A 111293-nucleotide genomic window follows, 5' to 3' on the forward strand; every position below is an offset into this window, starting at 1 on the left:
CCGGCGAGCCGGACGCGGCGGCCGGGCGGGCGCTGGCCGCCGGGCTGGCCTTGATCGAGCAGGGCGCGCCGGCCTACGGCCCCTGGGTGCGCCGCCTGGTGCGCCAGGTCCGGCCGCTGAGGCAAAGCGGCGGCCTGGTGTCCAGCTGGAGCAGCCTGCACTATCCGGGGCTGGTGTCGATGACGCTGTTCGCCTCGCCGCTGGACATGGCGGAAACCCTGGTTCACGAAGCCAGCCATCAGCACTTCCACTTGCTGGACCGGTTGTTCCCCTTGAGCGAGCGCGGGGCGGAAGAATGGCTGTACTCCCCGGTCAAGCGCTGTCGGCGTCCGGCCCTCATGCTGCTGCTGGCCTACCACGCCTTCGGCAATGTGGCGCTGTTTTTCGACGCCTTGCGCCGCAACGGCCGCTTGGCGGACGCCGACTGGCGTCATCACATGGCGGACTTGCGCGACTGGCTGCCGCGCATGGCCGCGGAACTGGAGCGGGCGCGCAGTCTGAGCCCGGCAGGGCGGCGCTTCCTGGACGCCTTGCAGTTGCCATTGCGGCCGCTGCTGAAGCCGGCGGCGAGCCCGATCGAGGAGATCGCGCGATGACCCCTGAAATCGCCCGCGCTTATTCCAGCCCCTTCGAAGCCTTCGATGAGGACTGGCACGCCGGCTGGACGCGGCAGCTGCGCGGCCGGCAGTTGAACGCCTTTCTCGAACATTGGCGGCCCTTGCTGCAGCGCCACGCGCCCGGCATCGCCCCGGCCTTGTCGGAGATGGCCGCCGCCATGCTGTCCGCGGGCGGCGCCGACGCGGCCGAGACCGCGCGGCTGACCGAGCTGGCCGCGCATCCGTTTTGCAATCTGCAAGCGCTGCGAGACGAAGAGGCCCGCCAGCCGGACCTGTTGCTGTCGCGCGCGCTGCAATGCGCGCTGCACTGGACCGCGCACCGGCCCGGCCGCGAATTCCACCTGCGGCTGTCCCGGCCGCTGGCGCTGGGCTTCGCCGGCTACGCGCTGCCGGCCGCCGTCGCCTACCGCGTCAGCGGCGACGCGCAAAGGCTGGAAATCCGGCTGGACACCGCCGCGCACACGCAGCGCGGTTGCGCTTTCGAGCGCGAGGGCGAGAGCTGGCGCAGCGTGACGGGACCGGCGCGCAAACTGCCGGCCGTCGCCCTGGGCGAGGCGGGGCCGGACATCGTGCTGCGGCCCTTGCCGCGCAGCCTGCTGAACCCGGACCCGGAGGTCGTCCCGGCCGGCCCGGGCTGCGCCGCCACCTTGAACCGGGCGATGACGCTGATCGCCTGTTATTCCCCGGCCTACCACCGCTGGATCGCCCGTCTGCTGCGCGTGGTGTCCCCGCTGCGGCTGGAACCGGGCAAGTTCAACAGTGAAAGCTATTCCATGCTCAACGGCGCGCTGTACATGACCATCCATCCGGACCCCTTGCGCTGCGCCGAAACCCTGGTGCATGAGGTCAGCCACGATTATCTGCACCAGCTCGCCGCCATGGGCGCGCTGAGCGATCCCTCGCTGGGCGAAACCTTCCATTCCCCGGCGCGCGGCGCGCAGCGGCCGACGCTGGGCATCCTCAAGGCCCACCACGCCTTCGTCAACGTGCTGATTTTCTACTACCGGCTGATCATGGCCGGCGTCGCGGTGCACAGCGAGCTGGCGCGCAATGTGTCGGAGCTGGAAGACTGGCGCGCCCAGATGGAAGAATCTCTGGCCCGGGCGCGGGCGCTGACCGCGCTGGGACAGGCCTTGTGGCGGCCGCTGGCGCTGAGGGCGGACCAGTTCCGCGCCTTGGCCGGCCGCGACGCCGCGGCACATTGCGCATAGGGGGCGATCATGTTGGAAAACGTGCTGTTCTTCGAGCAACCGTACCGCCACTTCCTCTGCTTCGACACCTTCGACGAGACGGTGGCCCAACAGGCGGACGCGGTGCTCAGAGGCCCGCTGCCCTGGGAGGAGCGGGTGGGGGATTTCTTCGTCACCTACCGGCTGGATCTGCGCCGGCTCTATCAGCTGCGGCCGGACGCGCCGGCCTTTGTGCGCGAGGAGTTTCTGGACGCCTTGCGCGAGCAGATGCAAATCCTGTTCGAGGTGCCGCTGTCCGCGGACGACATTCAGGTGCTGGGGCACCGCATGGTGCCGGGCCAGCGCATCGGCGTGCATAACGACAATCCCGGCCTGGGCTACGAAGGCTACCGCGTGGTGGTGCAATTCACCCGCGACCACCGGCCGGAAGACGGCGGCTTGCTCAATATCCACGCCGGCGACGAGCCGGAGGCCGTCTACCAGAGCATCCGGCCCTATCCCAATATGGCCTTCGGCTTTGAGATGAGCGCGCATTCCTATCACTCGGTGTCGGCGCTGACGCGACAGCCGCGCGACGCGCTGATCTTCAATTTCTGGCACCAGGGGAACACCCCGGCGGTGGAGCGCCGGGTGCGGCAAACCCTGGCGCAGCTGTTTCCGGACGCGGCGCTGGCCGCATCCGATCCCGGCGAGCGCGGCCTGCACCGCGACGGCGACGTTTCGGATGCGCCCGATTGGCCGGCGCCGAGCGCGGCGCAAGCGCTGTTGGCGGAGTGGGGGCTGGGCGGCGCGGCGCAGGCGGCCGGCCTGCTGCTGGCCGCCGCCCGTTCCGGCGCGCCGGAACCCGTCCGCGCGCCGGAAGTGAGCGCGGCCCTGGCGCGGCTGGGATTCGCGCCCGGCGCGCCGCTGCCGGCCAGCGAGGCCATACACGCCGCCGCCCAGGTCAACGTGGGCTTGAGCACCGATCCGGACACCCTGCGCGCCGCGCTGGTGCTGGCGGTGTGGGTGGCCAGCGCGCCCAGCCGCATGTTCACCCACGAGCATTGGCGCCGCTGCGCCGCCCAGGTTCGCCCCTGGGCGCACCGCTTGCCGATACGCGTGATGCACCTGGCCGAGACGCTGTTCCCGGAATGGCCTCAGACCGGCGCGGGGTAGGAGGGTCCGGCCGACGCGCCGAGCGCCGGCTCAGGCCTTGACGGCCGCCGTCCAAAGCGGGGCCATGGCGACGCGCACCGAGGCCAAGAGCCGCTCGCGCGGCACGCCGTCGCGCGCCTGCACCGAGATGCCGTGCAATTGCGCGGCGTAGAAATCGCCCAGGGCGTCCGCATCGGCGTCCGGCCGCAGCTGGCCGTCGGCCACGCCGCGCCGCAGCCGCTCCGTCACCGATTGGGTGCGCTCTTGGCGCTGCGCGCGCAGCCATTCCTGCACGCCGTCGTTCTGTTCCGAGCAATTGGTGGCCGCCGACACCACCATGCAGCCCTGCGGCGCGTCATGCCGGGTGTAGAGCATGACCGCGTCGCGCAGCATCCGCTCGATGGCGGCGGCCACATCGCTCTCCTGGCGCAGCGCCAGATCGGCGAAGCCGCCGTCCCCGGCGGCGTAGCGCGCCACCGCCTCGCGGAACAAGCCCTCCTTGCTGCCGAAGGCCGCGTAGATCCGCGCCGAGGCGATGCCCAGCGCCGCCACCAGATCCGACATCGACGTGCCCTCGTAGCCGCGCCGCCAAAAGGCCAGCATCGCCTGTTGCAACGCCTGTTCCCGGTCAAACTCCCTAGGCCTGCCCGCCATCTTTCCGCCTCGCTCGATTGTTCTTGGGCGGAATTTTATCGCGCTCCGCCGTTGACGTGTAGCCTTGGCGTCGCCTATTATTTGTCGATCGACAAACAATTAAGGGCGACACATGAAAACACTCAAGGGACCCAGCCTGCACCTGGCTCAATTCGGCGCGGATCAAGCCCCGTTCAACAGCCTGGACGGCATCGCCGGCTGGGCGGCGCGCACCGGCTTCAAGGCCTTGCAGATTCCGGCCTGGGACAGCCGCTTCATCGATGTGGAGCGCGCCGCCGTCAGCCAGGACTATTGCGATGAAATCACCGGCACGCTGGCCGCGCACGGTTTGGAGATCAGCGAGCTGAGCACGCATATCTTCGGGCAACTGGTCGCCGTGCACCCGGCCTACGACGCGATGTGCGACAACTTCGCGCCGCCGGGCCTGCGCGGCAAGCCGGCGGAGCGCGCCGCCTGGGCGTTGGAGCGTCTGCGGATGGCGGCCCAGGCCTCGCGGCGGCTGGGCCTGAGCGAGATGGGCACGTTTTCCGGCTCCTTCGTCTGGCCGTATCTGTTCCCGTTTCCGCAACGGCCGGAAGGGCTGATTGAAACCGCCTTCGAAGAACTGGCGCGGCGCTGGCGGCCGATTCTCGACGTCTGCGACGAACACGGCGTCAATCTGTGCTACGAAATCCACCCCAGCGAAGACCTGCACGACGGCGCCAGCTTCGAACGCTTCTACGAGCTGGTGGACCGGCACGCGCGCTGCAAGATGCTGTTCGACCCCAGCCACCTGGTGTTGCAGCAACTGGACTACCTCGCCTTCCTGGACATCTATCACGAGCACATCCGCATGTTCCATGTGAAGGACGCCGAATTCCGGCCCAACGGCCGGCAAGGCATTTACGGCGGCTACAGCGGCTGGATGGAGCGCGCCGGACGCTTCCGTTCCCTGGGCGACGGCCAGGTGGACTTCAAGGCGATCTTCTCCAAGCTGGCGCAATACGACTACGCAGGCTGGGCCACGCTGGAGTGGGAGTGCTGCCTCAAGAACCAGGAGGACGGCGCGCGCGAAGGCGTCGACTTCATCAACCGCCACATCATCCATGTGACCGAGCGCGTATTCGACGACTTCGCCGGCGCCGCGGTCGATCAGCAGCAGATCCGCGCGATGCTGGGCATCGCCTGACTTCCCATTCCCTTTTTCAGCGAGACTACAGATGTCGGCACTTCCCCTTATCGACACCGAACCCGATTTCATTCACGACTACGTGCGGCTGGACGGCCAGCGCGTCCATGTGGTCACCGCCGGAGGCGGCCGGCCGGTGCTGCTGATCCCCGGCTGGCCGCAAACCTGGTTCGCCTGGCGTCATGTGATGCGCGCCTTGGCCGCGCGCGGCTTCCAGGCCATCGCCGTGGATCCGCCCGGCACCGGCTTGTCCAGCCGGCCGGACAGCGGCTACGACACCGGCGCCGTCGCCGCGACATTGCACCGGGTGATGAGCCGGCTGGGCCATGAGCGTTACCAGGTGGTGGGCCACGATGTGGGCATGTGGCTGGCTTACGCGCTGGCCAGCGACCACCCCGGCGTGGTCAGCCGGCTGGCGCTGACCGAGGCGGTGATACCCGGGCTGGCGCCGGCGCCGTCGATTTTCGCGCCGCCGGAGGAGAACATCTTCCTGTGGCATTTCATGTTCAACCAGCTGGCCGACTTGCCGGAAACGCTGATCGCCGGGCGCGAGCGCGCCTATCTGGACTTTATGTTCCAGCGCTGGTCATGGCGGCGTAACCGGGTGGCGGCGGAGGTGTATATCGACGCCTACTCCTCGCCGGGCGGCCTGCGCGGCGGCTTCGCCTATTACCGGGCCATTCCCGAAACCATTCGCCAGAACCAGCGGCGCGCGCAAAGCAAGCTGGCCATGCCGGTGCTCGCCATCGGCGCCGAACACGCCACCGGCAAGGCCCCGCTGGACACCATGCGCGGCCGGGCCGACGATTTGCGCGGCGTGGTGATTCCGGATTGCGGCCACTTCATCATGGAGGAGGCCGCCGAGGCGTTCATCGCCGAACTGCTGCCCTTCCTGGAAAGCGAGGACTGAGATGCCCTTGGACAGCAAGATCCAGCAGTGGCTGGAACAGGCGGCGGCGGGCGAGGCCGGCGCGCCCGTGGACATGGCGCGGCTGCGCGCCGACACCGACGCCGGGCTGCGCCAACAGCAGGGCCCGCTGGAAGACGTGGCGCGGGTGGAGGTGTTCCAAGTGAAGGCGCGGGACGGCTACCCGCTGCGGGTGATCGGCTATTGGCCCGAGGCCCGCGCGGCGGCGCAGCCGGCGCTGGTCTTCGCCCACGGCGGCGGCTGGTGCCTGGGCTCGGCCGATGTCTACGACAACCCCTGCCGCGCGCTGGCCCAGGCCACCGGCTGCGTGGTCTTGTCCGTCGATTACCGGCTGGCGCCCGAGCACCGCTATCCGGTGCCGCTGCACGATGTGTACGACGCCTTGTGCTGGGCGTTTGAACACGCGCAAGCGCTTGGCCTGGATCCCGCCCGGCTGGGCGTGGCCGGAGACAGCGCCGGCGGCAACCTCGCCGCCGCGGCCTGCCTGCTGGCGCGCGATCAGGCAGGCCCATCCATCGCCCATCAACTGCTGATCTACCCGGCCTTGAGTCACCAGATGGACAGCGCCTCCTATCAGGCTTACGGCGATGGCTATTACCTGACGCGGGAGTTGATGCGCTTCTGCTATGCCACCTATCTCTCCGCGGAGGCGGAGGGGGCGTCGCCCTATGTCTCGCCGCTGCTGGCGACCCGCCTGGACGGCTTGCCGAGCGCGACCATCCTGACCGCCGAGTTCGATCCCTTGCGCAGCGAGGCGGAGGACTACGCCGCGCGGCTGAACGCGGCAGGCGTCAAGGCGACGGCGCGGCAGCTGGACGGCATGGTCCATGGCTGCATCCACATGCTGGGGCTGACGCCGGCCGCCGGCGCGCTGTTCGACATCGCGGGCGGCGAGGTGAGGACGGCCTTGGGTGTGGACGGCCAACTGCGTCAGCGCCAGACCGGCTTGCAATGCCTGAAGGGTCTGAGGGCCCAGGTGTTGGAGTCGGTCAAGAACCAGTACGTCATCGAGCGGCTGGGCTTGTCAAATGAGCCGCAGCGTAAGACCTTGATGCAGGTGCAAAGCGCGCTCAAGCGCGGAGATGAAGCCACTGGATAGCGGCTATTGCGATGTGGGGGCGAACAAGGGCAAGGCGACGCTGACCAAAGCCGCCAAACATATCTGGACATCATAGGAAACGAGGGCGCGCATATCCGGCGCGATGGCATGGGCATGGGCGTGGCCTTGGTGGGATGCTGCAGGAGGGAGAGGGCTTCTTTGATGTACTGAAAATAGGAAGTTGGGTATGGGGGAGGGCGGGCAGATCAAGTCTGAACTCCTACAGGTTTGGGCTGGAGCGCTGCCTTTAGAACCTCTTGCTCCTTGTACAAATTGTCGAGGGTGCCCTCAATGAGATGAATGATGTCTTCCAAATTTTCAAGCTCTTCAAGGCCATGAATCATATTTTGAAGGACTGTAACATATATAGTTTGGTCAACTCTCTCAACGTGAAGCGATGCCTCTAGAACCGTAAGATCTGAGTGTGCATGAACTTTGCTTCTGGCCTTCAATATTCGTTCGTGCAATTCGATAAACTCGCATGGGATCCACTTCGTTTCAAGTGCTCTGTATTTTTTTATTGGGCCGTCAGATCTAGTGTATGACGTAGAGTATTCAACCAGTGCGTAACGAAATGCTGGCCCTATTAATGGATTATCCTTTGCATCTTTCACTGAATTCAGGGTTGCCCAGGCATTGTTCAGCCGGTCGATGCAAACCAAGAAATGAAGATAGTCTTCCTGTTGTTCAGTCATAGAAGCCCTAACACTCGAAGTGACGGGCTGTGCGACTAGTGGGTGAGCCACTGGCTGACCAGTCCCTGTTGATTGAAATTTTAGCCCATCTGACGTAGGAAAATAAAATCATCATCTGAAATGCATTTTTCTTCATAATCAAATTGATCGTTAATCATCAATTTAGGAACAATGCTTTCAACTCGATGTTTTGGGCCAACTAATGAAGCGTTTGGAATCAAGACGCACTTAACGAACGGTCTCTCTTCCCATTCTTTCTTTATATAATTTTCTCCAGGCACACAGAAATACCAAGGCTGGTTACCAAAGGCGCTAAATTGAGTGCTTACAATTTCTTGAAGAAGATGAATGGCTTCTATCGCTAGGGACTTGTCGTCTCGATCCGTTTCCGGATTAAAATGAATGGCTCGATTACGCTTTTCATTTAAATCTCTAAATTTCAATGCGGCCTCAGGCAATAGTTCCCTCCAGGATTCCAGTGCATCAATGGCCTGTAACCAGTTATCGAAAGAGTCTTTTTTATAGACTTTTTTATATTCAGAAGAACTCTTGTGATACTCTCTAAGTAGAATCATTAAGTGATTCAAGATTCTTTCGCCCAAAGCACATGCGCCTGTCAATGCGGGGTAGTAACTGCCAATCACATAAGAGTTTCTAATTTGTTCTAGAAATTTATTATGAAACGCAGCCACAGAGAACGGCTTATTGCCTAGTTCAATAAAATTTTCAACTTTACTTTGAATATTGTGCTCCCCGAACTGAAGCTTCAGCCCGGAAATAACTCTGTTCTGAATTTCACTGTACTGAGCTTTAGCTGCTTCATCCCAGTCCTCTTGAACTAGTTCCAAAATATGTGCTCTTGTGTCAAAGTCAAATGAAAGTATTCGATATCTTTTCATGTCATCCAGTGATTGCTAATAGTGTTTATATGGATAGTGGTGTCCGTATAAAAATTGATATTGATGACAAGATTTATAGACTCCAACCGCTTGATATGCAAAGGCATTGTCATAATAAAGTGCTCGTATCTACGGTTTGTCCATCAAACTCATAAGCAGCCTGATGCCCCACTTTATCTAAGACCAATGGCAGCTATAAGTTGCTAAGCTGAGGCCACTTGACAAAATGGGTTGTTGGCTGCTCTGGGGCGAATGCGGACGTTGTGGTCTGTTCCTATGGCTGCCCGCTTTGGCCGATTTACAGCCAGTGGCAAACCGAATTTCTGATCAACTGCTTTGCGGTAGCCCACATAAAAATGCCCCGGCCGAAGCCGGGGCATAAATATTACTATTAAAAATTCATGAAGACTTATAGGTAAAAGCTCATACAGCAATATGCCTGCTTTTACTCTATATAGGCGTCATTGTCGGGGCGCTCCTTGGCGATTTGCCGGGCTACACCAAGCGGTTGATGCGGTTTAAACCGCGGTTCAAGCGCTGTTGCACCGGCTCCAGCAGCGCCACCGCTTCATCGCTGCTGAACAGCAGCGGTTCATCGCGCCGTTGCAGCAGGGTCAGGATGGCTTGCAAGCCGATATGGGCGGCGCGCAGTTCCATCAAGCCCTGCAGCAGACAGGCATCCATTTCCGCGCACTGCTGGGCCAGTTGCTGGCCCAGATGGGACAGCGCGGTTTGATCCGGCTGGGCGTCCATCAAGTTTTGATTCAGCTGCTTCAATTGCTCCATCACGGGTATTGGGCCATCCATGTCATTCTCCTTCCGGCTGCGCCAGCGTGGCTTCAATACCGGCCGCCAATTTCAGGATATGGGTGTCGCGGCCGTGCAGCCCGCAGACGCTCAGGCCGATTTGGGGGGATAGGGGCAGGCTGACGGCGCAGCCGTCCAGCAGATTGACGACGGCGCTATTGCGCTGCACCAGGCGATTCAAGCGGGTATAGGCGTCATCGTTCTCCAGCTGAGCCAGCGTGGGCGGCAGGATCGCCACGGTGGGCATGAGCCAGGCGTCGGCCATGGAGAGCCGCTGCGCGGCGACGGCTTGCAGCGTGCGGCGTTGCTCAAGCAGGTCTTGATAATCCACGGCGCTCTGATTTGCCCCTTGCCGGATGAGTTGGGCAATGCGCGGATCAAGGTGGCGGCAGTCTGCCTCTTCCTGCCGCGCATGGTGCCAGCGCCAAGCTTCGGCTGCGATTTGCCCGCCCTGGGCGTTCATTTCAGCAATCTGCCTGAGTTCGGGAAAGTCGAAGCGAATGATGCGGGCGCCGGCTTTGGACAAGCGCGTCAGCGCCTTGTCGAACGCTTGGGCCACCTCGGGGTCCAGTTGCTCCGCGAGATAGTCCTCGGTGACATAGAGCCGGCATCTTTTGATTCCCGGGGGCTGGCTGTTGCGGATATGGGTGGGCATCCAGCCTCCGCTGAGCACGGCGCTCAGGACCGAGCAACAAGAGACCGAACGCGCCAACATTCCTACGGAGTCCAGCGAGGGCGATAAGGACAGGCAGCCTTGCAGCGGCATCTGTTTTGCCGTGGCCTTGAAGCCGACCAGGCCGCAGAAGGCGGCGGGAATGCGCGCGGAGCCGCTGCTGTCTGACACCAGCGCGGCCGCGCTCATGCCCAGGGCCACGCTGACCGCCGCGCCGGAACTGGAGCCGCCGGCAATACGCGTTGGATCGCCGGGGTTCAGCGGGGTGCCGTAATGAGGGTTCAGGCCCAGGCTGGAGTAAGAGAACTCGCTCATATTGGCGCGCGCCAGCAGTACCGCTCCGGCTGTGCGAAGGCTTGCGACCACGGCTGCGTCCTGGCTGGCGGGCGGCTTGGATTTCAGCACCACGGAGCCGGCGCAAGTGACTTGGCCTTGAACGTCGAAACCATCGCTGATGACGAGGGGAAGGCCGGCCAGCGGGGTGGGGTAGAGCCGGGCGGCGTCAAGTTGCCGGGCAACGGCCAGGGCGGTTTTGGCGTTGACTTGGGTAAAAGCCGCGCCGCCGGCTTGCTGATGGCAGGCAATGGCGTGGAGCGCCTGTTTCGTCAGCTCCACGCTGCTGGTGTTGCCCAGCAGCAAATCCCTATGCAAATGCATCAAGCTGGGTTTCATGTCGTCCCCCATGCCAGATACTCGCTTTGGGCCGCGGTGTTGATCTGCTGCAACTGGGCAGCGTAGTGGTCCAGTACGTCGACGGAGAGGCGAGCTAATAGATGTTGATGGGAGGGGGGAGTGGTTTGGGCTTGGATCGCGGCCAGGGTGGCGCGCAATTGGGAGAGGCAGTTCAAGGCCAGCGCGCAAGCGTCCAGGGTTTGGGACAGCAGGCGCAGTTGTTCCTGGTGAATGGTGGGGGGCGGTTTGGCGAGAGTCGAGGGAGAGGTCATTGCGGTCTCCAAGTCAGCGTTGGAAACCTGTCCGGCGAGACTTGGACAGGCGCGTGACAAGGTTGGAAGACCGGTATCCTAGATCAAAGACCGGTAGTTCACGAGGAACTCCCTGCCACGGCCTGTCCGAATGGGCACAGCGTGGCAGCAGACGTAGTTGTGCCAAAGCTGACACAAACGAGTCTGCGATCTAGGATTTTTGGGCTTCCAAACCCTGCGCGGCGTTATTGGGCGCTGCGCGACACAAAGGGTACTGAGGCGGGGGTGGGGCGTCAAGCTGATGGCGGGGCGGATTGTTTTTGTTGGGACTAATGGATTGGGGAACGACAGGGGTTGGCCGTTTAAGGCTGGGGCGCAGGCGTCAAATTTAGTGGGTTCTGTGGGGCAAGTTGTAGAAGTTCAGACTTGATCTGGCAGCCTTCCGTTTTGACGGCGCCCGATTGTCAGTTCAAATCAGAACTTTTACAGATGAGCGCTTTCATCGCCTGTGCCCGGCTAGCGGCCAGTTCCGCGTCGGCTTTGAACAGCTTGATCAGAGCGTTGTCATTTATTGTTGTGCTCAAGTAGGTGCATCTCTTGCTTCGCTGGACCCTGCGCGCCTGGCCCGGGCTGCCGCCCTTCCACCTGCGGTTTGCGGGCGGATTGAAGGTCGGGGCGGAATTAGGGCATCATGTGCGGCCCGCGTCGTCATGCCGGCCGGGCTCGGCGGGCGTGGTGGCCTAGCATGGATATTCCGCAATTGTAACTTTGAGCGATGACAGATCAACGCCCTTGCACTCAAACCCTGCTGACGGGTTTTCGCATCGTATTCCGCCTCCAGCTCATAGTGTTGGCGGTATCCTGCGTGATGAGCTGGCTCCAGTACCATGACCCGCATGGCAGCATGCATCAGGATTTGACCGGGAGCGGCGTGCTGCTGCTGGGCATCAATCTCATGGCTTTTCTTATCGGCTGTAGCGTGTTTCTGCAGCGGGTGCGGCTGGATTGGGTTGGCCGCAAGATCGCTTATGTGGGTGTGGAAACAGAATATCGCTGGCGCGAGGTTGATGTTGCCGCTATTGATGCCATCCGTTTTCTGACGCATGGTCAGGGCAATAGAGGGGCGGTGGATCGTCTGTGGCTGAAAGCCGACGCCCATCCGCGTGGTGGCTTGGTGCTGCTCGATTCTCGCATCCGCCCGCTGTTCTGGCGGCGGCCCTCGCCCTTCTTCTGCGCGGTGGTGGATTTCGTCAGGGAGCAGAATCCCGAGGTCAGCCTGCCGCAAGCGCTGGTGTAGTGTTGTAGCCGCGAAATGGCGGCTTGATTTCATTTGGGAACGACGATGCCGGAATACTCGAATCTGCTGGCCTTTGCGCTGGTCTCCTTGGGCATGGTGGCCACCCCGGGGCCGAATATGATGTATCTGATCTCGCGCTCCATCTGCCAGGGCAAGCGGGCCGGGCTGATCTCCTTGTCCGGCGTGGCGCTGGGCTTTGTGTTCTACATGTTGTGCGCGGCGCTGGGCATCACCACCTTGCTGCTGGCCATCCCCTATGCCTACGACGCTTTGCGCTTGGGCGGCGCGGCGTATCTGCTGTATCTGGCGTGGCAAGCGCTCAAACCCGGCGGCAGCTCGCCCTTCCAGCTGCGCGAGCTGGCGCCGGACAGCGACCGCAAGCTGTTCATGATGGGTTTTCTGACCAATCTGCTGAATCCGAAAATCGCCGTGATGTATCTGGCCCTGTTGCCGCAGTTTCTGTCCAAGGCCGGCGGCGACGTGTTGTCCCAATCGCTATTGCTCGGGTTCACGCAAATCCTGATCAGCGTCAGCGTCAACGCCTTGATCGTGCTGAGCGCCGGCGCCATGGCCGCGCTTCTGGTCCGGAAACCGGCCTGGGGCGTGGCCCAGCGCTGGATCATGGGCACGGTCTTGGGCGGCCTGGCGGTCAGGATGCTGTTTGAAAAGCCGCGCTGACGCGATTGAGCGCTTGCCGGAGAGAAAAACAATGCGGCGGCCCCGTTGAATGGGGCCGCCGCATTGTTTCAGCCTAAGAACCGGTTCATGGCCTGCCGCGCGTCGGCGGGATGGATGGACAAGAGCGTTGAAAATCGCTCTTGCTCGCCAGGCGCTTAGGCGGGGAGAGCCTTACTGCAGCACGCCGTTGATCGTGTAGCGCAAAGCGCCGCTCGCCGCGGGAACCGCCTTGCTGGCCAGCGCTTTTCCGCCGCAAACCACTTTCGCGTTTTGCGGCTGCAAGGCGCTGGGCACGTTGACGTGGAATTTGTTCATCACCTCGCCGTTGACGCGCGTGCTTTGCAGTTTGAACTTCAACTGCCCGCTGGCTGTGTCGACCTGCAACTGGCATTGCGCGGAGGACGCCGACGCGCCGTCATCCGGGTAGCTATAGCCGTAAGCGCCGCGCAGGGCCGGGTATATATAGGAGGTGAGTTTCATCTCCGGGTCGTAATACCCCAGCAAGGTGGTGACCGGCACGCCAAAGCGCTGCGGCTTGCGGTCGGTTTCAATGGACTGCGTCTTGACCCACAGCCGGCCGTCGGACACGAAGTGATTGTCCCCGCTGCGGCCCGTTATCGTAAACGTCTGGCCGGGCGCCAGCAGGCTGGTGGCGTAGGTGGCGCGGTTGTCTATGGTGATGAGCTTGCCCTTGTTGGCGGCGCTGGCCGCCGGCGCCTTGACCTCCCGTGTCCAATAGCCGTCTTCCATCTTGATCAGCGCACGGTCGGCCTTGCCTATCGCCTCGGCGAGATAGGCCTCGCTCAGTTTTTCCAGCGGCACGGTCGCCGTGTCCGGCGCGATCCGGTGAGGGTAGGGCTGCATGCTTTGGCTGGACGCGTTCCACAGGCTGAAGCCGGTGGCCGAGGCGGGGTCGAACACCGGCTTGCTCTCCAGGAACTGCTGAATCCGCTTGGCCACATAGGGCGTATACAGCGTGAAGCGGTTGACGGCGCTCATCGGGCTGCCGCCGGCCATGGCGTCCAGGCCGTAACTGCGGCCGGCGAAGGGCGTTTGGCAGGGTTTGCCTTCCGGCATGCAAGTGTCTTGATTGCTGACGACGCCGCTGAAGTTGGGAAGGAAGCGCTTGAGGTCCGCATCCCAGCCCCAGCTGGAGTTGATGGCCCCGGCGGGACGGTGAACCGAACCGTCGAAACCGCCGACATAATGGCCCAGACCGTAGTTGTGGCCCACTTCGTGGCTGAACTCGTTGCCCAGGGACGCGTCCAGCGTGACCACGCCGCCGCCGCCGGAGCCGCCGTGCACTTGCACGCCGTTGGCGTATCGGCCCTGGCTGTTGTGCGCGGTCAGCAAGGCGGCGGTCAAGGGGAAGTCCGCCCCGCGGCCGGCCGTGCTGTTGACGCCGTAATTGGCGTAATTGATGCCGGTGGAAATCAGTTCCTTGCCGATGTCCTCCCGCATGGTGCCGGTATGCCAGCCGCCCTCGCTGGGGTCTTGTTGAGTCAGCCGGCTGCCGTCCGGCAGCATCACTTCTTTCAGATGGACGGGTTCGTACTGGGCCACCAGCAGTTGATTGAGCGGAACGGTTTGCAGGTACTCGCGATGCGCGCCGGGATCGTTGGCGAAGGCGAAAGCCCGGCGCGGCTCCACCAGCATGCCGATGTCTATGGTGTTGATCAGCAGCTGGGTGGCCGGGCCCACTTCAAGCTTGGCCAGGGTGCCGGATTTCGCCGCGTGGCTGAACTGCAGGGACATGCCCGGCTTTACCCAGGCGGCCGGCAGGACGGCGCTCCAAAGGTTTTGCGCGTAGACGATCCGGTTGTTGTCCAGCTCTCCTTGGCGGAACCATTGGCCGTTGACGTATTTGAACAGCAGGGTGTCGCCGCGGCTGACGTCCACCGCGCGCGAGCTGTAGCGCACCGTGGAGCCGTAACCGGCCTGGGACTGGAAGCGGATCATCTTGCCTTCGAAGGAGGCGTCGGCGGGCAGATAGGCGGTCTTGACCCAGCTGCCGTCCGCGGTCTGGATATTCACCATGGCGTTGGCGCCGAGCTTGCCGCGCAGGAAGGCGCCGTTGGGGTCGTCGAGCTTGGCCAGATCGGCGTTGCTGCTGATGGTGGTTTGAGCGCCTGACGGCGGCGTGAAGTCAATGCCGCCTTCCGGCGCGCCGTCGACGAAATACGCCGTCTTGGGCTGTTTGTCGGGCGGATTCAGCGACAGCGTGCCCAGCGTGGCGCCGCTCTTGTCCTTGACGGCGACTTGCAGCGGCTTGTCGGCGCTGAGGGCGGAAATCGGGCGCAGCATCAGCAAGGCTTGGCGTCCGGCCACCAAATGCGGCTGGCTGTCTCCGGCGACGCCGGAGCCGGCCGGCATGATCTGGCTTTGGGCGACGGACACCTCGCCCTCAAAGGCGCCGCTTAGATCATTGCGCGGCGCGACGGCGTTGAACGGCCAGGCATTGGCGACGGCGGCATAGCCGGCGGCCTGTCCGGCCAGCTGTTTTTGCGCATCGTCTTCATTACAGCCAAATAAAGAAACCCCGATCAGCAGACTTGGAATAATAGCTAGGCGCATGTTCTCTTTCCCTTATATGAATGAGGGTGGTTGACATTTGGATCCATAGCCGCGCAGCTATCAGCAGTGACTGAACCTTATGCGGTAAGTTTCTGGATGGGGGTGGTTTTTGTGAATAATGCCGATTATTTTAACGCGGCATTTTGTTTTAAAGATGACTGTATTTATTGGTTTTTTCGTTGTGGATGCTTAGAGGTTAATTGCGGCGTGGCGGTTTTCCGTCTATTTGATCCCGCCGTGTTTTGGCGGTTTGATCGTCCCAGGTTTTAAAGGACGGCGGCTTGTTTGATGTGAATAGAGAGAGCGGTGTTTTCTTGGCTTTTATGGAAGACGAAATTGTTCTTTCATTGATTTTCCGGTGGTTTGATTGTCAATGAAATAATGGAAACGCCAAGAGGCTTAGCGATGACAGCAGCGCTTCCTTACGGCGTTGAAACCCGCTTAAAAATGCTCATGCGCCAGGTGTGGATTCCGCTTTCTCCTCAGCGGTTTTCGCCTTGTCTCGCTTGTGCTAGCGAGACCTTGAACCGGCTCCAAGGCCCGCCTCCTCTTGGCGTTCGGCTAGCCGAATAAAGGCCGGCCGCCGGTCGGAGACGTCGCAGGCCGGTTCGGCCGCCGCGGGATGTGAAGGGCGGTGCGGTCTTGGACTCAGTCCAGCTCCGGGTCTTGCTCCACCAATTCCAGGCGCGCCACCACCGCGTGCGGCGGCAGCAAGGTGCCGGGAGACAGCACGGCGTTGGCGCCGATGCGGCTGTGGTCGCCCACCAGGGCGCCGAATTTCTGCGTGGGCAGGGTCCAGGCCTGCTGGCGGCAGCGCAGCGTGATGGTCTTGTCGCGGCGCTCGTTCCAGTGGTTGGCGATGACGGCGCCGGCCTCCATATTGATGTCCGCGCCCAGCACGGAATCGCCGACGAAGTTGAAATGGGCCAGCCGCGAGTAGGGGCCGATGACGCAGGTTTTGAGTTCGCAGCCCGGTCCCACCGTCACGTCGTTGGCCAGCGCCACGCCGCCGCGCAGATAGGCGTGGGCGGCGATGCGGCAATTGGGGCCGATCAGCAGCGGGCCTTTGAGGACGGCGCCGGCTTCGATCGAGGCGCTGCGGTGGATGGCGATGTCGCCGTCCACCGCCCAGTGCGCCGGGTCCAGCAAGGCGTTTTGCCGCGCCAGGCTGTCGGGCAGCCGGCCAAGCCAATGCCACGGCGGCTGGGCGCGGTCCAGCCAGGGAAAGTGGGTGAGCAAGTCGGCGAACAGCTCGGCGGCGAGGGCGGAGGACATGGTTGAGCCTGTTGCGTAAGGAGATTTGTATTGTAGGGCCGGCGGCGCGAGGCGGCCAGAAGGCCGGCCGTCGCGGCTTCAGATTTCGTAGACCCAGCTGATGGAGTCGCCGGGGCGCTCCACTTGGGAGGATTCCAGGCTGAACAGTTCCATTTTGCGCAGCGGCGGCGAATACAGATGCAGGGTGACCAGGTCTTCGCCGTAGGGCTGGAGGTTGGAGATCTGGTGGATGTCCAGATGGCTGTTGACGGTCAGGCTGCCGCTTTCCAGGCGGTGGGATTCCACCGCGTACACCAGGCCGTGATCAGTGCGTTCGAACACGGTTTCGGTGGCGGCGCCTTGCAGCACGCGCAAGCCGCACAGGCTGCCGCGGTGGTTGTGGATGCGGCTGCGCTGGGTGCTGCGCCAACAGAGCAGCAAGAGTTCGCACCAGGGGCTGAGGTAGATCTGGTTGCGGCGGTAGCGTTCGTCGCTGAATTGGCGGAAGGGCTGCAAATCGTCCGGGCCGAGTTGCAGCGAATCGTGAAACAGCCGGATCTGCTCGATGTTCAGATTGGCCTGGTAGGCGTCCAATTGCCGCAAGGAGGCGGCCAGGCTGGGGCTGAGGGGGAAGGCGGACTGCGCGGCGGCGCATAAGGTGTCGTTCATCGGTTTCTCCTTTGGCCGGCGCGGCCGCGGACAGTGGGTTCTGTCCGTCGGGCTGGAGCGCGGGCGGCGTTTTTCTGACTGGGCCCGCGCCGGCAAAGTTCGCGGCGGCGGGGCCGCGGCTATGGATTCGGTATAGCCGATGGGGCCGCGGCCCGGCTGCCTGAATGGGCAGGTTTCAGCCGCTCGGCGCGCCGGACGCCTCGCCGTGGCGCCGCAGCGCGGAGCGCGTGCGGCGCAGGCCCAGGGCGATGGCCAGCGCCAGCAGCGGCACCGCGGCGGCGGTGGCCAGCTCCACGTTGAGCGGCAGGCCGGCGGCCTTGGCGCCTTTGAGCAGATAGCCGATCAGGCCGGCGCTGTAATAGGTGATGGCGGCGATGGACAGCCCTTCCACGGTTTGCTGCAGGTGCAGCTGCATGGCGGCGCGGCGCTCCATCGAGGTGAGCAGCGCTTGGTTCTGCCGTTCGCGGCGGATGTCCACGCGGGTGCGCAGCAACGCGGTGGCGCGGTTGACCCGCGCAGCCAGCTCGCGCTGGCGCGCGGCCACGGCGCGGCAGGTGTCCATGGCCGGCGCCAGGCGGCGTTGCATGAATTGCTGGAAGGGCTGCAGGCCGTGAATCCGGCGTTCGCGCAGCTCGGCGACGCGGCTGCGGACAATGTCGTAATAGGCGAGGGAGGCGTTGAAGCGGTGATCGGTGCGGGACAGCGCGTTTTCCGTCGCGCCCGCGAGCTCGGTCAAACGGTGCAGCAGCTGGGGCTCGCTGTCGGCGCCGGCGCCGCTCATGGCGCCGGTGAGCTCGGCCAGTTCCTCGTCCGCCTTGGCCAGCTCCGGGGCGATGCTCTTGGCCACCGGCAGCGCCAACAGGGCCAGCATGCGGTAGGTTTCCAGCTCCAGCAGGCGCTGCAACATGCGGCCGGCCTGGCGGCGGCCCATATAGAGGTCCGCCAGCAGATAGCGGGAGAAGCCGTCCGGGTGGATGCGGAAATCGGTGTAGGCGCGGCCGGCGCCGTCGCCTATCTCCGCGCCCGCCAGATCGTGGCCGTTGAAGCACTGAGCGGCCAGATCCTCGATGCGCAGCGGCAGCGCGCCGGGCGGCAACAGCGCGGCGTGGGCGGCCACCAGCACATTGCCGGGCAGCAGCGGCAGCCAGGCCGCCGGCAGCGCTTGCAGCGCGGGTTGGGCGAAGGGGCTGGTTTCCGCGCCGTGGGCGAGGATGGTGAAGCTGGAAAATTCCCCGTGCCGCTCCCAGCGCACGCGGCCAAACGCGGCGTCCAGCTGAAACTGGCCGGTCCCGACGTCGGGCGCCGGCTGTCCCAGTTGCAGCGCCAGTTCCCGGCATAACCAGTTTTCCTGTTCGCGGCTGATGTGGCGGTGCAGATAGGCCAGATAGCTGACGCGGTTGTCGGAGGCGATCTGCAGCGCGGGCCTGGCGTGGGCTTCGCGGTTGAGTTGCCGGCGTTGCGGATGTTCGTTGAGGCGGAGGCGGGGCGGATCGGAGAGTTCGGCGGTCATGGCGGGCTCCGGTTGCGGGCGGGCAGTCTTCAGCATAAAGCGTTTTATGTTGCAATGCAGCATATTTTGACGCCGGATTGTTTCGCCATGAATAAAGGGCGGCCGCGGCCGCCCTTGAGTTTTGTTCTCGGACTTTAGATCCGCGTTTTGCCCACCTTGCCTTGGGTTGATCACCGTTCAGCTTAGACCCGCTCACAAAACCCCCTGATCCTGCGATGCGCCCCCTTGTCGTACGACGGGCACTGTAGCTTCGCGGAAACGTCGTGTTAGCTGCGCTGCTACAAGGTCGTCTGCGTCGGCGCGCTGGGGCTCGGCTTATCCACGAGGTTTTGTTCGCGGCTCTGAATCGGGCGCTGGCCTGCTAGGGCTGGCTGGCGACGGCGTCCGGCGCAACCAGGGCAAGCGTCTTGCCGTGCCGCCTCATCAGCAGGTAGTAAGTCGATAAGCCCAGCCCGCAGCCGATGAACCAATTGAAGTTGGCAAGCGTTTCCCATGAGCTGAAGGTAATGATCAGGCCAATGAGTACGGAAGGGGCCAAGGCGTAAAGGGCTTTGGGGTTGACGCCGTTTTGATACCAGTAACGGCCTCCGGGCTGATTGCTGTAGAGGTCGTCGACGTGGATGACGCGATGACGGATGAGGTAGAAATCGGCAATCAGGATGCCGAACAAGGGACCGATAAAAGCGGCCAGCACGTCCAGCGTATAGTGGATGACCTGAGGGGAGTTGAACAGATTCCAGGGCGTGATGAAAATCGAGGCGAAAGCCGCGATGAAACCGCCGGTCCGCCAACTGATGTGCTTGGGGGCGACATTGGAAAAGTCGAAAGCCGCGGAAACGAAATTGGCCACGATGTTGATGCCGATCGTGGCGGTGACGAAAGTGAAGCCTCCCAGCACGGCGGCCAGCGTATTGTCGATCTTGCTGACGGTTTCGATGGGGTCGGTAATCATGCGGCCGAATACGGTCAGGGTTCCGGAGGTGATGACCACGGTGACGATGGAAAAGGCCAGGAAGTTGACCGGCAGGCCCCAGAAATTGCCGCGTTTGACCTCTTTGAACGTTTTGCCGTAACGGGAAAAGTCGCCAAAGTTGAGCATGGGGCCGGAAAAATAGGAGACCACCAGGGCGGTGGCGATCGCCATCTGACCCAGGGCGAGGAGGCCCTGATGGCTGGTTGCACTCAGCGTGGGGCTGATATTGGCGGGGCCCGCCCGCCAGACGACCCACGCCGCGAGCAGCAGCATGACGGCGTATACCGCGGGGCCGGCCCAATCGATGAATTTTCGGATGGACTCCATGCCATGCCAGAACACGATGGCCTGCAGCGTCCACATGATCATGAATCCCAGCCAGCCAAGGTAGGACAAGCCCAGCAGACTGCCGTGGGCAAGAACTGCGAGCTGAGGGAAGAAGCGCAGCAGTATGATGTTGAGCGCGCTGGAAGCCAGGAAGGTCTGGATGCCATACCATGCCACGGCGATCAGCCCGCGGATGACGGCGGGCACGTTTGCGCCGTATACGCCGAAAGACATGCGACAGACCACGGGGTAAGGGATGCCGGCTTGCTGGCTGGGTTTGGCCACCAGGTTGCAGAATAGGTTGACCAGGCAGATGCCGATCAGCAGGGAGAGCAGAACCTGCCAGACATTGAGGCCTAGAGCGAACAGGCTGCCGGCAAACACATAGCCTCCAACGCTATGCACGTCCGACATCCAGAAGGCGAAGATGTTGTACCAGTTCCAGTTCTGCTGCTTGAGAGGTCCGAGATCTTCGTTGTATAGCCGGTCGCTATAGCGGGCGGGGTGTTGCTCTGACATAGGGTGACTCCTGGTGGGGGTGAGTCGCTCCTTTTTTGTCTACGATTTTTTTATTTTCGTATACAAAATAAAGGATGATTTACTAGGATTTTGCAAGGCTCCATGGCTGTCCATGGCCTAACAAAACATCTCTGCAGCAAACCACATGCCAATCCGCTGATTTTAATGATTTTTTCTTATTGAACACTGATGGCGCATTGTATTTTGCGTTTTTTGTTGTGTACAATATTATTGTGGATTGTGAACAATTTTTGTTGTTTTGATGGTCGGCGTCGTTTTGCGCCGCGGATGGGACAGGGAAAGGGAGGGGAGGGTGTCGGAGCGCAGCAAGGAGGAGGACGCGGCTTTGGACGAGGTCGGCGCCAAGGATGCGTTGGTCTACGAGCATTTGCTGACGGCCATTTACGAGGCGCAGTTGCCGCCGGGCACTAAATTGCCGGAGGATGCGCTGGCGGAGGCGTTTGGCGTCAGTCGCGCAGGGGTGCGCAAGGCCTTGCAGCGTCTGTCGATTGCGAGGCTGGTTGATTTGCGTCCGAATAGAGGGGCTTCGGTGGCGGAGCCGACGGTGCAGGAGTCGCGTGATGTTTTCGCCGCCAGAAGGTTGATCGAGTGCGGCGCTTTGCCGCTGGCCATGGCCAATTTGCGCAAGGAAGATCTGTCCGCGCTGGCGGACGCGCTGCGGCAAGAGTGCAAGGCCCAGCACGAGCAGAACCGGTCGGCGGCCATTACGTGGTCCGGCGCCTTTCATCTGCGGCTATTGTCCATCGCCGGGAATCAATTATTGACCGATATCCTGCATGAATTGATTGTGCGCAGCTCTTTGATCATTGCCCGCTACGGCGCGCCGATTGCCGGTTCATGCCGCCATGCCGATCATCAGCAGATTCTAGAACTGATGGAGAACGGACAGGCGGATGAGGCGGTGGAATGGATGCGGCGTCACCTCGACGCCGTGGAGGGCAACTGTCGGTTTGAGGAAGAGAGCGCCGGCGGGCCGGATTTGAAGGCGGTGTTGCACGGTATCGCCAAGCGGCGCAGCGGCCGATAAATGGCGTTTGCGCATGGAGCGTGCTCATGAAGATTTGCGTGATTAATCCTAATACGACCGCGGATATGACCGAGCGTATCCGTTTGGCGGCGGTGCGGGCGGCCAGGCCTGACACTTTGATCGTGGCCAGGAATCCAGAGGATGGACCGGTGTCGATCGAGTCGCATTTCGACGAGGCGGTCAGTGTGATCGGGGTGTGCGAGGAGATCAGGGAGGGCACGCGGCAAGGCTACGACGCTTACGTGCTGGCTTGTTTTGGCGACCCCGGCTTGAACGCGGCGCGGGAACTGGCGCGCGCTCCGGTGGTGGGGATCGCGCAGGCCGCTTTTCAGATGGCGTCCTTGATCGCCACGCGTTTTTCGGTGGTCACCACATTGGGCCGAACGTGCGTGATCGCCGAGCATTTATTGCATAGCTACGGCTATGCCCATCTTTGCCGGCGGGTGCGCGCCGCCGAGGTGCCGGTGCTGGATCTGGAGCGAGAGCCCGATATCGCTTACCGGCTCATCGTCGAGGAGGCGCGCAGGGCCCGAGACGAGGATGGCGTCGGCGCCATTGTGCTGGGGTGCGCCGGGATGGCGGATCTGGCTCCCCGTATCGGAGATGCGATCGGCCTGCCGGTTGTGGAAGGGGTGGGCGCGGCGGTGGCGTTGGCGGAGTCGCTCGTCGCCCTGGGTCTGCGGACCAGCAAGACGGGCGACCTGGCTTTCCCTCCGCCAAAGCATTTTTCCGGGCGCTTCGCCGCTTTTTCGCCATAGCGCGCGGGCTCCAATGAAAACAGGGCGGCTTTGGCCGCCCTGTTGGTTTGGCGCGCCGGTTTCAGTCCGGCAGGTTCAGCGCCGCCGCGCCCTTGGCGTCGAACCAGGCCACGCCGCTGCCCAGCATCGCCTGGCCGTTGCGCACGAACAGATTGTGCGCCATCGCCTGCTTCAGCTGTTCCAGATAGGCGGGAGTGAAAATGGCGCTCCACTCGCTTTGCAGCTGGTGGGCATTGGCGATCTGGCGGCTGCCGCCCTTGTGGTTGATCCAGAGCGGAAAGTGCACGTAGCGGCTGGCCTGCTGGGCTTCGCCGGCCAAAGCGGCGCGCTGGAAGCCTTGGACTTTGGCTTCGAAGGCGGCGTCGCTTTCTTCGGTGACGTCCTGATACCAGCGGCCTTCGGAGGCCGGCGCCATGTCGCCCATGGTCAGCGCCACCGGCAGGGTCTTGGTCTTCAGCGTCCAGTCGCCGTCCAGGCCCACGCTGTTGTCGAAGCTCAGCGGCTGGCCGTCGGCGCTGCCGTTGCCTTTGAAGCGCAGCTTGAACACGCCGCCGCCCGGTTCGCTGAGTTGCAGGATCTCGCCTTGCAGCTTGCCGCGCAGCGGGATGTCCTTCAGATAGCGGCCGTAGAAGTAGTGGCCGCCGCTGAAGGTTTTGCCGTCCTTCACCAGCAGGCTCATGCCTATGCGTTCCTGTCCCAGCGTGCCTTCCAGATTGACGCGGTCGATGTCGTCGGCGGCGTGGGCGGCGCCGGCCAGGCCGGCGAGCAGGGCGGCGGCCATCAGGCCGCGGGATGCGAGTTTGAGCGCGGTCATGGGATGTTTCTCCGTTAACGGGCGATGAGGCGTTTGCGGTAGCTGGCGCGGTCTATTTCCTGGATTTCCACGCACAATTGCACTTCCATGCCCGGCGGCAGCGCCGCGCTGTCGGCCAGCGCCTGCAGGCTCAGTTCGGACAGACGCTGTTTTTCCTCGGGGCTGCGCCCGCTGAGTATGGCCAGTTTGGCGTGGACGAAGCCGCGCGGCAGATCGTGGACGCCGATGCGGCAGGCGTCCAGCGCCACGGCGCGGCTCTTGATGTCGGCTTCTTCGAAGTGGCCGCTGGCCAGCAGCGCGCGGTTGATGTCCAGCAGCGCGTCCGCGGCGGCGAAGCCGGCCAGATTGCCGCTGTACTCCAGTGTCAGATGGGGCATGTGTGAGCCTGTGGTGTTGCGCCGCCTTCCGTGTGCGCCGGGAGGGCGATGGAATGGTTGCGCGGCGGTCGATACGCCATTGTATTGCAACGGCTCAGTGTACCCAAGCCCGGGACGGGAGAACAGGGGCGCAGCCGGCGGCGCGCCCGGCGCGATCAGGGCTTTTTCGCGGTCCGGATCAGGCTTTGGATGTCTTCGGGCTGGATGATCTCGTGTTCCAGGCTGCGGCTGATCAGCTCCAGCAAATAGGTTTTCTTGAATACCGGGGAGCCTTCCCATTCGCTGCCCGGCTGTCCAAGCACGCTGGACTGGGTAATGATGGCGGGTTCGCCGTCAATCACGTCCAGCGCGAATTCATCTTCTGAAATTCTCATTTAAGCGCTTTCCTCTGCATTGCGTCGTGGCGGGCTTTTGCGTCGCGTTGATTGTTCTTATTAATATTTTTCTTCTTTTAAATTTATGGTTCGCGAGTATCTTGCGCCTGCCCCGAATGATATAGTGTTGCAAAATTATTATATTGTCTTTTTGTTTAAAAGAGTAGTGACGGAATTACAAAAGATAGTCTGATAAAAACAATATCGTTTGATGCTTGCGCCGGGTTTGGCGCTTGCGTTTAAAATGGGCGTGCATGTTTGGACGTGAAATTAAAAATGGAATCGAAACGGATTCGACTTGCATGGAGGGCTGAATGAGCAGGGCGGTGTGGAAAGAAGAGGCCGAGAATGGCGCTTTGTTGAGCAAGGCGTCGAAAAACCTGACGTGTCTGATGGGGCGCGCCGGCGTCGACGCCGCGCAATTAAGCGAGGCGATAGGCCTGGGCGTGGCGACGATCAACAATATCAAGCGCGGCGTGGGCAATCCCACCTTGCTGACCTTGATGGAGCTGGCCCGGTTTTTCGATGTCAGGCTCAGCGATTTCGTGGAGAGCGATCTGGGACGCGAGGCCGGCGACAGCCCCGCGGCCATGGCGGTGCCCTTGATCAAATTCACCGAACTGACCCTGTTTTTTGACGGAATGATTATCGAGCCGGAACGGTATTTTGTGGATGCCGCCGGTTTCGACGCCGCGGACGCGTTTGCGGTGTTGTTGAACAATGATTCGCTGTTTCCCGGTTTTTCCCAGGGCAGCGTTTTCATCGTGGCCCGGCAGGAGCGCCCGGCGGACGGCGATGTGGTCTTGGTCAGCATGGCCGGCCAGCAGCCTTGTTTCCGGCGGGTGTTCATCGACGGCGAGCATTGTCTGTTTTCAAGCATTTCCTTGATGCACGATTTGCAGCCTTTGGTGTGCCGGGATTTCAAGGTGCTTGGCGTGGCGGTCAAGGCGATTAAGACTTTTAGCGCAGGATGAAGGTGTGGAACAGTTCAGAGTTTACGGATTGATTGTGGGTTTGTCGGTGACCATCATGGTGGTCTGCGATTCGCTGGTGTACAAGACGCTGGATATTTACGGCTTGAAGATCACCGCCAGCGGCATCGTGTTTTCGCTTTGCTATCTATTGTCCACGGTGTCCACCGAGGTGTACGGCTATAAGCTGGGCGGACGCACGGTGTGGATTCTGGTGGCGTGCCAGACCTTTTTCGTTCTGATCATCAATGGCTTCGCCTTGCTGCAGCCGGATAATAACGAGATTTCCAAGCAGTACTACCTCTTGTTCAACGAATTTTGGCGGGTGATGGTGGGCACCTGGATCTCGGTGCCGGCCTCTTATTTTTGCAATGGCTTCGTCGTGTCGCGGATGAAGGTCTTTTTCGCCGGCCGCTTCTTTTTCATCCGCTATGTGATCGCGTCCATGCTGGCCCAGGCGGTGCTGTTGACCACGGCCTATCCCATCAGCCTGTCGTCGCGCTATAGCGGGCAGGAACTGCTCAACATCATCGCCACCACCTGGTCTTACAAGGTGTTCGTTTCCATCGCCTTGCTGCCGGTGGGCTATTACCTGGTGGGGGTGGTGAAGCGGATAGAAAAGACCGATTACTTTGACTGGAACGTGTCCTACAACCCCCTGGCGGTGTTCAAGGAGGACGGCGAAGACGTCAAGAGAAACAAATACGCGATGGAGGAAGGACGATGAGGGCCGCGCAGATATCCGACACGCATCTGTTCGCCGAGGCCGGCGGCCAGTTGATGGGCTACGACACTTACCGCGAGTTCGACCGGGTGCTGAGCCAGCTGGAGCGGCGGCATGCGGCGGAGCTGGACGCCGTTCTGGTCACCGGGGACATTTCTCAGGATGAGAGCGCGGCTTCCTATGAGCGCTTCGCGCAGCGGCTGGAAAGAACGGGCCTGCCGGTGTACTGGCTGGCCGGCAATCACGACGCCGCGTCCTTGGCGGCCGAGGTGCTGGGCCGCTACCCTTTCATGCGGCCGCTGGAGCGCCTGGAAACGGCGGACTGGCTGTTGCTGGCGCTGGATTCGGTGCGGCCGGGCACGGACGACGGCCATATCGACGAGCGCGCCGCCGCCGCCTTCCGGCAACGGCTGGCCGGGGCGGATGCCGCCGGCAAGCGCTGCGCCGTGCTGTTGCATCATCATCCGGCGGCGGTGGGCACGCCGCTATTGGACAGCTGCATGCTGCAGGACACGGAGCGGTTTTGGGAATTGATGGCGGAGACGCCGCGTTTGCAAGTGCTGTTGTGCGGCCACGCGCATGGGGATTACCGGCTGGAGGCGCGCGGCGTGGCGCTGGAAGTCTGTCCGGCCAGCTGTTTTCAGTGGCGCAAGGGCACGGCGGCGCTGGACACCGTGGACGCGCGCGGCTACAAGCTGCTGGAGTTCGACGCGGCCGGCTTCCGCAGCCAGACCGTGATGATTTAGCGCCTGTTTTCAACGCGGTATCGCCGACGCGCAGCAGCCTATGAACAGGCTCTTAGCGCGGCCGGGCCCGCCGGAGCGCCAGCACCTTGCCCGAGCCGTCCACCGCCGGCGTGTCCTGGCGGCGGGCTTCCGCCGCCGCGCGGCTGATGTGGCCGGAGACGGCGCGGCCTTTTTGAAAACCGGTGGCGTAGGCGATCTTGCAGACTTCCTGCGGGGCCAGGTCGGCGAAATAATCGATGTTTCGACAGATGCTTTCGCCGGAAAAGGTTTCGCTATTGCCGTGCAGATGAATCCGGTATTGATTGCCGCGCAGTTCTTCCTCCACCTTGCAGCGCTTTTCTTCTTCTTTCCTATGGTTTTCCAATAGCGCGATTTTTATCAGGTCTCGCGGCCGGATGGCGGACAGGAGCTGATTGCTGGCCAGGATGTCCGCGTGGGACAGCTTGACGAAGTCGTGGCTGCCGTAAAGCTTGAACAGGTAGAGATATTCCTTGGAGTTCTTCTTGAGCATTCTGTCGCACAATACCAATTGGTAGGGCGGATTGAATACGCTGATGATCCATTTTTTTATTCGAGTCAGAAAACGAGCGCGCATCGTGCATTACCCCTGCATTTAACGCGCTCTAGTTTACCCAAAGCCGACAAAAGGCGCTTGAGGGAATGTTTTTGGAATATCCTGATCCTTATTATTTTAACGGCGCGGCGGATCCGATTTTCGGCGCAGGCGTTTGCAGCGGCAGAAACAAATCGCAGACGGCTTCGTTTTCCGCCACGTCCGGATAGAAACGCACGCGCTGGAGAAACAGCGGGTCATCGCGCGGGGTTTCGCCGCTGGCGGGCAGCCATTCCGCGTACAGGCGGCGCGCGAGGGCGGCCAGCGCGTCGTCGGAGCCGATGTGGCGCAGCCGGGCGCAGCGTCCGGCGGGAATCAGCGCGGCGCGCACCCCTTGGCGGTTGGCGGCGATGTCGCCGTCGAAAGCGGCGCAGAGGCCGAAGCGGTAGTCCGCCGCCGCGCAGTCGTCCGGATCGGCGTACAGCAGGTTGTAGGTGGCGGCGGCGCTGGGCGGCAGGCGGTGTTCCCGCCGCCAGGCGATGAAGTCGCGCAGGCTGTCTCCCAAGAGCGCGGGGTCGCCGCGGTGTTCCAGCAGGGCGATCGGGGTGGCGGGGAAGTCGACGATGTCGACGGCGAGCGGGATTTGGCGGGATGGCATGGAACGGCTCCTCAGTTGGGATAGGGCGTGGAAGTGCTGATGCCAAGGCCGCCAGCGCGGCCGCCGCCTAAAGGCGGACGGCGTCTGGCCCGTCGCCTGCCGGAAAGCGCGGGCAAAGGCCTCCGGGCTGCGGTAGCCGCTGTCCAGCGCGATGTCCAGCACGGCGCAGCGGCGGAAGGCCAGCCGTTCTCCGGCGCGGCGCAGCCGGCAGAGCCGCACGTATTGATGCAGGCTGAGGCCGAAGCGGGCGCGGAACAGGCGGTGGAAATGGAAGCGCGAGCAGGCGGTCACCCGGCTGAGCCGTTCCAGGCTCAGGTCGGCGTCCAGATGGGCGTCGATATAGGCCAGCGCCTTGTCCAGGCGCGGGCTGGCGGTGTCGTGCTGCATGCTTTCCTCCTTGGCGCCGCCAGTCTAGCGCGGCCGCGCCGCCGCGCGCCTGACCGATCTTGCGGTGTTGTCGGACACCTTAAAGCAGCGGTTTCTGCATCGCCACGCGCCGCCTGAGGCCGTGCTCGGCCTCGGCGCGCAACAGGGCCAGCAGGAAGGGGGGGCTGTCGGCGGGGTCTAGGGTCAGGAAACCGCGTTTGTGGTAGTAGGGCGCGTTCCAGGCCGGGTGTTCGAAGGTGGTCAGCGTCAGCCGGCGCAGGCCCAGCCGGCGCGCGGCGGTTTCCGCGTGCGCGATCAGCGCCGAGCCCAGGCCCCGGCCCTGATGCTTGGGGCAGACGTCCATTTCCTGCAGGTGCAGGCTGTCGTCGTGGCGGCGCGCCAACAGGAAGCCGTGGACGCCGTCGGCGTCGGCCGCCGCCCACAGGAGGCCGGCCGCGCAGGCGGCGGCCAGTTCGTCGCGGGGCAGCGTGTCGCCGGCCAGCGCCGGCGGCAGGTCTTGCGGGTCGAAGCGGGCGGCGGCGGCGCGTTCGATTTCGGCCAGCCGGGCAAAGTCTGCCGGCGCGGCCGGACGGATGCGCGGGGCGTTCATGTCAGCGCGCCTCCCGCCACAGGCCCTGGTAGTCGCGCGGCAGGCCGTCCGGGGTGAGGCTGAGTTCGGCCTGGAACGCGCCTTGTCGCGATTCGTAGCGGTAGCCGATCTCGGACAGGCGGGTGTAGCGCTGCGGCAGCGGCGCCAGGGTCAGCGCCGGGAATTGCAGCCAGGCGGCGTTCAGTTCCAGCGCCGCGCCGATCTCAAGCCGGCCGCGGCGGATGGGCAGCAGATTGGTGGCCGGGGTGAAGGCCAGGTCGATGTCGACGCAGCCTTGCACTTGCGGCTGTTCCGCGCCGTTGAGCCGCCAGCGGCCTTCGGCGTCGGTTTCCAGCCGCAGGGCGATGGCTTCCGCGCCGCGGTAGCCGTTCACCCCGACGCGACGGGTGCTCCAGTCCGGCGCGCAGTCCACCTGGTAATGCAGCAGGCAGTTGACGCCGTCTTCGACGAAGACGGCGCAGCCCTTGAGGCGCGGGCCTTGCTCGCTCTGTTCAAGCGCCGCGTAGTCGTGGCCGGAGGCGTCCAGCCGTTGCCAGACGATGGAGGAGACGAAGGTGTGGGACATGCGGCGGCCTTGCTGTTTTTATGATGGCGTATTTCACCGCATTGTCCTGTTGCTTGTCTATGGCGGGCATTGCCCGATCCGGTGTTTATGCGGCCTGGCCGGCCAGCCGCCGTTCCCGGCTATGCCACAGCAAGGTGGCCGCCAGCGCCAGCGCGGCCAAGGCGCCGCCGGCGACGAAGGTGCTGGCGCTGCCGTGGCGGTCCCACATCCAGCCGGCCAGCACGCTGGCCAGCAGCAGGCACAGGCCGCTGACCAGATTGAACAGGCCGAAGGCGGTGCCCTTCATGTCGGCCGGCGTTTCCTCCGCCACCAGCGTGGCCAGCAGGCCCTGGGTGAAGCCCAGGTGCAGCCCCCACAGGGCGATGCCGGCCAGCGTGACGGTGACGGAACCGGACAGCGCCAGCGTGACGTCGGCCAGGATCAGGATCAGCAGGCCTGTCGCCAGCAGCGCGCTCTTGCTGCAGCGGTCGGCCAGCACGCCCACCGGGTAGGCGGTGAGCGCGAAGACCAGGCTCATCACCACCATCACCAGCGGCAGCCAGCTCAGCGGCAGGCCGTGGCGCTGCGCCAGCAGCACCAGAAAGGCCTCGCTGAAGCGGGCCAGGGTGAACAGCGCGCCGATGGCGACGATCCACCAGTAGCGGCCGGAAAAGCGGCGCAGCAGCGCCAGGCGCAGCGGCGAGCGGAAGGGCTTGCGTTCGCCGCCGTCCGGCTCGCGCACGCCGGCCGCCAGCAGCAGCACCGCCAGCAAGGCCGGCAGGCAGGCCCACCACAGCACTTGCTGGATGTCGTCCGCCAGCCAGAACATCAGCGCGATGCCCAGCAGCGGGCCGGCGAAGGCGCCGACGGTGTCCATGGACTGGCGCAGGCCGAAACAGGCGCCGCGGATGGCCGGCGGCGAGACTTCGGCCACCAGCGCGTCGCGCGGCGCGCCGCGTATGCCCTTGCCCACGCGGTCCATCAGCCGCGCGGCCAGCACGGTTTCGGCGCTGTGAGCCAGCGGGAACAGCGGCTTGCTCAGCGCCGCCAGGCCGTAGCCCAGCAGGAGCAGGCCTTTGCGGCGGCCCCAGTAGTCGCTGATGGCGCCGGAGAATACGCGCAGGATCAGCGCGGTGGCCTGGGCCAGGCCTTCGATGACGCCCAGGGTCAGCGCGCTGACGCCCAGGGTGGAGACCAGGAACACCGGCAGCAGCGCGTGGATGATCTCGGAGGACATGTCCATGCACAGGCTGACCAGGCCCAGGGCCCAGATGGTGGCGGGGATGCGGGGCTGCATGCGGGAGGCCTTTCTCGATGGGGGAATGCGTTCACGGCAGGCGCCACAGGCTGAGCAGCAGGCCGGCCAGCGCCGCGCCGGCTATCACCGGCATCGCCTTGACTTGTTTTTTCAGCAGCGCCCAGGCCGCCAGCGCGGCGATGGCGGCGGAGGCCCCGTCCACGCCGCCGCGCCAGCCTTGCGGCCACAGCACATGCCAGCCGAAGAACAGGGCGAGGTTGGCGATCACCCCGACCACGGCGGCGGTGACGGCGGTCAGCGGCGCGGTCAGGCGGATCTCGCCATGGCTGTGTTCGATCAGCGGGCCGCCGGCCAGGATGAAGACGAAGGAGGGCAGGAAGGTGAACCAGGTGACCAGCGCCGCGGCCAGCGCGCCGGCCAGGAACAGGTGCTCCGGGCCCAGCAGGGCTTTGGCGTAGCCGCCGACGAAGCCGACGAAGGCCACCACCATGATCAGCGGCCCCGGCGTGGTTTCGCCCAGCGCCAGGCCGTCCAGCATCTGGCCGGCGCTCAGCCAGCCGTAATGCGCCACCGCGCCCTGGTAGACATAGGGCAGCACCGCGTAGGCGCCGCCGAAGGTCAGCAGCGCGGCCTTGGTGAAGAACCAGCCCATCTGGGTGAAGCCGCCGTGCCAGCCGTAGGCGGCTGTCAGCAGCGCCATCGGCAAGCTCCACAGCAGCAGGCCGGCCAGCGCCGCGCGGCCCAGCCGTAGCCAGGAGAAGCGGGCGTGCGCCGGCGGCGGGGTGTGATCGTCGATCAGCGCCGGGCCGTAATGCGCGTCCGCGCCGCCGTGGCCGCCGGCCTGGAACCAGCGCGGCCGCAGCCGGCCGGCCAGCGCGCCGATCAAGGCCGCCGCCAGCACGATCAGCGGGAAGGGGGTTTGCCATAGCGCGATGGCGCACAGCGAGGCCAGCGCCACGCCCCACAGCCAGGGCCGTTTCAGCGTGCGCGTGCCGATGCGCCAGGCCGCCTGGGCCACGATGGCGACCACCGCGGGCTTGATGCCGTAGAACAGGCCGGCGATCCAGGCCAGGTGGCCGTAGGCGATGTAGACCCAGGACAGCAGCACCAGCAGGAAGAAGGACGGCAGCACGAACAGCGCGCCGGCGGCGACGCCGCCCCAGCCGCGGTGCAGCAGCCAGCCGATATAGGTGGCCAGTTGCTGCGCTTCCGGCCCGGGCAGCAGCATGCAGTAATTCAGGGCGTGCAGGAAGCGGCGTTCGGAAATCCAGCGCCGGCGCTCCACCAGCTCCTGATGCATGATGGCGATCTGGCCGGCCGGGCCGCCGAAGCTGATCAGACCCAGCTTGAGCCAGAAACGGAGCGCTTGCCGGAAGCCGACGGGGGCGGGCGCGGCGTCGCGGGGGCTGGGCGGCATGATCAGCTCTCCTTGGCGAACTGTTGGTAGAGCCCGTCCCAGATATGGGCGGCGGCGCTCAGCAATTGGTCGTCGTCGCTCAGCGCGGCGCGCAAGCCGGCCAGCACGGTTTCCACGCCGCTGGCTTCCGGCGGCGCCGCGCCGCCCACGTCCAGATAATGGACCAGCTCGGCCAGCCTTCGCAGCGGGGGCGCGTCCAGACCGAAGCTGGCCAGCAGCACCTCGAAGCTGACCTTGTCGCCGACATGGGTGAAGGCGGCGCCGTCGAAATCGAAGCCCAGCGCCTCCGGCGGGCAGTCGCCGGGCGCGGCCAGCCACAGGATGCGCGCCTGCGGGTCGATGAAGCGGCGGATCAGCCAGGCCGAGGCCAGCCGGTCCACCCAGGGGCGGCGGCGGGTGGCCCAGATCCGGCCTTGGTGCTCGGCCACGGCGCGGCGCGGAATCTGCATGTCCAGACTATGGGGCTCGCCCGGCGACAATTGCAGCTGGATGGCGGTTTCCAGCTGTTGCAGCGCGGCCTGCGCCTGTTGCTGGCCGACGCCGGGGAAGAAATCGATGGCGGCGACGCCGGCCAGGGTCTTGCTCAGCCGCCGCCATTGTTTCAGCCGCTCGGCGGCGTTGTCGGGGTCCAGCCCGCTTAGTTGTTCCTGGATGTCCTGCCGCAGCTGCTGATAGTCGGCGTCGCGCTGGAACAGCGGCGGAAAATCGCTGCCGTCCAGCGGCCGGCAGGCCAGCAGCCGCGCGACGCCGCCGTGTTGTTGGATGTCGGAGGCGATGGCCTCCAATTGTTGCAGCCGGGCGTTGCTGCCGGGCAACAGGTAGGCGCCGTCGCGCAGCGCGGCGGAGCCGCAGGCTTTCAAGGCGCGCCAGGCGCGCATGCGCGCGGTGGCGTTTTCGGTGGGCAAAGAAGTGATCAGCAGCAGCCAGTCCATGATGCGCTCCATTTTTTTGTAGCGTATTCTACAATTATGTAGCGATCAATATATTTTGTCGGGCGCGAGATACAGTTGGACTCAAGCTTGGCCGGCGCGTGGTCGATAATCTAAATCGGGCTCAACAGAGACGGGAGACGAAGATGAAGCGATGGAAGCAATGGTCTGTGTGCTTGTTGGCGGCGGCGCTGGCGGCGCCGGCGCTGGCCAATCCGCCGGAAGGCAAGGGCCAGGGTCATGGCCAGGGGCAGGGCAAGCACAAGGATAAAGACAAGGACAGGGAAGCGTCGCCGGAGCGGTCGGACCGGGATTTGGTGGCGGCGGGCATCAGCGTCGCCGCCGCGCGGCGCCTGGCGCTGGATTCCGGGGTGACCGGCTATAAATCCTTGCCGCCGGGCATGCGCAAGCGCCTGGCGCGCGGCAAGCCGCTGCCGCCCGGCATCGCCAAGCAGGTCTTGCCGGCGCCCTTGCTGAGCCAGCTGCCGCGCCACCCCGGTTACGAGTGGCGGGCGGTGGGCGCGGACCTGGTGCTGGTGGCGGCCAGCGGCTTGATCGCGGATATCTTGCTGGACGTGCTGCGCTGATCCGGCCGGCTTACAAGATTTGGCGGTAGATCACCGCGTCCGCCAGCTCCGCCACCTGGTCGTACAGGCGGCGCGCGACGAGGTTGTCGCCGGCGGTGCGCCAGTAGAGCATGGCGGCGCCGTCGTCGCGCGCCCGTTCCGCGGCGGCTAGCAGCAGCGCGCGGGCGACGCCGCCGCCCCGCGCCGCCGGCGCCACGTATAGATCCTGCAGATAGGCGCTGTCCTGGATCTGGATGGTGCTGCGGTGGTAGAGCAGGTGGGCGATGCCCAGCAGCGCGCCGTCGGCGACCGCGGCCAGCCCGCGCACCGGCTCCTCCGGCGCGAGCAGGCGGCGCCAGGTTTCCCGGTCCACCTCCTCGGGCAGGGCGCTGACGCCGACGCGGCCGTAGAAGGCGTTGTAGTCGCGCCATAAGGGCAGCCAGCCGGCGTGATCGCCGGCTTGCAGCGGGCGGATGGAGAAGGCGGCCTCAGCCATGGCGCGCTTCCGTTTCGCCGGCGCCGGCCATGTGTTCCAGCCCGGCCAGCACTTGCAGGCTGGCGGCTTCCATCATCGCGACATGTTCCACCGCGGCCCGGCTGTCGCCGTCGGCGTGGGCGCGCAAGGCGTCCAGCGCCGCGGTGTGCACCTTGGCGTGCGGCGCTTCGATTTCGCGGAAGCCGGGCAGGTGGGAGAAGCCGGCGCGGCCTTCGCCTTCGTAATACCACTTGCCGAAGCGGCAGTGCTGATGCGAGCCGAAGTGGCCGATGTCCTCGTCCGACAGGCCGAACATCACCTGGTAGACGCGGAATTTGTAGATCAGGTGGTCCATCTTGGCCAGTTCGCAGAAACCGCGCAGCGCGGAGGCGGCGATGCTGCCCTCCATGCTGGTGGACATGTCCAGCAATTGTTTCATGGTGCCGGCGGCGGCTTCGCCGTCCTGGCTGAAACCGGCGGCTTGTTCCGCCAATTGCTCCATCTGGCTGCGGCTGCCGGCGCTGTCGCCGCGGATCTGCTCCACCAGCTTGGCGATGTCGGCGGTGGCGGTGGCGGTGCGTTCGGCCAGCTTGCGCACTTCGTCGGCCACCACGGCGAAGCCGCGGCCTTGCTCGCCGGCGCGCGCCGCTTCGATGGCGGCGTTCAGGGCCAAGAGATTGGTCTGGTCGGCGATGTCGCGGATCAATTGCACGATGCCGCCCACCTCCTGGGCGCGGGCGTCCAGCTCCCCCACTTTTTCCGCCGCGCCCTGCGAGGCGCCGGCCAGTTTGGACAGATCGGCGGCGATCTGGTCTATGGACTGGCGGCTGCGCAGCGAAATGCCCTGAGCGGCGACGGCGCGGTCTTTTTCCCGGCTCATCACGCTGGAGAGGGTGGCCAGCGACTGCTGGGTGTCGGTCATCGATTGGGCGAAGGCGGAGAGATTGGCGATCAGTCCGTTCAGTTCCTGAACTTTGGCCTGACTGGCGGCCAGCTGGCGTTCGGCTTCATCGGCGCGGCTGCGGGTGTGTTGCAGTTCCTGGCGCATTCGCTCCGCCTCCTGGCTGAGTTGCAAGCGCTCCGCCTGCTCGCGCGCGGCCTTGTCCTTGTTCCGGAACCACATTCCATTCTCCTCTTGAAGCCGGACCGGCATAGGCAGGCGTGGCTTGCGCTTGCATGTCGCCGGGTGATTTTAAATAAACGTTTAGCATTATCCGAATGCCGTCATGAATCTGCAATCATTTGTCTTGTTTAAGTTTGATTAATTATGACAAAAATCAGACTTGACGCTTGTTGCGCCGTTTACTAAGGTATCATTTTGATACGTTAAATAAGAGGCTCTTATGCACTCTCGTTTTGATGTCTTTCGCGAACAGGCGTTGGGCCGCCAGTTGGAGGCTTTGATCGACACGCCGCAGCGTTATGTGGAATACGCGGCCTTGTCGCGCGCCGAAGTGCCGGCGATTGCGGCCATCGTCCACGATGTGCGCCAGCTGTTTCCGGAAGTGGAGGCGGACGCCAGCGCGCGCCAGTTTTGCGGCGCGATGGTGGCGGAGGTGATGCGCCGCCATTATCACGAGGTGTTGCGGCCGCGCGGCCGGGTACCGGGCGGTTATTTCACTTACGGGGTGGTGTGGACGCCTCGGCCGCAACAGTTGGACTGGGAGCAGCGGCTGGAGGCGCTGCGGGCGATGCCGGCCCAGTTGGCGGCGGCGCTGCGCGTGATTCCGGCCGCGGACTGGCGGCGGCGGCCGGACGGCATCGATTTTGCCGCGGTGGAGCATGCCTGCCATCTGCGCGATCTGGACCGGATTTTCTGCCAAAGGGTGGCAAGGGTATTGACCGAGGACATGCCGGATATTCCGTCGGTAGACGGCACTGAAATGTCGCGCGAACTGGCTTATCTGGAGCAGGACGGCTCAGCGGCCCTGGACGATTTCCTGGCCGGGCGGCGGCATTTGCTGACAGCGCTGGCCGGCGCCGAAGCGGCCCAGCGCGGGCGGCTATGCCTGTTTGGCGGCGAGCGGCGGATGAGTCTGGAGGATTTGGCCGAGGACATGCTGCAGCACGACCGCGCCCATTTGCTGGAGGTGGAGGAACTGACGGCGGAGTTGGGCGGCGAGCCGGTTTGAGCGCCGGCCCGGCTCAGAGTCGGTTGACGATCTGCTGCGCGTCGGCGATACGGCGTTGAGAACGGCCCTTGTACACTCCGCTGCTTCCGCCGCAAGGCCTGGTCTCGCCTTGGTTCGCGAGATGGTAAACGCCCTCTCAGGGTTGTTGGTACCAGGGGCGGCGCAGCAGCGCGGGCAGCAGGGTTTCGCGCAGTTTGCCTATCTGCTGCCACAGGCAGCGCGCCAGGGCCGGATTGTCCCGGTGCCAGCGCTTGCCCAACACCAGATAGTAGTCCTTGCGCGACAGCGGCGGCTGCAGGCGGACGATGCCGGCCTGCGGGTGGTCTTCCAGATAGCGGTCGCCGATGTGGTTCTGCGTGGCGTAGGCGGCGATGTGGCGCGCCAGCAGTTTGCGGAAGTTCATCTCGGTGTCTTTGGCGGCCTCCACCTGGGCGCCCTTGGCGCGCAGATCGTCGGCGATGGACCAGCCGGCGTTGACGCCGATGGCGCCCAGCGCCGGCAGGTTCTTGCCGTTCCAGGCCGGCGGCGCGTTTTTCAGCGCGTACAAGGAATAGGCCAGCGTGGTCAGCCGGTAGCGCGGGTCGGGTTCCTCGCCCTGCATCGGGTAATCGAAATAGGCTTCGCGTTCTTTGTTGTGGGAGAACATGAAGGCGGCGTCGTGCTGATCGTGCTGCATCTCGGTGAGCAGGCGCTTGCCCGGCAGCCGCGACAGCTTAAGCGCGATCCGGCAGCCCTTGGCCGCCGCCTGCGCCATTTCCACCACCGCGCCGGGGTGGGGCGGCATTTGATCGCCTTCGCCGCTCATATACGGGTCCGAGGCCACCGCGCCGTAAACCATGTCCAGCGTCGCCGCCGCCGCCGGCTGCGCGGCCAGCGCCGCGATCAGCAGTCCTATCTGTTTCAAGCCCAATCCACGCATCCATCGCTATCGCCTGCGCAGAGGGTAACAGCGCCGGACTCCCTTAGCATAGAGTTCCGCGCCGGGGTTTCAATATTCCCGTTCCGCCTGTCGCGCCAGCATGCGTTTCAGCTCCGGCAGACAGGAGCCGCAAACGCCGCCGCAACCCAGCCGCGCCTTGAGTCCGGCCAAGTCCGCGCCGTCGGCGATGGCCGCCTGGATGCGCTCGGCGTCCACTTGCAGGCAGTTGCAGACGATGCGCGCGGCGGCGGGCGCGGCCGCGGCGCCGGGGACCAGCGCGCTGAGCCGGCTGCCGGGCCAGGGCCGGCCGCTTTGCATCGCGGCCAGCAGCCGCGCGCCGTCGTCCTGGCCGCCGGCGAAGACGTAGGCCCAGGGCGCGTCGTCGCGCCAGGCGATGCGTTGTTCCAGGCCGCGGCGCGCGTCGCTGAAGGTTTGCAGCTGCGGGCCGCCGTCCAGGTCCAGCAGCCAAGTCAGCTCGGCCAGCCAGTCCGGCCGCGGCTGGGCGTGGGCGGCGTTCAGCACCAGGATGTCCGGCGGGCGCAGGCTGAGCGCGGCGTAGCCGCAGCCGGCCAGCAAGGGCTGCAGCCGCGCGCGCAGCGCCGGCAGGTCCGGGTGGCGGCTGGCGGCGCGCACCCGCCACGGCAGTTCGGCGCGTTCCACCCGCACCGCGGCGTGCTTGAGTTCGGGCTGGAACGATTGCGGGTCCACCGCCGGCGAGCAGGCCTGGTTGACGCCGCCGCTGTCCAGATGCTGGCCGCTCCAGTGCATGGCGGCGAACACGCTGCCGCCCGGCAGTTCCTCGCAAAGCGCCAGCGGCAGCACCAGACCGCCGCGCCGGCTTTCCACCCTGACCAGTTCGCCGGCCTGGAGGCCGCGGCGGGCGGCGTCGGCCGGGTGCATGTCCAGCGTCGGTTCCGGCGCGTGGGAGAACAGCCGCGCCACCCGGCCGCTGCGGCTCATGCCGTGCCATTGGTCGCGCAGCCGGCCGGTGAGCAGGCGGAAGGGGTAATGGGCGTTGACCGCGTCCGCCGGCGGCCGGTAGGGCGTGGCGTGGAACAGCGCGCGGCCGTTGGCGGTGGCAAAGCGGCCGTCTTCGTAACGCCGAGCCTGGCCGGCGGCCGCGCCGGCCGGGAACGGCCATTGCTGCGGGCCGTCCCGCTCCAGCCGCGCGTGGCTGAGGCCGCTGAGGTCCAGATCGCGGCCGGCGGTCAGCGCCGCGTGTTCGGCGAACACCGCCGCCGGTTCGCTGTGTTCGAACAGGCTGGGCGCGTCCGGGTAGAGCAGCCGTTCCAGCCGGCGGCCCACTTCGGCGGCGATCCAGCCGTCGGCGCGAGCCTCGCCCGGCGGCGGCACGGCGGCGCGCACCCGGCTGATGCGGCGTTCGGAGTTGGTGACCGTGCCTTCTTTTTCGCCCCAGCTGGCGGCGGGCAGCAGCGCGTCGGCGCAGGCGGCGGTGTCGGTGTCGGCGTAGGCGTCCTGGACGATGACGAATTCGGCCTGGGCCAGCGCCTGGCGCGCTTGCTCCAGGTCCGGCAAGGAGTGGGCGGGATTGGTGCAGACTATCCACACCGCCTTGACCCGGCCGGCCTTGAGCGCGTCGAACAGCGCGATGGCCGGCAGGCCGGGGCGGTCGGAGAGCCGCTCCGGCGGCACGCCCCAGTGGGCGGCCACTTCGGCGCGGTGTTGCGGGTTGGCGATGTCGCGGTGGGCGGCCAGCATGGTGGCCATGCCGCCCACTTCGCGGCCGCCCATGGCGTTGGGCTGTCCGGTCAGCGAGAAGGGGCCGGCGCCGGGGCGGCCGATCTGGCCGGCGGCCAGGTGCAGATTGATCAGCGCCAGGTTTTTGGCGGTGCCGTGGCTGGACTGGTTCAAGCCCATGCAGTACAGCGACAGGCTGGCCGGGCTGCGGCCGAACCATTCGGCGGCGGCGGTCAGGTCGGCTTCGGCGATGCCGCACAGGCCGGCGGCCTGGCGCGGCGAATAGTCGCGCAGCAGGCGCTTGAGCGCGTCGAAGCCCTCGGTGTGGGCGGCGATGTAGCTCTCGTCTATCAGCCCTTCCCAGATCAGGTGGTGCAGCATGCCGTTGAACAGCGCCACGTCGCTGCCGGGCTGGATCTGCAAATGCAGGTCCGCCAGCGCCGCGGTGTCGGTGCGGCGCGGGTCCACCACGATCCACTTGCGGTCCGGCCGCGCCGCCTTGGCGGCCTCCAGCCGGCGGAACAGCACCGGGTGGGCGTAGGCCGTATTGCTGCCGGCCAGCAGCACGCAATCGGCCAGGTCCAGGTCCTGGTAGCAGGTGGGCGGGCCGTCGGCGCCCAGCGCCAGCTTGTAGCCGCTGACGGCGCTGGACATGCACAGCCGGGAGTTGGTGTCGATATTGTTGCTGCCGATCAGGCCCTTGGTCAGCTTATTGAACAGATAGTAGTCCTCGGTCAGCAGCTGGCCGGAGGCGTAGACCGCCACCGCGTCCGGCCCGTGGCGGCGGATGACGCCGGCCAGCCGCTCGGCCACGGTGTCCAGCGCGCTGTCCCAGTCCACGCGCCGGCGCGCGGCGTCGCGGGTCAGCCGCAGTTCGGGGTGCAGCGCGCGGCCGGACAGGCTGGCGCAGCTGTCCGCCAGCGCCAGGCCCTTGGTGCACAGCCGGCCGTGGTTGGCCGGGTGGGCCGGATCGCCTTCCACGCCGGTGACGCGCGCGCCGTCGCTGTGGATCAGCACGCCGCAGCCGACGCCGCAGTAACAGCAGGTGGAGGGGGTGGTGGTCATGGCGCGGTCCCCGGGTTCACAGTTGCAGGTAGACGTCGCCGTCCCGCAGGCTGACCGGGAAGCGTCGCGCGCAGCCGCGGTCAGGCGCCTGGGCTTCGCCGTCGTCCAGATTGAGGGTCCAGCCGTGCAGCGGGCAGGTGACCGCCGCGCCGTGCACCAGGCCCTGGCTCAGCGGGCCGCCCTTGTGCGGGCAGCGGTCCAAGAGCGCGAACACTTGCTGCGGCTGCGGCCGGAACAGGGCGATGTCGCCGTCGTCGCGCGCCAGCACGCGGCTGCCCAGCAGCGGGATGTCGTCCAGCGCGCAGATGCGCAGCCAGCGGGAGGAGGGGGGCGGGGTGGGTTCCATGGCGGCCTCAGGCGATGACTTTCAAGGGGATGTATTCCTGGCGCTGCGCGCCGGCGATGCGGGCGGCCCAGGGGTCGGGCAGGCCTTCCAGCGCGAACAGCAGCCGCTGGTACAAGGCCTGGCGGTTGGCGGCGTCGTCCACCACCCGCGCCTTGACGTAATCCAGGCCGACGCGGGCGATGTAGCGGACGGTGCGGTCCAGGTAATAGCCCTCCTCGCGGTAGAGCTGCAGGAAGGCGCCGCTGTATTCCTTCACTTCCTCGGCGGTTTTCACCTTGCACAGGAATTGCGCCACCTCGGTCTTGATGCCGCCGTTGCCGCCCACGTACAGCTCCCAGCCGGAGTCCACCGCGATCACGCCCACGTCCTTGATGCCGGCTTCGGCGCAGTTGCGCGGGCAGCCGGACACCGCCAGCTTGACCTTGTGCGGCGCCCACATATTGGCCAGCATGGTTTCCAGGTCTATGCCCATCTGGGTGCTGTTCTGGGTGCCGAAGCGGCAGAATTCGCTGCCGACGCAGGTTTTCACGGTGCGGATGGATTTGCCGTAGGCGTGGCCGGATTGCATGCCCAGGTCTTTCCAGACATCGATCAGGTCTTCCTTGCGGATGCCCAGCAGGTCGATGCGCTGGCCGCCGGTGACCTTGAGCATGGGCACCCGGTATTTGTCGGCCACGTCGGCGATGCGGCGCAGCTCGGCGGCGTTGGTGACGCCGCCCTTCATCTGCGGGATCACCGAGAAGGTGCCGTCCTTCTGGATATTGGCGTGCACCCGCTCGTTGACGAAGCGGCTTTGCGGATCGTCCACCGCCTCGCGCGGCCAGGTGGACAGCAGGTAGTAGTTGATCGCCGGGCGGCAGCTGGCGCAGCCGTTGGGGGTGCGCCATTCCAGGAAGTGGTAGACCGCGGCGTGGTCCAGCAGGCGGTGGTCGCGGATGGCCTTGCGCACCTCGGCGTGACTGTGATCGGTGCAGCCGCAGACGGCCTTGGTCTTGGGCGCTTCCTGGAAGCTGGAACCCACGGTGTTCATCAGGATCTGTTCCACCAGGCCGCTGCAGGAGCCGCAGGAGCTGCCGGCCTTGGTGCATTGCTTGACCTCGTCCAGGGTGAACAGGCCGTTTTCCTTGATCGCTTTGACGATGGCGCCCTTGCTGACGCCGTTGCAGCCGCAGACTTCGTCGCCGTCCCGCATGCCGGCGGCGCGGCTCTGGCCTTGGACGCCGACGTCGCCGATGGCGGTTTCGCCGAAGATCAGCCGCTCGCGCAGATCGCCTATCGCGCGCTGTTCGCGCAGCAGCTTGAAGTACCAGGCGCCGTCGGCGGTGTCGCCGTACAGGCAGACGCCGATCAGCTTGTCCTCGCGCAGCACCAGTTTCTTGTACAGGCCGCCGGCCGGGTCGGACAGCACGATCTCTTCGCAATCGCCGCCGCCGATGAAGTCGCCGGCGGAGAACAGATCGATGCCGGTGACCTTGAGCTTGGTGGCCATCACCGAGCCCTGGTAGCGGCTGCTGCCCAGTTGGGCCAGATGGTTGGCGCAGACCTTGGCCTGTTCGAACAGCGGCGCCACCAGTCCGTAGCAGACGCCGCGGTGGCTGACGCATTCGCCCACCGCGTAGATGCGCGGGTCGAAGGTCTGCAGCGCGTCGCTGACCACCACGCCGCGCTCGCAGTGCAGGCCGGCGCCGGCGGCCAGCGCGATATTGGGGCGGATGCCCACCGCCATCACCACCAGCTTGGCCTCCAGGGTTTCGCCGTCGGCGAGCTTCGCCGCCGCCACCGCGCCATGGCCGTCGTCCAGCAGCGCGGCGGTCTGGCGGCCCAGCAGGAAGCGCAGGCCGCGCGCTTCCAGCGAGGCCTGCAGCAACTGGGCGGCCGCGGGGTCCAGTTGTCTTTCCAGCAGCCAGTCCGCCAGGTGGACCACGGTGACGTCCATGCCGCGCTGCTTCAGGCCGTAGGCGGCTTCCAGGCCGAGCAGGCCGCCGCCTATCACCACCGCCCGGCCGCCGCCGGCGCTGGCGGCCAGCATGGCTTCGGTGTCGCGGATGTCGCGGTAGCCGATGACGCCGGCGAGATCGCGGCCCGGCAGCGGCAGCATCACCGGCAGCGAGCCGGTGGCGAGCAGCAGCCTGTCGTAAGGGGCGACGCTGCCGTCGTCGGCGCGCACCAGGCGGCGCGCGCGGTCCAGTTCCACCACGGTCTTGCCGGTGTAAAGGCTGATGCCGCGTTCGGCGTACCAGGCGCGCGGATTGAGCACGATGTCGTCGAAGGTCTGTTCGCCGGCCAGCACCGGCGACAGCTGGATGCGGTTGTAATTGGGGTGCGGCTCGGCGCCGAACACGGTGATGTCGTACAGGTCCGGCGCCAGCGTCAGCAGCTCTTCCACGGTGCGGATGCCGGCCATGCCGTTGCCGACCACCACGAGTTTGGGTTTGGTCATGATGGATGTCCTCGCGGGTTCAGAGCCGGGCGCTGGCGAGAGACCAGCCGGCGCGCCAGCGCTGGCGCAGCCCGGCCAGGCCGGCCCAGCCGGCCAAGGCCAGCGCGGCGTACAGCCACAGTCCGATGGCGTAGCCGCCGCTGGCCTGCTTGATCACGCCCAGGCCGGCCGCCAGCAGGAAGCCGCCGACGCCGCCGGCCATGCCGATCAGGCCGGTGACCGCGCCGATCTCGCCGCCGAAGCGCTGCGGCACCAGCTGGAACACCGCGCCGTTGCCGGCGCCGAGGCAGAGCATGGCCAGCACGAACAGCAGCAGCGCGCCGCCGGCGCCGCCCGCTTCCAGGCCGGCGGCGAACAGCAGCGCCGCCACCGCCAGGTAGACGGCCAGCAGCGAGCGGGTGCCGCCGACGCGGTCCGCCAGCACGCCGCCCAGCGGCCGCATCATCGAGCCGGCGAACACGCAGGCGGCGGTATAGAGCCCGGCGGTCTTGGCGTCGAAGCCGAACTGGTCGTGGAAATAGCCGGGCAGCGCGCTGGCGAAGCCGGCGAAACCGCCGAAGGTGATGGCGTAGAACAGCATCAGCCACCAGGCGTCGCGCTGGGCCAGCACCGCCAGATAATCGGCCCAGCGCTTGGGCGGCGGCGCGCCCGGCGCGTCCTTGGCCAGCCGGGCGAACAGCAGCAGCGCCAACAGCAGCGGCAGACAGGCGAGGCCGAACACGTTCTGCCAGCCGAACTGCAGCGCCAGCGCCGGCGCGAACAGCGCCGCCAGCACGGTGCCGGAGTTGCCGGCGCCGGCGATGCCCAGCGCCGTGCCCTGATGCGCAGGTGGATACCAGCGCGAGGCCAGCGGCAGCGCCACGGCGAAGGAGGCGCCGGCCACGCCGAGGAACAGGCCCAGCAGCAGCGCGCCGCCCAGGCTGGAGAGGCCGACGCGCCAGGCGGCGAGCAAGGCGGCGATGACGACGATCTGGGCGATCAGCCCGGTGCGCTTGGCGCCGATGCGGTCCGCCAGCATGCCGACGGCCAGCCGCAGCAGCGCGCCGGCCAGGATGGGAGTGGCCACCATCAGCGCGCGTTCTTGGGTGTCCAGGTCCAGCGCGGCGGCGATGGGCACCTGCAGCGGGCCCAGCAGATACCAGACCATGAAGCTGAGGTCGAAGTAGAGAAAGGCGGACAGCAAGGTGGGCTTGTGCCCGGTGTGCCAGAAAGAACGGTCCATGCGAAACTCCTGTGCCGCGAGCGGCCGGGGGCCGGCCAAAATAAAAACGGCGTTCGCTCCTCGGTGATAGCAGGAGCGGACGCCGTTGTCCGTTGCCGTCCCGGCCGCCATTGGCCGGACAAGCATTTGGGGTGGGCGGGGCACGTCTTTGTGCCAGGCCCGGCTTGACTTATGCAAACGCCGTGCCAGCCTCCGCGCGCCGGAAATCCGGGTTTCGCGTGGATTCGCGGCGGGAAGCCGCACCGCGCTGGTGCGAAAATAGCCGGCCGCGCACTGAGTTTGTGCGTTGCAACATGCGGGGCTTAATCAAGCAGACGCTCCGTCGCCGGGTAGCGCGGCCGTCCGTCCCACTCCACGCCGTCGCACAGCCGGCTGCGGCGCTGCGGCCGGGCCTGCGCGTCCTCGTCGCCGCGCAGCCAGCCCCAGCGCCGGAACTGGTCGATGAACCAGACGCCGTCGGACGGATAGGGATAGTTGACCCGGCCCTGGTCGAAGAAGCGCAGCGCCGACGCCCCGGCGGCGGCCGAGGGCAGGGTGGCGGCGATCAGCGTTTCCGGCAGGGCGATATGCTCCGGCCGCGCCAGCCAGCGCGCCGCCTGGCGGCGGTTTTCGCCGTGCTCCAGCCAGCGGCAGGCTTCCAGCAGCGCCATGATCAGCGCGGCGGCGGCGGCCGGTTCTTCTTGCGCGAAACCACGGCGGCAGAGCAGGGCTTTTTCCGGGTGGCCGGGCCAGATCTCGCCGCTGGCGACGGCGATGCGGCCGGCCTGGCGCGCCGCCGCCTGCTGGTGCCAGGGCTCGCCGGCGCAAAAACCGTCCAGCTGGCCGGCTTCCAGCGCCGCGCCCATCTGCGGCGGCGGAATCACCACCAGGCGCGCGTCGCGCAGCGGGTCCAGGCCTTGCGCCGCCAGCCAGTAATTGAGCCACAACGCGTGGGTGCCGGCGGGAAAGGTGTGCGCCAGCGTCAGCGGCGCGCCGCCCTGGCGGACGCGGCGCGGCAAGGCCTGCTGCGGCGCCGCCGCCAGAGCGTCGGCCAACGGGTGGCTGAGGGTGATGGCCTGGCCGTTCTGGTTCAGCGTCATCAGCAGCGCCATGTCCGCTTGCGGGCCAGCCAGGCCCAGCTGCATGCCGTAGGCCAGGCCGTACAGCGCCGCGGCGGCGTGCAGGCGGCCGTCCAGCAGCTTGTCGCGCACCGCGCTCCACGAAGGCTGGCGCAGCAATTCCAGTTCCAGGCCGTGGCGGCGGTCCAAACCGAGCTGGCGCGCGACGATCAGCGGCGCGCTGTCGGTCAGCGGCAAATAGCCCAGGCGCAGGCGGTGGGGGACGGTCATGGGATTTCCTCGCGGCTCAGCCTAGCAGTTCGGCGGCCTGGATCAGTTGTCGGGCGAGATCGGCGACGCGCAGGCCCTCGCGCATCGCCTGCCGGCGCAGCGCCTGGTAGGCGTCGTTTTCGCTGAGCCGGCGCTTGTCCATCAGAATGCCCTTGGCGCGCTCGATCAGCTTGCGTTCGGCCAGCTGCTGTTCCGCCGCCGCCAGCCGCTGTCGCAGCCGGGCGTCCTCGGCGAAGCGGGCGCGGGCCAGGTCGATGATGGGCGCCAGCCGCGCCGCGTCGGCCTGGTCCACCACATAGGCCGCCACGCCGGCGTGGACGGCGGCTTCTATGGTGGGCAGGTCGCCCTGGTCGGCGAACATCACCACCGGGTGCGGCGCGATCTCGCCCAGCAGCGCCAGTTGTTCCAGGGTGTCGCGCGACGGGGATTCGGTGTCCACGATCACCACGTCCGGCCGCAGCCGCTCCACCGCCTGCAGCAGCGCGGCGGCGCCGTCCACCTCGGCGACGACGGCGTAGCCGGCGCGCGCCAGCGCCTGGCGCAGCGAGGCGATGGTTTTGGCGTGGTCGTTGACCAGCAGCAGGCGCAGCGGCGGAGGCGTGGACATTGCGGCACCGGGGAGAAGGGACGGCTTGGCTGAAGCAAGCGCCGTGCCCAAGGGCATTCTTGACGCGATTTTTAGCGAGGATGCGGCCGGATTGACGCGGCGTTTAGCCGCGATGTCTTAGAGTGGCTAACAAAAATCAGTTTTACGGCTGAGGCAAGGCGTGCCGACGCAGGCAGTACTTGAGTACGACAAGTCGGCGCAACGCAGCATCAGGGGTTTGTTAGCCGCTCTTATCGTGGAGCGGAGACAAGGCCAATGGACAGGAGGTGAAACACGGGTGAACAACAGTCGTTGGCGAGGCCGGCCCCGCGCGAGCGGAGCCGGCCGATTTCATTTGAGTTTGACGTTCCAGTTGTCCTCGACGCAGCGCTGGTAGTTGCCGGCTTGCAGCGCGCTGTACGGAGTCTGGTAGTTCACCAGCTGGCATTTGTAGTCATTGCCCCATTTCCAGTCCTTTTCCCAATAGATGTTGTAGGCGGCGGAGCTGGCGGCGCTGAAGCGCTGCATATTGGCGCAGGACAGCTGCTCGTTGCCGTAGTCCCAGCCCAGGTCCTTGGCGAACTGGCGGTAGTAATCGATGCGGTTCTGCGCCGCCTGGCGCTCGGTGCCGCCGCCGCACTCGGCGTTGATGATCTGGATGGTGGTGGCGAAGTTGTTGCCGGCGCCGGCGGCCTTGTCCGCGGCGTTGGGCACCCAAGTGCCGTCCAGCACATGCAGCATCGACGGCTTGGGCGGCTGCGGGAAGACGAAGAAGAAGGTGGCCGAGCTCAGGTTGAGCCAGGTGGAGGCCACCAGGTCCGGGTTCTTCAGCAGTACGGATTGGTCGCCGTCGTGCATGGCTTGGGAGAAGGGGCCGTAGTTGTAGTTGTAGGACAGCTGCTTGGCGCCGCGGCCGAAGTACTTTTTCCAGCTGCCGTCGGCGTTCTTGCCGCAGGTCCACACCTTGTTGAACACCGGATCGGCGCATTCGGTGTTGTAGCCGCAGCCGGGGCCGGTTTCGGCGCAGCCCATTTCGCGCAGGTATTTCAGACCTTGCCGCCATTCCGGCACCGTGTCGCTGCGGTTGTGGTCGCCGGTTTCCTGGGCGAAGTGGGCGAACATGGTGGCCAGGCTGTGGCGGCAGATGGCGTCGCCGTCGCGGCCGTCGCCGTAGTCGTCGCAGATGGCGGGAAACTTGGCGATGGCCTGCAAGAAGCGCTGGTAGCTGTAGCTGGCGTCGCGGCGGGAGAAGTAATACTCCCACTTGCTCGCCGGCAGCAGGCGCTCCACCCGGCGCACGTTCAGCGGGTTGGCGGCGCGGCCGGGCGTCACTTGTTCCACCTGGGCGTTGGGCAGGGTGCGGATCGAGGCTTTGACGTTGCGGAAGAAGGAAGTGTCGGTCAGGGCGGCCTCGTATTGCAGCGCTTGCTGCAGCGTGGGCGGCTGAGGCTGGCCCGGTTCGGCCAAAGCCGTGGCCTGGGCCGCCGCCGGCGTCCAGCTGCCTCTGGGGTTGGCGGCCGGCGTTTCGGCGCGGGTGCGCCATTTGGCCTGCCAATCCTGACCTTGCCATTGGACTTGCTGTCCAGCCTGATAGACGGCGCCGGCGTTCCAGGGCGCGGCCAAAACGGACTGGCAGGCCAGGCTCAGCAGCAGGGCGGTGAAGGGTTTGCGCATGTTGGCTCCTGTTGTCGGGCTGCCGGCGCGGGGGACGCCGCGCGAAATCATCGCAGCCGTTTATGGGGGCCTCGACACACCTGCTGCGCGGTCCGATGGCCTCGCTCAGTCACAGGCTTCTGGCTTTGCCGTGCGCGCGGTTTCGGGGCTTGCGTTCTGATGTCAGAGGACGCGTCTTGCTCTTGAACGGATCGCGGCGGTTTTCGAGGTTGCCCTAGATGGTTTTCTGCCGCGCGCGACGCACGGCATAGATACCACTATGGAACCAATTTTTGATATGTCAAACGACTTTTTGAAGGAGAGTGGGCTTGACGCGGCCATGCGGCCGGCGCGCGGCTAAGCCGGAAGGGGCGAAGAAAGCGGAAGCGGCCGCGGCGGGCGCCGGGGTGAGATCCCGGACGGGTGCGGCGTTGAGCGTCAATCGGATCGTGCGGCCGTCTCAGGGGCGAGAGGCGTTGATCCAGGCGTCGTGTGGGTAGCTGGCGGAATCCAGGCCCAGTTCCGACGAAAAAGTGACGTGACAGTGACGTCCTACTGCATTGACCGCAATCACGGTAAATGTGATTGCGGCGCTATCGTGTTGTTCGGCGATGTAGTCGCCGGGTTTGAGTTCATTGACTCGCAAATGTTGCTCCAGGGCATGACCGCGATAGCGGGTCATGCCGGCAGATCAACGGCGTCGGTTGTGATGGGGGCGAGGCGTGCCGCCGCCGGCCGGCGCCGTCGGATGACGGAAATTGATGCGGCCCTTGGTCAAGTCGTAGGGCGACATCTCTACAGTGACGCGGTCGCCTACCAGAACGCGAATACGGTGCATCTTCATCTTGCCCGAGCCATAGGCCAGGATTTCGACGTTGTTGTCCAGACGCACGCGGAAGCGGGACTCGGGCAACATTTCAATGACAACACCTTCCAGTTCGATCATGTCTTCTTTGGACATTACGATTCCTTTCTAATACGGTAGGCCAACAGCCACAGCGGCAGTCACATGGACTGCCGCGAGCGGGTGCTATTGGCGCGTCTATTCGGTAACCAAGCTAGGGAGGGGCTGGCTTCACAGGCAGCCCTCAGGCAAGGCGGAGCGTCCGACAGGCAGCTGCCGGAACGATCAGAAAATCTGAGGCGAACGGTATTATATATCTAACGCACTGATTTGTCAGAAAAATACAAGAATTTATCCGGCAATGGCCGAATCAGACGCGGCGATGAGGCGGTTTTCACAAAAAAATCAGGGAGATGGATTTATCCGCCGCCGTCGCCGTTGTGTTGAAAATCGCATTGGCAAGCGGGTTTCAGCGCCCTTGTCCCGCTATCCCGCCTAAGCGCGGCGGGTCGTAAACCGGTTCATTAGAGGCGGAGCGGAGCCGCGCCGCCTTTCTTGACCAGTTCGGCGAATTCGTTTTCTGGCATCGGCCGGGCGTAGAGAAAACCTTGGCCGTGCTCGCAACCGGCGTCCAGCAGGAAGCGGCGCTGGGCTTCGTTTTCCACGCCTTCGGCCACCAGGCCCAGGTGCAGGGTTTTGGCCAGCGAGATGATGGCCAGGCTGATGCTGGTTTCGTGCTCGCGGTCCGGCAGGCCGCGCACCAGCGATTGGTCGATTTTCAGTGTTTGCACCGGCAATTGGCGCAGATAGCTGAGCGAGGAATAGCCGGTGCCGAAATCGTCGATGGACAGGCCGACGCCCAGTTGGCGCAGCTCTCGCAGCACCGACAGATGCGCGTCCGGATTGCTCATTACGAAGCGCTCGGTGATTTCCAGTTCGATCTGCTGCGGCGGAACCCGGCAGTCGCGCAGCGCCTGCTTCAGGGTTTGCAGAATGGGCGCGCGCTGGATTTGCGCGCCGGCGATATTGAGGCTGAGCACGCCCGGCGACAGGCCGGCGTCCTTCCAGCGGCGCAGAATGCCGCAGGCGTGGCGGATCAGCCAGCTGCCGATCGGGATGATCAGGCCGGTTTCCTCGGCCAGCGGAATGAAGGTGTCCGGCCCGATCAGGCCCCGGCTCGGGTGCTGCCAGCGCAGCAAGGCCTCGGCGCCGATCAGGGCGCCGCTTTGCAGATGATATTTGGGCTGGAACACCAGGAAGAGTTCGCGCCGCTCCAGCGCCAGGCGCAGCTCGCGTTCCTGTTCCACCCGCAGCCGCGCGCGCTGGGTCAGCTCCTCGGTGTAAAAGCGGAAGGCGCCCTTGCCGTCGTTCTTGGCCTGGTACATGGCGGCGTCGGCGTTGCGCATCAGCGTTTCCGCGTCCTGGCCGTCGCGCGGGTAGATGCTGATGCCCACGCTGCAGCCCACTTCCACCTCCTGTTCTTCCAGGCGGAACGGCCGGGCGCAGGCTTTGACGATCTTGTTGGCGATGTCGATCACCGGATTGTCGGCTTTCTGGTTCTCCAGCAGGATCAGGAATTCGTCGCCGCCGATGCGGGCCACGGTGTCGTTGGCGCGCAGGCAGTCCTTGAGCCGGGCGGCCACTTCCACCAAGAGGCGGTCGCCGGCGCCGTGGCCGCGGGTGTCGTTGATCTGCTTGAAGTTGTCCAGATCGATGAACAAGACCGCCACGCGGCGGCGCTCGCGTTTGGCGGTCTGGATCGCGTGTTCCAGCCGCGACAGGAACAGCAGCCGGTTGGGCAGGGTGGTCAGCGAGTCGTAATGCGCCAGCTGCGCCATTTCGGCGGCGGATTTCTTGATCTGGGCGATGTCGGAGAACACGCCGACGTAGTTGCGCACCGCGCCGTCGGCGTCGCGCACCGCGGTGACGGTGAGCCAGGCCGGCGCCACGCTGCCGTCCTTGTGCCGGTTCCAGATTTCGCCTTGCCAGCGGCCGTGTTCCGCCACGGTCTGCCACAGCCGGCGGTAGAAGCCGGCGTCGTGGCGCCCGGAATGCAATAGGCGCGGGCTCTGGCCCAAGAGGTCGGCGCGGGCGTAGCCGGTGAGCGTGCTGAAGGCCGGGTTGACGTCGAGGATGCGCAGATCGGCGTCGGCGATCATCACCCCTTCCAAAGTGTGTTCGTAAACGGCGGCGGCCTGCTGCAGGGTCTGTTCGCGGCGCTTGAATTCGCTGATGTCCTGCAAGGTGCCGCTCAGGCGGACGACGCGGCCGCGGCCGTCCTGTTCCAGCGAGATGTGATGGCGCACGTGGCGGTCGCCGCCGTCCGGCAGCAGGATGCGGTGGTCAAGCTGCGCGGTTTCGCGCCGGCGCAGCACTTGGCGCAGGCAGCGGCGCAGCGGCGGCCAGTCGGCGGGCGGCAGCAAGGCGGGCAAGCGCGCCAGCGGCGGCGGGGGCCGGGCCGGGTCCAGCCGCCACAATTGGTACAGCTCTTCCGACCAATGCGGGGCGGCGTCGCCGCGCCGCCATTCCCAATGGCCTATTCGCGCCTGGGCCAGCGCCTCGCTCTGACGGCGTTGAGCGTCGCTGTGGTATTGGCTGCGCTCCAGGAAGTTGGACAGCATGTCCGCCACCGATTGCAGCATGTGTTGCTCTATCCACAGCCAGCTATGCGGCGTCGGCGCGCTGACCGCCAACACGCCGCGCCAGCATTGGCGAGGCCGCAGCGTGGCCAGCAGCGCGCTCTGGCCGTTGTCGCCCAGCAATTGGCGCAGCGCGGCGGCGGCTTCCGGCGCGTCGGCGCTGTCGTTCAGTTGCAAGGTGCGTTGCTGGCCCAGCTGTTGTTCCAGCCAGCAGAGTTTGGAGCGGGGGATGGCCGGGGCCTCGGCCGGCGGTCCGGCCGCCCGCGCCTCGTTTCGCCATTCTCGGGCGATGCGCACTTGCTTGCCTTCGGCGTCGAGCAGGGCCAGCAGGCAGCGGTCGGCGCCCAGGAATCGTCCCACGCGCTCCAGCAGGCCGCTCATGCGCGCCCACAGCGGTTCGGCCGGTTGGCTGGCCAGTTCGGCGGACAGGCCGGCCAGTTGCGCGAGGATGTCCAGATGGCGGGTCAGCAGTTGCTCGGAGGTGAGCCGGTCGGTGGCGTCGTGGAAGGTCAGCAGCAGGCAGTCCTGGCCTTCGGCCCGCAGCGGCCGCGCGCGGATGTCGGCATGGCCGGCGTCGCCGTCCGGCCGGCGCAGCGGGGTGGCGGCGATCTGGCTGGGTTTGTCCTTGGGCAGGGCCAGCAGCGGCCGCAGCGCTTCGGCCAGCCCGCTGTCGGGCGCCAGCGCCGAGAGCGCGAGGGGATAGGCGGGCGGCTCGGCGAGGCCCAGCAATTCCATCAGCGCGGCGTTGGCGTACAGCACTTGCTGGCCGCTGGGCTCCAGCAGCAGCACGCCGTCGTCCAATTGCTCCAGCATGGCCTGGGCCGGCGGCGGCTGGGGTTTGGCGGCGGCGCTCAGCGCCGGTTGCAGCAGCTGCCGCCCCAGGCTGTGGGTCATGTCGGTGAGCATCTGCCGCGCCTGTCGTCCGGCGGCGCTGTCCTGCGGCAGCGCGGGCTGAGCGGCCAGCGCGGACAGCATCTGCGCTTCGCCTATGGCGTGGCGCAGCGCGTAATCGCGCACTTGCTCCAGCTGGCGCAACAGGCTGTCCAGCGACGCGCCGGCGGCGAAGGCGGCGTCGTAGCGGTTCAGCAAGTCGCGCAGACGGCGTTGGTGTTTGCCGGCGGCGGGCCCGCTATCGGCGGCGGCTGGTTTCTTGATCGTCGGCATGAAGTCTCTTTCTGCGCTCGCGCCCGCTGCGGACGCGGTCAGGTCTTGCTTCATTGTTAGGCATGGATTTCAAAAAGGCCAACCACTTAATAGCTATATGAGTGGTTCATAAAAACGCCGGCGCGTCTTGAACATGTCTTCGCGCGCGGCGGGGCGCGGGCTTGCGCGGGATCCGCCGCCGGCGGGCGTTGCCGGCGGGGGTTTATGAACGCCGGAGCAGGCCGGCCAGTTCGCCGACGCGCGCCAGCGCCGCCAGATAGCGGTCGTCCAGCGGATAGCAGCAGGACAGCCGCAGCGCGTTGGGATAGCGGCCGCTGGGGGAGTACAGCGGGCCGGGCATGATGCTGATCTTTTCCGCGATGGCGGCGTGGAACAGCGCCACCGCGTCGATGTCCTCGGGCAGTTCCACCCAGATCAGGAAACCGCCGGAAGGCGCGGTGGCGTGGGTGCCGGCCGGGAAGTGGCGCGCGATCATGCCGCGGACTTTTTCCACGTGGGCGGCGTAGCGCCGCTTCAGCGCGCGCAGATGATGGTCGTAGCCGCCGGACTCCAGAAAGGCGCCCAGGGTTTCCGCCAGCACCGCCGGCTCCGCCACGGAGGAGGCGAATTTGAGCTGGCGCAGCGCGTGGCCGAAGCGTCCGCCCTCCATCCAGCCGATGCGGAAATCGGGCGCCAGGGTCTTGGTGTAGCTGGAGCAGACGATGACCCAGCCTTCGTCGTCGAAGGCCTTGACCGCAGGCGACAGGGTGTCGCCGAACTGCAGCTCGGCGTACAGCGCGTCCTCGATCAGCGGCACTTGGTGGCGGGTGATCAGCCGCGCCAGCCGTTTCTTGGCCTCCAGCGGCATGGTCGCGCCCAGCGGATTGTGCACATTGGGCATCGCCACCAGCGCGTTGATGCGCTTTTCCGCCAGCAAGAGTTCCACCGCGTCGATGGACAGGCCGGTTTGCGGATCGGTGGGGATCTCCACCGTTTTCAGGCCCAGGCTGGCGATCAAGGGCAGCAGGTTGAAATAGGTGGGCGATTCCAGGCCCACGGTGTCGCCGGGCCGGGTCACCGCGCGCAGCGCCAATTGCAGCGCTTCCATGCAACCGTGGGTGAGCACGATGTCCTGCGCCTGCAAGGTCATGCCCAGTTCCAGACCGCGGCGCGCGATCTGGGTGCGCAGCCGCAAGGAGCCCGGCGGCAGCGCATAGCGGCTGATCATGCCGGGCTGGCGGCGCAGTATCTGTCCCATCAGCCGGCCCAGCTTGCCGCCGGGGTAGAAGTCGCCGCCGTGCGGACAGGCCAGCGCCAGGTCGATGTAGTCCTCGTTCTGCTGCGCTTCCAGCACGGTGTCGATCAGGCCCAGCACCTGCGGGCGGGTGGGCGCCGCCGGGCTGCTGAGGGTGGCGGCCGGCCGCGCCGGCGACGGCAGCCGCGCCCGCACGTAGTAGCCGGATTGCGGCCGGGCCTCGATCAGGCCGCGGTCTTCCAGCACCCGGTAAGCGGCCACCACGGTGTTCAGGCTGAGCTGGCGGCTTTGCGAGGTGCGCCGCACCGACGGCAATTTGGCGCCGGGCGGCAGCGTGCCGCGCTTGATGGCCAGCGACAGATCGTCGGCCAGTTGCTGATACAGCGTGGGGGCTTGGGGGGCGACAATGGGTTCCATGAGCACAGCTTGCCGCGCTTGGGCGGTGGTAGACAGACACAGTGCCCATGATAGGCGATGGTGACAGTTTGAGGAAACGCCGCGCTGTCACCACCGCGAAAGGTGACAGCTGCGGCTGTCGGCGCGGCGAGGCGCTGCGTAGCATGGATTGGGAAAGCGGGGCCGCGTCGGCCCCATGCATCGTCATACCGCGCCGCCGGCCGGCGCGGAGCAAGAAAGTGAAGCCCGTCATGCCCGAATTCGCCCTACTGTCCTACGTGGCGGTGATGTCCATCACCCCCGGCCCCAATAACCTGATGCTGACCGCGTCCGGCGTCAATTTCGGCTTTCGCCGCACCATCCCGCACATGCTGGGCATCAGCCTGGGCTGCGCTTTCCAGGTGTTTCTGGTAGGCAGCCTGCTGTCGCTGCTGCTGGACGGCATCCAGGCCGCGCGGCTGCCGCTGGCCCTGCTGGGCTGCGCTTATCTATTGTGGCTGTCCTGGAAGATCGCCCGCGCCGGCCAGCCGGAGGCGGGCGCGGCGGCGCGCCCGCTGGGCTTTGTCGGCGCGGCGCTGTTTCAATGGCTGAATCCCAAGGCCTGGGTGATGGTGATCAACGCCGCCATCCTGTTCATGCCGGCGGCGGACGGGCAGCGCTGGCTGGGCGCGGCCATGCTGGCGGCGGTGTTCGCCGTGGTCAATCTGCCCTGCATCGGCGTCTGGGCCTGGGCCGGCGAGCGCTTGCGCGCCTGGCTGGCCAGCCCGCGCGCCTTGCTGGGTTTCAATCTGAGCATGGGCGTGTTGATGGCGGCCACCGCGCTGTGGCTGTTGTACGACGAATTCCAGCCGCAGGGCCCGGCGCGGGCGGCCGAGGTCGCGGCCGCGCCGGCGGCGCCGCGAGCGGTGGGCACGATGTCCGTTTTTGACAGCGGCTTGTCCGTAATCAGCGTTAAATAAAGGCGGGAGAGTCCGTAGCATTCGGGCTGTGTTCAACAGCGTCCGGCCCGGACGCGAGGGAGAAACCGCCATGAAGAAAACCGCCTTGCTGGTGATTGACGCGCAAGAGTCGTTCCGCCACCGTCCGTATTGGAAGGAAGACGAGATTCCGGCCTTTCAGGACAAGTTGCAGCAATTGATCGCCGGCGCCGAGAGACTGGGCGCGCCGGTGATCAACATTCTGCACGAAGACGGCGACGCCGCCTTTTCCGCCGAGTCCGGCCTGGTGCGGCCGCTGGAGTGGCTGCGCCACCGGCCGGCCGCCACCTTCGTCAAGCACGTGCACAACGCCCTGACCGATTCCGGCCTGCAGCCCTGGCTCATCCGCCACGGCGTCCAGCGCTTGATCGTGTCCGGCATCCGCACCGAGCAATGCTGCGAAACCACCACCCGGGTGGCCTCGGACTTGGGCTACGAGGTGGATTTCGTCACCGAGGCCACGCTGACTTTCGACATGAGCCATCCGCATAGCGGCCAGGTGTTCAGCGCGGCGGAGATTCGCGCCAAGACCGAGCTGGTGCTGGCCGGCCGTTTCGCCGACGTCGTCAGTGTGGAGCAGGCGCTGGCCAAGCTGGCGCGCTGAACGGCGGGTATTTGACCATCGCCATCTCGACTATCTGATGTTACCGTAAAGCGATATCCAAAATGAATGCGGCGGGCGCGGCCCGCCGCGCAGCCATGGGAGAATTGCATGCAGCCCACCCTTCCGCCCGACGACATGCCGGTCTACCGTCTGCTGACCGGCCCGGACGACGCTGGCTTCTGTCGCCGCGTCAGCGAGGCGCTGGCCCTGGGCTACCGGCTGTACGGCTCGCCGGCGGCCACCTTCAACGGCGAGCGCGTCATCGTCGCCCAGGCGGTGCTGTGGCCGGGCGCGCAGGCTCAGGGAGGCGGCGATGCCGTGGAGTGATCTCTTGCAGGCGCTGGCCATCGTGCTGGTGTGGGGCGTCAACTTCGTGGTGATCAAATGGGGCGTGTCCGATGTGCCGCCCTTGCTGCTGGGCGGCCTGCGCTTCTGTCTGGCCGCGGTGCCGGCCTTGTTCTTCATCCGCCGGCCGGCGCTGCCGTGGCGCTATCTGCTGGCCTACGGCCTCAGCGTGGGCGTCGGCCAGTTCGCCTGCCTGTTCACCGCGATCAAGCTGGGCATGCCGGCCGGCCTCGCCTCGGTGGTGCTGCAATCGCAGGCCTTCTTCACCCTGATCCTGGCTGCGCTGTGGCTGCGCGAGCGCTGGCAGGCCAGCCAGATGGCCGGCCTGCTGCTGGCCCTGGGCGGCCTGGCGCTGATAGGCCTGAGCAAGGGCGGCAGCATGACGGCGGTGGGCCTGGGCCTGACCATCGCCGCCGCCTTCAGCTGGGCATTGTCCAATGTGGTGGTGAGGCAGATGGGCCGCGCCGGCTACAGCGTGCAGCCGCTGGGCCTGGTGGTGTGGTCCAGCCTGGTGCCGCCGATTCCGTTCTTCCTGCTGTCCTGGTGGCTGGAAGGGGGCGAGCGCATCGCCGCCGCCTTGGCGCATTTCACGCCGCAGGCGCTGTTCGCGGTGGCCTATCTGGCTTTTGTCGCCACTCTGTTTGGCTATGGCTTGTGGAGCCGGCTGCTGTCGCGCCATCCGGCCGGCAAGGTGGCGCCGTTTTCCCTGCTGGTGCCGGTGGTGGGCGTGCTGGCCTCGGGCCTGCTGCTGGGGGAGCGCCTGAACGCGCTGCAGGCGGCCGGCAGCCTGTTGTTGCTGGCCGGGCTGGCGGTGAACGTGTTCGGCGCGCGCTGGCTGGCGCGCCGGCGCGCAGGAGCGGCGACGCGTGGCGCTTGATATCTTTTTCGTACTGCCGCCCAATCTGCTGCTGGTGGATCTGGCCGGCCCGGCCGACGCTTTTCGCATCGCCGCGCAACTGGGCGCGCCGTTCCGGCCGCATTACATCGCGCCGGCGGCCGGCGTGCCCACCTCGCTGGGCCTGAGCCTTGAAGGCGCGGCGCCCTTGCCGGACGCGCTGCCGGACGAGGCGCTGGTGGTGATCAGCGGCGCCGCGCATTCGATCGAGGCCTATGCGCGGCCGGAGGCGCGCGAGATCGTGCGCTGGCTGCGCCGCCGGGTGGACCCCGGCCGCCAGCGCGTGGCCAGCATTTGCTCAGGCAGCCTGCTGGCGGCGGAAGCCGGCCTGCTGGACGGCCGCCAGTGCACCACTCACCACACCCTGCTGCAGCGTTTGCAGCAACTGGCGCCGCAGGCCAGGGTGCAGCAGAACCGCGTCTTCGTGCAGGACGGGCCCATCAGCAGCAGCGCCGGCATCACCGCGGGGGTGGACTTGGCGCTGCAGCTGATCGCGCAGCTGGCCGGCCCGGCGCTGGCGCGGGACGTGGCGCGCCACATGGTGGTGTATTTCCGCCGTTCCGCCGGGGATCCGGAGTTGTCGCCGTGGCTGACGCACCGCAACCATTTGCACCCGGCGGTGCACAAGGCGCAGGACCTGATCGCCGCCGATCCGGCGCGCGGCTGGCGGGTGGAGGACTTGGCCGGCCAGGTGCACGTCAGCGCCAGGCATTTGTCGCGCTTGTTCCGCGAGCACGCCGGCGTGTCGGTGCACGACTATCACACCGGGCTGCGCCTGGCGCTGGCCAGCCAGTGGCGCGGCGCCGGCCTGTCCAAGGAGAAGGCCGCGCTGGCGGCCGGATTTTCCTCGGCGCGGCAATTGAACCGGGCGGACGCCGGCGGCCATTGATGCGGGCGGGATTTTGTTTTTATTCAAGTTTTGCATAGGAATGCCGATGTTGCGGTTGACGTTCGCTTAGATCGCTTCATAATTCGAGCAATATCCAACGGTATTTGCCATGAAAACGATTCCCAGTGTTGCCTGCTTCCTGTCCGTCTTGCTGGGCTTGTCCGCCTGCGCCACCGCCGAGCGTCCGCCGCTGGCCGCCGAGGCGCCGCGCGCCGCCGCGGGGATGACGCCGAGCGGCGTCGGTTTCGTCGGTCCTGGCATTGAAACCGAAGCGCCCAAGGTGGTGGTCAAGGAAGTGAATCCCTATCAGCCCATCGTGGTGCGGGTGGTGGGCAGCGGCGCGGCGCCGTACACCTCCAGTCTGACGCCGTCGCAGCGCAAGCTGCTGGCCTTGCGCGCCGCCCGGCTGGACGCTTTCCGCGCCATCGCGGAACAGGTGCAGGGCATGAAGCTGGTGGGCAACAGCTCGGTGTCGAACATGATCGCCAACAGCGATAGCTTCCGCACCTATGTGGACGCCTATCTGCGCGGGGTCAACATCGTGTCCAACAGCATGAAGCCGGACGGCACCAGCGAGGCGGTGGCCGAGATCACGCTGGATCAGGACTTCTACAAGCAGTTCCGCCAGGCGCTGGACAAGACCGGCAGCGTGATGAAGGCTTCGCAGGAAAACGCCACGTCCGGCCTGCAGTGCGCCGAGGGCAATTGCGGCGCGGCGCGTTACAACAGCAACTACTACATGGCTCAATGATGCGGTTTCGTTTCCGTACCCTGCTGGCCGCCGCGTTTGCGGCGGCTTTTGTTTGTCCGGCCGGCGCCGAGATCATGCGCGCCGAGGGCGTGGCCTCGTTGGACAACGGCGTCGCCGCCGCGCGCGAGCAGGCGCTGCAGGACGCGCTCAAGATGGTGGCGCTGCGCCAGGGCGCGCGGGTGGAGGCTTCGCAGGGGCTGGATTACGGCAGGAGCAGCGAGTCCGGCACGCTGACGCCGCTGGCGCCGGCGCAGGGCGCGGTCAAGGTGGTGAAGGAGTTCCAGCAGGGCAAGCTCTACCATGTGCTGGTGGAGGTGGACACCGCCAAGCCGTCCGGCGCCGCGCGCGGCAAGGAGGCCGCCTGCGCGATGCCGCCGGGCCGCAGCCTGCGCCGCAAGATCGTCACCACGTATTTCCAGGTGGACCGCCCGGCGGAGGCGTCCGACATGCCGGAGCTGGCCACCGGCCTGCCCACCGAGCTGTCGCGGAGGCTGGGCGCCAACCGCATGTACAGCCTGCTGGACGCCAACACGGTGTCGGTGCTGGCGGATGCGCGCGTGGCCGAACCGGCCGCCGGCGCGGAGATCGCCCGCCGCATCGGCCAATCCGAGGACGCCCAGTTCGTGGTGGCCGGGCGGGTGCTGGCCACCGGCGCCACCGCCAAGGGGCTGCGCAAATCGCTGTACGAGTCCAACAACACCAGTCAGCAGGGGACGTTCTACAACGGGCCGTTCGCCGGCCTGTTCGGCGGCGGAGTCAAATACGTGCCCACCGAGCGCCAGTTCGACGCCGAAGTCTGGGTGTACGACGCGCTGACCGGCGCCTTGCTGGCCCGCGAGCGGGTGTCGGAGCTGGCCAAGGGCGAAGTGACGCCGAATCCGCCGCGGCCCTTCGCCTCGGCGGCGTTCTGGCAGAGCGATTACGGCCAGGCGGTGAACCGGGCGCTGGATCAGGCGGTGAGCAGGATAGGCGAGGTGATTTCCTGCATTCCGTTCTCCGCCCGCATCGTCAAACTGGCCGGCCCGCGCCAGGTCTACATCAACGCCGGCTCGCTGGACGGCGTCGCCGTCGGCGATAAATTCCTGGTCTATCAGCGCAAGAGCGCGCAGCCGGTGCGCGATCTGATCTCCGGGCGCGAGCTGGGCGTGCCGGAAACCCTGGCCGGCGACGTCGTCATCAGCCAGGTACAGCCCAATTTCGCCGTCGGCGCGGTGCAGGCGCCGGGCAAGGTGGAAGAAGGCGATTACGTGCGCTTCATGCCGCGGCGCTGAGCGCGGCCGCCAATGAAAAAAAGCCCGCCTTCACGGCGGGCTTTTTTGCGTCGGATTTGCGTCGGAGAGTCAAGCGGGCAGGAAGGCGGTGGCCTCGATTTCGAACAGCATGCCGTCCAGCGCCAGCCGCGGCACCGGGATCAGCGTGCAGGCCGGCGCGGGCAGCGCGCCCCAGGCGGCGGCCAGTTCCGCGCCGAAGGCGCGCAGCCGCGTTTCGCTGTGATCGACGATCAGCACCGTCAGCTTGGCGACATGGGCGAGATCGGCGCCGCCGGAGGCCAAGGCGGTGCGCAGATTGGCCAAGGCCTGGCGCACTTGCGCCTCGAAACCGTCGGCCAGTTCGCCGGCGGCGTTTTCACCGCCCTGACCGGCCACCAGCAGCATGCGGCTGCCGGCGTCGACGATGGCCAGATGGGAATAGCCGTTGGGCGCCGGGTCGTACAGGCCGGCGGGATTGCTCAGGCGGAAGGGAACGGTTGTGCTCATCGACTTTCTCCTGTGGTGTGCCGCCGTCCCGGGATCAACGGGGCTGCGCGGCGACGACGGCCGGGTTTTGCATCGCTTCGGCGTAGCCCTGGGGCGCGAAGCGGCGGGTCAGCACCAGCAGGCTGGCGATCAGCAGCGCCAGGCACAGCCAGGCCAGATTGAAGCTGGAAGTGGCGTCGCGGATCCAGCCGGCGGCGAAGGGCGCCACCGCGGCGATCAGATAGCCTATGCCCTGCACGAAGGCCGACAACTGGCCGGCGTTGCGCGCGTCCTCGTAGTGGTGCAGCGTCAGAATCATGGTCAGCGGGAACAGGCCGCCCACGCCCAGGCCCAGCAGCGCCACCCACAGCAGCAGCAGGCCGCCGTGCGGCGCCAGCACCATGCCCAGCAAGCCGGCCAGCACCGCCAGCAACACCAGGGTCAGCCAGCCGCGCATATCATGACTGCGCGCCGACAACAGCGGGATGGTCAGGCCGGACACCACTTCCATGCCGGTCATGAAGCTGAGCATCAGGCCGCCTTGTTGCTGGCTCCAGCCCAGTTGCACGAACAAGGCCGGCAGCCAGGCCAGCGAGCTGGCGTAGACCGCGGTGCCGATGCCGAAATAAAAGGCCAGCAGCCAGGCGCGCGGGATCCGGCTGAATTGCGGAGCGCGCGCGGCGGAGCCGCCGCCGGGAGCGCGGCGCGGCGCGCTCAGCAGCCAGCAGGGCAGCGCCAGCGCCGCCAGAGCGGCCCAGGCGGCCAGGCCGTTTTGCCAATGCGCACTATGCGCGGCCAGCCACGGCGCGCCGGCGGCGGCCAGGGAGGCGCCGCCCATGATGGCGGTGATGTAGAAGCCCATCAGCGCCGAGACCTTGTGCGGGAAATACTGCTTGATGAAGCCGGGAATCAGGGCCTGGGCCAGCGCGATGCCGATGCCGGCCATCAGCGCGGTGGCCAGCAGCGCGCCGAAGCTCGCCGGCAGCCAGCGCAGCGCGCTGGACAAGAAAATCAGCAGCAGGGCGATGACCACGCCCAGCCGCGCGCCGGCGCGGCGTTCCAGCCAGCTGCCCAGAAAGGCGCCGGCGCCCATGGTGGCCACCGGCAGCGTGGTCAACAGCGAGGCGTCGCTAAAGCTCATGCCGGTGGCGTGGCGCAGCTGGTCCAGCAGCGGGCCGATGGCGGCGAGGGCGGGGCGCAGGTTCAGGCCCACCAGGATGATGGACAGCGCCAGCCACAGCGGGCGCTGAACGGAGGTGTCTTGCTTCATGAAGTTTTGCTTTCGGTGGGGAGGGGGCGAGCTTGGGGCGTCGCTTCGGCTTGCGCTTCTCCGGGGAAGCTTTGCAGCCACTGGCTCAGCAGCGCGGCCAGTTGTTCGCGTTGCGGCGCGGCCAGCGCGGCCAGCGCGGTGTCCTGGGTGGCGATGTGGGCGCTCATCGCGCGCTCAATCAGCTCCAGTCCGGCCGGACTCAGACGGATCAGCATGCCGCGGCGGTCCTTGGGGTCGGGCAGGCGCTCCACCCAGCCGGCGCTCTCCAGCCGGTCCAGGCGCTTGCTGACCGCGCCCGAGGTCAGCAGCAGCGTGGTGTAGAGCATGGTGGGCGATAGCTGGTAGGGCGCGCCGGCGCGGCGCAGCGTGGCCAGCACGTCGAACTCGCCGTCCTTGAGTCCGAAGCGGGCGAAGTTGTCGGCCAGCGCGCGCTCCACATGGGTGACCAGCCGCGCCAGCCGGCCGATGACGCCGATGCTGGCGCTGTCCAGATCGGGCCGCTCGCGCCGCCACTGGGAGATGATGGTGTCTATCTTGTCCATGGGGGGCGATTATGTCATGGATATGTATTCCTGGGAAGATATTTTACTTAAAGTATCTTTATGTGAAATTATTCGCGCGGCATCAGGCGACCCCGCGTTTGAACCGCTTCAGCCGTCCGCTTGCAGCCAGGCGGACTTGAAATCAAACCAGCCCAGGCTGTTGAGGCGCACGCCCTGCATCTGGGCCGGCCCTTGCAGCCGCAGCCAGTTGTGAAACAGCGGCAGCATCCAGCGTTGCTGGACCACGGCGGCGGACAGATCCTGGGCGCGGAACAGGCCCTGGCGCCAGCTCTGATGCCACTGCGCCAGCGGCAGCGCCGGCTCCAGGCAGCGGCGCAGCAGCGGGGTGCCCAGCACCCAGGCGGCCACCGAGTATTCCGGCCGGGTGGCGAAGTTGACCGAGCCCAGCCACACATCGGCGTCGGCCCGGCCCTGCTCCCAGTCGGCGTAGGGCAGAGCGAGGCATTCCAGCGTCACGCCGTGGGGCCGCAGGCAGCGCGCCATCGCGGCGGCGATCAATTGGTACTCCGGATGCTGCTCGTAATACGCCAGACGCAGCGCGCTCAGACCGTCCGGCGGCTTCAGGTTCAAGGCCGGCTGGGCGTGGTGCCAATTGGGCAGCAGGCCGGCGGCCGGCGCCCAGTACTGACGCACCGCCGGCGCGGTTTCATGGATCACGGCCAGCGGCGCCAGGGCCTGGGCCAGCCAGTCGCGCAGCGCGGCGTCGTGCAGACGCGGGGAGCGGCCGTCGGCGAGCAGGAAGTAGACGCCGGACTCCAGCGCCATTTCGGTCTGCACGCTGGGCTCGCGCGGATTGATGCGCACTTCCAGGCCGCAGACCTGGCCGTTGCCGTGTTCCAGTTGTTCGCCCAGTTCCGGCATCATCCAGATGTCCACCTGGTCCAGCAGCGCGCGGTAGCCGAAGTAATCGTCGAAGGCCTGCAAGCACAGCCGGTGGCGGGTGTTGGCGGCGACGCGGTAAGGGCCGGTGCCCACCGGGCGCGAGGCGAAGTCGGCGCGGGCGGCGTGGTCGGCCGGCAGGATCAGCGCGGCGCTGTCGGCCAGCAGCCAGGGCAGCCATTGGTCGGGCTCGCTCAATTCCAGCGCCAGGCTGCGCGGCGACAAGGGCCGCACGGCTTGCAGATGGGAGAACAGCGGCTGCGCGCGCAAGCGCAGCAGCGAGGCCTGGACATCGGCGACGCTCAGCTCGCGGCCGTCGTGCCAGCGCACCGCCGGTCGCAGGTGGAAGTGCCATTCCAGCGGGCCCTGCTGGCTCCAGTGATGGGCGAGATCGCCTTCTACTTCCCCTTTTTCCTCATTTATCCGGCTCAGTCCGTTGAAGATCTGGCCGACCAGATGCCGCTCGGAACGGCGCAAGGGCGTGCCGGGGTAGAGGTTGGGCAAGGGCCGGTAATAAGGCACGCCCAATACCTGGCGGTCCTGGCTCCAGCGTTTGCCCAGCCGCGCCAACAGCAAGGGCGCCAGCTCGCCGCGGTCGTCGCCCAGCAAGTCCACCGCCTGCTCCACCCGGCCCTGTTCCAGCAATTGCGCGGCGCGCTCCCGCTGCAACTGCTCCGGGGCTTGCAGAAAGCGCAGTTGCGAGCGCATGCCGCGCCCGGCTTGCGCCTGCCACGCTATCCAGCCTTGCGCCTGCATCTGTTGCAGCAGGCTGCGCATGTGGCGACGCGTGCAAAACAGCAGGTCGGCCAGCTGTTGCAGCGAGACGGCCTCGGTCTGGCCGGCGAAGTGATGATGGAGCTTCTGGTATTGCTGGGCGAGCCGCGCGGACATAAGAGGAAGTTTCCTGATTGAAAGTCAGCAATTTTTATTGCCTCATATTGCGCCGACAATACTCGCATCCACAGCGGGAGTCCACAGCGATGAAAACCGATCCGACCTTCTTGTTTTACCAGCGTTTTCTCGACGGCAAAAAGCCGGTGTTCGGCTTGACGCCGCAGGCGGCGCTGGAACGCTTGAACGAGTTGATGCAATGGCAGCCGCCGGCGGACGGCGGCGCAGAAAAAAAGCCGGGCGAACCCGGCTTGGAAGGTACTGAGGAGAACGAGGGAATTCAGAACCCGTTCAAAGTCTGGCGAGCCAGCGCCAGACTTTGAAGCGGATCTCAGCGTAGGTAAGGCAGGTAGGGCGCCTCCTCGCGGATGGCGTAAGTCTTGCCGCCCAAAGTCACGCTGAAGTTGCGCGGGCCGGAGATCGGCAGATAGTAGACCACGGCCAGGCTGACGCTCTGGCCCGGCGCCAGCGACTGCCACGACGGCAGCTTGACCGAGACGCGATGGGCGTCGCCCTTCAGGCCGCCGATATTGTTGCCGCTATGGCCGACGCTGATCACCTTGAGTCCGAAGCCGGACTGGTCGGCGAAGTTGGACGGCGCCGAGGTGGGCACGTCGAACTGGAACTCGGTGCCGCCGGGCAGGGTGCTGCCGGAACGGTTGGTGATGGTCAGCTTGGGGTTGATCGGATAATTGCTGTCGCCCAGCGCGTAGCCGTCCAGCGAGAAGCCGACGTCGATGGCGGCGGTGGCGGCCGGGGCGGTGGCGGCGGGCTTGACGCTGACGGCGGCCGGTTTGCTGAAAGCGTTGTACAGCAGGCTGGTCAGCGTGGTACCGATGAAGTACTCGCCCTTGCCGCCGTTGCGCTCCTGTTTCCAGTCGTAGTCGCCGGCCAGTTCCCAGAACATCACGCCGCCGACGTTGTTGGCGTCGACCCAGGCGGCTTTCTTGGCGATGGACTGCTCATCCTCGGTGGACAGGAACACTTTCTTGCCGGCGTTCCACAGCCACGGCGCGCTCAGGGTGTCGTTGTAGAAACGCTGATAGCTGCCGCTGAGCTGGTTTTCCGGCTTGCTCGGGTCCAGGTAGGCGGACAGATAGCTGCCGCCCTGGTTTTTCTCCAGGTTCTTGGCGTGCCACATCGGGTTGGAGCCGGCGCCCACTTCACGGCCTTGTTCGTCCAGGTCGTGCCACAGATTGTCTATGCCCACCGCGCCGTCGCCGCAGGTTTTCAGGCCGGTCGGGCAGTTGCCGCCCACCGAAGTGCCCCACAGGCCGTTGCTGCCGCCGTTGACGTTTTTCCAGCCGCGGGTGTAGTAGGGCACGCCGATATTGACGCGCGCCGCCGGCAGGCCGCCGCGGTAGTAGTGGTAGGACCAGTCGGTGTTCAGATAGCCGATGCCGCCGTATTGCGCGGTGGTGTACACGCTCCAGCGCGCCAGTTCGGCGTCCTTGCCGTCGTCGTAGAGCGCGGCGTTGGGGCCGACGAACTCGTTCCAGGCGCCGTGCAGGTCATAGGACATCACGTTGACGAAGTCGAAGTTGCGCAGGCTCTGGAAGGCTTCCATGCCGCGCAGCAGATAGCCGGAGGCCGGCACCGCGGCGGTGAGCTGGTAGTAGCGGCCGTCCTGGGAGGCGGCGCGGTCCAGCCGTTCGCGCAATGTCCGCGTCAGCGCGTTGAAGCCCTTGTTCAGCGAACCGCGGCGGGCGTTGGCGACGCTCCAGTCCAGCGGATTGCCGGCGTCGTTCATCGAGGTCGGGTATTCGAAGTCGATGTCCACGCCGTCGAAGCCGTATTTGCGCAGGAAGGCGACGGCGGAGTCGGCGAAGGCGTCGATGCCGGCCTGGTTGACGCTGCCGTCGGCGTTGATGGTCATGCTGTAGAAGCCGCCGCTGTTGACGCGCTTGCCGTCCGCGCCGAAATAGCCGCCGGTCTCGGCCCAGCCGCCCACCGAGACCAGGGTTTTGACGCCCGGGTATTTGCGCTTGTACTGGGTCAGCAGGTTGAAGTGGCCCTTATAGGGCAGGCTGGCGTCCATTTCCGCGCCGGGCACGCCCGGCCAGCTCATGTCGGTGGCCGGGTTGCCGGGATTGTTTTCGCCTACCGACAGCCGGTTGTTGCCGTCCACGTGGGCGAAGGCGTAGTTGATGTGGGTGAGCTTGCCCCAGGGGATGTCGCTGGCGAGGTAGGCCGGCTGGCCGTTCTTGCCGGTGCGCCAGCTGGTGAAGTAGCCGATCAGCCGCTTGCGGCTGCCGTTGGCCAACTGCTCGGCGCCGCCTTTCTGGTAGGCCGCGCAATACGGCACGTCCACGCCGTCGGTGCGCGCCAGCCCTTCCGGCCGGCACAGCGCGTTGCCGGTGGGCGGAGGCACTTGCACCAGCGGCGGTTCGGTCGGGTTGCCGCCGCCGCCGTCGCACTGGCCGATCAATTTCCATGGACTGGCGTCGCTGGCGGAGGGCGTATTGCCCTGGGTCCACCATTTGGCCTCCCAGGTCTGGCCCTGGTAGCTGACGCGCTGGCCGCCGGTGTAGATCGAGCCGGCGCTCCAGGCCGGGTCGGCGCAGCTGGCGGCCGCGGTTTTGATCAGACCGTCGCGGGCGGCGGATGCCGGCGCCTTGGCGGCGGTGGGGGCGTGCTGGGCGGCCAGCAGCGCGGCGCCGGCCACGGCGGTGCCGGCCAGACCGGTTTTCAGCAGCAGTAAGGCTTTGCTCACAGTCCATCTCCTTCTTGGAAAAAGGCGGGGCGAAAGGCCGGCGCGGCGCGCCGACTTGTATTTAAGTTGTATTAAAGTTGTATGTAAGTGGTATTGGACATAAGCATGTGCAGGGAAGGACTAAGCACACACCTGTTCTTTTTTTCAGGTGTATTCGCGCCGTTTTTTGCTAGCGACCGGACGAAGACGGACGCGCTGAGCGCGGCGGGACGGCCAAAGCCCGCAGCGGCGGCGTTTATGCGGTTTGGAGGCGGGAGAAGGAGACGGAGCGGTGGTCGGAATGCTGCAATGCGGCACGCCGACCGTGAATAATGGCGGAAAGAGCGAACTGTCGTTTTTCCGCGGCAGGAACTGTCGAAACCGGTTTAGTCGAAGCTCAGTTGACTGCCGGCGGCGATGGGGTGCTGGCGCGCCAGCGCGTGACGGGCGTAGCCGGTGCAGTGACAGGCGTACAGGCCCTCCGGTGCCAGTTGCTGGAAGTAGCGGCGGGTCCGCCAGACGCGCCACGGCGCCGCGCTGCGCAGGTGGAAACCGCCTATCACCGCGTGGACGCGCGGCTCGGCGCAGACTTCGCGCGCGTAGTCGACGATGTGGCGGATGCCGGAATGGGCGCAGCCGCTGAAGACGATCAGGCCTTGCTCGCCGCGGTAGACCAGGGCCGAATCGTCGGCCACCGGGTCCGGCCGGTGGCCGCTCGCGTCGACGAGGCGGCCCAGGGTGCCGCGGCCTTCGGCGTGGCGCCGCCGTGGAATCTGGCCGAGGAAGACGTAGCGGTCGGCGAAGGCGTGGGGCCGGGCGTGCAATTGCAGCTCGAAGCTGGCTTGCAGATCGGCTTCGGCGAGCGGCGAGCCCAGCTTGCGCAGCGTGATCGGCCCCAGCCGCGCTTCGCGCGCTCGGAAGGCCTCGGGATGGGCCAGCAGCGGCAGCGGCGCCGCCGCGCGCTGGCGCAAGAGCCGGCTGAGCGCAGGCAGGCCGCCGCTGTGGTCGTAATGGCCGTGCGACAACACCACCTGGCTGAGCGCGGCGAGATCGACGCCCAGCTGACTGGCGTTGCGCAGCAGCGCGTCGCTGCGGCCGGTGTCGAACAGTATGCGGTGCGGGCCGTCCTCGATCAGCAGCGCGAGGCCGGGCTCGGCGATCAAGTCCGGCCGCAGGCTGTGGTTTTCCGCCAGAACGGTGACGCGCATCGCTTATTGTCCGCGCATGAACAGCTTGTCCAGCTCGCGCATGGACAGCCGGGTCCAGGTGGGGCGGCCGTGGTTGCACTGGCCGGAGCGTTCGGTGGCTTCCATATCGCGCAGCAGCGCGTTCATTTCCGGCAGCGTCAACTGGCGGTTGGCGCGCACCGCGCCGTGGCAGGCCATGGTGGCCAGGAGCTCGTTGCGGCGCTCGGTCAGCACCTGGCTGAGGCCGAACTCGCGCACATCCTTCAGCACCGCGCGCGCCAAGTCCACCGGATTGCCGTCCTTCAGCCACACCGGCACGCCGCGCACGGCGATCTGGGTGGGGGACAGCGGCGCCAGTTCCATGCCCAGCCGCTTCATCTCCTCGCCGTGCTCGTGGGCGGTGGCCACCTCCATGCGATCGGCGGCGAAGGACACCGGCAGCAGCAAGGGCTGCATCGGGATGGTGTCGGCCTCCAGCGCGGTTTTCAGCTGTTCGTAGACGATGCGTTCGTGGGCGGCGTGCATGTCCACCAGGATCAGCCCGTCTTCGCACTGGCTGAGGATGTAGACGCCGTGCAGCTGAGCCAGCGCGAAGCCCAGCGGCGGAACGCCGTCCGCGCTTTGCGGCAGCGCGGCGACGCGCTGCGGCGGCAGGCTGTATTCCACCGGCGCCGGCGCGGCGGGCTGGGCGCGTTCTTCCTCGCGCAGGCCGCCGAACAGCTTGTCGTAGATGCCGGTGGCTTCCCGGGCCACGTGCAGCGGCATCGCCTGCTGCTGGTAGCGGAAGGCGGGCTGTCCCCCGGCCGGACCGGAGGAGGGCGCGGCGGGCCGGTTGAACGGCTTGTCGAACAAGGGCGCGGATTCGCCCTGGGCCAGCGCGGGCTCGGCCGCCGAGTCTGCGCCGGCGATCTGAACGGTAGGCGCGGCGCCGGCGGTGGTGCTGGCCAAAGCCTTGTGCACGCTGTGGAACAGGAATTGGTGGATGGCCTGCGATTCGCGGAAGCGCACTTCGATCTTGGTCGGGTGCACGTTGACGTCGACGCCGGACGGCTCCATGGTCAGGAACAGCGCATAGGCCGGATGGCGATCGTGGTGCAGGACGTCGCGGTAGGCCTGGCGCAGCGCGTGCAGCGCGGTCTTGTCGCGGACGAAGCGGCCGTTGACGTAGAAGTACTGGGCGTCGCGGCTGGCCTTGGAGTAAGTGGGGGAGGCGACGAAGCCGCTGAGCGTCAGCGGGCCGGCGGCGGTGTCGATCTCGATGGCGGCGGCGACGAAATCCTTGCCCAGCATCGCGGCCACGCGTTCGGCCAGGCTTTGCGCCGGCAGGCGCCAGATCACCTTGCCATTGTGGCGCAGCATGAACTCCACATGGGGGTGGGCCAGCGCGATGCGCTCGAAAACGGCCTCGCAGTGCGCGTATTCGGTGTTCTCGCTTTTCAGGAATTTGCGCCGCGCGGGGGTGTTGAAATAGATGTCCACCACTTCCACGCTGGTGCCGGGCGAGTGGGCGGCCGGCTCCACCGGGTGCAGCGCGCCGTCGATGGCGATGAGCTGATGGGCGTGTTCGGCGTCCGGCGGCCGGCTGACCAGGGTCAGCCGCGACACCGAGGCGATGCTGGCGAGGCCCTCGCCGCGGAAACCCAGGGTGGCGACGTTTTCCAGATCGTCCAGCGAGGCGATCTTGCTGGTGGCGTGGCGATCCAGCGCCAGCGCCAGGTCTTCCGCCGCGATGCCGCCGCCGTTGTCGGTGACGCGCAGCAGCTTGATGCCGCCCTGGGCCAGGTCCACCGTGATCTTGGACGCGCCGGCGTCCAGGCTGTTTTCCAGTATTTCCTTGAGCGCGGAGGCGGGGCGTTCCACCACTTCGCCGGCGGCGATCTGGTTGACGAGGTGGTCGGGCAGGCGTTGGATGCGTTTCATGGGCGGCATTGGGGCGTGATGTCAAAGCAAAAAGGCCGCGCTACGGCGGCCTTGTCGATTCTACTACGGATCAGCCGCGGGCGGCCGCGCGCTTGTGGCGCCAGATTTCAATCAACCCCGGCAGGAAGGAGACCAGGATGATGCCGAAGATCAGCAATTCCAGGTTCTTGCGCACGAAGGGCAGGTTGCCGAAGAAATAGCCGGCGTAAGTGAAGCCGACCACCCAGGCGATGGCGCCCACCACGTTGTAGCGCAGGAACTGCGGGTAGTGCATCTTGCCGATGCCGGCGACGAAGGGCGCGAAGGTGCGCACGATGGGCACGAAGCGGGCGAAAATGATGGTTTTGCCGCCATGGCGTTCGTAGAAGGCGTGGGTCCGGTCCAGGTATTGCGGCTTCAGGATGCGCGGAAACTTGTCGAACAGCTTCATGCCGACGTTGCGGCCGATGGCGTAGTTGGTCGCATCGCCGAGGATGGCGGCGACGATCAGGAGCAGCACCAGCAAGTGCGGGTTCATCTGGCCCATGGCCGCCAGCGCGCCGGCGACGAAGAGCAGCGAGTCGCCGGGCAGGAAGGGGGTGACCACCAGTCCGGTTTCGCAGAATACGATCAGAAACAGAATGGCGTAGATCCAGGGGCCGTAGGCGGCCACCAGCTGGGACAGATGAGTGTCGATGTGCAGGATGAAGTCGATCAGAAAAGTGATGGCTTCCATGATGTCGTTGCGCTCGGTAAGGGTGCTGCTCGGGTTGAAAGTACAACTGGCCGGACAAGCCGGCCAGCAATCAGAACCTTTTTAAATGAGGCTCATGAGGGAAGTGGTCAGACGACCGCTTCTTCTTTTGGTTTCACCGGCTTGATCATATGTTCGCGCTTCACGCCCAGCCACAGGGCGATCGGGCTGGCGACCAGCACCGAGGAGTAAATGCCGAACACGATGCCGATGGTCAGCGCCATCGCGAAGCCGTGCAGCGCCGGGCCGCCGAACAGCAGCATGGACACCACCATCATCTCGGTGGAGAAGTGGGTGATGATGGTGCGGCTCATCGTGGCGGTGATGGCGTTGTCGATGACTTCGGCCACGCTGTGGCCCTTCATGCCCGGCTTGCGGAAGTTCTCGCGAATCCGGTCGAACACCACCACCGATTCGTTCACCGAGTAGCCCAGCACCGCCAGGATGCCGGCCAGCACGGTCAGCGAAAACTCCCAGCGGAAGAAGGCGAAGCAGCCCAGGATGATCACCACGTCGTGCATGTTGGCGATGATGGCCGCGATGGCGAAACGCCATTCAAAGCGGATGGCCAGGTAGATCATGATGCCCACGCACACCAGGATGGTGGCGGTCAGACCGTGGGTCACCAGTTCCTCGCCCACGCTGGGGCCGACGAAGTCCACTTTGCGCAGTTGCACTTGAGGATCGCCGGCCTTGAGCATGGCCATCACTTTTTCCGACAGCTGGGCGGAGGTGACGCCCGGCTTGTTGGGCAGGCGTATCATCACGTCGCGGCTGCTGCCCAGGCTCTGCACCGTGGATTCGCCCAGCTTGAGCTCGTCCACCTTGTCGCGGATGGCGCCCAGGTCGGCGGACTGCTGGTACTGCACTTCCAGCACGGTGCCGCCGGTGAATTCCACGCTGTAGTTCAGGCCGCGGGTGGCCAGGAAGAAGATGGCCAGGATGAAGGTCACCAGCGAGATGGTCGTGGTGAGCCGGCCGTAGCTCATGAACGGGATGTCCCGTTTGATGCGGAAAAGCTCCATATCCGGTCCTTATCCTTTGTTTTCCGGTTTCCACACTTGGCCGATGGCCAGCGTGGTCAGTTTGCGGCGGCGGCCGTACCACAGGTTGACCAGGCCGCGGGAAATCACCACCGCGGAGAACATCGAGGTCAGGATGCCCAGGCTGTGCACCACGGCGAAGCCGCGCACCGCGCCGGAGCCAAAGATCAGCAGCGCGAGGCCGGCGATCAGCGTGGTGACGTTGGAGTCCAGAATGGTGTGCCAGGCGTGGGTGTAACCGGCCTGGATCGCCGAATGCGGCGGCACGCCGTTGCGCAGCTCCTCGCGGATGCGCTCGTTGATCAGCACGTTGGCGTCGATGGCCATGCCCAGCGCCAGCGCGATGGCGGCGATGCCGGGCAGGGTCAGCGTGGCCTGGATCATGGACAAGAGCGCCAGCAGCAGGAAGACGTTGATCGCCAGCGACAGCGCGGAGAACACGCCGAACATGCCGTAGTACAGGACCATGAAGGTGGCGATGGCGGCAAAGCCCCACAGCGTGGCGTGGAAGCCTTTCTCGATGTTTTCCTGACCCAGGCTCGGGCCTACGGTGCGCTCTTCGACGATGTTCATCGGCGCGGCCAGCGAACCGGCGCGCAAGAGCAGGGCGGTGTCATTGGCTTCGGCCGGGTTCATGCTGCCGGAGATCTGTACGCGGCCGCCGCCGATTTCGGAGCGGATCACCGGGGCGGTCACCACTTCGGCGCGGCCTTTTTCCACCAGCACCATCGCCATGCGGCGGCCGATGTTCTCGGCGGTCACCTGACGGAAGATGGAGGCGCCGGCGGAGTCCAGATTGATGTGGACGGCGGGCGCGCCGTTTTCGTCGAAGCCGGCCTGGGCGTCGTTGATATTGTCGCCGGTCAGTTCAACGTCCTTGCGCACCAGAATCTTCTGCACGCCGCGGGAAGAGGCTTCGTCCAGCAGCTCGTAGCCGGCCGGCACGTTGCCGGCCATCGCGTCGGCCATCTTGCTCGGGTCGTCTTCCACCATGCGCACTTCCAGCGTGGCGGTGCGGCCGATGATGTCCTTGGCGCGGGCGGTGTCCTGGATGCCGGGCAGCTGCACCACGATGCGGTTGGGGCCGTTCTGCTGAATGATGGGCTCGGAGGTGCCCAGCTCATTGACGCGGTTATGCAGGGTGGTGATGTTCTGTTTGACCGCGTCGCCCTGGATCTTGGTGATCTCTTCCGGCTTCAGGGTCAGCGTCAGCCGGTAGTTGCCGTCGTCGCTCTTGACGGTGAGCGAGGGCAGGCTGCGGTAGACCACGTCCTGAGTGGCCTTGAGCGTATCGGCGTCGCGCAGCTGCACTTCCAGCGTATTGCCGTTGCGCTTGATCGCGCCGTAGCGGACTTTCTTGTTCTTCAGCTCGCGGCGCAAGTCGCCGGCGTAGCGTTCCATCGTCTTGTCGATGGCGGCCTTCATGTCCACTTCCAGCAGGAAGTGCACGCCGCCGCGCAGGTCGAGGCCGAGGAACATCGGATGCGCCTTCAGGCTGGTCAGCCAGGCGGGGGAGGCGGACAGCAGATTAAGCGCGATGATGTAGTTGTCGCCCAGCGCGTGCTGGATGGCGTCGCGCGCCTTGAGCTGGGTGTCGGCGTCCTTGAAGCGGACTCGCAGGCTGGTTCCGTCGAGGAACAGGCCGTCGGGAGAGATGTTCTGCGCTTTCAGCGCCTCTTCCACGCGCGTCATCACGGCGGTGTCCACCGGAATGGATTGGCGCGAGCTGGAGACCTGGACCGCGGGAGTCTCGCCGTAGAAATTGGGTAGCGTGTAGATCGCGGAAAGGATCAGGGCCACCGCAATGACGAGGTATTTCCAAAGAGGGTAGCGGTTCATGTTTTAGTTCGGGAAAAGAAAATGAACCGGCCACCGGCAGCGCGCTGCGGTGGCCGTCGGCTGAATCCTTACAGCGACTTCAGCGTGCCTTTTTCCAGCTTGGCGGAAACCGAGCCGCGCTGAACGGTGATTTCCACGCCGTTGGCGATTTCCAGAGTCAGGAACTGTTCGCCGATCTTGGCCACGCGGCCGACGATGCCGCCCTGGGTGGCGACTTCATCGCCCTTCTGGATTTCCGACAGCATCTTCTGATGCTCTTTCATGCGCTTCTGCTGCGGGCGCACCATCAGGAACCAGAACAGCACGAAGATGGCGATCATGGGCAGGAAGCCCATCAGGTCGAAACCTCCTACTGCGGCGCCGGTGTTGGCGAAGGCGGGGCTGATAAAGGACATCAAACTACTCCCTTAGATTATGTATTGTTATGGCTGGTCGAAATAAACGGACCATTGTAGCCATGCTGGTCCGCTTTTTCCAATGCTTGCGACGGTCAGGCCTGTGACAGGCCGACCGCGCAGGTGGTTCCTCAGTTGACGCCGCGGGCGCGCTTGGCGGCGAACTCCAGGCGGAAGTCCTCGAAACGGTCTTCCTCGATGGCGCGGCGCATCTGGCGCATCAGCTCCTGGTAATAATGCAGATTGTGTATGGTGTTGAGGCGGGCGCCCAGAATCTCGCCGACGCGGTGCAGATGATGCAGGTAAGCGCGGCTGAAGTTGCGGCAGGCGTAGCACTCGCATTCCTCGTCCAGCGGCTTCTTGTCGTCCTTGTAGCGCGCGTTCTTGATCTTGACGTCGCCCCACTGGGTGAAGATCCAGCCGTTGCGCGCGTTGCGCGTCGGCATCACGCAATCGAACATGTCCACGCCGTTGGCCACGCCGTGCACCAAATCCTCCGGCGTGCCCACGCCCATCAGATAATGCGGCTTCTCCGCCGGCAGCATGTCCTTCAACTCGGTCAGCATCCGGTACATCTCAGGCTTGGGCTCGCCCACCGACAGGCCGCCGATGGCGATGCCGTCGAAGCCGACCTGCATCAGGCCTTCCAGCGATTCCTGGCGCAAATCGGTATAAAGGTTGCCCTGGACGATGCCGAACAGCGCATTGGGGTTTTTCAGATCGTCGAAGGCGCGGCGCGAGCGCTCTGCCCAGCGCAAGCTCATCTGCAGCGACTTCTGCGCGGTGGCGTGATCCACCTGGCCCGGCGTGCACTCGTCCAGCTGCATCACGATGTCGGAGTTGAGCACGGTCTGGATCTTCATCGAGATTTCCGGGCTCAGGAACAGCTTGTCGCCGTTGATCGGGCTTTGGAAGGTGCAGCCTTCCTCGGTCAGCTTGCGCATATCGGACAGGCTGAACACCTGGAAGCCGCCGGAATCGGTGAGGATGGGTTTGTCCCAGCCGATGAACTCGTGCAGGCCGCCGAACTGTTCGACGATCTCCAGGCCCGGGCGCAGCCACAGGTGGAAAGTGTTGCCCAGAATGATCTGGGCGCCGATGTCGTTCAGCTCGACCGGGCTCATCGCCTTGACCGAGCCGTAAGTGCCCACCGGCTGGAACACCGGCGTCTCCACGGTGCCGTGGTTCAGCTCCAGCGTGCCGCGCCGCGCGCCGCCGGAGGTTTTATGTACGGTAAACTTCAGCATGATTCGGGGATTGCTCTGGTATGTTTGTTTAGCAAAATCAGCCGGCTAGTATACCGTAAGCCGCGCCCGCTGGGGCTTTGTCGCGGTTTCTTCCTCGCGGCGGATGAAAAAAACGCTTGCCAAGCGTAGCGGGCTTGTTTAGTATTCGCAGCTCGACGACAGGCACGTAGCTCAGCTGGTTAGAGCACCACCTTGACATGGTGGGGGTCGTTGGTTCGAGTCCAATCGTGCCTACCAAAATTCAAACGCATGGAGCGTTACAAGTGTCCAACTTGCGAACTACCACAACCCGACATACTCACGCTAGCTGAGCCTTGCGGGTTGTTCCATGCAAAAAAAGTGCGGCTCAGGCCGCACTTTTTTTTTATCCTAAGCTTTCTAAAAATTTCTCTCTCGCCTTGTTGGAGTTGACATGCCAGACATTCGCTTGCCGGACGGCTCGATCCGTTCGTTCGATAAACCGGTAACGGTTCATGAAGTGGCCGCATCCATCGGCGCAGGCTTGGCTCGCGCGGCGCTCGCCGGCCGCGTGGACGGCGCGCTGGTGGACACCTCTTACGCCATCGACCGCAATGCCGACCTGGCCATCATCACCGACAAGGACGCGGACGGCCTGTCCATCATCCGCCACTCCACCGCCCACTTGCTGGCCTATGCGGTGAAGGAGCTGTTCCCGGAAGCCCAGGTCACCATCGGGCCGGAGATCGAAAACGGCTTCTACTACGATTTCGCCTACAAGCGCCCGTTCACGCCGGAAGACCTGGCCGCCATTGAAAAGAAAATGGCCGAGCTGGCGAAGAAAGACATCCCGGTGGAGCGTTACGAGCTGCCGCGCGACGAAGCCATCGCCTACTTCAAGAGCATAGGCGAGGCCTATAAGGCCGAGATCATCGAATCCATCCCGCAGGGCGAAGTGCTGAGCCTGTACCGCGAGGGCGAATTCACCGACCTGTGCCGCGGTCCCCACGTGCCGTCCACCGGCAAGCTCAAGGTGTTCAAGCTGATGAAGGTGGCTGGCGCTTACTGGCGCGGCGACAGCAAGAATGAAATGCTGCAGCGCGTTTACGGCACCGCCTGGGCCAAGAAAGAAGACCTGGACGCCTATCTCTATATGTTGGAAGAGGCGGAAAAGCGCGACCATCGCAAGCTGGGCGTGCAACTGGACCTGTTCCACCTGCAGGACGAGGCGCCGGGCATGGTGTTCTGGCATCCCAAGGGCTGGCAGCTGTGGCAGAGCGTCGAGCAATACATGCGCGAGAAGCTGAACCGCGAAGGCTATAAGGAAATCCGCACCCCGATGATGATGGACGCCCATCTGTGGGAGCGTTCCGGCCACGCCGCCAACTACCGCGAGAACATGTTCATCACCGAATCGGAAAAGCGCGACTACGCGGTCAAGCCGATGAACTGCCCGGGCCATGTGCAGGTGTTCAATAGCGGTCTGCGTTCTTATCGCGATCTGCCGCTGCGCTACGCCGAGTTCGGCTCCTGCCACCGCAACGAGCCGTCCGGCGCGCTGCACGGCATCATGCGCGTGCGCGGCTTCGTGCAGGACGATGGCCACATCTTCTGTACCGAAGACCAGATCAACCAGGAGGCCAAGGATTTCCATCGCCTGGTGATGGAAGTGTACGAGCGCTTCGGCTTCGACAAGGTGGCGATCAAGCTGGCGCTGCGTCCGGAAAAACGCATCGGCGAAGAATCCACCTGGGACAAGGCGGAAGAAGGCATGCGCGAAGCGCTGCGCGCCTGCGGCGTGGAGTGGGAAGAGCTGCCGGGCGAGGGCGCGTTCTACGGCCCCAAGATCGAATACCACATCAAGGACGCGCTGGGCCGTTCCTGGCAGTGCGGCACCCTGCAGCTGGACTTCATGCTGCCGGAGCGTCTGGACGCCGAATACGTGGCCGACGACAACAGCCGCAAGCGCCCGGTGATGCTGCACCGCGCGGCGCTGGGTTCGCTGGAGCGCTTCCTCGGCATCCTGATCGAAAACCACGCCGGCGCCTTCCCCTTGTGGCTGGCTCCGGTGCAGATGGTGGTGATGAATATCACCGAAGCGCAGGCCGAATACGCGGCCAATGTGGCCGCCAAACTGCGCGAACAAGGCTTCCGCGTTGATCTTGACTTGAGAAACGAGAAGATCGGCTATAAAATTCGCGAGCACAGTCTGCAAAAGTTGCCGTATCAGATCATCGTCGGCGACAAGGAGAAGGCTGGCGAGTTGGTTGCCGTACGCTCCCGCGGGGAAGACCTGGGGCAGCTTACGCTGGATGCGCTGATTGCGCGCCTCAAGGCTGAGATGCCTGGGGCCTGATTCCGGCGACGGCAGGCATTGAGTTTAGATTAATAGGAGATTTGGCTATAGCTCAGGAACGCGAAGCACGGATCAACGGCGAGATTACCGCCCGTGAAATTCGTCTGGTAGGTAAAGAAGGTGAGCAGATTGGTGTTGTCAGTCTGCGTGAGGCAATGGCGCTGGCGGAGGAAGGCGATGTGGATCTGGTGGAGATTTCCCCGACCGCGCAGCCTCCGGTATGCAAGCTGATGGACTACGGCAAGTACAAGTACGAGCAGTCCAAGAAGCGTCACGAAGCCAAGCAGAAGCAGAAACAGGTTCAGATCAAGGAAATCAAGTTCCGTCCGGGCACCGACGACGGCGACTACAACGTCAAGTTGCGCAACTTGACCCGATTCCTGGCTGACGGCGACAAAGCCAAGGTCACCCTGCGCTTCCGCGGTCGTGAGATGGCCCACCAGAACATCGGTTTGGAGTTGCTTAAGCGTGTCGAAGCCGATTTGTCCGAAATTGCGGTGGTTGAGCAGTTTCCCAAGCTGGAAGGCCGCCAGATGGTCATGATGATTGCGCCGAAGAAGAAATAATCGGTATAATCATCAAACTGACACGGCAGGGTTCGCTCTGCCGTGTTGATTTTGTAGGTCGGCAACGATCTGCCCAAAAGCGTGACACGATGGTTTTTCAAGCGTTTCCGGATTCGTCCGGCAGCCACCTCGCGTCTAATCTAATCAAAATTCAGCAGGAGCAGTCCATGCCGAAAATGAAAACCAAGTCGAGCGCGAAAAAGCGTCTCAAAGTACTGGGCAATGGTGGTGTAAAGCGCTCTTACGCGTTCAAGCGTCACATCCTGACCAAGAAAACCACCAAGAACAAGCGCCAACTGCGTGGTACTACCATGGTAGATAGCACCAATATGGCCTCTGTTCGCGCAATGATGCCCTACGCTTAAGGAGACTAAGATATGCCACGCGTAAAACGCGGTGTAACCGCTCGTGCTCGTCACAAGAAAATCCTCGCACTGGCGAAAGGCTATCGCGGCCGCCGGAAGAACGTCTATCGCATCGCCAAACAGGCGGTGATGAAAGCCGGTCAGTACGCCTACCGTGACCGTCGTCAGAAAAAGCGTCAGTTCCGTCAACTGTGGATTGCTCGTATCAACGCAGCTGCTCGTGAAAACGGCCTGCCGTACAGCAAATTCATGAACGGCCTGAAAAAAGCCTCTATCGAAATCGACCGCAAGGTCCTGGCCGACCTGGCCGTGTTCGACAAGCCGGCTTTTGCACAGATCGTCGAAAAGGCGAAAGCAAGCCTCGCTGCTTAATCGCCCGGACGGATCAAAAGGGAGGCAATCTTGCCTCCCTTTTTTTTGATGCGGCCCGGCCGCAGGCATGACTCAAGATCAAGACGGTTGGCCAGACTCGCCCGAGTGCTGGGGCGCGTGTGGCCAGCTTTCTTTCGCATACGGTGTGGAACACGATGAACAACGTTGACGCGATTCTCCAATCCGGTCTGGCCGCGGTAGCCGCGGCGGCCGATCTTCTTGAACTGGAGCAGGTCAAGGCCCGCTATCTGGGCAAGAGCGGCGAGTTGACCGAACTCCTGAAACAGCTGGGCAAGCTGCCCGCCGAAGAGCGCAAGGCCGCCGGCGCCACCATCAATGTGGCCAAGCAGGCTTTTGAGGCCGCGCACAAGCAGCGCCTCGACCAATTGAACGCCGCCAAGCTGGAGGCGCAACTGGCCGCCGAGGCGCTGGACGTGACCCTGCCGGGGCGCGGCAGCAACGGCGGCGGCCTGCACCCGGTGGCGCTGACGCTGGAGCGCATCGCCGGCCTGTTCCGCACCATGGGTTTTGAAGTGGCGGACGGCCCGGAGATCGAAACAGATTTCTACAATTTCCAGGCGCTGAACATCCCGGAAAACCATCCCGCGCGCGCGATGGCCGACACCTTCTACGTGGAAGGCGGCGACGTGCTGCGCACGCATACCAGCCCGATCCAGGCGCGCTTCATGATGAACAATCAGCCGCCTATCAAGATCGTGGCCCCGGGCCGCGTATACCGCGTGGACTCCGACGCCACCCATTCGCCGATGTTCCACCAGATGGAAGGCCTGTGGGTGGAAGAGGGCGTGTCCTTCGCCGACCTCAAGGCGGTGGTGACCGACTTCCTGCGCCGTTTCTTCGAGCGCGACGATCTGCAAGTGCGCTTCCGTCCGTCCTTCTTCCCCTTCACCGAGCCCTCGGCGGAAATCGACGTGTTGGGCGAGCGCGGCTGGCTGGAAGTGGGCGGCTGCGGCATGGTGCACCCCAATGTGTTGCGCAATGTCAACATCGACCCGGAGCGTTACACCGGCTTCGCCTTCGGCATCGGTCTCGATCGTTTCGCCATGCTGCGCTATGGCGTCAACGACCTGCGGCTGTTCTTCGAGAACGACCTCAACTTCCTGAGACAGTTCAACTGATCGCGTACGGAGCCGAATACTATGCAATTTTCCGAACAATGGCTGAGAAGCTGGGTTAATCCGTCGCTGAGCACCGACGAGCTGTCCTACCTGCTGACCATGGCGGGTCTGGAGGTGGAGGAAGTCAACGCCGCCGCGCCGGCCTTCAGCGGCGTGGTGGTGGCCGAAGTCAAGGAAGTGGCCAAGCACGAAAACGCCGACCGCCTGCGCGTGACCAAGGTGGACGTGGGCACGGGCGAACTGGTGCAGATCGTCTGCGGCGCGCCCAATGTCGCCGTCGGCCTGAAAGTGCCGTGCGCCTTGCCCGGCGCCGCGCTGCCCGGCGATTTCAAGATCAAGCCGACCAAGATGCGCGGCGTCGAATCCAACGGCATGCTGTGCTCCGGCAAGGAGCTGGGCGTGCCGGACGAGGTCGACGGCCTGCTGGTGCTGCCGGCCGACGCGCCGGCGGGGCAGAGCATACGCGACTACCTGGGCCTGGACGACCAGCTGTTCACGCTGAAAATCACCCCCAACCGCGCCGACTGCCTGTCCATCCGCGGCATCGCGCGCGAAGTGGCGGCGCTGACCGGCGCAGAACTGGCGCCGGTGGCCATTCCCGCGGTGGCCCCGGTCATCGACGACGCGCTGTCGGTGAGCATAGACGCCGCCGCTGGCTGCGGCCGCTACCTGGGCCGTGCGCTCAAGGGCGTCAACGCCGCCGCCGCCACGCCGGAATGGATGCGCCGCCGCCTGGAGCGCGCCGGCCTGCGTTCGATTTCCGCCGTGGTCGACATCACCAACTACGTATTGTTGGAACAAGGCCAGCCGATGCACGCCTTCGACCTAGCCAAGCTGGACGGCGGCATCGTCGTGCGCATGGCCAAGGACGGCGAAGAACTGCTGTGCCTGAACGAGAAAACCGTCAAGCTCAAGTCCGATTACATGGTGATCGCGGACCAGACCAAGGCGCTGGCCATCGCCGGCATCATGGGCGGCGAGCACAGCGGCGTCACCGTCGCCAGCACGGATATCTTCCTGGAAAGCGCCTTCTTCGCGCCGGAAGCGATTGCCGGCAAGGCGCGCGAGCTGGGCTTCGGTTCCGATTCTTCCTTCCGTTACGAGCGCGGCGTGGACTTCCAGCTGCAGCGCGAAGCGATGGAACGCGCCACCCGCCTGGTGCTGGACATCTGCGGCGGTCAGCCGGGTCCGGTGGTGGAGGCCGTGGCCGAACTGCCGCGGCGCGGCGAGGTCAAGCTGCGCGTGCCGCGTTGCGCCAAGCTGTTGGGCGTGAGCTTGAGCAGCGCGCAGATCGGTGAAATTCTGGGACGGCTGGGCCTGGCGCACCGTCTGGACGGCGAAGTCTTCACCGTGGAGGCGCCGTCCTTCCGCTTCGACATCGCGATCGAGGAAGACCTGATCGAGGAAGTGGCGCGGGTATACGGCTACGACGCGATCCCCGCCGACGCGCCGCGTTCCGGCATGCGCATGCTGGCGCAACGTGAAGAGTTGCGCCCGCGCGATCAGATCCGCCATCTGCTGGCGGCCCGCGACTATCAGGAAATCGTCAGCTATGCTTTCGTGGACGAAGCCTGGGAGCGCGATTTCGCCGCCAATGAGCAACCGGTGCGCCTGATCAACCCGATCGCCTCGCAGATGAGCGTGATGCGTTCTACGCTGATCGGCGGCCTGGTGGACGTGCTGGTGGGCAACCTCAACCGCAAGCAGCCGCGCGTGCGCGTGTTCGAAGTGGCGCGCGTGTTCAAGAAATCCGCCGACTGGTTCGATCAGCCGGAAAAAGTGGCCGGCCTCGCCTGGGGTCCGCGCTTGTCGGAGCAATGGGGCGTCAAGGCCGAACGCGTCGATTTCTTCGACGTCAAAGCCGATGTCGAAGCCCTGTTGCACCCGCGGCGCGCGGATTTCTGCAAGGCCGTGCATCCGGCCTTCCATCCGGGCCGTTGCGCCGAAGTGCTGGTGGATGGCGTGGTTGTCGGCGTGATCGGCGAACTGCATCCCAAGTGGGCGCAGCAATACGATCTGCTCAGCGCGCCGGTGCTGTTCGAACTTGACCTGGCGGCGGCGGAAGCGCGGCAGCCCATCAAGGCGCAGCCGGTGAGCAAGTTCCAGGCGGTGCGCCGCGATCTGGCGCTGGTGGTGGACGAGGCGGTGGAAACGGCCCAATTGCTGGCCTGCTTCGCCAAACACGGCGCCGCCATCGTCAGCGAAGTGGCTTTGTTCGACGTTTATCGCGGCAAAGGCGTGGAAGAGGGCAAGAAGAGTCTGGCCTTCCGCGTGATGTTGCAGGACAATAGTCGCACGCTGACCGACGAAGACGTGGAGCCGGCGCTCAAGGCCCTGCTGGACGGCGTTGCCGCCGAGCTGGGCGCTCAGTTGCGCTGAGCCCAAGGCGTGGAGCCCGCCGCGGAGTCGGCGGGCTTTTGAATGATTAGAAATATTGATGTGTGAGAGGGTGACATGACTTTGACCAAGGCTGAGCTGGCCGACATGCTGTTCGATCAAGTGGGTTTGAACAAGCGTGAAGCCAAGGACATGGTTGAATCGTTCTTTGAGGAAATTCGCCAGGCCCTGGAGTCCGGCGATTCCGTCAAATTGTCCGGTTTCGGCAATTTCCAATTGCGCGACAAGCCGCAGCGTCCGGGTCGCAACCCCAAGACCGGGGAAGAGATTCCCATCACCGCGCGACGTGTGGTAACGTTCCACGCTAGTCAGAAACTCAAGGGAATGGTCGAGCAATTCCATGCCAACAAGCAAGGCTGATCTGCCGCCGATACCGTCCAAGCGCTACTTCACCATTAGCGAGGTGAGCGAGCTCACCGGCGTCAAACCGCATGTGCTGCGCTATTGGGAGCAGGAATTTTCCCAATTGCGCCAGGTGAAGCGCCGCGGCAACCGCCGTTATTACCAACATCACGAAGTGTTATTGGTCAGGCGCATTCGCGGTCTGTTATATGACGACGGGTTTACCATCCACGGCGCCCGCCAGCGTCTGGGCGCGGACGGCCAAGAAGTGCGCCCGGCAACGGCCCAGGAGGTCAGGACCGAGTTGGAGGCGATTTTGGAATGGCTTGATTCAGGGCTTGGCAAAAATCAAAAAGCAGTTTAGAATACGTTTCTCTCGAGTCGGGGCGTAGCGCAGCCTGGTAGCGCACCTGCATGGGGTGCAGGGGGTCGGAAGTTCGAATCTTCTCGCCCCGACCAAAGAATTCCAAAAGTATCAAATATTTAAAAGCTCTGCGTTTGCAGAGCTTTTTTTATTTTCCCCTCCAAATATTAGAAATCCTTCTAATTCCATCCCCTTCAATGAGTCGAATTCGGCGGGCGATTTTTATTGCCCGATAGACGGCGGCGAACCATTTGTTTCTGCGCCTGCCGTATTCCTGTGGCCGCCGCGGAGATGCGCGGCGGCGTATCGCCGACTTTTGTGAGGATTGCCATGTTGCATGTAGTAGCCGTGATTACCGCCAAGCCGGGCCAGCGCGCCGTGATTTTGCGCGAGTTGAATGCGATCGTGCCCCTGGTGCGCGAGGAAGAGGGCTGCATCGAGTACGGCCCGGCGCTGGACCACGCGGATTCGCCGCAGCCGTATGGCGCGGACAGCCTGGTGGTGATAGAGAAGTGGACCAGCAAGGCGGCCTTGGACCGCCACCTGGACGCGCCGCCGCTGCGCGCCTTCGTCGCCGCGACCGAGGGCGCGGTGGCCGGCCTGGCCGTGCATGTGCTGAACCCGGCCTAAGAACCTGTTTACGACCTGCTACGCGTCGGCGATGCGGCGTTGAAAACCGCCTAGAAATGCTCATGCACCACGAGTGCATTCCGCTTTCTCAGCGGTTTTCGCCTTGTCCGCCCTCGCTCGCGAGACGCTGAACAGACCCAAACGCTGCTTACCGTTCCCCGCCGGCCTTGCCGGCTATTTTTCTGGGCGGATGTCGGTCAGAGGCGCTTCGATGGGCAGCCGTTGCAGCTCGCTGTTGAAAAAGCTGCGCTCGCCGCGCCGCAGCGACGGCAGCAAGGCTTGGAGGCGGGACAGCGCGTCCGCGGCCTCCCGGCCGGCGCCCTGCTCATGCAGCAGGAACCAGGCGGCTTCCAGCAATAGATTGGCTTGTTGCAGAGGAGGGAAGGCGGCGTTGCCGGCGAGTTGCTCGTCCAGCGCCAGGACCGCCGCCGAGGACCAGCGGCTGAAGCCCTTGGCCGGAGACAAGGAGGCGTGCAAGGGCTGCAAGGCCGCGATGGCGTCTTCCAGCGCCAGCGGTTGCTGGGCGCGGAAGGCCGAGAGGCTACGCGAACGCGGCGGCGGGCAGTTACCGCGGGCGATGCGCAGGATGAAGATCAGATTCCAGGCGGAGCCGCTGCCGTAGCCGAAGCGGTCGCAAATCCATTCGGACAGCCCAAGCCAGCGCATCGCCTGCAACTGCACCGCGCCTACGCGCTGCTCGCGTTCCGGGTCGACCAGCCCCTGCTGCCAGAACAGCCACAAGCACCAGCCGATATTGGCGGCCACATGTTGGGCGGCGTCGATGGAGTCCGCCTCGTAAGCCGCTTCCAGCGCGCCGCTCAGCGCTTGCAGCGCCGCGCCGGCCTCGTCCCGTTGGCGCGAGGCGCCGGCGCCGCTGGTGGCGGCGTGCTTGTGCAGCAGGGCCAGCAGGTTCAGGCATTCGAAGCGCACACGCGGGTTGTAGCGGAAAACCGGCTGTAGCTCCGGCGAGGTTTGCAGGTGTTCCAGCGCGGTCCGCGCCGCGTCGGCGTCGCCTTGGGAGTAACGCTCCCAGGCTTTGACGATGCAGGCCATCGCGGCGAAGGTGGGATGGGCGTGATGGACGCTGCCGGCGTCCAGCACTCGGTCCAGCCGCTTCAGCGCGCTGCGGCTGCCGTCCAGTTGAGCGCTGCGGCGCAGGGCCAGGCTTTCTTTCATCAAGGCCAGCGCTTGCTGAAAATCGTCTCCGGCGAATTGACGCGCGACGTGGAAGGATTCCGCCACCTGGCGGCTGGGGCGGCGTCCGAAGCCGTCGTATTCGTCGCGGATGGCCTGCGCCATCTGTTGCCAAAAGCGCATGTCGCGCATCAGATAGGACAGATTGCCGGCCGGGCTTTCCGGTTTTTCCCGGCGAAGACCGAGGAAGTGCTCCAGCCAATCCCGCTCCACCTCGACGCCGCCGGCGCGGAAACGCAGCCGCGAGGCCATGTCGGCCGTCAGCCAGAACGGACCGCGGCTGCGTCCGTTCAGCGGCAGGGTGTCGATGGGCCGGCCGCGCGCGGCGCCCCAGCCGGCCTGCACGCCCCAGCGGGCGAAGTCGGCGAACGCGCGCGAGATCAGCATGCGGATATTGTTCTGGCCGGGAAAGCCTAGCCGCAGGGCGGCGGCGGACACCGCGCCGTCGCCGAACTGCTGGGCGTGCCAGAGCCGGGCCAGCAGCCAGACGGATTGGCCGCGGGCGGCCTCGCCCTTGACGCGGTAGGGAGCGGACAACTCGATTTCGATGAGGTCGGGAGCTTCTGTCATGGTTGGAATGGGGGCTGAACAGGAGGCCGGCAAGGCGGGGAGCGCTTGCCGGCGAGGAGGCGATGTCGCCGCGGGACGCTTACCACAGCCGGTCGATGTCCCCCGGATGGAGCGCGATCTCGCAATCTTCGAAACGCGACGCCAGCCGCCTGGCCTTGTCGCTGAAAAAGCAGGCCATGGTCGCCTTGTCGAACTGGCTGCTGGGGAAGGGCGCGGCCGGCGTGCCGCCGATCAAGACGGCGCCCGGCAGTTCGCTCCAGCCGCAGCTTTGGTAAAAGCGCCGCAGGGGGCGGTCGCAAGTGAAGATGCCGAGATCGGCGCCGTTGGCCTGCATGGTTTCGCGCGCGGAGGCGGCCAGCAGCCGGCCCAGGCCGCGGCTGCGGTCCTCGGGCTGGGTGACCATGCAGCTGATGCCGCTGGCCTGGAAGTCCTCGCCGGCGTGGCGCAGCGTTTTGCTGAGGATGTCCAGCGCCGACAGCACCCGGCGGTTCTCCACCAGCAGCAACGACAAGGGCGCGAGCGCCGGGTCGTGGATGGGCTCGGGACCGGCCGGCGGCTCCCCGGGCCAGGCCAGGTTTTGCAGCGCCAGCACTTGCATGCGCAGTTCCGCGGGCACTTCCGCTTCGGGGAAGATCAGTATCTCCATCGGCTGGCTCTCCTCGCAATGGACGGGTATGGTCGAGCTATATGATAACAGCCGCCAAGGGCGCGGGAGAGAGACAGTCATGGCGGAAACGACGGCCGGCCCGCGGGCAGCTTGGGATGCCGAGAGCCGGGCCACCTGGGAGGTGGCCCGGCGCTACCACGAATGTTGGCGCGCGCGCGACGCGCGGGCGGCGCTGGCCTTGTTTCATCCGGAGGTCGAATATTGCGATTTCTACCGCAATCTGACGCTGACTTACGCCGATTTGCCGGCCTATCTGGCCGAGAGCATGCCGGACGGCGGCAAGGAGAGTTTGCAGCACACCGACCGCATCCGCGTCGACGGCGACACCGCCTTCATCCAATACCGCTATGTGATCCGGCTGGCCTCCAGCGGCAAGCTGGCCAGTTTTCAAGGCGGCGAGGCGATCCGGGTGCGGGACGGCCTGATCGTCTCCGTGCATGAGTACTGTACGCCGGTGCGTTTGAGCGGGGAGCGGACCGGCGATCGCATCGGCTTGAACCCGCAGCGGCTGGCGCGGCTGCTGGCGGACCTGCAAGCCTATTTCGCCGAACAGCGGCCCTATCTGGACTGCGAGCTGAGCCTGGGCCAGGTGGCGCAGGCCACCGGCTACACCCGCAATCAGATCTCCCACGTCTTGAACCAGGCGCTGGGCCTGAGCTTCTACGCCTGGCTCAATCAGCAACGCGTCCGTCATCTGCTGGCGCTGCCGCGGCCGCCGGCCGCTCCGCTGGACATGGCCTTCGCCGTGGGCTTCAAGTCCGCCTCCACGTTCTACAAGGCTTTCCGTCTGGAAACCGGCACCACGCCGCAGCGCTACTTTTCCGCCGATTCCTAGCGGTCCCGCGCGCACGACGCGGCGCGGGCGCCGGCTTAGTCTGTTCGGGTCCGCCCCAGGTTCGGGGCTATCGCCAAGGAGCATTCATGGGGATCGAGTCCCAAGCCTGTCTGTGGCTGGATCAAAGTCCCGCGGCGCGGTCCTGGCCGCCGTTGACGCAGTCGGCCCGCTGCGACGTGGCGGTGATCGGCGGCGGCTACACCGGCCTTTGGACGGCTTACTACCTCAAGCGCATGGCGCCAGAGCTGGACGTGGCGGTGTTGGAGGCGGAAACCTGCGGCTACGGCGCGTCCGGACGCAACGGCGGCTGGCTGATAGGCGGGTTGGCCAATCAGGACGTCCATTTGCTCAGTCTGGACGGCGAGCGGCGCGAACGCGCGCGGCGGCGGCTGTTCGGCATCGTCGACGAAGTGGCCGCGGTGTTGGCGCGCGAAGGCGTCGAATGCGATTTCGCCCATGGCGGGGTGCTGTACGCGGCGGCGCGCTATCCGGAGCAGGAAGCGATGGGGCGGAACTGGCTGCGCGAACTGCGGCGGGCGGGCCACGGCGAGGCCGACTTCCGTTGGCTGGACCGCGAGGAAGCCCGGGCGCAGCTGGGCGCGAGAGACGTGCGCGGCGGGGTGTTCTCCCCGCATTGCGCGGTGGTTCAGCCGGCCCGGCTGGCGCAAGGCCTGGCGCGGGCCGCGGCGCGGCTGGGCGTGCGCATTCACGAGCATAGCCCGGTGCGCCGGCTGGCTCCCGGGGTGGCGGGGCTGGACGGCTGCGACTTGAGCGCGGACGTCATCGTGCCGGCGCTGGAGGGCGCGGCCGGGCAGTTTTCGCGTTTGGGCCGTTGCCTGCTGCCGGTGCAGAGCCTGCTGCTGGCCACCGAACCGCTGTCGGCGGCGCAGTGGGACGAGATCGGACTGGGGCGCCGCCAGGCTTTCGGCGATTTGAGCCGGATGGTGACTTACGGCCAACGCAGCGCGGACGGTCGCCTGGTGTTCGGCGCGCGCGGCGGTTACCGGCTGGGCGGCCGCGCGCAGTGGGACTTCGACCCTAACGGCGCCGAGTTCGTCTGGCGCGAGCGCTTGCTGCGTCGGCTGTTTCCGGCCTTGGGCGCGACGGCGGCGCCCTACCGCTGGGGCGGCACGCTGGGCGTGGCGCGCGCTTTCACGCCCTACGCCTTGTTCGACCGGCGCGCCGGCATCGCCATGGCCGGCGGCTACGGCGGCGAGGGCGTGGGAGCCGCCAATCTGATGGGGCGCACGCTGGCGGAATTGATTCTGGAGCGCAACGGCGATCTGGCTTCCATGCCCTGGGTCATGCCGGAAGGGCGTATGGAGCGGGTGCGCCGCTGGGCGCCGGAGCCAGTGCCGTGGCTGGGTTACCACCTGGTGCGCAGCGCTTACGGGCTGGAGGAGAAACTGTGCGCCGACGGGAGCGCGCCGGCCTGGGCCCGGCGCGGCGCGGGCAAGCTGGCGGCGGCCCTGGAGGCTTTGCTGGCCTGAGGGCCGGCGCGCGATATCGGGAGAACATTCATGTGGCGACGCATTGGGGTGGGGATCTGGGTCTGCTGCCTGGCCGTTCCGGCGCAGGCGGCCGAAGAGAAGGTGCTGAACGTCTACAACTGGAGTCATTACATCGGCAAACAGACCTTGCGGCGTTTCGAGAGCGAGACCGGCATCAAGGTGCGTTACGACGTATACGACAGCAATGAAATCCTGCAAGGCAAATTGCTGACCGGCCGCAGCGGCTACGATGTGGTGGGACCGTCGATGAGCTTCCTGGCCAATCAGCTGGCGGCGGGCGCCTTCCGGCCGCTGGACAAGGGCAAGCTGCCCAATTACCGCCAACTGGACCCGGCGCTGCTGCGGCAGCTGGCCGCGGCCGATCCCGGCAACCGCTACGCGCTGCCCTATCTGTGGGGCACCACCTCGGTGGCCATCGACGAAGACCGGGTGAGGCGGGCGCTGGGCGGCGCGCCGCCGCCGGCCGACGCGCTGGCCCTGTTGTTCGACCCGGCTTACGCGTCCAAGCTGCGCGGCTGCGGCGTTTCCATGATGATGTCCCCCAGCCAGGTAGCGGTGCAGGCCTTGATCTACCTGGGCAAGGACCCTGGCCGGAACCGGCCGGAGGATCTGCCCGCCGTCGCCGGCCTGCTGCGCGCGGTCCGGCCCTATGTGCGGGTGTTCACCTCCACGCCCATCAATGATCTGGTCAACGGCGAGCTTTGCGCGGCGATGATCTATTCCGGCGACGCCTACATCGCCGCGCGTCGCGCGGGCGAGGCCAAGAGCCCGCGCAAGATCCGCTACCTGCTGTCGCCCAAGGGCGCGGAGTTGTGGGTGGACACTTTCGCCATCCCCAAGGACGCGCCGCATCCGGACAACGCGCATCGCTTCCTCGATTTCATGATGCGGCCGGAGGTGATGGCGGAGATCAGCAATGAATTGTTCTATCCCAACGCCTTGCCGGCGTCGCGGCCTTTGCTGGATGGCGCGCTGACGGCGGACCGCAACCTCTATCCGGACGCGGCCGGCATGAGCAAGCTGCGCGGCCAGGGACGGGTGCCGCCGGCGCTGCAAAGGGAGCGGGTGAGGCTGTTCAATCAGTTCAAGAACAATAGCTATCGCTGAAGCGCTCCGAGGGCCGGCCCAGCAATTGGGCCGGCGTGCGGCCGAAAGTCTGTCGGAAGGCGGCGATGAAGGCGCTGGGGCTGTCGTAGCCGCAGCGCCAGGCGGCGGCGCCGACCGGCTGGCCGGCCGATAGATATTCCAGCGATTTCAACAGCCGCAGCCGACGGCGCCAGGCCTGGAAGCTGAGACCGGTCTGCTCCGGAAACAGACGGCTCAGGCTGCGCCCGCTGAGGCCGGCCCATTGCGCCCAGTCGTCGCGCGAGCGCGGGTCTTCGGGGGCCTCCGTCAGCGCGTCGGCGACCCGGCGCGCGCGCCGGTCTTGCGGCAAGGGCAGGCTCAGGCGCAAGGGCGGGCAGTGTTCCAATTCATCCAGCAAGACCTCCAGCAGCCGCTGTTCCCTGGGAAGGGGCGGGGCGGAAAAATCCAGCGCGCGCCGCATGATGGCGGGCGGCAGCGCGTCGCAGGAGATGGCTTGCGCGTCGGCCGGCAGCCGCGCGCAGGCCGCGGCGGCGAAGTGCAGGCTGATGCCGTCTATCAGGCCGTGGCGGTGCGAGGCGTGGCGCACGCCGGGAGGAATCCAGGCCAGGTGGCCGGGCGGCAGCCAGAGCCGGCCGCCGTCGGTGGCGATGTTCAGCACGCCGCGGCGCAGCAAGCTGAGCTGGCCGCTGTCATGGCTGTGCCAGGCTTCGGGGTCGGCGTCGTCGTGACGGATGCGGGCGGCGGCGAGCAGCATGGTTTGGCCTGTTTGAGATATTGGATGACATTGTAGCGATAACACGCCATCAGCGCCGGGACGGATACTGGCCATTGTGGCGGGACGGGCTTCGGCCGCGCCGCCCATCGTCGATATCACCCCTCTATAAGGAGTCAAACCATGCAAGACAGCGCTATCGCCGTGGTGCGCGAATTATTCGAATACGCATTGCTGCGCCCGGAACTGGACGAAAACCGTTTGGCGAAGCTGGTGCATCCTGATTACCGCCAGCAGGCGGACGGCCGCAGCTTGGATTACGCCGATTTCATCAAGCATTTGCGCCATCTGAAGCAGACGTGCAGCCGGGTCGATCTTGAAATCCTGAGCTGGGCGGAGCAGGGCGAGCGCGTGTTCACTCGCCATCGCGTCGCCGCGGACAAGCGGGACGGCGGCCGGGTGAGCATGCTGGTCATCGCCGAATTCCGCGTGCGAGACGGCATGGTGCGCGCCTGCGACGAACTGACGCATATGCTGAGCGGAACGACCGAGGACCGGGATCTGGGGTCCCGCCACTGATGCGGGCTTGGCCGGGTTCGCAAGCGCCCGGCGGCCTGCCCGGGCGGATAGCCGTTCTGGAGGCCGTTGAAGTCCGCGGCGCAGCGGCGAGGGCAAAAAAAAATGGACCCGGCGGGTCCATTTTCATTTGGAGGCGATCGAATCAGGCTTCCGGCACATTCAGCGAGTTGATGCTGAAGCCGGCGTCGACATAAGTGATTTCGCCGGTGATGCCCGAGGACAGATTGGACAGCAGGAAGGCGGCGGTATTGCCCACTTCCTCGGTGGTGACGTTGCGGCGCAGACAGGACTGTCCGGCGGCCATGGCCAGCAGCTTGGAGAAGCCGGAAATGCCTGCGGCGGCCAGGGTCTTGATCGGGCCGGCGGAAATGCCGTTGACGCGGATGCCGTCCTTGCCCAGACTGGCGGCCATGAAGCGCACCGAGGCTTCCAGGCTGGCCTTGGCCAGGCCCATCACATTGTAGTTGGGGATTGCGCGCACCGCGCCCAGGTAGGACAGGGTCAGCAAGGCGGCGTTGCGGCCCTGCATCATCGGGCGCGCGGCCTTGGCCAGCGCCGGGAAGCTGTAGGCGGACACATCGTGGGCGGTCTGGAAGGCTTCGCGGCTCAGCGCGTCCAGGAAGTCGCCTTCCAGCGATTCGCGCGGGGCGAAGGCGATGGCGTGGACCAGGCCGTCCAGGCCGTCCCATTCCTTGCCGAGATCGGCGAACAATTTATTGATTTCTTCGTCGTTCTGCACGTCGCAGCGGAAAACCAGCTTGGAGCCGAAATCCGCGGCCATTTCACGCACGCGGTCTTCCAGTTTGTCCACCACATAGGTGAACGCCAGTTCCGCGCCTTCGCGATGACAGGCCTGGGCAATGCCGTAAGCGATGGAGCGGTTGGAGATCATGCCGGTAATCAGAATCTTTTTGCCTTGCAGAAAGCCCATTTGGAGTCCTTCTCGGAATAAACAGCTGCGCATTATACCGAAGCCGGGGCGTTTCAGCAGCGGCATTGTCGGCCAGGTCGGACGCTTTCCGGTGGTATATAAGGAAAGAGCGAAGCGCGGAGCGCGCCGCGCACGCCGGATTTCCGGTTGCCCCGGCACTCCGCGCTTGCTACCATCACACATCAATTGCAGTAGTTGCGCCACCATATAAATAGCGAGGAAACCATGAGCGATCTGATCCACCACGTAAGCGATGACAGTTTCGATACCGATGTTCTGAAAGCCGACCTGCCGGTGCTGGTCGATTACTGGGCCGAGTGGTGTGGTCCGTGCAAGATGATCGCTCCCATCCTGGACGAAGTGGCCAAGGAATACGAAGGCCGCCTGAAAGTGGTCAAGCTGAACATCGACCAGAACGAGCTGACGCCGCCGAAATTCGGCATCCGCGGCATCCCGACGCTGATGATTTTCAAGGACGGCCAGGTTGCCGCCACCAAGGTGGGCGCGCTGGCCAAGAGCCAGTTGACCGCCTTCATTGACAGCCAACTGTAAAGCGTCTATTCTCCAGCAAAATCTCAAAACGGGTAGCGATTGACGCGTTGCCCGTTCCATTTTTACGCCACCCTCCGAATTCAGCGTTCCGCTAAATCGTTACCGAGTCGACCTACGGCTGCTATGCACTTATCTGATCTAAAACATCTTCATGTTTCCGAACTCGTTGAAATGGCCATTTCCAACGAGATCGACGGGGCCAACCGACTGCGCAAGCAGGACTTGATCTTCGCCTTGCTGAAAAACCAGGCCAAAAAAGGCGAGAGCATTTTCGGTGAAGGTACCCTGGAAGTGCTGCCGGACGGTTTCGGTTTCCTGCGCAGCCCGGACACCTCCTATCTGGCCGGCCCGGACGACATCTATGTCAGCCCGTCGCAGATTCGTCGCTTCAACCTGCATACCGGCGATTCGATCGAAGGCGAGATCCGCACCCCGAAAGACGGCGAGCGTTACTTCGCGCTGGTCAAGGTGGACAAGGTCAACGGCGAAGCGCCGGAGAACTCCAAGCACAAGATTCTGTTCGAGAACCTGACGCCGCTGTTCCCCACCGAGCAGTTCAAGCTGGAACGCGACATCCGCGCCGAAGAGAACATCACCGGCCGCATCATCGACCTGATCTCGCCGATAGGCAAAGGCCAGCGCGGCCTGCTGGTGGCGCCGCCGAAGTCCGGCAAGACCGTGATGCTGCAGCACATCGCCCACGCCATCACCGCCAACCATCCGGAAGCGGTGCTGATCGTGTTGCTGATCGACGAGCGTCCGGAGGAAGTGACCGAGATGCAGCGTTCGGTCAAGGGCGAAGTGGTGTCTTCCACCTTCGACGAGCCGGCCACCCGCCACGTGCAAGTGGCCGAGATGGTGATCGAGAAGGCCAAGCGCCTGGTGGAACACAAAAAGGACGTGGTGATCCTGCTGGACTCCATCACCCGTCTGGCGCGCGCCTACAACACCGTGGTGCCGGCCTCCGGCAAGGTGCTGACCGGCGGCGTGGACGCCAACGCGCTGCAGCGCCCGAAGCGCTTTTTCGGCGCCGCGCGCAATGTGGAAGAGGGCGGCAGCCTGACCATCATCGCCACCGCGCTGATCGATACCGGCAGCCGCATGGACGATGTGATCTACGAAGAATTCAAGGGCACCGGCAACAGCGAAATCCATCTGGAACGCCGCATGGCCGAGAAGCGCATTTTCCCGGCGCTGAACATCAACCGTTCCGGCACCCGTCGCGAAGAGCTGCTGATTCCGCAGGACCAATTGCAGCGCATCTGGGTACTGCGCAAGCTGCTCTACCCGATGGACGATCTGGAGGCGATGGAATTCCTGCAGGACAAGATCAAGGCCACCAAGTCGAACCAGCAGTTCTTCGACTCGATGCGCCGCTGAGCGGAAATGCTCGCAAGAATGCCAGGCTGTCAGCCTGGCATTTTTTTTGCCCGCGTCGGCCGGCGTCGTTCAGGCGCCGGCGCGCGGGTTTTTTGTTAATACCGATGGCGGCGCCGACAGCGGGGCCGCGATTTAGCCTAAGATGGAGCAAGAACATCGCCGGCGCGTTGGCCCGGCGAGCGGATGACGGCAGGGGACAATAAAATGTGGTCGATGGAGGCGGGAGAAGCGGCCGACTGGATTGCCGGTCGGCTGTCGGCTTATGACTTTACCGGCAGGGTGGGCGATTTCAGCTTCCGGCCGGCCGACGGCGGGCTGCGGCCGGCGGCGGTGCTGGTGCCGCTGGTGTGGCGGCACGAGGGGCCGACGGTGATGTTGACCCGTCGCGCGGAAAACCTGCCGGCGCACGCCGGCCAGGTCAGCTTTCCGGGCGGCAAGCTGGAGCGGGACGACGGTTCCGCCGAGCGCGCCGCGCTGCGCGAAACGCGGGAGGAGACCGGGCTGGCGGAAAGCCATGTCCGGCTGCTGGGCCGCTTGCCGGATTATGTGACGATTACCGGCTTCGTGGTGACGCCGGTGGTGGGTCTGGTGTTGCCGCCGTTCGAACTCAGCCCGGAGCCGGGCGAGGTGGCCGAGGTGTTCGAGGCGCCGCTGCCGCTGCTGATGGATACCGGCGCTTACCAGCGCCACAGCCATCAGGGCGACGACGGCCAGCTGCGGGCCTATCTGTCGCTGGATTGGCAGCGCCACCGCATCTGGGGCGCCACCGCGGCGATGTTGTGGCTGCTGTCCGACGCCTTGGGCGTGGCCGGGCAGGAGCCGCCGCCGTTCAGATCATGTCCAGATCGTTGAAGAGGATGTTGCGGCCGGCGACCTTGGCTTCGTAGAGCAGGCGGTCGGCGCGCGCCAGCATCAGTTCCGGCGTGTCGTGCGGCCGCCAGTCGGTCAGCCCGCCGCTGAAGGTCACGCTCTGGTCCACCAGCGGGAAGCGGGTCTGGCTCAGCACCACCTGGACCCGTTCCATCACCTTTTGCGCGTCGCGCAGACGCGTGCAGGGGAAAATCACCAGGAATTCCTCGCCGCCCACCCGCGCGCTGATATCGGTGTTGCGCGTGGTGTCGGTCAGCGCGTTGGCCACCGCCACCAGCACATTGTCGCCGGCCTGGTGGCCGTGGCGGTCGTTGAATTGCTTGAAGTGGTCGATGTCGAACACCGCGATGGTCATCGACTGGCCGTAACGCTCGCAGCGGCTGATTTCGTCTTTCAGCATCATGTCGGCGTAGCGCCGGTTGTACAAATGGGTCAGCGGGTCGGTGGCCGCCATTTCGCTCAGTTGCTGATTGCTTTCCTGCAATTGCTGCTCCAACTGCTTGCGGCTGGAAATATCGTAGAGCGCCACCAGAGTGGACGGCGGGGTGCGTTCGCCCAGGGGCCGCAGCGAGACGATGACCCAGAGCCGGCTGTGGTCCTCCAGCTCCAGTTCCATTTCCTGATTCTCTACCTCCTGGCCGGCTTCCAGCCACTGCTCCAGCGGCTGTAGTCGAAAAGGCAGGTTGAGGATGTCCGAATCCTCCTTGGTGCCCGGCGCGCGCGGCGGCAGTTGCAACATGGCGCGCGCCAGCGCGTTGGCCCGCTGGATGCGGCGGGTTTTGGGGTTGACCAGCAACAGCGCCAGCGGCGCGGTGTCCAGGATCAGCTTCGCCTCTCCCTCGCTTTGCCGGATCAGATCGGTGCTGCGGCTCAGCAGGGTGTGCTGGCGCAGATTGGACAGATAGTTGCGCAGGGCCAGCAGCGTCATGCCGGCGATGAACAGCCAGCCCAGCAGGGCCAGCATCGCCTTCTCCTGCACTGAGCGGGTGAAATCCTTGCGGGCGAGGCCCACGGCCACTTGGAAGGGATAGCGGCCGGTCTGGCTCTGGCTGTACAGGCGGGTGACGCCGTCGATATTGGACGGCGCGCTGAATTGCGCCTGATTGCCGTCGCGGCTGAGCAGCTTGGCCGGCTGCAGCGGCCGGAATTGCCGCTCCAGTCCCTTGGGGGGCTTGGGCCAGCGCGCCACCATCAGCTGGCGTTGGTCCAGCACCAGGATCTCCCCGTGCTCGCCCACGGTGACGCGCGAGACTTCGTCCTGGAAAAAATTGTTGGCGATGACGCCGGCGGCCATGCCGATGACGTTGCCGCCTTCGTCGCGCAGCTTGCTGGCCAGGACGATGCCGTGTTGTTCGGGATTGTGCTGGGCGGCGGTGTAATTGTTTTCCGGGTCTTCGTTGCGATGCAGCCAGCGGCAGAATTCATTGTGGGGCTGACGCACGATGGCGGCCTGGCGGCTGGTGAAGATGGCCTGGCAGGCGCTGTCTATGATTTCGATCCGGCTCAGATAGGGCGCCAGCTGCAGTTGCTGCTGCAGCTGCTGGTACAGCTTCTGCTGTCCTTCCTCGCCGCTTGTGCCGGTGTGAAGCAGGGTCTGGACCTGCGGCAGCTGGCTGCTGCTTTGCAGGATCAGGCCGGCTTCGCTGATGCCGGCGGCCAGCCGTTCCGCCAGCAATTGGCTGAGACCGTTGGCCTGGCGCAGCGCGTTTTCCTCTTCCTGGTGATAGGTGTTGAGCAGTTCCAGGGCCACCAGCGCCAGCGTGCCGAGCAGGAAGAGGATGGAACCCCAGATCGCATAGCGTGCCGGGCGTTTGTTCCGTTTGCGGAGGTTGAAGTCCATGACGCTCGTTATTGGGGGTTATGAACCAGTTATAGCGCTAGGCGGCGGAGTATGACAGGGGCCCGCCGCCGGGCCCGGACGGCGCCTCAGGCCGCGGTGAAGCGCATGGAAAGGTCGACGGCGCGGACGTCCTTGGTCAATTTGCCCACCGAAATGCGGTCGACCCCGGTTTCCGCAATCGCGCGCACGGTGTCGAAGTCCACGCCGCCGGAGGCTTCCAGCTGGGCGCGGCCGGCGGTCAGCCGCACCGCTTCGCGCATTTGCTCCAGCGACATATTGTCCAGCAGGGCCAGCTTGGCGCCGTGGAGCAGCGCTTCTTCCAGTTGCTCCAGCGTTTCCACTTCGATTTGCAGGCTGACCTCGGCCGGGGCCAGCTGTTGCGCGGCCCGCAGCGCGGCGGCGATGCCGCCGGCGGCCATGATGTGGTTTTCCTTGATCAGGATGCCGTCGAACAAGCCGACGCGCTGATTGTCGCCGCCGCCCGCGGTCACCGCGTATTTCTGCGCCAGCCGCAGGCCGGGCATGGTTTTGCGGGTGTCCAGTATCCGGGCGCGGGTGCCGGCCACGGCGTCTACGTAGCGGCGGGTTTCGCTGGCGACCGCGGACAGGGTTTGCAGGAAGTTCAGCGCGGAGCGCTCCGCGGTCAGCAGCGCGCGGGCCGGGCCGTCGATTTGGCACAGCACGGCGCCGGCGGCGACCTGCTCGCCTTCGGCGGCCAGCCATTCCACCCGGCAGCGGGGATCGACCTGGCGGAAGCATTCGTCGAACCAGGCCTGGCCGCACAGCGTGGCCGCTTCGCGCGCCGTCACCCGCGCCGCGCCGGCGCTGTGTTCGGGAATCAGCAGGGCGGTCCAGTCGCAACGGCCGATGTCTTCGGCCAGGGCGGCGGCGACCTGCTGGGCGATCAGGTGAGGGGCGGGCAAGGCGGGCATGCGGGACTCTCCAAGAAAACGTCATTGTACCCAATGGCGGCGGATTGGTGCGCGTGCTCTGGTATCATTCGAAATGGATATATAAGCCGATAGGTAGGCCATGGATTTACCCGCATCGTTTTTCCCCGACGCCGCGCTTTGGCTGAGCAACGGCGCGGCTTTGTCCTTGTTGGCGCTGGCGGCGCGGCGGGTGGCCTGGCGCGGCCTGCCCTTGCCGGCCTGCAACGCCTGGATGGGCGCCTGCGTGCTGGCGCTGGCCTTGTGGCTGCTGCGCGGCGGCGTGGCCCCCGGCCTGTTCTTCCATTTGCTGGGCGCCGGCCTGTTCACCTTGATGATGGGGCCGTGGCTGGCCTTGCTGGCGCTGGCGCTTCCCTTGCTGGCATTGGCTGTGAGCGGACAGGCCGATCCGCAGGCGCTGGGTCTGAACTATCTGAGCATGATCGTGCCGCCGGTGGCGCTGTCGGCCGCGGCGCTGCGTTTGAGCCAGCGCGTCCTGCCCAGCAATCTGTTCGTCTATGTCTTCGTCAACGGCTTCCTCGCCGGCGGGGCCGGCATGTTCGCCGCCGGCTTGTCGGGTTTGCTGGCCTTGGGCCTGGCCGGCGCCTATCCCTGGGACCAGTTGTTGGAGGAGACGCTGCCGTTCTATTTTTTACTGTCGTGGTCGGAGGCCTTCACCACCGGCTTGTTGGCGGCGGTGCTGGTGGTTTACCGGCCGGAATGGGTGGCGACCTTCGACGACGGGCGCTATCTGGGACACAGGCGCCGCTCGCCGTGAGCGGGCGGCCTTTTACACGCTAAAGGAGAAACCATGCCCTTCGCTTTATGGAGCATTTTGCTGGCGGCCTTGCTGCCCTTGATCTGGGCCGGGGTGGCCAAGGCCGGTTCGCGAGTGGACAACCACAAGCCTCGGGAGGCGATGGCCCAGGCCAGCGGTTACCGGCTGCGCGCCAATTGGGCGCAGCAGAACGCCTGGGAGGCGTTCCCGACCTTCGCCGCGGCGGTGTTGGTGGCTTGGGGGATGCATGTGCCGCCGGCGTTTCTGGACGCCGCCGCCGCGGTTTTCATCGCGGCGCGGATCGCGCACGGCTTGCTGTATCTGGCCGACCGGGCGGCGCTGCGTTCCCTGTCCTGGTTGATCGGCCTGCTGACGGTGGTGGCGATTTTCTGCAAGGCCGGCGGGGTGTTCTAGCGCGGTTAGGCCTAATCCAGCCAGCCGTTGGCGCGCAGCGCGGCCTGCACCTGGTCCAGGCCCTTGGTGTGGAAGGCCTGCCAGCCGGCGCGGCGGGCGGCGTCCACGCATTCTATATTGTCGTCGAAAAAGGCGATGCGCTGCGGGGCCGCGCCCAGCTCGTCCTGCACATGGCGGTAAACCGCGTCGTCCGGCTTGCGCAGGCCGATCAGGTGGGAGGCGAACAGCCGGTCGAAGCGGTGCAGCAGATCGAATTCGCGTTCGATCTTGCCCCAGTGCAGCGCATTATTATTGCTGAGCACGGCCAGGCGGTGGCGTTCGCCTAGCCGGGCCAGCATTTCTGCCGCGCCGGGGTAGGCGCCGCGTAGCCAGCTGTCCAGTTGCGCGGTCATGTCCGCCGCGCCGATGTCCAGTCCCAAGTGCTCGGCCATCGCCGCGCTGAAGGCCTCCGGCGTGCAGGCGCCGGTGTCCAGTTCGGCGATCCACGGCGTTTCCATCCAGAAGCGCCGGGCCTGTTCCGGGTCCAGCTTGCCCTGGGAGAGCCGCACCAGCGGATCGATGCCGTTCCAGTCCACCAATACTCCGCCCAGATCGAATACCAGCACATCTACGCTTGAATGCATTGCTTAGCCTTTTGTCTAGGGCGCGAACGGCTCGCGCCTGCAGTTTAGAGAACGATGGGTTCCGGCTCCAGTTCCACGCCGAAGCGTTGACGGACTTCCGCGCGCACCTTGTCGGCCAGCGCGCGCATCTGCTCGCCGCTGGCTGCGCCGTAGTTGACCAGCACCAGAGCCTGGCGCGCGTGCACGCCGGCGTCGCCGTCGCGATGGCCTTTCAGTCCGCATTGGTCGATCAGCCAGCCGGCGGCCAGCTTGACCTTGCCGTCGGCGGCCGGATAGTGCGGCAGCGTCGGATGGCGCGCCAGCAGCGCCTGCGCCTGTTCCGCCGGCAGCACCGGATTTTTGAAGAAGCTGCCGGCGTTGCCCAGCTCGGCCGGGTTGGGCAGTTTGCTCGAGCGGATGCGGATCACCGCGTCGCTGACGTCTTGCGGCGTGGGCGCGGCAATGCCGGCGGCGTCCAGTTCTTGTTGGATGTCGCCGTAGCCGGTGCGCAGCCGCGGCGAGCGCGACAGGCGGAAACGCACGGCGGTGACCAGCAGGCGGCCGGCGGCCTCGTGCTTGAACACGCTGTCGCGATAGCCGAAGCGGCAGTCGGCCTTGCTTAGCGTCAGTTCGACGCCGCCGCGCTCTAGATCGGCGCAGACGACTTGGTGGATGTGGTCCTTGGCCTCGACGCCGTAGGCGCCGATGTTCTGGATAGGGCTGGCGCCGACGGTGCCGGGGATCAGGCTGAGGTTTTCCAGGCCATACCAGCCTTGCTCCAGGGTGTGGAGCACGAAATCGTGCCAGTTTTCGCCGGCGGCGGCCTCGACGATCACGTCCTCGCCGCTCTCCTCCAGCAGACGGACGCCGCGTAATTCCAATTTGACCACCAGGCCGGGGTAGTCGCGGGTGAACAGCAGATTGCTGCCGCCGCCCAGCCACAGCACCGGCCCGGCCCGGTAGGCCGGGCTGTCCAGCAGCGCCGGCAGCTCCGAGAGCGCGTCCAGCCGGCAGAAGTCGCGCGCGCGCGCGTCCATGCCGAAGGTGTTCAGCGATTTGAGCGGATGATGGTGGCTGAAGCTCAGGCTCATGGCGCCGGTTCCGTTTGAAGTTGTCGATGCAGGCGTCGGCGGCTTTCGCCGGCCAGGTAGCGGGTCAGGAATAGCGCGGCCACGCTCAGGCTGATCACCAGCGCGGTCCAGAAGCCGAACACGCCCATGGGTTTCTTGCTCAGCCAGTCGGTCAGGCCCAGGGTGATGCCCAGGCCCAGGCCGACGCACCAGAACGACAGGATGTGAATGATCATCGGCACCGTGGTCAGCTTGTAGCCGCGCAGGGCGCCGGAGGCGATGGTCTGGGCGGCGTCGGTCAGCTGGTAGACGGCGGCGAACAGCAGCAGGGTGGAGCCCATCGCGATCACGCGCGGGTCCGGCGTGTACATGCGCATGATGGGCTCGCGGAACAGCAGCACCATCAGCATCGCGCAGAAGGCCATGCTCAGGCCCAGCAGCAGGCCGACGCCGGAGCTGAAGCGCGCGGCGCGGTAGTCGCCGGCGCCGACGTGGTGGCCGACGCGAACCGACATCGCGGTGGCCACGCTCTGCGGCAGCATGTAGATGATGCTGGAAAAATTGAGCACGGACTGGTGAGTGGCCACCACCACGGTGCCCAGTTCGGCGATCAGCAGCGCGATGAAGGAGAACAGGCTGACTTCCACGAAAAAGGACAGGCCGATGGGCACGCCCAGCTTGAGGAAGCCGCGGTACATGCGCCAGTCCGGGCCGCGCAGCCGCTCCAGCAGCCGGAACTGGCGGAAGTTGCGATGCCAGCTGACATAGGCGAGCAGGGCCAGGCAATTGAACCAGAACACGATGCCGGTGGCCCAGCCGCAGCCGGCGCCGCCCAGCTTGGGCAGGCCGAACAGGCCGTGGATCAGGATGTAGTTGAGCGGAACGTTCAGCGCCAGCGCCAGCAAGCTGACCACCATGATGGCCTTGGGGCGGCCCAGGCTGGACGCGTAAGCGTGCAGCGCGCGGTGGGTCATCGCCGCCGGCATGCCCACGGCGGCGCCGGTGATGAAGAGCATCACCTTGTCGGTCACTTCCGGCGGCAGGTGCAGCCACAGCCGCAGCGCCGGCTCCAGCGCCATCATCATCGCCGCGCCCAAGAGGCCGATCAGCAGGCCGAACCACAGGCCCTGGCGCGCGGTGTCCTTGAATTTGTCGTGCTCGCCGGCGCCCAACTGGTGGGCCAGGATGGGATTGAGCGCGGTGACGATGCCCATCAGCGTGACGTAGAAGGTGATGAAGACGCTGGCGCCCAGAGAGACGGCGGCCAGGTCGTCGGTGCTGACGCGGCCGGCCATCACCGTATCGACGAAGGCGGTGGCCACCTGGGCGATCTGGGCGATCATCATCGGCAAGGCCAGCCGGCTGATTTGACGGGCTTCCAGCAGCACGGCCCCGCGCGGGGCGCGATTGATTTCAAACAGCATGGGAGTAGGGCGGGATGGCACGGAGAACTGGCCATTATACCGGCTGCGGGGCGGGCTTGTCTTTGTCGCGCCATGACAATGGGGCGACATGGCGTGTGCCGGGAACGCAAGGCGCTCCCGGCGGCGCGGGAGACGGGATCAGAAACGCGCGGGCGGGTCGCGGCGCAGATCGCAGCTGATCAGCAGCTCGCCGCCGAAGCGGGCGTTGATGTTGAGCGCGTCCAGCAGGGAAATGTCCCGCACGGTCAGTTGTTCGCCGTTGCGGTCCAGGTCATAGCCCAGTTCATGGGCGAAATCCGCCAGCTGCTGCAGGGCGGGGGCGTCGGCCGGCGTGAGCGGAGAGGCGCTCAGGCTGCCGCAAAGGGGGCGAGGTCTTCCCACGGCGTCGAAATTGGCAAAAGAAAAATCGGTATAGCTGTCTTGCAGGCAGTCGTACATGGCGGTTCTCCAGTCGGTTCGGTCGCGGTTCGCGCGCCGGTCCTGGGTATCGCCGGCGACGCTTTAGCAGGATTTTTGGGCGCCCTGCAAGTTGTCATTAACTCGGCGCCAGCCGCGCATGCCCGAAATGGAAACGGGGCGCGGCTCATGCATCGATCCGAAGCGACGGGTCCGCTTAACTGCCTGTACGGGTAAAACAAAACCCGCCTACGACTAAGAGCGCAAGCGGGTTGACCGTTTTAACGCTTTAGCTGGCATTTGTTAAGCGCCCGCAAGCTGTGTCAAATCGGCGCATGAACGTCAGCCTATGCCTTTGGCTTTTGGCTGTCAATCCCCTTGCGGGGCGTTCGCGGGCCAGTCGGCCAGCCAGCCGCGCCAGTGCGGCTCCGGCTGCGTGGCGACGACGGCGCGCAGGCCTTGCCTACAGGCCTGGTGGGCGCCTGAATCCAGCGCGCCCTCCACCCATTGCTGGCGCAGCCACAGCAGATGGCAGCTGGCGGCCTGGCGCGCATTGTGTTCCGCGAGCGCGCCGACGTCGCCGGCGCGGTACAGTTCCCAGCGCCGCGGGCCGTTGAGCTCGGCCTCGCCGGGCAGGCCGCACAGCCGGGCCAGTTCGCCCTGCGGGGTGGCCAGCTCCGCGTGGCCGCCGCTCAGGATCTCGCTCAGCGAGACCTGGGACGAGCTGTCCGCTCCGGCGCGCAGCTGTTCCGCCAGCGGCAGGCCCAGCACCAGCGCGCGGTGGCGCAGCACCGGCAGTTCCAGCCGCGCGCCGTCCCAGCTGACCAGCCGCGCCCGGCTGTCGCGCAGCAGGCTCAGCCAGTCCGCCAGCATCGCGGCCTCGTCGCCTGCGTCGGCGGCGAGCCCTTGGACGAGACGGGTTTGCCCATCCTGTTGCAGCACGCCGGCGATGGCGACGACGTGGTGCAAGTGGAAGGGGATGAAGTCGGTGCCGCTCTGGGCGCGACAGCGCTGCAGCACGAAATCGGCGACGTCGGCCTCCCCGATTTCGCCGTCCAGCTGGTAGAGCTGGCGGATGGCGGGCACGTTGGGAATGGTCTGGAGATGAAAGCTGAGAGTAGGGCGCACGGGAGGGGTCTTGTCGGAGTCGGCGAATCGGCAGCGATTGTATGCCTATCGCCGATGGGGGGCAATTGGCGGCCATGGGCGCTGCGATGCGGCGGGATATGGCGGCGAATTGTATTTTCTGCAAAGAATAGGGATATAATCGCCGGCTTGACTACCTACTAGTCTTGCGAATCCTGGCATTCCAAGTCGACTATCTTCTCATAATGATCCGCAAGTTTATCCGTAAAGTACTGGACCTGCCCGCCGGCATGGGCAAGCGCCGCACCAAGGCGCGCGTGATTCCTCTGCCGCAACACGGCATCCGCCGAGACCAGCTCAGCTCCGCTGCGCTGAAAGTCACCACCCGACTGCAGGAGGCCGGTTTCGCCGCCTATGTGGTGGGCGGAGCCGTGCGCGACTTGATGTTGGGCGTGTCGCCGAAGGATTTCGACGTCGCCACCAACGCGACGCCTGAGGAAGTGCACCGGGTGTTCCGCCGCTCCCGCATCATCGGCCGGCGTTTCCGCATCGTCCACGTGATGATGGGACCGGAAACCATCGAGGTGACCACTTTCCGCGGCGGTTCGGTGGACGACACCAATGAAACCGGCCGCATCATGGCCGACAACAGCTTCGGCAGCCAGGAAGAGGACGCGCACCGCCGCGACTTCACCGTCAACGCGTTGTTCTACGATCCGTCCGACGAAACCGTCATCGACTATCACCACGGCGTCAAGGACTTGCGCGCCCGCAAGCTGGTGATGATAGGCCAGCCGGCGCGCCGTTATCAGGAAGACCCGGTGCGCATGCTGCGCGCGGTGCGCCTGGCGGCCAAGCTGGGCTTCGATATCGACGAGGCCACCCGCAAGCCGATCCGCACCCACGCCCATCTGCTGAAGAAAGAGCCGCCGGCGCGCCTGTTCGACGAAATGCTCAAGCTGCTGATGTCCGGCCAAGCCTACGGCTGCCTGAAAAAGCTGCGCGAGGAAGGCATGGCGCGCGGCGTGTTCCCGCTGCTGGACGCGGTGCTGGACGATAAGGGCGACGACCTGTTCTTGAAGCTGGGCCTGGAAAGCACCGATCAGCGCATCCGCGCCGACAAGCCGGTGTCGGTGGGCTTCCTGCTGGCCACCCTGTTGTGGAAGCAGGTGCATCAGCGCTGGCAGAAGCGCCTGAACGCCGGCGACCGCGCGGTGTACGCGCTGGCGCAGGCGATTGCCGACGTGGAGTCCGAGCAGGACAACGATTTCGCCATTCCGCGCCGTTTCAGCGTGACCATGCGCGAAATCTGGATGCTGCAGTCGCGTTTCGACAGCCGCAGCGGCCAGCGCGCCTACCGTTTCCTGGAGCAGCCGCGCTTCCGCGCCGCTTACGATTTCTTCGCCCTGCGCGGAGAAGCCGGCGAGGTGGACATGAAGCTGGTGTCCTGGTGGAATGACTTCCAGCGCGCCGACGAGGACGAACGCGAGCAGCTGCTGGACATCGCCAAAGCCAGCGGCGAGCCGGACCCGGCCAAGAAACGCCGCCGCCGCCGCCCCGCCAATCGCCGCAAAGCCGCGGACGAGCCGGGCGGAGAGGCCTAAGTGGCGCAGGCCTTCATCGCGCTGGGCAGCAATCTCGAGCAGCCGGCGGCGCAGATCCGCGCCGCGCTGGCCGCGATCGCCGCCTTGCCCGACACCGCGCTGACCCGGCAGTCCGCCCTGTACCGCACCGCGCCGGTGGGCTATGCCGATCAGCCGGACTTCATCAATGCCGTGGCGGAAGTGGACACCGCGCTGGCGCCGCGCGAATTATTGCGCCGGCTGCTGGCGATAGAGGCCGAGTTCGGCCGGGTGCGCACCTTCCGCAACGCGCCGCGGGTGCTGGATCTGGATCTGCTGTATTACAGCGGCGTCGCCCTGAGCGACCAAGACCTGACCCTGCCGCATCCGCGCATGCATCTGCGCGGCTTCGTCATGATCCCGCTGGCGGAGATCGCTCCCGATCTGGCGCTGCCGGCGCTGGGCACGGCCGGCGAACTGGCCGCAGGGCTGGCCGATCAGGGCGTGGAGCGCCTCAAAACAACTAGCTAATAAGGAAGCGAGCGATGAGTCAATTGCGTTATGTCGTGGTCGAAGGGCCGATCGGCGCGGGCAAATCCTCTCTGGCGCGCCGACTGTCGGAATACTGGGGCGTGCGCCTGCTGGCGGAAGATCCCGCCGCCAACCCCTTCCTGCCGCGCTTCTACCGCAACTTGCCGGCCCACGGCCTGTCCACCCAGCTGTCCTTCATGCTGCAACGCGCCGAGATGGCCAAGAGCATGCTGGACGGCGAACTGCTGGCCAGCCCGTTGGTGTCGGACTTCCTGTTCGAAAAAGACGCGCTGTTCGCCAAGATCAATCTGGACGAGGCCGAGCTGGCGCTGTACAAGCGCCTGGCGGGGCTGGCGATGCCCGAGCATCCGGTGCCGGATCTGGTGATTTATCTGCAGGCTTCCGAAGAGAACCTGCTGAGCCGGGTGGCCGCGCGGGCGGCGGAGTACGAAATCAATTTCCCGGAAGGCTATCTGAAGCGCGTGCATCAGGCCTATAGCGAGTTTTTCCATCAGTACGAGGCCGCGCCGTTGCTGATCGTCAATACCGATCATCTGAATCTGGTCGACGGCGACGAGGACTTCGAACTGCTGATCCGCTGCATCAGCGAGGCGCGAGGCCAGCGCAACTATTTCAACAAGAGTGTCTGAGCCGCCGAGCGCTCAGAGCCGGTTTGCGATGATGCGAGCCAGGACGGGTGACGGCCTTGCGGCCGAGACGGCGGAAGGGCCCAGCCCCGTCCGCGCGTTTCGACGCCGCGCTCGCCGCGCGACCATCCTGAGGCGCAGCAGATCGTAAGCGGGCTCTAGGCGTCCCGCCGGTCGATACGGACGACTGAAACGAGGAAGAACGGGCATGAAAATTACCGTCAACACCCTGCAGAAAATGGCGCAGGAAGGGCAGAAGATCGCCATGCTGACCTGTTACGACGCCAGCTTCGCCGCCTTGCTGGAACAGGCCGGCGTGGAAATTCTGCTGGTGGGGGATTCGTTGGGCATGGTGGTGCAGGGCATAGATTCCACGCTGCCGGTGGCCGAGGAGGAAATGCTCTATCACGTGCGTTGCGTGGCGCGGGGCGCCAAGCAGGCGATGGTGCTGGGCGACATGACGTTCGGCGCCTATCAGGAAAGTCCGCAGCAGGCGTTCGCCCACGCCGCCCGCATCATCCAGGCCGGCGCGCATATGGTGAAGCTGGAGGGCGGCGCCTATATGGCCGACACCACCCGCTTCCTGGTCGAGCGCGGCGTGCCGGTGTGCGCCCACATCGGCCTGACGCCGCAGTTCGTCAACACCTTCGGCGGCTATCGGGTGCAGGGCAAGAGCGAGGAAGACGCGCGCCGCATCGTCAACGACGCCAAGGCGCACGCCGAGGCCGGCGCCAGCCTGGTGCTGATGGAGTGCGTGCCGGCCGAGCTGGCGCGCGAGATCACCGAGTCGATTTCCGTGCCCACCATAGGCATAGGCGCCGGCGTCGACGTGTCCGGCCAGGTGCTGGTGCTGCACGACATGCTGGGCGTGTATCCGGGCAAGAAGGCGCGCTTCGTCAAGGACTTCATGAATCAGGCGGGCAGCATCCAGGGCGCGGTGCAGGCCTATGTGCAGGCGGTGAAGGACAAGTCCTTCCCGGCGGCGGAACATACTTTCTGATCGGCCCGGTCCAGGACATCAAGCAATGGAAATCATTCGTACCGTGGCGCAGATGCGCGCCTGGCGTCGCCAGGCGGGCAAGCTCGCCTTCGTGCCCACCATGGGCAATCTGCATGCCGGCCATCTGGCCCTGGTCAAGGCGGCGCGCGAGCGCGCCGACAAAGTGGTGGTCAGCATCTTCGTCAATCGGCTGCAGTTCGGCCAGGGTGAAGACTTCGGCGCCTATCCGCGCACCTTCGACGCCGATTGCGACAAGCTGCGCGCCGCCGGCGTGGACGCCTTGTTCTTCCCCGAGGAACAGGAGCTGTATCCGCGCGTGCGCCAGGACTTCAACGTGGAGCCGCCGAATATCCAGAACGAGCTGTGCGGCGCCTTCCGTCCCGGCCACTTCCGCGGCGTCGCCACCGTGGTGACCAAGTTGTTCAACATCGTGCAGCCGGACCTGGCCTGTTTCGGCAAGAAGGATTTCCAGCAGCTGCACGTGATCCGCGCGATGGTGGAGGATTTGAACTCGCCGATCGAGATTGTGCCGGTGGACACCGGCCGCGCCGACGACGGCCTGGCGCTGTCCTCGCGCAACGGCTATCTGAGCGCGGAAGAGCGCGCCGAGGCGCCGCGCCTGTATCGCAATCTGACGCAGGTGCGACAGCGGCTGCAGGACGGCGACAATGATTACGCGGCGCTGGAGCAGGGCGCGCGCGACGATCTGGCCCAAGCCGGCTGGACCGTGGATTACGTGGAAATTCGCCAGGCCGACACCCTGGCGGTGGCGCACGCCGGCGAAAAACGCCTGGTGGTGCTGGCGGCCGCCCGACTGGGGCGCACCCGCCTGATCGACAACATCGAAGTGTTCCGCTGATCAGCGGACGAAGGATGCAATCATGCAGCGCAATATGCTCAAATCCAAGCTTCACCGGGTAACCACCACGCACAGCGAGTTGCACTATATCGGCTCCTGCGCCATCGACGAGAACCTGCTGGAAGCGGCCGACATTCTGGAATATGAAGAAGTGCAGATCTGGAACGTCACCAACGGCGAGCGCTTCGCCACTTACGCGATCAAGGCCGAGCGCGGCTCCGGCACCATCTCGGTCAACGGCTCCGCCGCGCGCCGCGCCGCGCCGGGGGATTTGCTGATCATCGCGTCTTTCGCCCAGTACGAGGCCGCCGAGCTGAAGGATCACCAGCCCAAGCTGGTGTTCGTGGACGCCGGCAACCAGATGACCGAGGTCAAGGGCGCGACCCCGACGCAGGCGGCCTGATCCGCTTCCGGTTTCGCCAGCCAGCGGCCGCCTTAGGGCGGCCGTTGTTTTTTTGTTGCAGCACAGCATCCATTCCGGGGCCGGAGCCGGTTTATTTCGGCTTGGCGCTTGGCGCTGGCGCGGGCGGTGAATCATATTTAAAAAGCGGCGTTGTCTGGCTGCCGGCTTGAGCCGGCCCGGCAACCGCTTCCTGATCCATCGTCAATCCAGCAGCGAGGGAGGCATCATGAGCGCAGGCCAGAATCTGACCGGGGGCTGCTTATGCGGCGCAGTGCGTTACCGTTTGCGCGCCGAGCCTTACGATGTGGTGCATTGCCATTGCAAAAGCTGTCGTCGCGCCAGCGGCGCGGCCTTCGTCACCTGGTTCACCGTACGCGTGGCCGATCTGGACTGGCGCGGGGAAAAGCCGGTGCTGTATCACTCCTCGGCCGCGGTCAGCCGCGGTTTCTGCCCGCATTGCGGCTCCACCCTGACGTATCGCCATGAGTCGGACCCGGAGGAGCTCGACATCACCGTGTCCTCGCTGGACCACCCGGAGCGGGTGGCGCCGGCCGGCCATATCTGGTGGGAACAGCATCTGCCCTGGGGCAGCCCCGCCGCGCAACAGGAATTGCCTGTCTATCAACGCAGCGAGGCCTGAGGCGCGGTCACTTGGTTTGATGCAGCGCGCCGGGGGAGACCACCACGCCGTCTTCGTCGGCGTACAGCCAGTGGCCGGGGCTGAAACGCGTCTGGCCGAACTCCACGCTCAGGTTGCGCTGGCCTTCGCCGCGCTTCACCGATTTGCGCGGGTGGGTGCCCAGCGCGCGTATGCCCAGCGCCAGCTTGTTCAGGGCGGCGGAGTCGCGGATGCAGCCGTTGATCACCACGCCGGCCCAGCCGTTGGCCACCGCCAGCACGCCCAATTGGTCGCCCAGCAGCGCGCAGCGCAGCGAGCCGCCGCCGTCCACCACTAAGACCTTGCCGGCGCCGTGCTGACTCAGCGCCTCCCGCACCAGGCTGTTGTCCTCGAACAGCTTCAGGGTTTCGATGCGGCCGAAAAATCGGGCCTGGCCGCCGTAGCGTTGCAGCGAGGGCGTCAATACCTGCAATTGTTCGTCGAACTGATCGCATAGATCGGCGGTGTGAAAGTCCATGGCGGCTCTCCTGTGGCGGACGCGAAAGCTCAATCCTAACAGCGCGGGCGGTATGCCATCAAAATGAAAAAGCCGCCTGACGGCGGCTTTGGGCAATGCGGGTCGAGACGACGCTTATTCCAGCCGCAAGGGCACGAACAACACGGCCTCGTTGCGGCGCACCAACAAGGCGATATGGCCCTTGGCGCTGGCCAGCGCTTTTTCGAAGTTGGCGATGGTGGAGACTTCCACCTGGTTCAAGCCCAGGATCACGTCGCCGGCCTGCAGGCCGGAACGAGCGGCCGGACCTTGCGCCTTCTGGATCAGCAGGCCGCCGCGCACGCCCAGCTCCGAGCGCTGGTTCGGCGTCAGCTCGCTGAGCGTCAGACCCAGTTTGCCGAACTGGAAGCCTTGCGGCGAGCTTTCTTCCTGAGACTGCTGCGCGCTCGGCGCTTCCTGCGCCAGTTCCGCCAGCGTGGCTTCCAGATCCTTTTCCACGCCCTTGCGCCACACCGTCAGCTTGATCTTGGTGCCCGGCTGCAGCGAGCCGACCAGCACCGGCAGATCCTTGGAGCTTTCTATGGACTTGCCGTCCAGTTTCAGGATGATGTCGCCGGCCTGCAGGCCGGCGCGAGCGGCCGGTCCCTTGGGATCGACGCGCACCACCAGCGCGCCGCTGGGGCGCTGCAGACCGAAGGACTGCGCCAGCTCCTGAGTCACTTCCTGGATATTGATGCCTAGCTGGCCGCGGCTGACCTTGCCCTTGGCCTTGAGCTGGTCGACCACGCTCATTGCCAAATCGATGGGGATGGCGAAGGAGATGCCCATGAAGCCGCCGGAACGGCTGTAGATCTGCGAGTTGATGCCCACCACTTCGCCGCGCAGATTGAACAGCGGACCGCCGGAGTTGCCGGGGTTGATCGCCACGTCGGTCTGGATGAAGGGGACGAAGTTTTCGTCCGGCAGGCTGCGGCCTTTGGCCGAGACGATGCCGGCGGTGACGGTGTTGTCGAAGCCGAAGGGCGCGCCGATGGCGGCCACCCATTCTCCGACTTTCAAGTCCGCCGGGCTGCCGATCTTGACCACCGGCAGATCCGCCGCCGCCACTTTCAGCAGCGCCACGTCGGTGCGCTTGTCCACGCCGACCAGCTTGGCGCGCAGTTCGCGCTTGTCGGTCAGCATCACCTTGACCTGCTGGCTGTCCGCCACCACATGGGCGTTGGTCAGGATGTAGCCGTCGGCGCTGATGATGAAGCCGGAGCCGAAGGAGACGCTTTCTTCCTGCGGCTGTTCGCGCTGAGGCGGATGATTGGGGATGAAGCGGCGGAAGAAGTCGTACAGCGGATCGTCTTCCGGCACCGGAATCGGCAGATTGCTGGGTTGGGAGGCCCCGCTGTCTTCGCGGCTGGCCTGGATATTCACCACCGCCGGTCCGTCGCGGCTGACCAATTGAGTGAAGTCCGGCAGCAACATGGCGACGCGGCCATCCTGTTGCGCGGGAATGGCGACCGGCGCGGGCTGGGAGTTGCCTTTGAAGAAGCGCTCGACCTTGTCGCAGCCGGACAGCAACGAGGCTGCGAGCAAGGCGCCAACCAGGGTGCGCAGATACGTTGTCACAGGCTATCCTTTTAGGTTGATGTCTATGCGGAAAATAAGGGCGGAACCGGAGTTTTTCCAGTATTTGATTCAGTTGTCTTTAATCATAACGGTTTTTGCCGGATATTCGCAGAGGTCGGCAATGACGCAGCGCTCGCATTCCGGTTTTCTGGCTTTGCAGACATAGCGTCCGAGCAGGATCAGCCAGTGATGCGCATCGACTTTGAATTCGTCAGGGATGTATTTTACCAGTTTATCCTCGACTTCTCGCACGTCTTTGCCGGGCGCGATCCGGGTGCGGTTGGACACCCGGAAAATATGGGTGTCCACCGCGATGGTGGGCTGGCCGAAGGCGGTGTTGAGCACCACATTGGCCGTTTTGCGGCCGACGCCGGGCAGCGCTTCCAGCGCCTCGCGGGTTTGCGGCACTTCGCCGCCGTGCTTTTCCAGCAGCAGGTGACAGGTGGCGATCACGTTCCTGGCCTTGGTCTTGTACAAGCCTATGGTCTTGATGAAGTTGGCCAGCGATTCCTCGCCCAGCGCCAGCATGGCCGCCGGCGTATTGGCCACCGGATAGAGCCGGCGCGTGGCCTTGTTGACGCCGACGTCGGTGGCCTGAGCCGACAACAGCACCGAGATCAGCAGTTCGAACGGGCTGCTGTATTCCAGCTCGGTGGTGGGATGTGGATTGGCGTCGCGCAGGCGGGTGAAGATTTCTTTGCGTTTGACGGCGTTCACGGCTTGTCCTTGTCTGCTTGTTCGCGGGCGGCGCGCATGGCGGCGGCGCGCTCCATCGCCTTGCGGATCAATTCGTTCTTGTCGGCCGCCGACGCGGGCGCGGCGGAAACGGCCGGCGCGGCGGCGGGGGAGGCCGGCGCCGCGTTCACCGCCGCGCGCTCGGCCAGGCGTCTGGCCTTGTCCGCCTGATCGCGCGCCTTGCGCGCCTGCCGCCGTTCATAACGGACGCGGGCCTGGGCGGCGCGGGCCATGAGCCGCTCGCGCTCGCCGTCGGCCGGGTCGGCCACCGGCTCCAGGTCGATGCAGTCCACCGGACAGGGCGCCAGGCACAGTTCGCAGCCGGTGCATTCGGCGGCGATGACGGTGTGCATCTGCTTGGCGGCGCCGACGATGGCGTCCACCGGACAGGCCTGGATGCACAGGGTACAGCCGATGCAACTGTCTTCGCGTATCACGGCCAGCGCGCGCGGCTTGGGCTGCGGGCCGTCGGCGGCGAAGGGAATGATGTCCCGGCCCAGCAGTTCCGCCAGCGCCCGGATGCCGTCGTCGCCGCCCGGCGGGCAGCGGTTGATCGGATCGCGGCCTTCCGCCAGCGCCTCCGCATACGGGCGGCAGCCGGCGTGGCTGCA

109 protein-coding genes, 2 tRNA genes and 1 pseudogene (1 of these 112 running past the window's edge) are annotated in these 111293 nt (G+C 65.6%); 50 read left to right on the forward strand and 62 right to left on the reverse strand.

Annotation, left to right across the window (positions count from 1 at the left end; genetic code table 11):
* From NK214_RS06905 to NK214_RS06915, 3 genes are all read left to right on the forward strand, one after another.
* On the forward strand, nucleotides 1-596 hold a 596-nt coding region (locus NK214_RS06905; protein ID WP_253314089.1), incomplete at its 5' end, for an HEXXH motif-containing putative peptide modification protein.
* Complete coding sequence (locus NK214_RS06910; protein WP_253314090.1) at nucleotides 593-1828, forward strand: HEXXH motif-containing putative peptide modification protein; 1236 nt, start codon at nucleotides 593-595, stop codon at nucleotides 1826-1828. The genes NK214_RS06905 and NK214_RS06910, both read left to right, overlap by 4 nt.
* A gap of 9 nt (nucleotides 1829-1837) precedes the next feature.
* Complete coding sequence (locus tag NK214_RS06915) at nucleotides 1838-2962, forward strand: 2OG-Fe(II) oxygenase (RefSeq protein WP_253314091.1); 1125 nt, start codon at nucleotides 1838-1840, stop codon at nucleotides 2960-2962.
* 30 nt (nucleotides 2963-2992) lie between these two features.
* On the opposite strand, the gene NK214_RS06920 is transcribed toward NK214_RS06915, so the two are convergent.
* A complete protein-coding gene (locus NK214_RS06920; RefSeq protein WP_227107533.1) occupies nucleotides 2993-3595 on the reverse strand; it encodes a TetR/AcrR family transcriptional regulator in 603 nt (200 codons plus the stop codon).
* Between the two features lie 112 nt (nucleotides 3596-3707).
* Here NK214_RS06920 and NK214_RS06925 point away from each other — a divergent pair, with 112 nt between their 5' ends.
* Genes NK214_RS06925 through NK214_RS06935 form a run of 3 tightly spaced genes read left to right on the forward strand, consistent with a single transcriptional unit; the run spans nucleotide 3708 to nucleotide 6790 of the window.
* Nucleotides 3708-4763, forward strand: coding sequence for a sugar phosphate isomerase/epimerase (locus tag NK214_RS06925; RefSeq protein WP_107798570.1), 1056 nt, complete (start codon nucleotides 3708-3710; stop codon nucleotides 4761-4763).
* 31 nt (nucleotides 4764-4794) lie between these two features.
* On the forward strand, nucleotides 4795-5673 hold the full coding sequence (locus tag NK214_RS06930) for an alpha/beta hydrolase (RefSeq protein ID WP_253314092.1): 879 nt from the start codon (nucleotides 4795-4797) through the stop codon (nucleotides 5671-5673).
* Between the two features lies 1 nt (nucleotide 5674).
* Nucleotides 5675-6790: an alpha/beta hydrolase gene (locus NK214_RS06935; protein WP_253314093.1), complete on the forward strand. Its 1116-nt coding sequence runs from the start codon at nucleotides 5675-5677 to the stop codon at nucleotides 6788-6790.
* 206 nt (nucleotides 6791-6996) lie between these two features.
* On the opposite strand, the gene NK214_RS06940 is transcribed toward NK214_RS06935, so the two are convergent.
* The 5 genes from NK214_RS06940 to NK214_RS06960 form a co-directional block, all read right to left on the reverse strand.
* The gene (locus NK214_RS06940; protein WP_253314094.1) at nucleotides 6997-7485 is read right to left on the reverse strand and encodes a hypothetical protein; all 489 of its coding nucleotides are present in this window, start codon (nucleotides 7483-7485) and stop codon (nucleotides 6997-6999) included.
* 80 nt (nucleotides 7486-7565) lie between these two features.
* Nucleotides 7566-8333 (reverse strand): hypothetical protein, encoded by a 768-nt coding sequence (locus NK214_RS06945; protein WP_253314095.1) that lies wholly within the window; start codon nucleotides 8331-8333, stop codon nucleotides 7566-7568.
* 546 nt (nucleotides 8334-8879) lie between these two features.
* Nucleotides 8880-9191: a DUF1484 family protein gene (locus NK214_RS06950; protein WP_253314096.1), complete on the reverse strand. Its 312-nt coding sequence runs from the start codon at nucleotides 9189-9191 to the stop codon at nucleotides 8880-8882.
* Between the two features lies 1 nt (nucleotide 9192).
* Entirely contained in the window at nucleotides 9193-10536 is a 1344-nt protein-coding gene (locus NK214_RS06955; RefSeq protein WP_253314097.1) for an amidase, read from the reverse strand.
* Entirely contained in the window at nucleotides 10533-10808 is a 276-nt protein-coding gene (locus NK214_RS06960) for a hypothetical protein (protein WP_253314098.1), read from the reverse strand. The genes NK214_RS06955 and NK214_RS06960 overlap by 4 nt, the downstream gene beginning before the upstream one ends.
* Before the next feature lie 847 nt (nucleotides 10809-11655).
* On the opposite strand from NK214_RS06960, the gene NK214_RS06965 reads away from it, so the two are divergent.
* The gene (locus tag NK214_RS06965; protein ID WP_253314099.1) at nucleotides 11656-12084 is read left to right on the forward strand and encodes a hypothetical protein; all 429 of its coding nucleotides are present in this window, start codon (nucleotides 11656-11658) and stop codon (nucleotides 12082-12084) included.
* A 45-nt stretch (nucleotides 12085-12129) separates the two neighbouring features.
* Nucleotides 12130-12762: a LysE family translocator gene (locus NK214_RS06970; protein ID WP_227107549.1), complete on the forward strand. Its 633-nt coding sequence runs from the start codon at nucleotides 12130-12132 to the stop codon at nucleotides 12760-12762.
* A 171-nt stretch (nucleotides 12763-12933) separates the two neighbouring features.
* Here NK214_RS06970 and NK214_RS06975 read toward each other — a convergent pair whose 3' ends face one another.
* The 5 genes from NK214_RS06975 to NK214_RS06995 form a co-directional block, all read right to left on the reverse strand.
* A complete protein-coding gene (locus tag NK214_RS06975; protein ID WP_253314100.1) occupies nucleotides 12934-15336 on the reverse strand; it encodes a M66 family metalloprotease in 2403 nt (800 codons plus the stop codon).
* 648 nt (nucleotides 15337-15984) lie between these two features.
* Nucleotides 15985-16611 (reverse strand): LpxA family transferase, encoded by a 627-nt coding sequence (locus NK214_RS06980; RefSeq protein WP_107800293.1) that lies wholly within the window; start codon nucleotides 16609-16611, stop codon nucleotides 15985-15987.
* A gap of 78 nt (nucleotides 16612-16689) precedes the next feature.
* Nucleotides 16690-17259: a cysteine dioxygenase family protein gene (locus NK214_RS06985; protein ID WP_107800292.1), complete on the reverse strand. Its 570-nt coding sequence runs from the start codon at nucleotides 17257-17259 to the stop codon at nucleotides 16690-16692.
* A 175-nt stretch (nucleotides 17260-17434) separates the two neighbouring features.
* The gene (locus NK214_RS06990) at nucleotides 17435-18769 is read right to left on the reverse strand and encodes a DUF3422 family protein (RefSeq protein WP_253314101.1); all 1335 of its coding nucleotides are present in this window, start codon (nucleotides 18767-18769) and stop codon (nucleotides 17435-17437) included.
* A gap of 361 nt (nucleotides 18770-19130) precedes the next feature.
* Entirely contained in the window at nucleotides 19131-20588 is a 1458-nt protein-coding gene (locus NK214_RS06995; protein WP_253314102.1) for an NCS1 family nucleobase:cation symporter-1, read from the reverse strand.
* 313 nt (nucleotides 20589-20901) lie between these two features.
* Here NK214_RS06995 and NK214_RS07000 point away from each other — a divergent pair, with 313 nt between their 5' ends.
* On the forward strand, nucleotides 20902-21636 hold the full coding sequence (locus NK214_RS07000; protein ID WP_253314103.1) for an FCD domain-containing protein: 735 nt from the start codon (nucleotides 20902-20904) through the stop codon (nucleotides 21634-21636).
* A 26-nt stretch (nucleotides 21637-21662) separates the two neighbouring features.
* Complete coding sequence (locus tag NK214_RS07005; protein WP_253314104.1) at nucleotides 21663-22394, forward strand: aspartate/glutamate racemase family protein; 732 nt, start codon at nucleotides 21663-21665, stop codon at nucleotides 22392-22394.
* A 61-nt stretch (nucleotides 22395-22455) separates the two neighbouring features.
* Here the strand turns inward: NK214_RS07005 and NK214_RS07010 are convergent, their stop codons facing one another.
* From NK214_RS07010 to NK214_RS07020, 3 genes are all read right to left on the reverse strand, one after another.
* Nucleotides 22456-23208 carry a hypothetical protein gene (locus NK214_RS07010; RefSeq protein WP_253314105.1) on the reverse strand — a complete coding sequence of 251 codons (753 nt, stop codon included), beginning with the start codon at nucleotides 23206-23208 and terminating at the stop codon, nucleotides 22456-22458.
* A gap of 14 nt (nucleotides 23209-23222) precedes the next feature.
* Nucleotides 23223-23585 (reverse strand): 5-carboxymethyl-2-hydroxymuconate Delta-isomerase, encoded by a 363-nt coding sequence (locus tag NK214_RS07015; protein WP_235089461.1) that lies wholly within the window; start codon nucleotides 23583-23585, stop codon nucleotides 23223-23225.
* Nucleotides 23586-23740: 155 nt separating this feature from the next.
* On the reverse strand, nucleotides 23741-23959 hold the full coding sequence (locus NK214_RS07020; RefSeq protein WP_107800286.1) for a hypothetical protein: 219 nt from the start codon (nucleotides 23957-23959) through the stop codon (nucleotides 23741-23743).
* A 314-nt stretch (nucleotides 23960-24273) separates the two neighbouring features.
* Here NK214_RS07020 and NK214_RS07025 point away from each other — a divergent pair, with 314 nt between their 5' ends.
* The 3 genes from NK214_RS07025 to NK214_RS07035 are packed head-to-tail and all read left to right on the forward strand — an operon-like array spanning nucleotide 24274 to nucleotide 26400.
* Nucleotides 24274-24933 (forward strand): helix-turn-helix domain-containing protein, encoded by a 660-nt coding sequence (locus NK214_RS07025; RefSeq protein WP_107800285.1) that lies wholly within the window; start codon nucleotides 24274-24276, stop codon nucleotides 24931-24933.
* Nucleotides 24934-24937: 4 nt separating this feature from the next.
* Nucleotides 24938-25657: a VUT family protein gene (locus NK214_RS07030; RefSeq protein WP_199225913.1), complete on the forward strand. Its 720-nt coding sequence runs from the start codon at nucleotides 24938-24940 to the stop codon at nucleotides 25655-25657.
* Entirely contained in the window at nucleotides 25654-26400 is a 747-nt protein-coding gene (locus tag NK214_RS07035; RefSeq protein ID WP_107800284.1) for a metallophosphoesterase, read from the forward strand. Before NK214_RS07030 ends, NK214_RS07035 begins: the two co-directional genes overlap by 4 nt.
* A gap of 52 nt (nucleotides 26401-26452) precedes the next feature.
* Here the strand turns inward: NK214_RS07035 and NK214_RS07040 are convergent, their stop codons facing one another.
* The 7 genes from NK214_RS07040 to NK214_RS07070 all read right to left on the reverse strand — a co-directional run bounded on the left by NK214_RS07040 (nucleotide 26453) and on the right by NK214_RS07070 (nucleotide 32738).
* Nucleotides 26453-26995 carry a hypothetical protein gene (locus NK214_RS07040; protein WP_253314106.1) on the reverse strand — a complete coding sequence of 181 codons (543 nt, stop codon included), beginning with the start codon at nucleotides 26993-26995 and terminating at the stop codon, nucleotides 26453-26455.
* Between the two features lie 91 nt (nucleotides 26996-27086).
* Complete coding sequence (locus NK214_RS07045) at nucleotides 27087-27998, reverse strand: GyrI-like domain-containing protein (protein ID WP_253314107.1); 912 nt, start codon at nucleotides 27996-27998, stop codon at nucleotides 27087-27089.
* A gap of 79 nt (nucleotides 27999-28077) precedes the next feature.
* Nucleotides 28078-28587 (reverse strand): GNAT family N-acetyltransferase, encoded by a 510-nt coding sequence (locus NK214_RS07050; protein WP_107800281.1) that lies wholly within the window; start codon nucleotides 28585-28587, stop codon nucleotides 28078-28080.
* A 1-nt stretch (nucleotide 28588) separates the two neighbouring features.
* Nucleotides 28589-29152: a putative glycolipid-binding domain-containing protein gene (locus tag NK214_RS07055; RefSeq protein WP_253314108.1), complete on the reverse strand. Its 564-nt coding sequence runs from the start codon at nucleotides 29150-29152 to the stop codon at nucleotides 28589-28591.
* 85 nt (nucleotides 29153-29237) lie between these two features.
* A complete protein-coding gene (locus NK214_RS07060; protein ID WP_253314109.1) occupies nucleotides 29238-30428 on the reverse strand; it encodes an MFS transporter in 1191 nt (396 codons plus the stop codon).
* A 31-nt stretch (nucleotides 30429-30459) separates the two neighbouring features.
* A complete protein-coding gene (gene chrA, locus NK214_RS07065) occupies nucleotides 30460-31806 on the reverse strand; it encodes a chromate efflux transporter (RefSeq protein ID WP_253314110.1) in 1347 nt (448 codons plus the stop codon).
* Nucleotides 31807-31808: 2 nt separating this feature from the next.
* Nucleotides 31809-32738, reverse strand: coding sequence for a chromate resistance protein ChrB domain-containing protein (locus tag NK214_RS07070; RefSeq protein WP_253314111.1), 930 nt, complete (start codon nucleotides 32736-32738; stop codon nucleotides 31809-31811).
* A 143-nt stretch (nucleotides 32739-32881) separates the two neighbouring features.
* Between NK214_RS07070 and NK214_RS07075 the strand changes: the two genes are divergently transcribed.
* Nucleotides 32882-33322, forward strand: coding sequence for an anti-virulence regulator CigR family protein (locus NK214_RS07075; RefSeq protein WP_227107573.1), 441 nt, complete (start codon nucleotides 32882-32884; stop codon nucleotides 33320-33322).
* Between the two features lie 10 nt (nucleotides 33323-33332).
* Here the strand turns inward: NK214_RS07075 and NK214_RS07080 are convergent, their stop codons facing one another.
* A complete protein-coding gene (locus NK214_RS07080) occupies nucleotides 33333-33797 on the reverse strand; it encodes a GNAT family N-acetyltransferase (RefSeq protein ID WP_253314112.1) in 465 nt (154 codons plus the stop codon).
* A complete protein-coding gene (locus tag NK214_RS25095; RefSeq protein WP_305883544.1) occupies nucleotides 33790-34899 on the reverse strand; it encodes a methyl-accepting chemotaxis protein in 1110 nt (369 codons plus the stop codon). The genes NK214_RS07080 and NK214_RS25095 overlap by 8 nt, the downstream gene beginning before the upstream one ends.
* Nucleotides 34900-35119: 220 nt before the next feature.
* On the opposite strand from NK214_RS25095, the gene NK214_RS07095 reads away from it, so the two are divergent.
* Nucleotides 35120-35908, forward strand: a complete 789-nt coding sequence (locus tag NK214_RS07095; protein WP_107800274.1) for a DinB family protein — start codon at nucleotides 35120-35122, stop codon at nucleotides 35906-35908.
* A 136-nt stretch (nucleotides 35909-36044) separates the two neighbouring features.
* On the opposite strand, the gene NK214_RS07100 is transcribed toward NK214_RS07095, so the two are convergent.
* The 12 genes and pseudogenes from NK214_RS07100 to NK214_RS07155 form a co-directional block, all read right to left on the reverse strand.
* Nucleotides 36045-36812, reverse strand: a complete 768-nt coding sequence (locus tag NK214_RS07100) for a transporter substrate-binding domain-containing protein (RefSeq protein ID WP_227107578.1) — start codon at nucleotides 36810-36812, stop codon at nucleotides 36045-36047.
* Between the two features lie 84 nt (nucleotides 36813-36896).
* Entirely contained in the window at nucleotides 36897-39590 is a 2694-nt protein-coding gene (locus tag NK214_RS07105) for a nitrate reductase (protein WP_253314113.1), read from the reverse strand.
* A gap of 16 nt (nucleotides 39591-39606) precedes the next feature.
* Nucleotides 39607-39936, reverse strand: coding sequence for a nitrite reductase small subunit NirD (nirD, locus tag NK214_RS07110; protein ID WP_048409167.1), 330 nt, complete (start codon nucleotides 39934-39936; stop codon nucleotides 39607-39609).
* Between the two features lie 7 nt (nucleotides 39937-39943).
* Nucleotides 39944-42376 (reverse strand): nitrite reductase large subunit NirB, encoded by a 2433-nt coding sequence (gene nirB, locus NK214_RS07115; protein ID WP_235089439.1) that lies wholly within the window; start codon nucleotides 42374-42376, stop codon nucleotides 39944-39946.
* A gap of 19 nt (nucleotides 42377-42395) precedes the next feature.
* On the reverse strand, nucleotides 42396-43598 hold the full coding sequence (locus NK214_RS07120) for an MFS transporter (RefSeq protein ID WP_048409169.1): 1203 nt from the start codon (nucleotides 43596-43598) through the stop codon (nucleotides 42396-42398).
* 302 nt (nucleotides 43599-43900) lie between these two features.
* Nucleotides 43901-44926 carry a CmpA/NrtA family ABC transporter substrate-binding protein gene (locus NK214_RS07125; protein ID WP_253314114.1) on the reverse strand — a complete coding sequence of 342 codons (1026 nt, stop codon included), beginning with the start codon at nucleotides 44924-44926 and terminating at the stop codon, nucleotides 43901-43903.
* A 16-nt stretch (nucleotides 44927-44942) separates the two neighbouring features.
* Entirely contained in the window at nucleotides 44943-45533 is a 591-nt protein-coding gene (locus tag NK214_RS07130) for an ANTAR domain-containing response regulator (RefSeq protein ID WP_107800268.1), read from the reverse strand.
* 330 nt (nucleotides 45534-45863) lie between these two features.
* Nucleotides 45864-47186 carry a glycoside hydrolase family 19 protein gene (locus NK214_RS07135; RefSeq protein WP_235089438.1) on the reverse strand — a complete coding sequence of 441 codons (1323 nt, stop codon included), beginning with the start codon at nucleotides 47184-47186 and terminating at the stop codon, nucleotides 45864-45866.
* A gap of 439 nt (nucleotides 47187-47625) precedes the next feature.
* A complete protein-coding gene (locus NK214_RS07140; RefSeq protein WP_048409173.1) occupies nucleotides 47626-47847 on the reverse strand; it encodes a hypothetical protein in 222 nt (73 codons plus the stop codon).
* A 66-nt stretch (nucleotides 47848-47913) separates the two neighbouring features.
* Nucleotides 47914-48126: pseudogene (infA, locus tag NK214_RS07145) on the reverse strand (translation initiation factor IF-1); the annotation flags it as partial.
* Between the two features lie 407 nt (nucleotides 48127-48533).
* Nucleotides 48534-51812: an EAL domain-containing protein gene (locus tag NK214_RS07150; RefSeq protein WP_253314115.1), complete on the reverse strand. Its 3279-nt coding sequence runs from the start codon at nucleotides 51810-51812 to the stop codon at nucleotides 48534-48536.
* 202 nt (nucleotides 51813-52014) lie between these two features.
* Nucleotides 52015-53463, reverse strand: coding sequence for a PLP-dependent aminotransferase family protein (locus NK214_RS07155; RefSeq protein ID WP_107800265.1), 1449 nt, complete (start codon nucleotides 53461-53463; stop codon nucleotides 52015-52017).
* 230 nt (nucleotides 53464-53693) lie between these two features.
* Here NK214_RS07155 and NK214_RS07160 point away from each other — a divergent pair, with 230 nt between their 5' ends.
* From NK214_RS07160 to NK214_RS07190, 7 genes are all read left to right on the forward strand, one after another.
* A complete protein-coding gene (locus NK214_RS07160) occupies nucleotides 53694-54401 on the forward strand; it encodes a LysE family translocator (protein WP_107800264.1) in 708 nt (235 codons plus the stop codon).
* A gap of 70 nt (nucleotides 54402-54471) precedes the next feature.
* On the forward strand, nucleotides 54472-55023 hold the full coding sequence (locus NK214_RS07165) for an isochorismatase family protein (protein ID WP_253314116.1): 552 nt from the start codon (nucleotides 54472-54474) through the stop codon (nucleotides 55021-55023).
* Nucleotides 55024-55158: 135 nt separating this feature from the next.
* On the forward strand, nucleotides 55159-55350 hold the full coding sequence (locus tag NK214_RS07170; RefSeq protein ID WP_227108571.1) for a DUF1737 domain-containing protein: 192 nt from the start codon (nucleotides 55159-55161) through the stop codon (nucleotides 55348-55350).
* A complete protein-coding gene (locus tag NK214_RS07175; protein ID WP_253314117.1) occupies nucleotides 55337-56245 on the forward strand; it encodes an EamA family transporter in 909 nt (302 codons plus the stop codon). The genes NK214_RS07170 and NK214_RS07175 overlap by 14 nt, the downstream gene beginning before the upstream one ends.
* Nucleotides 56235-57152 carry a GlxA family transcriptional regulator gene (locus NK214_RS07180; protein WP_107800260.1) on the forward strand — a complete coding sequence of 306 codons (918 nt, stop codon included), beginning with the start codon at nucleotides 56235-56237 and terminating at the stop codon, nucleotides 57150-57152. The genes NK214_RS07175 and NK214_RS07180 overlap by 11 nt, the downstream gene beginning before the upstream one ends.
* A 109-nt stretch (nucleotides 57153-57261) precedes the next feature.
* Nucleotides 57262-57903: an LPP20 family lipoprotein gene (locus NK214_RS07185; RefSeq protein ID WP_227107597.1), complete on the forward strand. Its 642-nt coding sequence runs from the start codon at nucleotides 57262-57264 to the stop codon at nucleotides 57901-57903.
* Complete coding sequence (locus NK214_RS07190; protein WP_107801919.1) at nucleotides 57903-59174, forward strand: flagellar assembly protein T N-terminal domain-containing protein; 1272 nt, start codon at nucleotides 57903-57905, stop codon at nucleotides 59172-59174. Before NK214_RS07185 ends, NK214_RS07190 begins: the two co-directional genes overlap by 1 nt.
* A 69-nt stretch (nucleotides 59175-59243) precedes the next feature.
* On the opposite strand, the gene NK214_RS07195 is transcribed toward NK214_RS07190, so the two are convergent.
* From NK214_RS07195 to sgrR, 4 genes are all read right to left on the reverse strand, one after another.
* A complete protein-coding gene (locus tag NK214_RS07195; protein ID WP_253314118.1) occupies nucleotides 59244-59660 on the reverse strand; it encodes a RidA family protein in 417 nt (138 codons plus the stop codon).
* Nucleotides 59661-59694: 34 nt separating this feature from the next.
* Nucleotides 59695-60909 (reverse strand): cyanate transporter, encoded by a 1215-nt coding sequence (locus NK214_RS07200; RefSeq protein WP_253314119.1) that lies wholly within the window; start codon nucleotides 60907-60909, stop codon nucleotides 59695-59697.
* Nucleotides 60906-61451 carry a MarR family winged helix-turn-helix transcriptional regulator gene (locus tag NK214_RS07205; protein ID WP_107800256.1) on the reverse strand — a complete coding sequence of 182 codons (546 nt, stop codon included), beginning with the start codon at nucleotides 61449-61451 and terminating at the stop codon, nucleotides 60906-60908. Before NK214_RS07205 ends, NK214_RS07200 begins: the two co-directional genes overlap by 4 nt.
* A 108-nt stretch (nucleotides 61452-61559) precedes the next feature.
* Nucleotides 61560-63242 (reverse strand): HTH-type transcriptional regulator SgrR, encoded by a 1683-nt coding sequence (gene sgrR, locus NK214_RS07210; RefSeq protein WP_253314120.1) that lies wholly within the window; start codon nucleotides 63240-63242, stop codon nucleotides 61560-61562.
* A gap of 17 nt (nucleotides 63243-63259) precedes the next feature.
* Here sgrR and NK214_RS07215 point away from each other — a divergent pair, with 17 nt between their 5' ends.
* Nucleotides 63260-63565 carry a hypothetical protein gene (locus tag NK214_RS07215; protein ID WP_253314121.1) on the forward strand — a complete coding sequence of 102 codons (306 nt, stop codon included), beginning with the start codon at nucleotides 63260-63262 and terminating at the stop codon, nucleotides 63563-63565.
* Nucleotides 63566-63573: 8 nt separating this feature from the next.
* Here NK214_RS07215 and NK214_RS07220 read toward each other — a convergent pair whose 3' ends face one another.
* The 8 genes from NK214_RS07220 to tgt all read right to left on the reverse strand — a co-directional run bounded on the left by NK214_RS07220 (nucleotide 63574) and on the right by tgt (nucleotide 74298).
* A complete protein-coding gene (locus NK214_RS07220) occupies nucleotides 63574-65955 on the reverse strand; it encodes a chitinase C-terminal domain-containing protein (protein ID WP_371926191.1) in 2382 nt (793 codons plus the stop codon).
* Between the two features lie 365 nt (nucleotides 65956-66320).
* Complete coding sequence (locus NK214_RS07230) at nucleotides 66321-67142, reverse strand: MBL fold metallo-hydrolase (RefSeq protein ID WP_253314122.1); 822 nt, start codon at nucleotides 67140-67142, stop codon at nucleotides 66321-66323.
* Nucleotides 67143-67145: 3 nt separating this feature from the next.
* The gene (gene mutL, locus NK214_RS07235) at nucleotides 67146-69041 is read right to left on the reverse strand and encodes a DNA mismatch repair endonuclease MutL (RefSeq protein ID WP_253314123.1); all 1896 of its coding nucleotides are present in this window, start codon (nucleotides 69039-69041) and stop codon (nucleotides 67146-67148) included.
* Between the two features lie 70 nt (nucleotides 69042-69111).
* The gene (locus tag NK214_RS07240) at nucleotides 69112-69756 is read right to left on the reverse strand and encodes a DedA family protein (protein ID WP_107800251.1); all 645 of its coding nucleotides are present in this window, start codon (nucleotides 69754-69756) and stop codon (nucleotides 69112-69114) included.
* Between the two features lie 107 nt (nucleotides 69757-69863).
* On the reverse strand, nucleotides 69864-70799 hold the full coding sequence (gene secF, locus NK214_RS07245) for a protein translocase subunit SecF (RefSeq protein ID WP_107800250.1): 936 nt from the start codon (nucleotides 70797-70799) through the stop codon (nucleotides 69864-69866).
* A gap of 9 nt (nucleotides 70800-70808) precedes the next feature.
* Complete coding sequence (gene secD, locus NK214_RS07250; protein ID WP_107800249.1) at nucleotides 70809-72656, reverse strand: protein translocase subunit SecD; 1848 nt, start codon at nucleotides 72654-72656, stop codon at nucleotides 70809-70811.
* Nucleotides 72657-72724: 68 nt separating this feature from the next.
* Entirely contained in the window at nucleotides 72725-73051 is a 327-nt protein-coding gene (gene yajC, locus NK214_RS07255) for a preprotein translocase subunit YajC (protein ID WP_043633815.1), read from the reverse strand.
* A gap of 131 nt (nucleotides 73052-73182) precedes the next feature.
* Complete coding sequence (gene tgt, locus NK214_RS07260) at nucleotides 73183-74298, reverse strand: tRNA guanosine(34) transglycosylase Tgt (RefSeq protein WP_107800248.1); 1116 nt, start codon at nucleotides 74296-74298, stop codon at nucleotides 73183-73185.
* A 160-nt stretch (nucleotides 74299-74458) separates the two neighbouring features.
* Here tgt and NK214_RS07265 point away from each other — a divergent pair.
* The 11 genes from NK214_RS07265 (at nucleotide 74459) to NK214_RS07315 (ending at nucleotide 82787) form a co-directional block, all read left to right on the forward strand.
* Nucleotides 74459-74535: transfer RNA gene (locus tag NK214_RS07265), tRNA-Val, on the forward strand.
* Between the two features lie 175 nt (nucleotides 74536-74710).
* Nucleotides 74711-76612 carry a threonine--tRNA ligase gene (thrS, locus tag NK214_RS07270; protein WP_107800247.1) on the forward strand — a complete coding sequence of 634 codons (1902 nt, stop codon included), beginning with the start codon at nucleotides 74711-74713 and terminating at the stop codon, nucleotides 76610-76612.
* A gap of 41 nt (nucleotides 76613-76653) precedes the next feature.
* Nucleotides 76654-77178 (forward strand): translation initiation factor IF-3, encoded by a 525-nt coding sequence (gene infC / locus NK214_RS07275; RefSeq protein WP_081556240.1) that lies wholly within the window; start codon nucleotides 76654-76656, stop codon nucleotides 77176-77178.
* A 167-nt stretch (nucleotides 77179-77345) separates the two neighbouring features.
* A complete protein-coding gene (rpmI, locus tag NK214_RS07280; protein ID WP_019103239.1) occupies nucleotides 77346-77543 on the forward strand; it encodes a 50S ribosomal protein L35 in 198 nt (65 codons plus the stop codon).
* A gap of 12 nt (nucleotides 77544-77555) precedes the next feature.
* On the forward strand, nucleotides 77556-77915 hold the full coding sequence (gene rplT, locus NK214_RS07285) for a 50S ribosomal protein L20 (RefSeq protein ID WP_019103240.1): 360 nt from the start codon (nucleotides 77556-77558) through the stop codon (nucleotides 77913-77915).
* A 155-nt stretch (nucleotides 77916-78070) separates the two neighbouring features.
* A complete protein-coding gene (gene pheS, locus NK214_RS07290; RefSeq protein WP_107800246.1) occupies nucleotides 78071-79054 on the forward strand; it encodes a phenylalanine--tRNA ligase subunit alpha in 984 nt (327 codons plus the stop codon).
* A 21-nt stretch (nucleotides 79055-79075) separates the two neighbouring features.
* Complete coding sequence (gene pheT / locus NK214_RS07295; RefSeq protein ID WP_253314124.1) at nucleotides 79076-81433, forward strand: phenylalanine--tRNA ligase subunit beta; 2358 nt, start codon at nucleotides 79076-79078, stop codon at nucleotides 81431-81433.
* A gap of 75 nt (nucleotides 81434-81508) precedes the next feature.
* Entirely contained in the window at nucleotides 81509-81811 is a 303-nt protein-coding gene (locus NK214_RS07300) for an integration host factor subunit alpha (RefSeq protein WP_019103243.1), read from the forward strand.
* Nucleotides 81792-82157 carry a MerR family transcriptional regulator gene (locus NK214_RS07305; RefSeq protein WP_107800244.1) on the forward strand — a complete coding sequence of 122 codons (366 nt, stop codon included), beginning with the start codon at nucleotides 81792-81794 and terminating at the stop codon, nucleotides 82155-82157. The genes NK214_RS07300 and NK214_RS07305 overlap by 20 nt, the downstream gene beginning before the upstream one ends.
* A gap of 18 nt (nucleotides 82158-82175) precedes the next feature.
* Nucleotides 82176-82252 (forward strand) — tRNA-Pro (locus NK214_RS07310).
* A gap of 235 nt (nucleotides 82253-82487) precedes the next feature.
* The gene (locus NK214_RS07315; RefSeq protein WP_227107613.1) at nucleotides 82488-82787 is read left to right on the forward strand and encodes a putative quinol monooxygenase; all 300 of its coding nucleotides are present in this window, start codon (nucleotides 82488-82490) and stop codon (nucleotides 82785-82787) included.
* A gap of 174 nt (nucleotides 82788-82961) precedes the next feature.
* Here the strand turns inward: NK214_RS07315 and NK214_RS07320 are convergent, their stop codons facing one another.
* The gene (locus NK214_RS07320) at nucleotides 82962-84551 is read right to left on the reverse strand and encodes a hypothetical protein (protein WP_253314125.1); all 1590 of its coding nucleotides are present in this window, start codon (nucleotides 84549-84551) and stop codon (nucleotides 82962-82964) included.
* A 79-nt stretch (nucleotides 84552-84630) separates the two neighbouring features.
* Nucleotides 84631-85197: a GNAT family N-acetyltransferase gene (locus tag NK214_RS07325; protein ID WP_107800241.1), complete on the reverse strand. Its 567-nt coding sequence runs from the start codon at nucleotides 85195-85197 to the stop codon at nucleotides 84631-84633.
* A 79-nt stretch (nucleotides 85198-85276) separates the two neighbouring features.
* On the opposite strand from NK214_RS07325, the gene NK214_RS07330 reads away from it, so the two are divergent.
* The 3 genes from NK214_RS07330 (at nucleotide 85277) to NK214_RS07340 (ending at nucleotide 88671) form a co-directional block, all read left to right on the forward strand.
* Nucleotides 85277-86053, forward strand: coding sequence for a helix-turn-helix domain-containing protein (locus NK214_RS07330; RefSeq protein ID WP_107800240.1), 777 nt, complete (start codon nucleotides 85277-85279; stop codon nucleotides 86051-86053).
* A gap of 86 nt (nucleotides 86054-86139) precedes the next feature.
* Nucleotides 86140-87543, forward strand: coding sequence for an FAD-binding oxidoreductase (locus NK214_RS07335; RefSeq protein WP_253314126.1), 1404 nt, complete (start codon nucleotides 86140-86142; stop codon nucleotides 87541-87543).
* 30 nt (nucleotides 87544-87573) lie between these two features.
* Nucleotides 87574-88671 carry a polyamine ABC transporter substrate-binding protein gene (locus tag NK214_RS07340; protein ID WP_227107621.1) on the forward strand — a complete coding sequence of 366 codons (1098 nt, stop codon included), beginning with the start codon at nucleotides 87574-87576 and terminating at the stop codon, nucleotides 88669-88671.
* Here NK214_RS07340 and NK214_RS07345 read toward each other — a convergent pair.
* Nucleotides 88649-89404: an AraC family transcriptional regulator gene (locus tag NK214_RS07345; protein WP_253314127.1), complete on the reverse strand. Its 756-nt coding sequence runs from the start codon at nucleotides 89402-89404 to the stop codon at nucleotides 88649-88651. The genes NK214_RS07340 and NK214_RS07345 overlap by 23 nt on opposite strands.
* Nucleotides 89405-89545: 141 nt before the next feature.
* On the opposite strand from NK214_RS07345, the gene NK214_RS07350 reads away from it, so the two are divergent.
* Nucleotides 89546-89941, forward strand: a complete 396-nt coding sequence (locus tag NK214_RS07350; RefSeq protein ID WP_227107623.1) for a nuclear transport factor 2 family protein — start codon at nucleotides 89546-89548, stop codon at nucleotides 89939-89941.
* A 142-nt stretch (nucleotides 89942-90083) separates the two neighbouring features.
* Here NK214_RS07350 and fabI read toward each other — a convergent pair whose 3' ends face one another.
* Nucleotides 90084-90872 (reverse strand): enoyl-ACP reductase FabI, encoded by a 789-nt coding sequence (gene fabI, locus NK214_RS07355; RefSeq protein ID WP_043591772.1) that lies wholly within the window; start codon nucleotides 90870-90872, stop codon nucleotides 90084-90086.
* A gap of 225 nt (nucleotides 90873-91097) precedes the next feature.
* On the opposite strand from fabI, the gene trxA reads away from it, so the two are divergent.
* The 3 genes from trxA to NK214_RS07370 all read left to right on the forward strand — a co-directional run bounded on the left by trxA (nucleotide 91098) and on the right by NK214_RS07370 (nucleotide 93656).
* On the forward strand, nucleotides 91098-91424 hold the full coding sequence (gene trxA, locus NK214_RS07360; RefSeq protein WP_039755088.1) for a thioredoxin TrxA: 327 nt from the start codon (nucleotides 91098-91100) through the stop codon (nucleotides 91422-91424).
* Nucleotides 91425-91547: 123 nt separating this feature from the next.
* Complete coding sequence (gene rho, locus NK214_RS07365; protein WP_043591613.1) at nucleotides 91548-92804, forward strand: transcription termination factor Rho; 1257 nt, start codon at nucleotides 91548-91550, stop codon at nucleotides 92802-92804.
* Between the two features lie 204 nt (nucleotides 92805-93008).
* Nucleotides 93009-93656, forward strand: coding sequence for a CoA pyrophosphatase (locus NK214_RS07370; protein ID WP_107800235.1), 648 nt, complete (start codon nucleotides 93009-93011; stop codon nucleotides 93654-93656).
* Here the strand turns inward: NK214_RS07370 and NK214_RS07375 are convergent.
* The gene (locus tag NK214_RS07375; RefSeq protein ID WP_253314128.1) at nucleotides 93634-95514 is read right to left on the reverse strand and encodes a diguanylate cyclase; all 1881 of its coding nucleotides are present in this window, start codon (nucleotides 95512-95514) and stop codon (nucleotides 93634-93636) included. The genes NK214_RS07370 and NK214_RS07375 overlap by 23 nt on opposite strands.
* Nucleotides 95515-95600: 86 nt before the next feature.
* Entirely contained in the window at nucleotides 95601-96446 is an 846-nt protein-coding gene (gene nadC, locus NK214_RS07380) for a carboxylating nicotinate-nucleotide diphosphorylase (RefSeq protein WP_235089409.1), read from the reverse strand.
* A gap of 100 nt (nucleotides 96447-96546) precedes the next feature.
* On the opposite strand from nadC, the gene NK214_RS07385 reads away from it, so the two are divergent.
* Together NK214_RS07385 and NK214_RS07390 are read left to right on the forward strand one after the other, a co-directional pair.
* Nucleotides 96547-97221, forward strand: coding sequence for an energy-coupling factor ABC transporter permease (locus NK214_RS07385; RefSeq protein ID WP_253314129.1), 675 nt, complete (start codon nucleotides 96547-96549; stop codon nucleotides 97219-97221).
* Between the two features lie 33 nt (nucleotides 97222-97254).
* Nucleotides 97255-97635, forward strand: a complete 381-nt coding sequence (locus tag NK214_RS07390) for an MAPEG family protein (RefSeq protein ID WP_107800231.1) — start codon at nucleotides 97255-97257, stop codon at nucleotides 97633-97635.
* 11 nt (nucleotides 97636-97646) lie between these two features.
* Here the strand turns inward: NK214_RS07390 and NK214_RS07395 are convergent, their stop codons facing one another.
* From NK214_RS07395 to NK214_RS07415, 5 genes are all read right to left on the reverse strand, one after another.
* Nucleotides 97647-98258, reverse strand: a complete 612-nt coding sequence (locus NK214_RS07395) for an HAD family hydrolase (protein WP_107800230.1) — start codon at nucleotides 98256-98258, stop codon at nucleotides 97647-97649.
* 44 nt (nucleotides 98259-98302) lie between these two features.
* Entirely contained in the window at nucleotides 98303-99328 is a 1026-nt protein-coding gene (gene murB / locus NK214_RS07400) for a UDP-N-acetylmuramate dehydrogenase (protein WP_253314130.1), read from the reverse strand.
* Nucleotides 99325-100731, reverse strand: coding sequence for an MATE family efflux transporter (locus NK214_RS07405; protein WP_227107629.1), 1407 nt, complete (start codon nucleotides 100729-100731; stop codon nucleotides 99325-99327). Before NK214_RS07405 ends, murB begins: the two co-directional genes overlap by 4 nt.
* A gap of 138 nt (nucleotides 100732-100869) precedes the next feature.
* The gene (locus NK214_RS07410; RefSeq protein WP_253314131.1) at nucleotides 100870-101169 is read right to left on the reverse strand and encodes a hypothetical protein; all 300 of its coding nucleotides are present in this window, start codon (nucleotides 101167-101169) and stop codon (nucleotides 100870-100872) included.
* A gap of 327 nt (nucleotides 101170-101496) precedes the next feature.
* On the reverse strand, nucleotides 101497-102255 hold the full coding sequence (locus NK214_RS07415) for a hypothetical protein (protein WP_253314132.1): 759 nt from the start codon (nucleotides 102253-102255) through the stop codon (nucleotides 101497-101499).
* 203 nt (nucleotides 102256-102458) lie between these two features.
* Here NK214_RS07415 and pcnB point away from each other — a divergent pair, with 203 nt between their 5' ends.
* The 7 genes from pcnB (at nucleotide 102459) to NK214_RS07450 (ending at nucleotide 107855) form a co-directional block, all read left to right on the forward strand.
* The gene (gene pcnB / locus NK214_RS07420; RefSeq protein WP_107800225.1) at nucleotides 102459-103817 is read left to right on the forward strand and encodes a polynucleotide adenylyltransferase PcnB; all 1359 of its coding nucleotides are present in this window, start codon (nucleotides 102459-102461) and stop codon (nucleotides 103815-103817) included.
* Nucleotides 103818-104306 carry a 2-amino-4-hydroxy-6-hydroxymethyldihydropteridine diphosphokinase gene (folK, locus tag NK214_RS07425; RefSeq protein WP_107800224.1) on the forward strand — a complete coding sequence of 163 codons (489 nt, stop codon included), beginning with the start codon at nucleotides 103818-103820 and terminating at the stop codon, nucleotides 104304-104306.
* Nucleotides 104307-104320: 14 nt separating this feature from the next.
* Nucleotides 104321-104956: a deoxynucleoside kinase gene (locus tag NK214_RS07430; protein ID WP_227107635.1), complete on the forward strand. Its 636-nt coding sequence runs from the start codon at nucleotides 104321-104323 to the stop codon at nucleotides 104954-104956.
* Nucleotides 104957-105161: 205 nt separating this feature from the next.
* A complete protein-coding gene (gene panB / locus NK214_RS07435) occupies nucleotides 105162-105953 on the forward strand; it encodes a 3-methyl-2-oxobutanoate hydroxymethyltransferase (protein ID WP_107800223.1) in 792 nt (263 codons plus the stop codon).
* A gap of 25 nt (nucleotides 105954-105978) precedes the next feature.
* Nucleotides 105979-106812 (forward strand): pantoate--beta-alanine ligase, encoded by an 834-nt coding sequence (gene panC / locus NK214_RS07440; protein ID WP_107800222.1) that lies wholly within the window; start codon nucleotides 105979-105981, stop codon nucleotides 106810-106812.
* A gap of 22 nt (nucleotides 106813-106834) precedes the next feature.
* Complete coding sequence (gene panD, locus NK214_RS07445; RefSeq protein ID WP_107800221.1) at nucleotides 106835-107215, forward strand: aspartate 1-decarboxylase; 381 nt, start codon at nucleotides 106835-106837, stop codon at nucleotides 107213-107215.
* A gap of 226 nt (nucleotides 107216-107441) precedes the next feature.
* Nucleotides 107442-107855, forward strand: coding sequence for a GFA family protein (locus tag NK214_RS07450; RefSeq protein ID WP_107801915.1), 414 nt, complete (start codon nucleotides 107442-107444; stop codon nucleotides 107853-107855).
* 7 nt (nucleotides 107856-107862) lie between these two features.
* Here NK214_RS07450 and rraA read toward each other — a convergent pair whose 3' ends face one another.
* The 4 genes from rraA to rsxB all read right to left on the reverse strand — a co-directional run.
* A complete protein-coding gene (rraA, locus tag NK214_RS07455) occupies nucleotides 107863-108351 on the reverse strand; it encodes a ribonuclease E activity regulator RraA (RefSeq protein WP_227107638.1) in 489 nt (162 codons plus the stop codon).
* Between the two features lie 114 nt (nucleotides 108352-108465).
* Nucleotides 108466-109947 carry a DegQ family serine endoprotease gene (locus NK214_RS07460; RefSeq protein ID WP_227107641.1) on the reverse strand — a complete coding sequence of 494 codons (1482 nt, stop codon included), beginning with the start codon at nucleotides 109945-109947 and terminating at the stop codon, nucleotides 108466-108468.
* Nucleotides 109948-110016: 69 nt separating this feature from the next.
* Nucleotides 110017-110664, reverse strand: coding sequence for an endonuclease III (gene nth / locus NK214_RS07465; RefSeq protein ID WP_048413849.1), 648 nt, complete (start codon nucleotides 110662-110664; stop codon nucleotides 110017-110019).
* Nucleotides 110661-111293, reverse strand: the 3' portion of a protein-coding gene (gene rsxB, locus NK214_RS07470; RefSeq protein WP_253314133.1) for an electron transport complex subunit RsxB. The gene runs 63 nt beyond the window's last position; the window shows 633 of its 696 coding nt (coding positions 64-696); its start codon lies beyond the right edge, outside the window — the gene reads right to left on this strand; its stop codon occupies nucleotides 110661-110663. The genes nth and rsxB overlap by 4 nt, the downstream gene beginning before the upstream one ends.

The organism is Chromobacterium sp. S0633, assembly GCF_024158805.1.
Classification (GTDB): Bacteria; Pseudomonadota; Gammaproteobacteria; order Burkholderiales; family Chromobacteriaceae; genus Chromobacterium.

Bases quoted from the DNA above. Each gene is read 5' to 3' on its own strand.
- NK214_RS07410 (WP_253314131.1), bottom strand. From the start codon at position 101,169: ATGTACGACTGCCTGCAAGACAGCTATACCGATTTTTCTTTTGCCAAT.
- NK214_RS06970 (WP_227107549.1), top strand. From the start codon at position 12,130: ATGCCGGAATACTCGAATCTGCTGGCCTTTGCGCTGGTCTCCTTGGGC.
- panC (WP_107800222.1), top strand. From the start codon at position 105,979: ATGGAAATCATTCGTACCGTGGCGCAGATGCGCGCCTGGCGTCGCCAG.
- NK214_RS06915 (WP_253314091.1), top strand. From the start codon at position 1,838: ATGTTGGAAAACGTGCTGTTCTTCGAGCAACCGTACCGCCACTTCCTC.
- NK214_RS07300 (WP_019103243.1), top strand. From the start codon at position 81,509: ATGACTTTGACCAAGGCTGAGCTGGCCGACATGCTGTTCGATCAAGTG.
- nadC (WP_235089409.1), bottom strand. From the start codon at position 96,446: ATGCCCGCCTTGCCCGCCCCTCACCTGATCGCCCAGCAGGTCGCCGCC.
- NK214_RS07080 (WP_253314112.1), bottom strand. From the start codon at position 33,797: ATGGCTGAGGCCGCCTTCTCCATCCGCCCGCTGCAAGCCGGCGATCAC.
- mutL (WP_253314123.1), bottom strand. From the start codon at position 69,041: ATGAAACGCATCCAACGCCTGCCCGACCACCTCGTCAACCAGATCGCC.
- NK214_RS07070 (WP_253314111.1), bottom strand. From the start codon at position 32,738: ATGGACTGGCTGCTGCTGATCACTTCTTTGCCCACCGAAAACGCCACC.
- NK214_RS07185 (WP_227107597.1), top strand. From the start codon at position 57,262: ATGAAAACGATTCCCAGTGTTGCCTGCTTCCTGTCCGTCTTGCTGGGC.
- NK214_RS06910 (WP_253314090.1), top strand. From the start codon at position 593: ATGACCCCTGAAATCGCCCGCGCTTATTCCAGCCCCTTCGAAGCCTTC.
- NK214_RS07035 (WP_107800284.1), top strand. From the start codon at position 25,654: ATGAGGGCCGCGCAGATATCCGACACGCATCTGTTCGCCGAGGCCGGC.
- NK214_RS07040 (WP_253314106.1), bottom strand. From the start codon at position 26,995: ATGCGCGCTCGTTTTCTGACTCGAATAAAAAAATGGATCATCAGCGTA.
- NK214_RS07370 (WP_107800235.1), top strand. From the start codon at position 93,009: ATGTGGTCGATGGAGGCGGGAGAAGCGGCCGACTGGATTGCCGGTCGG.
- secD (WP_107800249.1), bottom strand. From the start codon at position 72,656: ATGAACCGCTACCCTCTTTGGAAATACCTCGTCATTGCGGTGGCCCTG.
- NK214_RS07390 (WP_107800231.1), top strand. From the start codon at position 97,255: ATGCCCTTCGCTTTATGGAGCATTTTGCTGGCGGCCTTGCTGCCCTTG.
- pheT (WP_253314124.1), top strand. From the start codon at position 79,076: ATGCAATTTTCCGAACAATGGCTGAGAAGCTGGGTTAATCCGTCGCTG.
- trxA (WP_039755088.1), top strand. From the start codon at position 91,098: ATGAGCGATCTGATCCACCACGTAAGCGATGACAGTTTCGATACCGAT.
- NK214_RS06975 (WP_253314100.1), bottom strand. From the start codon at position 15,336: ATGCGCCTAGCTATTATTCCAAGTCTGCTGATCGGGGTTTCTTTATTT.
- yajC (WP_043633815.1), bottom strand. From the start codon at position 73,051: ATGTCCTTTATCAGCCCCGCCTTCGCCAACACCGGCGCCGCAGTAGGA.
- NK214_RS06985 (WP_107800292.1), bottom strand. From the start codon at position 17,259: ATGAACGACACCTTATGCGCCGCCGCGCAGTCCGCCTTCCCCCTCAGC.
- NK214_RS07170 (WP_227108571.1), top strand. From the start codon at position 55,159: ATGCCGGTCTACCGTCTGCTGACCGGCCCGGACGACGCTGGCTTCTGT.
- NK214_RS07325 (WP_107800241.1), bottom strand. From the start codon at position 85,197: ATGGAGATACTGATCTTCCCCGAAGCGGAAGTGCCCGCGGAACTGCGC.
- NK214_RS07405 (WP_227107629.1), bottom strand. From the start codon at position 100,731: ATGCTGTTTGAAATCAATCGCGCCCCGCGCGGGGCCGTGCTGCTGGAA.
- NK214_RS07335 (WP_253314126.1), top strand. From the start codon at position 86,140: ATGGGGATCGAGTCCCAAGCCTGTCTGTGGCTGGATCAAAGTCCCGCG.
- NK214_RS07385 (WP_253314129.1), top strand. From the start codon at position 96,547: ATGGATTTACCCGCATCGTTTTTCCCCGACGCCGCGCTTTGGCTGAGC.
- NK214_RS07205 (WP_107800256.1), bottom strand. From the start codon at position 61,451: ATGGACAAGATAGACACCATCATCTCCCAGTGGCGGCGCGAGCGGCCC.
- NK214_RS07320 (WP_253314125.1), bottom strand. From the start codon at position 84,551: ATGACAGAAGCTCCCGACCTCATCGAAATCGAGTTGTCCGCTCCCTAC.
- secF (WP_107800250.1), bottom strand. From the start codon at position 70,799: ATGGAGCTTTTCCGCATCAAACGGGACATCCCGTTCATGAGCTACGGC.
- NK214_RS07350 (WP_227107623.1), top strand. From the start codon at position 89,546: ATGCAAGACAGCGCTATCGCCGTGGTGCGCGAATTATTCGAATACGCA.
- NK214_RS07025 (WP_107800285.1), top strand. From the start codon at position 24,274: ATGAGCAGGGCGGTGTGGAAAGAAGAGGCCGAGAATGGCGCTTTGTTG.
- NK214_RS06965 (WP_253314099.1), top strand. From the start codon at position 11,656: ATGAGCTGGCTCCAGTACCATGACCCGCATGGCAGCATGCATCAGGAT.
- NK214_RS07125 (WP_253314114.1), bottom strand. From the start codon at position 44,926: ATGACCGTCCCCCACCGCCTGCGCCTGGGCTATTTGCCGCTGACCGAC.
- tgt (WP_107800248.1), bottom strand. From the start codon at position 74,298: ATGCTGAAGTTTACCGTACATAAAACCTCCGGCGGCGCGCGGCGCGGC.
- rpmI (WP_019103239.1), top strand. From the start codon at position 77,346: ATGCCGAAAATGAAAACCAAGTCGAGCGCGAAAAAGCGTCTCAAAGTA.
- NK214_RS07135 (WP_235089438.1), bottom strand. From the start codon at position 47,186: ATGCGCAAACCCTTCACCGCCCTGCTGCTGAGCCTGGCCTGCCAGTCC.
- NK214_RS07120 (WP_048409169.1), bottom strand. From the start codon at position 43,598: ATGGACCGTTCTTTCTGGCACACCGGGCACAAGCCCACCTTGCTGTCC.
- NK214_RS07240 (WP_107800251.1), bottom strand. From the start codon at position 69,756: ATGGAAGCCATCACTTTTCTGATCGACTTCATCCTGCACATCGACACT.
- NK214_RS06990 (WP_253314101.1), bottom strand. From the start codon at position 18,769: ATGACCGCCGAACTCTCCGATCCGCCCCGCCTCCGCCTCAACGAACAT.
- NK214_RS06950 (WP_253314096.1), bottom strand. From the start codon at position 9,191: ATGGATGGCCCAATACCCGTGATGGAGCAATTGAAGCAGCTGAATCAA.
- NK214_RS06935 (WP_253314093.1), top strand. From the start codon at position 5,675: ATGCCCTTGGACAGCAAGATCCAGCAGTGGCTGGAACAGGCGGCGGCG.
- thrS (WP_107800247.1), top strand. From the start codon at position 74,711: ATGCCAGACATTCGCTTGCCGGACGGCTCGATCCGTTCGTTCGATAAA.
- NK214_RS06960 (WP_253314098.1), bottom strand. From the start codon at position 10,808: ATGACCTCTCCCTCGACTCTCGCCAAACCGCCCCCCACCATTCACCAG.
- rplT (WP_019103240.1), top strand. From the start codon at position 77,556: ATGCCACGCGTAAAACGCGGTGTAACCGCTCGTGCTCGTCACAAGAAA.
- NK214_RS07430 (WP_227107635.1), top strand. From the start codon at position 104,321: ATGAGTCAATTGCGTTATGTCGTGGTCGAAGGGCCGATCGGCGCGGGC.
- NK214_RS06930 (WP_253314092.1), top strand. From the start codon at position 4,795: ATGTCGGCACTTCCCCTTATCGACACCGAACCCGATTTCATTCACGAC.
- NK214_RS07050 (WP_107800281.1), bottom strand. From the start codon at position 28,587: ATGAACGCCCCGCGCATCCGTCCGGCCGCGCCGGCAGACTTTGCCCGG.
- NK214_RS07305 (WP_107800244.1), top strand. From the start codon at position 81,792: ATGCCAACAAGCAAGGCTGATCTGCCGCCGATACCGTCCAAGCGCTAC.
- NK214_RS07200 (WP_253314119.1), bottom strand. From the start codon at position 60,909: ATGAAGCAAGACACCTCCGTTCAGCGCCCGCTGTGGCTGGCGCTGTCC.
- NK214_RS07450 (WP_107801915.1), top strand. From the start codon at position 107,442: ATGAGCGCAGGCCAGAATCTGACCGGGGGCTGCTTATGCGGCGCAGTG.
- nirB (WP_235089439.1), bottom strand. From the start codon at position 42,376: ATGACCAAACCCAAACTCGTGGTGGTCGGCAACGGCATGGCCGGCATC.
- pheS (WP_107800246.1), top strand. From the start codon at position 78,071: ATGAACAACGTTGACGCGATTCTCCAATCCGGTCTGGCCGCGGTAGCC.
- NK214_RS07075 (WP_227107573.1), top strand. From the start codon at position 32,882: ATGAAGCGATGGAAGCAATGGTCTGTGTGCTTGTTGGCGGCGGCGCTG.
- NK214_RS07005 (WP_253314104.1), top strand. From the start codon at position 21,663: ATGAAGATTTGCGTGATTAATCCTAATACGACCGCGGATATGACCGAG.
- NK214_RS06925 (WP_107798570.1), top strand. From the start codon at position 3,708: ATGAAAACACTCAAGGGACCCAGCCTGCACCTGGCTCAATTCGGCGCG.
- NK214_RS07130 (WP_107800268.1), bottom strand. From the start codon at position 45,533: ATGTCCACGCCTCCGCCGCTGCGCCTGCTGCTGGTCAACGACCACGCC.
- NK214_RS06980 (WP_107800293.1), bottom strand. From the start codon at position 16,611: ATGTCCTCCGCCCTCGCCGCCGAGCTGTTCGCCGACTTGCTCACCCAC.
- NK214_RS06955 (WP_253314097.1), bottom strand. From the start codon at position 10,536: ATGAAACCCAGCTTGATGCATTTGCATAGGGATTTGCTGCTGGGCAAC.
- NK214_RS07140 (WP_048409173.1), bottom strand. From the start codon at position 47,847: ATGACCCGCTATCGCGGTCATGCCCTGGAGCAACATTTGCGAGTCAAT.
- NK214_RS07395 (WP_107800230.1), bottom strand. From the start codon at position 98,258: ATGCATTCAAGCGTAGATGTGCTGGTATTCGATCTGGGCGGAGTATTG.
- NK214_RS07150 (WP_253314115.1), bottom strand. From the start codon at position 51,812: ATGCCGACGATCAAGAAACCAGCCGCCGCCGATAGCGGGCCCGCCGCC.
- NK214_RS07315 (WP_227107613.1), top strand. From the start codon at position 82,488: ATGTTGCATGTAGTAGCCGTGATTACCGCCAAGCCGGGCCAGCGCGCC.
- panB (WP_107800223.1), top strand. From the start codon at position 105,162: ATGAAAATTACCGTCAACACCCTGCAGAAAATGGCGCAGGAAGGGCAG.
- NK214_RS07340 (WP_227107621.1), top strand. From the start codon at position 87,574: ATGTGGCGACGCATTGGGGTGGGGATCTGGGTCTGCTGCCTGGCCGTT.
- NK214_RS06920 (WP_227107533.1), bottom strand. From the start codon at position 3,595: ATGGCGGGCAGGCCTAGGGAGTTTGACCGGGAACAGGCGTTGCAACAG.
- NK214_RS07175 (WP_253314117.1), top strand. From the start codon at position 55,337: ATGCCGTGGAGTGATCTCTTGCAGGCGCTGGCCATCGTGCTGGTGTGG.
- NK214_RS07155 (WP_107800265.1), bottom strand. From the start codon at position 53,463: ATGGAACCCATTGTCGCCCCCCAAGCCCCCACGCTGTATCAGCAACTG.
- NK214_RS07020 (WP_107800286.1), bottom strand. From the start codon at position 23,959: ATGAGAATTTCAGAAGATGAATTCGCGCTGGACGTGATTGACGGCGAA.
- NK214_RS07160 (WP_107800264.1), top strand. From the start codon at position 53,694: ATGCCCGAATTCGCCCTACTGTCCTACGTGGCGGTGATGTCCATCACC.
- NK214_RS07375 (WP_253314128.1), bottom strand. From the start codon at position 95,514: ATGGACTTCAACCTCCGCAAACGGAACAAACGCCCGGCACGCTATGCG.
- NK214_RS07105 (WP_253314113.1), bottom strand. From the start codon at position 39,590: ATGACCACCACCCCCTCCACCTGCTGTTACTGCGGCGTCGGCTGCGGC.
- murB (WP_253314130.1), bottom strand. From the start codon at position 99,328: ATGAGCCTGAGCTTCAGCCACCATCATCCGCTCAAATCGCTGAACACC.
- NK214_RS07165 (WP_253314116.1), top strand. From the start codon at position 54,472: ATGAAGAAAACCGCCTTGCTGGTGATTGACGCGCAAGAGTCGTTCCGC.
- NK214_RS07195 (WP_253314118.1), bottom strand. From the start codon at position 59,660: ATGAGCACAACCGTTCCCTTCCGCCTGAGCAATCCCGCCGGCCTGTAC.
- NK214_RS25095 (WP_305883544.1), bottom strand. From the start codon at position 34,899: ATGTGGTTCCGGAACAAGGACAAGGCCGCGCGCGAGCAGGCGGAGCGC.
- NK214_RS07055 (WP_253314108.1), bottom strand. From the start codon at position 29,152: ATGTCCCACACCTTCGTCTCCTCCATCGTCTGGCAACGGCTGGACGCC.
- NK214_RS07015 (WP_235089461.1), bottom strand. From the start codon at position 23,585: ATGCCCCATCTGACACTGGAGTACAGCGGCAATCTGGCCGGCTTCGCC.
- sgrR (WP_253314120.1), bottom strand. From the start codon at position 63,242: ATGTCCGCGCGGCTCGCCCAGCAATACCAGAAGCTCCATCATCACTTC.
- NK214_RS07345 (WP_253314127.1), bottom strand. From the start codon at position 89,404: ATGCTGCTCGCCGCCGCCCGCATCCGTCACGACGACGCCGACCCCGAA.
- NK214_RS06940 (WP_253314094.1), bottom strand. From the start codon at position 7,485: ATGACTGAACAACAGGAAGACTATCTTCATTTCTTGGTTTGCATCGAC.
- rho (WP_043591613.1), top strand. From the start codon at position 91,548: ATGCACTTATCTGATCTAAAACATCTTCATGTTTCCGAACTCGTTGAA.
- panD (WP_107800221.1), top strand. From the start codon at position 106,835: ATGCAGCGCAATATGCTCAAATCCAAGCTTCACCGGGTAACCACCACG.
- NK214_RS07060 (WP_253314109.1), bottom strand. From the start codon at position 30,428: ATGCAGCCCCGCATCCCCGCCACCATCTGGGCCCTGGGCCTGGTCAGC.
- chrA (WP_253314110.1), bottom strand. From the start codon at position 31,806: ATGCCGCCCAGCCCCCGCGACGCCGCGCCCGCCCCCGTCGGCTTCCGG.
- NK214_RS07045 (WP_253314107.1), bottom strand. From the start codon at position 27,998: ATGCAGCACGACACCGCCAGCCCGCGCCTGGACAAGGCGCTGGCCTAT.
- pcnB (WP_107800225.1), top strand. From the start codon at position 102,459: ATGATCCGCAAGTTTATCCGTAAAGTACTGGACCTGCCCGCCGGCATG.
- fabI (WP_043591772.1), bottom strand. From the start codon at position 90,872: ATGGGCTTTCTGCAAGGCAAAAAGATTCTGATTACCGGCATGATCTCC.
- NK214_RS07095 (WP_107800274.1), top strand. From the start codon at position 35,120: ATGCACTCTCGTTTTGATGTCTTTCGCGAACAGGCGTTGGGCCGCCAG.
- NK214_RS07330 (WP_107800240.1), top strand. From the start codon at position 85,277: ATGGCGGAAACGACGGCCGGCCCGCGGGCAGCTTGGGATGCCGAGAGC.
- nirD (WP_048409167.1), bottom strand. From the start codon at position 39,936: ATGGAACCCACCCCGCCCCCCTCCTCCCGCTGGCTGCGCATCTGCGCG.
- NK214_RS07190 (WP_107801919.1), top strand. From the start codon at position 57,903: ATGCGGTTTCGTTTCCGTACCCTGCTGGCCGCCGCGTTTGCGGCGGCT.
- rraA (WP_227107638.1), bottom strand. From the start codon at position 108,351: ATGGACTTTCACACCGCCGATCTATGCGATCAGTTCGACGAACAATTG.
- NK214_RS07010 (WP_253314105.1), bottom strand. From the start codon at position 23,208: ATGACCGCGCTCAAACTCGCATCCCGCGGCCTGATGGCCGCCGCCCTG.
- NK214_RS07230 (WP_253314122.1), bottom strand. From the start codon at position 67,142: ATGCGCGTCACCGTTCTGGCGGAAAACCACAGCCTGCGGCCGGACTTG.
- NK214_RS06995 (WP_253314102.1), bottom strand. From the start codon at position 20,588: ATGTCAGAGCAACACCCCGCCCGCTATAGCGACCGGCTATACAACGAA.